This is a genomic window from Corynebacterium sp. MSK150, from assembly GCF_030229215.1.
Taxonomy (GTDB): domain Bacteria; phylum Actinomycetota; class Actinomycetes; order Mycobacteriales; family Mycobacteriaceae; genus Corynebacterium.
Genome location: NZ_JASPHM010000004.1, coordinates 1 through 112,763, shown reverse-complemented (window position 1 = coordinate 112,763; position 112,763 = coordinate 1). Strand labels below are relative to the sequence as shown.

Here is a 112,763-nt window from a genome sequence, read left to right as displayed (position 1 = left end):
TGTACGTGGCCAGCGCACCAAGACCAATGCGCGCACTCGTAAGGGTCCGAAGAAGACGATCGCAGGAAAGAAGAAGTAATTCATGCCTCCAAAGACTCGTTCCGGCGCGCGCCGTTCCGGCCGTCGCGTCGTAAAGAAGAATGTGGCCCTCGGCCACGCATACATCAAGTCCACCTTCAATAACACCATCGTCTCGATCACCGATCAGACCGGTGCTGTTATCTCTTGGGCATCCTCCGGCCACGTTGGCTTCAAGGGTTCCCGTAAGTCCACTCCGTTCGCCGCTCAGATGGCAGCCGAGAATGCTGCACGCAAGGCAATGGATCATGGCATGAAGAAGGTTGACGTATTCGTCAAGGGTCCGGGCTCCGGCCGCGAGACCGCCATCCGCTCCCTGCAGGCTGCAGGCCTCGAGGTTTCCTCGATCACGGATGCAACTCCACAGCCGCACAACGGCTGCCGTCCGACCAAGCGCCGCAAGGTTTAAGGGAAAGGAAGAGGTAAGAAAATGGCTCGTTACACTGGCCCCGCTACCCGCGTATCCCGCCGTCTTCGCGTCGACTTGGTCGGCGGAGATATGGCATTCGAGCGCCGCCCGTACCCACCGGGACAGGCTGGCCGCAACCGCATCAAGGAATCTGAGTACCTGCTGCAGCTCCAGGAGAAGCAGAAGGCAAAGTACACCTACGGTGTGCTGGAGCGTCAGTTCCGTCGCTACTACGCAGAGGCCAACCGCCTCCCGGGCAAGACCGGCGATAACCTGGTTATCCTGCTCGAGTCCCGCTTGGACAACGTAGTTTACCGTGCAGGTCTGGCACGCACCCGCCGCCAGGCTCGCCAGCTTGTCTCCCACGGTCACTTCACCGTGAACGGCAAGAACATCAACGTTCCTTCCTACAAGGTCACCCAGTACGACATCATCGATGTCCGTGACCGCTCCAAGAAGATGGAATGGTTCGAAGATGCTCAGGACGCCCTCATCGATGCCAACGTACCGGCATGGCTGCAGGTTGTTCCTGATACCCTGCGCATCCTCGTGCACCAGCTGCCCGAGCGCGCTCAGATCGACATTCCGCTGCAGGAGCAGCTCATCGTCGAGCTTTACTCGAAGTAAACTGTTATACCGCACGGCCTGTAATGGCCTGGCGGATAACCAGGAATCTTCAATCCCGAAGATTTTTACCCCTCTACCGGCGTCAAATAGCGGTCGCCGAAAAGGAGAATTTCAATGCTCATTTCCCAGCGTCCTCAGCTCACCGAGGAATTCATCGACTCGTCTCGTTCCAAGTTCGTTATCGAACCGCTCGAGCCGGGCTTTGGCTACACCCTCGGTAACTCGCTGCGTCGTACCTTGCTGTCCTCCATTCCGGGTGCAGCGGTAACCTCCATCAAGATCGATGGTGTTCTCCACGAGTTCACCACCATCAACGGTGTGAAGGAAGACGTTTCCGAGATCATCTTGAACATCAAGAGCATGGTGCTTTCTTCCGACTCCGATGAGCCGGTTGTTATGTACCTGAGCAAGGAAGGCCCGGGCGATGTCACCGCGGGCGATATCCAGCCGCCGGCTGGCGTGGAGATCCACAACCCGGATCTGCACATCGCTTCCCTGAATGACACCGCCAAGCTGGACATTGAGCTCGTCGTCGAGCGCGGCCGTGGCTATGTCCCAGCCGCTCCTACCTCCGGTGAGATCGGCCGCATCCCGGTCGACCAGATTTACTCCCCGGTCCTCAAGGTCTCCTACAAGGTCGAGGCAACTCGTGTTGAGCAGCGCACCGACTTTGACAAGCTGACCATCGACGTCGAAACCAAGAACTCGATTTCTGCACGCGATGCCCTGGCTTCCGCCGGCGGCACCCTGGTCGAGCTCTTCGGCCTGGCCCGCGAGCTGAACAACGCTGCTGAAGGCATCGAGATCGGACCCTCCCCGCAGGAGACCGAGTACATCGCTGCTTATGGCATGCCGATCGAGGACCTGAACTTCTCCGTCCGCTCTTATAACTGCCTGAAGCGTCAGGAGATCCACACCGTGGGCGAGCTCGCTGAATGCACCGAGTCCGACCTGCTGGATATCCGCAACTTCGGCCAGAAGTCGATCAATGAGGTAAAGATCAAGCTGGCTAACTTGGGCCTGGCTCTCAAGGACACCCCTGAGGACTTCGACCCGACCCAGCTCGAGGGCTACGACGCAGAAACCGGTGATTTCAAGGATCCGGCTGCTGAGGATTCCGAGTAAAGAACCCCGCTGACTTGCGGCAATGACCTGATTGCCGCGCGCTCAACTTTTACCGCATACGAGGAGTACACAATGCCAACCCCTAAGAAGGGTGCCCGTCTCGGCGGCTCCGCCAAGCAGCAGGCTCACATGCTGAGCAACTTGGCAGCCAGCCTGATCGAGCACGGCGCTATCAAGACCACCGATGCCAAGGCGAAGGTCCTTCGCCCGTACATCGAAAAGATCATCACCAAGGCTAAGTCCGGCACCGTTGCTGACCGCCGCGCAGTTCTGAAGCTCATCCCGCGCAAGGATGTTGTTTCTTACCTGTTTGACGAGGTTGCCCCGAAGTTTGAGAACCGTGAGGGTGGCTACACCCGCACCATCAAGCTGGACAACCGCACCGGTGACAACGCCCCGATGTCCCAGATCTCCCTCGTTCTCGAGGAGACTGTGACCTCTGAGGCAAACCGCGCTACCCGCGCTGCTGCTTCCAAGCAGGCCGAGGAAGCTAAGGCAGACGAGGCTGCTGAGACCGAGGCACCTGCCGAGGAGACCGCAGCTGAGGAGTCCGAGGAGAAGTAATTCCTCTTCGGCCTTAGCGCTTCGCCGCCGCCTATCCCCACCTGTGGGAGGGCGGCGGTTTTTCATGTCCGCACCCAACTAGGGCTTAACGCACGAACGACCCAGACCCAGCGCCGGCGGGCAGTCAACACTCCGGTAGCATGAAGCCCACTATGACAGATGCGGCATCGACTTCCCCCGAAGGGCCGGCGGACGGATTCGTTCGCCTGCGCCTGGACTTGGCTTATGACGGCACGGACTTTCATGGCTGGGCCAAGCAGAAGGGTGGCCTGCGTACGGTGCAAGGCGTGCTGGAAGAGAAACTGGCGATGATTGCGCGCACGGAGGTGCCGCTTACCGTAGCTGGGCGGACGGATGCCGGCGTACATGCTCGTGGCCAGGTGGCGCACGTGGACGTTCCCACTGAGATGCTGGCGCAGCGCTCGGTAGCGGGGGAGCCGGGGAAGCTGGTGCGTCGGCTAGCAAAGCTTCTGCCAGAAGACGTTCGGGTACACGGCTGCGAGTTCGCACCCGCGGGTTTTGATGCGCGGTTTTCGGCGCTGCGTCGGCACTATATCTATCGGATTACTACCAATCCGCGCGGCGCGCTGCCGACGCGGGCGCGGGATACGGCCGAATGGATTAAGCCGGTGGATATCGATGCCATGCAAGAAGCCGCCACTGCCCTGGTAGGCCTGCACGATTTTGCAGCCTTCTGTAAGGCCAAGCCGAATGCCACGACCATCCGTGAATTGCAGGAATTTTCTTGGCGCGACGTTTCTACGCCCGAAGAGCCGGAGCTTTTTGAGGCCCGCGTGAGCGCCGATGCGTTCTGCTGGTCGATGGTGCGCTCGTTGGTGGGCTGCTGCCTGCGCGTGGGGGAGGGGCGCCGCGATGCCGATTTCGCTGCGGCACTGCTGCAGGAGACGAAGCGCTCTTCCAGCATCCCCGTGGCCCCGGCAAAGGGGCTATCGCTGGTCGCCGTTGATTATCCGGCGGCTGACCAGCTGGCCGCTCGCGCTGAGGCCACCCGCGAAAGGCGCAGCGCTGACTAGCGCCCAAGTGGCAGCGGTCGCCTACCTGGGATAGCCTGTGTGCTGGGTGTACACAGACTTTTCGGGGGAAAATCATGGCACGTCCGCTGCCTACTACCAAGGCCCAGGTCTCGGGGCATAAATTCTTGCGTCGCCGCGTCGAGCATGGGCTTGTCTTAGGCGATATCCGCATGATTCACGATCCATTGGCTAGGCGCCGCAAAGCCCTCCTTTTTGGCGGGGTCGGCGTCGCCTTCCTTGCGGTGGGCTCTGGCATGTTGGCATGGCTGCAGCCGAGTCCGCAGCCGGGTGATGCGCCGATTGTGCGCTCGGAGCAGGGACAGCTCTTTGTGGATGTCAACGACACCTACCACCCAGTATTCAACCTGGCGTCGGCGCGCATAATCGCCGGGCAGGCGGCCGAGGCACAGACCATTGGGGATGAGCACCTGCAAGAAGCGCTACTGGGCTCACCGGTGGGTATCTCGGATGCCCCTGGGTACCTCGCGGCGGCAGGCGAGAATCCCCAGCAGCGATGGGTAGCGTGTTTGGCCGGCAAGGATGAGGCGCCGTCTACAGAAAACCCGACCAGCATCGGCGGCCACCAAGTAGCGTCGCAGGAGGTTATTGTCCTTGCTGAGCCCGAGCAGAAAAGCCTCGGTGAGGAGCGCGCCGCACTGGTGGAATCCGAGGGCACGCAGTGGCTTATCACAGAGGAAGGCCGCGTGGCGTTGCCAGATTCCTCCAGCACCGAAGGGCGCGTCGTGCGCCGGGCGATGGGCGTGGACGATGACACCCACACCTGGCCCGTGCCGCCTGAGCTGCTCAATGCCTTTGCGGAGCTGCCACCGCTGAACTTTCCGTCCGATCCGCCCGAGGTTGTCGATACTGGGCAGAGCCTGTGGGCGCGTACGGCCGAGGGCGTAGCGGAGCTCACGCCTCCGCAGGCGGAGATGCTCGCAGGCGTAGGCGCCAAGGAGACGACAGCCACGCCGCAGGAGATGGCCGCGCTTGCCGACGCCCCCTTAAACCTCAACCTTCCTTCCACGTCCTTCCGCTTCTTAAGCCCGGACGATGGCTGGATGTGCGCTGCTAACGAGGGCGGCGGGGTAGTGGTACCTGCCCAAGCAGGCACCGTCGCCTTGGCAGGTGAGTCGGTGGCCCATCGCTTTGGTGGGCTCAACGCCGGTGGCGTAGGCGTAGACAGCGGCCATGGCTATCACGTGGTGTCACCCACGGGGCAGCGGCACGAGGTCAAGGACAAAGAGACTTTGGAAGCCCTTGGCACCGGCGTGGGCGCGCAGGTGCCGTGGGAGATCCTGCGCTTGCTGCCGGAAGGCTCCGCGCTCAACCGTGAGCAGGCTCTGCAGGTTAGTTCTTAGGCCGCAGCCCGCGCCACACCGCCCACGCAGCAAGCGCCAGCGCTAACCCACCCAGCACCCAGGCACTGCGTGTGGGGGCGCGCGAGTCGACTTCGTCGGCGGGGCGGATGGTCATAGCTCGGGTATCGACGTCCGGGCCCGCTTCCACGTGGGTGAGCACGGTGAGCGGGTCGATGAAGCCGTGCCCTGGCTCCGCGGCGTCCTCCAAGCGCTTGCGGAGGACGGCCGGGCTATCATCGGGAAAGCGTTGTGCCAAGAGGGCAGCGGTGCCGCTGACCACCGGCGCGGCAAAGGAGGTGCCATGGAACTGCGCCGTTCCGTCCGTGCCTTCCTTACCATCGGCCCATCCACCCTCAGGGTTGAGCGCAAGCGGAATGAAACCTTGCGCAGCAAGCTGGGGTCCGTCGGCCGAATTCAACGAGTAGTCAGCGAGTTCGTGCGAATCCGCTTGGGCGCTTACTGAGAGCACCGTGGGCGAATCCGCCGGAAAGACGCGGTCACCCATCTCACAGCTGCCAGAGGACGCATTGCCGGATGCTGCGATCACCACGGCCCCGGAGTCTTCCGCATGCGCCAAAGCACGATCCAAGCGAGAGGTATCGACCTGCGCGGCCACATCTGGCGGGACACAGGAGACAACGGAGATGTTGATGACGCGGGCACCGGCAGCGGCGGCGTCATCAATGGCGCGGGCCAAGGTGTCCAGCGATCCGGTGGTACTGTCTTCCGCTTCCTGGCGATAGTGCGCGCTGGTCTGGCGCACAGCGTAGATTTCTGCTCGCGGGGCGATACCGATATCGTGTCCGGCGATGACACCGGCCACGACGGTGCCGTGCAGGTCGCAATCGCGATGCGGCTCTGGGGACTCCGGCGCGACAAGGTCCGCGCCACTGCTGAGATGCCGCAGTTGGTCGTGACGGGCAACGCCAGTATCGATAACGGCTACTTTGACGCCTTCCCCGGTAGCAAAGGAATGTAAACGGGCCCGGTAGTCTAGCTGCTCCTCGCTTGGTTGGGGCGAAAGCGGTGAGGAATGCGCGGCGGCGCATTCGCGGTCCGGCTCGCGAGCGGCCGCATAGGGAGCAGCAGTCAGTCCTGCAGCGAATGCAACTACTAAAGCGGCAGGTAGCACGCGCATTATCCAAGCCCCCTGATGAGCACGAAGACACCGGCTAGGTGCGCGGCCAGCGGCAAACTAGCGGCAATGGCGAGGGATTCTATGCGCTCAAACCACGCGATGGTGGTGGGCTCGAGCCCGTCCACCTTGGGCGCCCACAGCGGGGCGCTCAGCATGGCGAGGAGAACCAGGCAGGCAACAAGTATTGGTGCCCAGGCATCGGCAATCCCGGAATTCGCCACCGCGTGGGTAGCGCATAAGCACGTAGCGAGACAGGCGGTCATCGCCAGCAGCATCAGGGCCCAGCTAGCCAACGCACGACCGTGCCGGGCGGCATGCATGACGACGGCACCCGCGGTGGTCACGCAGAGTGCTTGGACGAAGCCCGCGCCGGTGTGCTCAGCACCAAAGAGCACCGCAACGTACTCGGCGAGAGAATCGGGCGCGCCGCTCGTCGGCGCCAAGGCCGGACCACTGCCCGTCAGCGAGAGGGCGATCAGGGCCGGAATGAGACAGAGCGCCAGCCCACAGCACATTCCCTCATAGGCGCTGCCGGCGCGCCGGGCACGGATATCGACATCCGGCTGGACGGTATCCGAAACCGCGAGGTCTTGGCCGGCCGTGGGCAGCTGCGGGACTTTGAGCCCAGCGGTGGCAACGGTCAGCGCAGGAGCTGCGGCCAACAGGATAATGCCGGCGATCACCACGCAGGCGGCTGCCGCCGTACCGTGGCTGCCCTGGAGACCCGTCCCTGGTCCGGGCAGCAGGTAGCCCAAAGCCGCGACCAACAACAGCACTGAGACGGTGAGCGCCGCGGCGGTGGTGCGAACCGTGCTCAACCCGGTGACGTGACAGGCAAGCAGCACGATGAGGAGGGCGACGCAAGCGGTGAGTGCGGCAAAGGGGGCTTCGCTAAGCGAGGGCGAAATCACCACCCAGCCACACGCCATGCCGGCTACCAGGCTAAGGTGCACCAGTGATAGGGCGCGGGTCCACAAGGCGAGCAACAGGGCTCCAGCGGTCAACGCCGCCCACGCCGCTAGGGGAAGGGTGCTAACCCACACGAGGGCGAAGGTGGCAAGCAGCCCCGCCCAAGCCCAGATGGTGGGAAGGGCGGCGGTAGTATCCTCCTCAGCCGCGGCGGCGAGCGATTCCGCCGCATCCCGAATCACCGGTGCAGGCCGGCGCTCGCGCGGACTAATAACCAGGATGGAGCCTTCCGTGAGCGCAGTGGCAGCCAATGGGGCGGTGAGATCGATGGCGCGGCCGGAGGCTGTGCTCGCGCGCCAAGGCTCAGAAATGGTGGGCGCATCCACCAAGTCAGTGATTTCCGCCAAAAGCTCTCCCACGCTGGAGCTTAGCGGTAGCGCCACGTCCGCCTCCTTGTGGAAAGCGCCGGCATGAATGCGAACGGTAAGGCGCAAATGATGCGCCGTTGCAGTAGTCATGATGTCCCCCGAAAAATGTATGGATTGTGGGCGTCCCCCTTGCCCAATGCCACATATTGTGGCTTACTAGTGGCGACGTGTCCACCGCAGCGCGGGGAATCTTGGCAGGGGCCAAGGGCGCTTGGCGCGTGGCTCGGGGGAGGTTATTTAGGCATGCTTGGGATCGGGGATACCCGCGTCATTGAGCCGTTGACCATGCCATTGCGGGATGCTGCGCCGCCGCTGCCCACCGGCAGCATCGAGGCCGAGGAAGTCCCAGAGGCGGTGCGCCCACAACCGGTGCCGCTGGTGCGGCTGCTGCTGCCGGTGGTGATGATTGCGGCGATGCTCGGCATGGTCGCCCTCATGGTGTTAGGCGCTGGGGAATCCCGGCAGATTAGCCCGATGGCCTTGATGTTTCCATTGATGATGCTGGCGAGCATGGCCATGATGTTTGGGCCCAATAACAGCGGGCAGGACCCGGATGAAACCCGGCGTACCTACCTGCGCCACATTAAAGCCTTGCGGGAAAAGGCGCTGCGCAATGCCTCGGCGCAGCGTGCACATGAAAGTTATCGCCACCCGGCACCGGTGGAACTTAGCACTCTAGTCGGCTCGCGCCGCATGTGGGAGCGTGGCCCGGATGACTCGGACGCCCTCGAGGTACGCGTGGGAACTGGACCAACGACGTTGTGCACCCCCATCAACGTGCCGGATTCCGGCGCCACTGAAGACCTGGACCCGGTGTGTGCGGTAAGCATGCGCCAGACCATTAAGGCGGTGGGCACCGTTCCCGATATGCCGGTGGTTATCCAACTGCAGGCCTTTCGCTTCTTGTCCGTGTCCGGAATGGCGTCGACTCGGGGCGAAGAGCCCGCAGATCCCTCCCGCGATATGGTGCGCGCAATGGTGCTGCAGATGGCGTTGGCGCATGGCCCGGAAACCTGCGGTATCGAGGCCATCGGTGGCCAGTGGGAGTGGCTGAAGTGGCTGCCCCATGCGCGCACACCGGAAAAGGCGCGCTTTCGCATCCTCATAGTCGATGGCGTGCTGACCACGGGCACCGAAGACTTCTTCCACGATGATTCCTATACCACCATCATTGAGGTTGGTGGGGCGCCGTCTTCGGCGCTGGGGGTACGCGCCGAGCACGAAGGGCTAAGCCTCGTGGCAGGGGAGCAGCTGCAGGTGGTCACCGCGGCAGGGGTGGAAGACCTTGGGGCTCCCGATGGAATGAGTGCGGCCGGAGCGACGTTGCTTGCGCGCAGTATGGCCTCCTACCGCCGCCCCGATAGCACTTCTGGCCGGCGCGGCAGTGACCTTATGGGCCTTCTGGGCTATCGCGATGTGGAAGAGCTAGCGGCCAGTGGCATGTGGCATGGCCGGGAGGGTTCGGCCCGCCTCATGGTGCCCATCGGTATCGATACGGTGGGCCAGCCCGTCACGGTGGACCTCAAGGAATCTGCTCACGGCGGAATGGGTCCGCATGGCTTGTGCATCGGTGCGACCGGCAGCGGCAAGTCGGAGCTGCTGCGCACCCTTGTTACCGCGCTGGCGGCTACCCATAGTCCGGACGAGCTTAACCTCGTGCTCGTGGATTTCAAGGGCGGCGCGACATTCTTAGGATGCGACCGCCTGCCGCATACCTCCGCGGTGATTACCAACCTGGAAGAGGAATCTACGCTGGTAGAGCGCATGTACGATGCCATCTCCGGCGAGATGAACCGGCGCCAAGAGCTGCTGCGCACCGCCGGAAACTTTGCCAATGTCAGTGAATACAACGTTTCTGCCACCGCCGTGCGTGAGCACGGGCCCTTGCCGGCTTTGGTCATTGTGGTCGATGAGTTCTCGGAGCTTTTGGGCCAGCACCCGGATTTCGCGGAACTCTTTGTCGCCGTCGGCCGCTTGGGGCGCAGTCTCCACGTGCACCTGCTTTTGGCCTCCCAAAGACTCGAAGAAGGCCGCTTGCGGGGGCTCGATTCCCACTTGTCCTACCGAATCGGCCTGAAAACCTTCTCCTCAGCGGAATCCCGCCAGGTATTGGGCGTGACCGATGCCTACCACCTGCCCGGCCAGCCCGGCGCGGGCTACCTCAAATCCGATGCCGAGGCCTTGACCCGCTTCCAAGCTTCCTACGTGTCCGGGCCCCTGCCGCGCCGGGCGCTTGCCGACGCCTCCCCGGACCACCCCGCAGCCTCCCACGGCCGCGTGCAGCTCTTTCATGGCTGGTCCCAGGAAGAGGACAATACTAGCGCCGCGGTGGTTCTCGATGACTCCACCACTGTGCTTACCGAGGTCGTGCGCGCCGCAGCAGAAGAGGCCCACATGCGCGATCAATCGGCGCACCGCATCTGGCTGCCGCCGCTACCACCGGTCATTGAGCTATCCGCGTTACCGGGGCTTTCCGGTGCAGATGACGCGGGTGCAGTCTCGCCCACAGCGGACCAAGGGCCGCTGCGTGCGCCCATCGGCATTATCGATAGGCCGTATTACCAACGCCAGGATGAGCTGAGTATTGATTTCACCCAGCACGGCGGACACATGGCCCTGTGTGGTGGCCCGCAGTCCGGAAAATCGAGTGCGCTGCGCACGATCGTCTCTGCGCTAGCTCTACGGCATGACCCGCAGGCAGCACGCTTTTACGTCATCGATCTTGGTGGCGGTCAGCTATCGTCCCTAGAACGACTGCCCCACGTGGCCGGAGTTGCCGGGCGCGAGGAGGGCGAAAAGGTACGGCGCATCGTCGACGAAGTAGCTGGCTTTATCCGCCGCCCAGAAGGGTGCGCAACCTTCCTTGTCATTGATGGCTGGCACCACATCGGTACCTCGAATGCCGAGTTTGAAGACATAGCGGAGAAGGTCACCGAGATCGTCGCCGATGGCGCCTCCGCCCACGTGCATGTCATCATTGCCACTTCGCGGTGGACCACGATGCGCCCGGCTATCCGCGATCTCATTGCCAACCGCCTCGAGCTGCGCCTGGGTGAAGCCTTGGATTCGCTCATCGACCGCAAACTACAGCAAAAGCTCCCCAGCGCGCCGGGCCGCGGGCTCACCTTGGCGGGTGAGAATATGCTCTTAGCTCGCACCTCCAACCAGGACATCGCCCATATCTGCCGCGTGCATGCTGCGGCTGACCCAGTTCCACAGCTCAAGATGCTGCCCGCTGTGCTTACCTCGGCCGCACTCGCAGCTCAAGGGGGCGTGCCCACTGGCGAGATCGCCTGGGGCATCGGCGGGCGCGACCTCGATACGCTGACCTGGAATCCGTCTCGTGAGCCGCACCTAGTGGCAATCGGCGCGCAGGGCTGTGGCAAGTCCACCTTCTTGGCGCAGATCATGCGCGGCATTAGCGCTTTTGCGCGGGAAGACGCACGGCTCGTGGTCATCGACCAGCGCCGAGCCCACCTGGGAACCTTGGACCAGAACATGGTTGCTGCCTACGCCGCGACGCAGTCGAGTGCGCAAGAGACCATTGTCGATACAGTCCGGACCCTGGAATCTCGCCTGCCTGGCCCGGACATTACCCCAGCGCAGCTCGCCGCACGAGATTGGTGGCAGGGCCCAGACATTTACCTAGTCATCGATGATGCGGACCTGCTGAGCGATATTGCCGTCTCGCCGCTATTGGAGTTGCTTCCCCATGCCCGCGACATTGGCCTGCACCTTGTTATCGCTCGCAAATCCGGCGGCATCGGCCGCGCCCTATTCGGCCAATTCTTTTCCGCGGTTCGCGATCTGCAGCCGGCGCTGCTGCTTTTTGACGCCGACCGCGACGAAGGAACCATCTTCGGACTCAAGCCCTGCCACCAACCACCCGGCCGCGGTCAGTGGAGCATCCGCGGTGAAAACCTCGGCGTCGCCCAAGCGGTGTACCTAGAAGGAGAGAAGTAAATGACCACCAATCTCAGCGCGCATACGCCAACCGACACCCCGATCCCCACCGGTGGGGAGACCACCGCCGTCCCCATTACCGTCACCATCCTAGATGCGGCCACCATCTTTGAAGGCCCCGAAACGGTCTACCGCTATGACCTGCCGGGAACTGGCGTTGTGGAAGGCTGGGCCTTAGGCCAAGTCATGGATCAAATATCCAAGATGGCGGGACCGTCCTGGCCCGACGTGGAAGCCTGCGTGGTGGCAGACTCTTCCGGCACGGGAATTGCGCAGGAAGCTACCACCATCATTTGCCGGCAATTGGAAGTCACCGGGGTGCGCCTCATCGATCCAGAACCAACCATCTCTCCGCTAGTGGCCCCGGACCCACTCGGTCCGCCTCCTCACCCGGCTACTGAAGCCACGGATTCGGCGCCTCCCACTACGGTGATGGAGGCGCCTGCCTACGACGAGCCGGTAACGCCACGCTGGACCGACCGCCTGCGCGGTTGGCTCGGAGCTATCGATATCTTTCATGTGGCAATTGCCGTGGTCATCATCGCCGTGGCCGGAGCTTCTTGGTGGGCTATCGGTGCCCAAGCTTCAGGCGAAGGCGACGCCGCTTCGGATACCACGCGCCCGCAACCCCGCGCTGCCGCGCCAAGCCGCGAGGGCGCAACGGAGTCCGCGCCGGCCTCGCCACAACCGGGAATTCCGGGCGCGTCAGATTCCGGCAGTGACGAATTGAGCCCAGGCGAAAAGCGCTTAGATGTGGAGGGAATGTCCGTAGTCGTCCCCAGTGGGTTCCACACCAAGGTAGAAGATGGCCTGGTCACCGCCACCGGGGAAGACCCAAACCTACGCATCCTGCTGGCGGCGGATGAGATGTTTAACGTGCCGGCGGATGCCCTGTTTAAAGTAATTCACGCGCAGGTTGACGAAGATCCGGCGCTTCGCGATGCCACCGATGAGGCCGGGCGACTGACCTATACCGAAGACCCTGGGGACGGCTCCTTGGTGGAATGGACTACCTGGGAAGACCGTGGGCACCAGATGTCCGTGGGGTGCCATACCCGGCATAACTCCAACGCCGTTCAAAAGGCAGCCTGTCGCATGGCCACGGAAAGCCTGGTCAAAAAATAGTCTCAAAAACTTTGCCCCAGCCGGGAACCGTTTGGCGGAAAGTTCAGTCCAATAAAAGTGAGAAAGCACAGATGCGAAGCACAGCTGCTTTTTCGGGGGAAATACACACAATCTCATCCGCCCTAAGGAGGGGCGCACTCTTATGTCTCAGACTTTCAAGACACAAGCCGATGTCATGATCGCCACCGCCGGCAAAGTCGATAACACCAATGATGAAGTCCAGGGCGAGCTCACCCGCCTGCAGGGCGTCGTCGACTCTGTCCGCGGCAGCTGGGTTGGCCAGGCCCAGGTCTCCTTTGACGACCTGATGCAGCGCTACAACACTTCTGCGCAGCAGCTGCGTGAGGCCTTGGCCTCTATCTCTGACAATATCCGCAGCAATGCCCACAATTTCGACAACGTGGAAGCAGAAAACACCCAGGCCTTCTCCAACGTGGGCGGCGGGCTCGCCCTCTAAACCGCACCGCACACTTCACTACTCCGCAGCCCAAAAGCTATAGATTCACAGAAGGGAATCCATCACCACATGTCCGAGATCAAGTACGAATTCGGGGCCATTTCTTCCGCCGCAGCCGATATCAACGCCACCTCTGGTCGCATCAACAGCACCCTGGCAGACCTGAAGGCGCGCCTTCAGCCCATGGTGAGCACCTGGGAAGGCGAGTCCGCCGTGGCTTATAACCAAGCACAGGCCAAGTGGGACAAGGCGTCCCAGGAACTCAACACCGTGCTCGCCACCATCTCCAAGACCGTCTCGCAGGGCAATGATGCAATGAGCGACGTCAACCGTCGCGCTGCCGCAAGCTGGGGTTAAATCCACACTCTATTTGCACGGTTCCACGCTGTCCCCGTGGGGGCTGCGGTGCCACTGACCACACCCGCGTGGCAGGAGGCGGACGCAGCCGCAGCCCTGGCCAAGAAACCAGCGTGAGTACTCCTTTTCTAGTTCATTTCTCTTGCTATCTCTTCCACTCTTTGAAGTCGTACCTTTCTAATCCGTACCCACGAGCCGGCACCTCCCGTTTGAGCCGCGGAAGGTGCCGGTTTCGGTGTTTTGGTCTTTGGGCAGGTGAGCAAGTAGGGTAGGAGACCTATGTGTTCGCTCGTCGGCAAGCAGCTGGCGAAGCGCTCCCTGCAGGTCTCCACCGGCCGCTGTACGGGAGTGAATGGATGCTTAGCGCTGGCCGGCAGTTCCGAGACAGACTTTCAAGGAGTCAAATTGTCTACTTTCCACCCAAAGAGCGGTGACATCACCCGCAAGTGGTACGTCATCGACGCTACTGATGTGGTGCTGGGCAAGCTCGCTTCCACCGTTGCAGACCTGCTGCGCGGCAAGCACAAGCCACAGTTCGCACCGAACGTTGACGCTGGTGACCACGTCATCATCATCAACGCTGACAAGATCCACGTTTCTTCCACCAAGCGCGGCCGCGAGATGCGCTACCGCCACTCCGGTTACCCGGGCGGCCTGAAGTCCATGACCCTGGGTCAGTCTTTGGACGCCAACCCGGTTCGCGTTATCGAAGAATCCGTTGCCGGCATGATGCCGCACAACAAGCTCTCCCGCGCTTCCATCAAGAAGCTGCACGTCTTCGCAGGCGAAGAGCACCCGTACGCCGGCCAGAAGCCGGAAACCTTCGAGTTTAAGCAGGTGGCACAGTAATGGCTGAGCAGAACATCGACAACAACGTAGCCGACGCTGCTGACATCGCTGCAGCAAGCGCCGCTACCGAAGAGTTCACCAACACCATCGGTGATTCCATCGCACCGGCCGAGACCGAAGAGGTCGAGGCTGCCGCTCCGGTACACGAGGGCCCGATCCAGACCGTCGGTCGCCGTAAGCGCGCCGTCGCACGTGTTCGCCTCGTTGCTGGCTCCGGCCAGATTGTGGTTAACGGCCGCGAGTTCGGCGAGTACTTCCCGAACAAGCTGCACCAGCAGGATATCCTCACTCCGCTGACCCTGCTGGAGCGCGAGAACCAGTTCGACCTCAAGGTCACCGTCAACGGCGGCGGCCCAACCGGTCAGGCTGGCGCCCTGCGTCTGGCTATCGCTCGCGCACTGAACATCTACAACCCGGCTGACCGCACCGCCCTCAAGAAGGCTGGTCTGCTCACCCGAGATGCTCGTGCAGTTGAGCGTAAGAAGGCTGGTCTGCACAAGGCACGTCGCGCACCGCAGTACTCCAAGCGTTAATCTCGCTTCTACTGCGCGCGCAAGCGCTACGCAAAGCCGCTGCTTCCTTTGGGAGGCGGCGGCTTTCGTCGTTTTGAGCTTCGGCAGAGGAGAATGACACCTCTGCACGGTAGTACTATATGTGGTACTGATTAATTGTGGGTAGCAGCGTAGAAGAAATCTTGGCCAAAATGAAAAGAAGCCCAGTGAACATAGCTTTTTCGGATCTAGTAAGTGTGTGTGACTATTTTTTTGAGCGAAGAAGCAGCAAAGGCACGTCGCACAGAACGTATAAGACGCCATGGCGTGGAGATCCCCGAGTGAATATTCAGAGCGCGAAAGGAAAAGCGAAAGCTTACCAAGTTCGCCAAGTTCTTAAAGCGGTACAAAAACTACAAACCGAGCAAGAAAGAAGATGAAAATGGACGTCAGCAAATACACCTATCAAGTCTTCTGGTCTGAAGAGGATAATGAGTTTGTGGCGACGGTTGCCGAGTTTCCTTCACTATCGTGGCTGGATTCTGACCGTAGCTGTGCAGAGCAGGAACTTCTGAAGTTGGTTGCGGAAGTAGTAGAAGATATGCAGGTGTCAGGAGAAACCATCCCTCAGCCGTTGGGGGCTCGGTCATATTCGGGAAAATTCAACGTTCGAACCTCTCCGTCGCTGCATCGCAAGCTGGTCATGGAAGCAAGGACGGAAGGAATTTCACTCAACGCATTGATAAACCAGAAGCTTGCCTCCGCCTAAACCGCCCCAACATGTAATCGATGGGCACAGGAGTGCATAATTGACTGCATGACTCGACTTTTTGGAACCGATGGCGTTCGCGGCCTCGCGAACAAGAAGCTGACCCCAATTCTGGCCTTGCAACTAGGCCAGGCCGCTGCGGAGGTATTTACCGCCAAGCGTGAATCCTACGAGCGCCAGCCGCTGGCCATTATTGGCCGCGACCCGCGTGTATCTGGCGAGATGCTGGATGCGGCGATTGCGTCCGGTCTGGCTTCCCGCGGCGTGGACGTGGTGCGCGTGGGCGTGCTGCCGACGCCGGCGATTGCCTACCTGACGGATGACTATGGTGCGGATCTCGGCGTGATGATTTCCGCCTCCCACAACCCGATGCCAGACAACGGCATCAAGTTCTTCTCCGCAGGCGGTAAGAAGCTGCCGGACGAGGTAGAAGATCAGATTCAAGCCACCATGGAAAACCTCACCGAGGATGGCCCGACCGGCACCAAGCTGGGCCGTATCATCTCGGAGGCCCCGGACGGACGCGAGCGCTACCTCAACCACTTGAAGGAAGTGGTCTCCACCGACCTCAGCGGCATCAAGGTGGTCGTAGACACCGCCAATGGTGCGGCCTCCAAGGTTGCTCCGATCGCCTACGAGGCGGCTGGCGCAGAGGTAATTGCTATCCACAACAAGCCGAATGCCTTCAATATCAATGAGGACTGCGGTTCGACGCACATTGAAAAGGCACAGGCGGCCGTCGTCGAGCATGGCGCCGATCTGGGCCTGGCCCACGATGGCGACGCCGACCGTTGCCTGGCTGTGGATGCCGAGGGCAATGTTGTGGACGGTGACCAGATTATGGCGCTGCTGGCCGTAGGCATGAAGGAGGACAATGACCTGCGCTACAACACTCTGGTAGCAACCGTCATGTCTAACCTGGGCCTGAAGCTAGCCATGCAGGAACAAGGCATCGAGGTGCGCCACACCGCAGTAGGCGACCGCTACGTGCTGGAAGAGCTCAACCGCGGCGATTTCTCCTTGGGCGGCGAGCAGTCTGGCCACGTCGTGTTGCCAGATGATTGCACGACTGGCGACGGCACGTTAACTGGTCTGTCCATCATGGCGCGCATGGCCAAGTCCGGGAAGTCCCTAAAGGAATTGGCATCGGTGATGACCGTGCTGCCGCAGGTGCTCATTAACGTGCCGGTTTCTGATAAGGGTGTCATCATGGACGCCCCCGAAGTACAAGAAGCCATTGCCCAGGCTGAGGAAGAACTCGGCGAAACCGGCCGCGTCCTGTTGCGCCCCTCCGGCACTGAGGAGGTTTTCCGCGTCATGGTGGAGGCCGCCGATAAGGAGCAGGCACGCAAAGTTGCCGGGAGGCTTTCCGCCATCGTTTCCTCGGTCTAGCGCAACCGCCGGGTGCGGAAGAATTTTGGCATCCTAGGGAACCATTTGGCGCAATCCCCAGTCCAATGAAGGTGAGAACTTTTACCGCATATGGATTTGGGGGAATACACCAGTGTCTGAGGTTTTTCTTCGCCCCTCGGAGGCGATGTCCGCACTACGGCAGGTCGTAGCCGATAACGACGAACAACGCGATGCCCACCGGGCCGAGGTACCGGATTTTCCGGTGGCCGCGGCTGGACGCAACTTTGGCGGCCACGGTGAGCGCATTCGCAATGTCTTGGCGCGCATCCATGAGCGCGGCGGGCAGAGGTTGGATAATTTATCTGCCACCGCCCATGCCGCCCATGAACAGGTGCGCGCCTTTGCCGATTTTGATGAGTCCTTCGGCAGCTCCTTTGCGCGCGGCGGGGAGGCGGACAGCAAGTGAGTACGCTGACAAAATCCCTGCTGGGGGACTATTCCAACGCGATTTCCCAATTCCAATTCGCATGCTTGGGAAACTACCAGGGCCCCAGCATGCCGATGAACCTACTGGGGGAGCTAGTCGGTGCGGTGGACGGCATCGCGCCCGAAAACCTGGTGAAAAACACCGTTGCGGCCGTGGGCGGAAACCGCCCGAAGGGAGGCGGTGCTGGACTAGCGGGCTATTTGCAGCAAGATGATTCCGAGGTTGCTCAGGGCGCCATGCGCGAGCACCTGTGCGGCGTGCAGGAAGACTTTGACATTGACCGCCAGGATGCTGCCCATCTCACCAGTTCGGCGCAGCAGTGCTCGGGCGCTATTGCCGACGTCGTCGATGTCTCCGACACCGCCCTAACCGAGCTCATCTCTGCGGTCATCCCACTGTTGAATATCTTGTCCATGGTGGCTACCAAGCACCCGCTGGCCAGGTTTATCATCCCGATTCTTTCCACCATTGGCGGGCGCGTTATCGAAGAGACGAATCACAATATCGCTAGCACCTGCCGTGACCGCGATGATGCGATTGAGTCCTGCTATAACGAGTTTGAATCGCGTTGCGAATGCGTCTGCGAGCGCCCAATGCCGGAAGAATGCCCGACGCCGGCTAAACCTACAGATGATGCCTGCCCTGCACCGGTAGAGCAATGCCCGGAGACTCCTACTCCCACTAAGCCGATGCCGAAGGAAGAATGCCCGCCTCCGCCGTCGCAGCCCACCGAGCCGGCCCAGGTGGAGTGCCCACCAGAGCCCACGCCCATGCCGGAGCCTGACTCAAAGCAAGAATCGAGCCAGACGACTTCCACGCCGCCACAGCCGACGCCTCCTTCGCCACCACCCGTCCCGCCAAGGGAATGCCCCGAGCCCGAGCCTGCAGCCAAGACGGAAGTGCACACGGAGACCACTGCCGAACACGGTCTCGGCTGCCGTTGCCAAGAGTGCACCGAACAATCATTAACTGAGCGTCCATCGCAGTCCCAGCGCGAAGTAGAGATCACCAGGCCGGCACAGGCGGAGATCATTCCGCCGCAGGAGCCGCCAGAACAGCCACAGCAAGTAGAAGAACCGTGCCCGGAACCTGAACCTCAGCCTGAGCCGAAACCTAAACCAGACATGGATACAGAACCCGCTTCTGACTCGGGCGCAGGGGAGGAAACACTCTGCCCTGAAAATACCGCGGGAAATACCGAAGAATGTGTGGAAACGACCCAAACCAGCTCAGAAGGCTGTGGAATTGAATCCTCCTGCAGTGGCAGTCTCGGCCTGGTAGGGGCCGGAATCGCTTTAGTAGGCGTGGGCCTCATTGTGGAAGGCGCCGCGCAGTGCCTGGAGAACATGTCCGACGCGGATTGCCCGGTGCAAGAGCCTGAACCGGACCCCGTCCCTGAGCCTCAGCCAGAGCCAGAACCAGATCCCTGCCCGGAACCTGAGCCCGAACCCGAACCCGAACCCGAGCCGGAGCCGGAGCCATGCCCCGAACCCGAGCCAGCTAGTGATGATGGCGTTATGGCGCCGCCTCCTGAGCTGTCTCAGGTAGAGGAGCCAACGCCGCCACCAGAAAAGGTGGCACACCTCCAGGCGGCCGGTCCAGCAGAGGCACCGTCACCAGCCCCAGCTCCGGCTCCTGAACCAGCACCGGCACCGGAACCGCAGCCGGCTCCAGAAGAAGCACCGGCACCGGCACCAGCGCCGCAGCAGGAGGCGGCACCCGCGCCAGAAGAACCAACCATTAAGGCACGAAAGGCAGGTCAGTGGTAATGAATAACGACTTCGCAGAATTTGCGCAGGGCTTTCGGGAAAGGACGGCTAAACGCCTGCTGGAATTTGAAAAAACGCTGGCGAAAGCGCAAGACGAGCTAGAAAAGTCCGCGGATAAAGCCATGCAGGAGGCGCGAAGGGAGAAGGGGCAGGTGGGGCGTCGGCAAGCGGCGGCGATGCCAAGGCCCCGATATGGCGCTGCCCCGGCGCGCTCAAGGAACGCGTCGGGGCAGGTGCAATCTGTGCTGCGGCGGGGCTAATACCTTAGGCGTCGCGGGTGACGCCGGCGCGCTCGGCCAAGTCCTCGCCTACGAGGCTTGTGACCTTCTTGGCGCTCGCCTCTGGATCCGCAAAGGCGGCATAGGTGGAATCGCCATTGAGGGTGGCCAACAGGAAGCCGGTGAGCAAGCCGCGGGCGATTTCGGTGGGGCCGGATTGGAAAGCGGCGGTGCCAATGGCGAGCTTGCGCAGGCGATCTTCGGTAAAGCCGGCGTGGCTGCCCTTGTCGATGGCGCGGAAGCAGACTGGGCCATTCCAGTTATGGGCCAGCTTGGCGGGGTTGCCGGCATTGAAAATGTCTTCCTGGCCGGCGCCAATGACCAAGCCCGGGGTATTAAGTCGGCGGGCCGCCTGCACCGCAGACGGCGCGGTGATGGAAGGATAGATCGCGGCGACGGCGGCGACCTTCTTATTATCCAAGGCGCCAAGCACGGCCGTGCCACCACCCATGCCGTGGCCAATCATGCCGAGCTTGCCCGGGGAGACCGTAATATTGCCAGCGCCAAGCTTGACCCCAGCGGCAATCTGCAGCGCGGATTCCATATCCGCGGCCAGGTTGCGGTGGTTAGGGAAGGGGCCGGTCTCGGAATCGGGGGCTACCACGACGATGCCCCAGCTAGCCAGGTGGCGCAGGGTGGCGTGGTAATCCTTAATCTTGTGCATCCAGTCATGGCCAAAGGCCACGGCGGGCAGGCTTTGGCCCTCCGCAGGGGTATAAACCTTGCCGGTGACTCCGGCATAGTCAAGGTCGCCAACCAAAACTCGGTTGCGACCGCGCTTCGACAACGTTGCTAGATGTTTATTCAAATTCGCAGACACGCATTCCAGGATAGATGAAGATCACCCGCTAGGCGGGAAAGGGTGCGGGTTTATCTGAGAAATGTCTGCGTAGTATCCAGCCGAGCCGCGGGTGTGGTGGAAAGGCTTTCCTAAGCCCCTCCTAACTTGCGCCCCTGTGGGTAGGGGAGTGCAATGTGTGGGCAACTACATACTCTATTTTTCTGGGAAGGCGGGCTGCGGTACATGACTACCGGCGTCGTTGATGTGGAAGAACTTTCTACTCGTTATGGGATGGAGGTAAAGACCGAGGTCATTGACCGCGTGGCACATGCCTCCGATGCCTCGCACTACCTGTACACCCCCAAGGCAGTCATTGAGGCCCGCTCGGCTGAACACGTGGCCGCCATCTTCCGCGCGGGCCGGCAGCAGAATGTTCCGGTCACCCTGCGCTCCGGCGGTACCTCCCTTGCCGGCCAGGCTTCCGGCGATGGCTACCTGGTGGACGTGCGCAAGCACTTCCGCGGCATCGAGGTATTGGATGAGGGCAAGCGCGTGCGCGTCCAGCCCGGCGCGACGGTGCGCCAGGTCAATGCCCGCCTGGGCCTGCGCAATCGCAAGCTTGGCCCGGATCCGGCCAGTGAATCTGCCTGCACCATCGGTGGCGTGGTGGCCAATAACTCCTCCGGTATGGCCTGCGGTACCGAGCTCAATACGTATAACACTCTGGAATCGCTAACCTTCGTGCTGCCTACCGGCACCGTGATCAATACCGCCGATGCGGACGCGGACCAGCAGTTTCAACAACAGGAACCGGAGCTGGTGGAAACGCTCACCCGCCTGCAGCGCCGCGTGCGCGATAACCAGGAATCCGTGGATATTATCCGCCGCCACTTCCAGCTGAAAAACACGATGGGCTATGGCCTTAATTCCTTCCTGGATTTTGATAGCCCGGTCAAGCTCTTTGAGCACCTGCTCATCGGCTCGGAGGGAACCCTGGCCTTCATTGCAGAAGCGGTATTCCGCACGGTGCCGATTGCCAAGCTGACCACCACTACGGTGGCTGTATTTGATGACCTCACCGCCGCCACCAAGTCCCTGCCGGCCCTGCTAGATACCGGGGCGGCCACCCTGGAGCTGATGGACTCTGCCTCGATCCGCGTAGGCCAAGGCTTTGATAAGGTTCCGCAGGCCATCACCGGTTTCGATGTGGATAAGCAGGCCGCACTGCTCATTGAGTACCACGCTGACGCGGAAGAAGAACTGCGGGAGAAGGAAGGCAAGGGCTCGCAGCTTCTGTGCGAGCTGCCGCTGCAATCGCCAGCCGCCTTCTCGGCCGATACCGCTTCGCGCAATACGGCATGGAGCTTCCGCAAGGGCCTGTATGCCCAGGTCGCTGAGGCACGCCCGTCCGGTACAACCGCGCTCTTGGAAGATATCGTCGTGCCCGTGGGGGACCTGGCTGATACCTGTTCTTCCCTGCAGGAACTCTTTGCTCAGTATGGCTATGACGATGCCGTCATTTTCGGCCACGCCAAGGACGGCAATATCCACTTCCTGCTCACGGACCGCTTTGAAGGCGATGACGCCATTGGTCGGTATAACGATTTCAACGAGGGCATGGTGGACTTGGTTCTCTCGGCCGAGGGCAACCTCAAGGCCGAGCACGGCACCGGCCGCGCCATGGCGCCGTATGTGCGCCGCCAGTACGGCGACGAACTCTACGCGGTCATGCAAGAACTCAAGCGGGCCTGCGATCCCACCAACACGATGAACCCAGGCGTCATCTTGGACGATGACCCAGACGCGCACATCAAAAACATCAAGCTCAACCCCACCGTGGAAGAGGAAGTGGACCGCTGCGTGGAGTGCGGCTACTGCGAGCCGGTTTGCCCGTCGCGCGATCTCACGCTGACCCCACGCCAACGCATCGTCGTGCGCCGCGCCCGCAAGCGCGCGGAAGAAGCCGGCGATAGCCAGCTCGTAGCCGAGCTGGATAAGGCCTATGAATACATGGGCATCGAGACCTGCGCGGTGGATTCCATGTGCCGCACCGCCTGCCCAGTGGGCATCGATACCGGTAAGTTCATCAAGCGTCTGCGCCGCGAGGAGGCCCAGCCGGCGCAGCAAAAGCTGTGGGGAGCTGCAGCCAAGAACTGGCAGGTGGTTAGCCAAGGCGCCGGGCTGGCGCTGACCGGCGCGCACCTGCTGCCTACCGAGCTGGTCAAGAAGGTCACCGACGTGGGCCGCAGCCTCATCGGCACCGATAACCTGCCGCAGTACCAGCCGGAGCTGGGCAAGGGCGGCAAGTCCCGTGGCCGCTTGGCCGGGCGCGTGGGTGATCGCTACGCGCAGACCACCGGTATTTATCTGCCTGCCTGCGTGAACACCATGTTTGGCCCGCAGGGCGGCGGCAAGGGCACGACCGATTCCTTCGTGGCTCTCTTGGAGCGCGCCGGGGTAGCGCTGGAGGTTCCGGAGGGCATCGACAAGCTCTGCTGTGGCACCCCATGGGCTTCTAAGGGCATGCAGGCCGGTCACGATGCAATGGAACAGCGTGTGCGCGATGTCGTCATGGAGGCTACCGATGGTGCGCGTCTGCCGGTCATCGTGGACGCCAGCAGCTGCACCGCCGGTTTTAAGGACATGCTGGAGTCGGTGGGCATTACCGTTCTTGACGCCATTAGCTTTACGGCCGATACCCTCCTGCCGCAGCTTGCGGTTAAGAATCCGGCGGCCTCCGTGACCGTGCACCCCACCTGCTCTGCCTTCCAGCTGGGCATGATGGAAGACGTGGAGAAGGTAGCCCGCGCTGCCGCGGCCGAGGTACACATTCCTACTGACTGGAATTGCTGTGGCTATGCCGGCGACCGCGGCATGTTGCACCCGGAGCTAACCGACGCCGCAACGCGAGCCGAAGCAGCGCAAGTCAAGGAGATCGGGGCGCAGTATCATGCCTCGACCAACCGCACCTGCGAGCTTGGCCTGACCCGCGCTACCGGCGAGGATTATCACCACATTCTGGAGCTTTTGGAGCAGGCGACGCGCTAGTTTTCCCAGCGCACTAGCGGGTGGGGCACTATGCCCCGCTTGCCGACGCCCCGCCCGCCTAGAGGTTTCTTCCACGTGCTGTAAAATCAGCAACCATGTGTGGAATTGTTGGATATATTGGTCACGCTGGTGGTGACCGTGATTACTTCGCCCTCGACGTAGTTCTGGAAGGGCTGCGCCGTTTGGAATACCGCGGCTATGACTCCGCTGGCGTAGCAATGTACGCCGATGGGGACATCAGCTGGCGCAAGAAGGCCGGTAAGGTCGCTGCGCTGGATGCTGAGATTGAGGCCCGCCCGTTGCCAGACTCCGTGCTGGGCATTGGCCATACCCGCTGGGCTACCCATGGTGGCCCCACCGACCTGAATGCGCACCCGCACGTGGTCGATGGCGGCAAGCTGGCCGTGGTGCACAACGGCATCATTGAGAACTTTGCCGAGCTCAAGTCCGAGCTTTTGGACAAGGGCTACAACTTCGTTTCCGAGACCGACACTGAAGTTGCCGCTACGTTGCTGGGCGATGTCTTCCACAACGAGGCCGCTGGTGACCTCACCAAGGCAATGCAGCTGACCTGCTCCCGCTTGGAGGGCGCATTCACCCTGCTGGCCATCCACGCCGAGCAGGCCGATCGCATCGTTGCCGCTCGCCGTGACTCGCCGCTGGTTATCGGCCTAGGCGAGGGCGAGAACTTCCTCGGCTCCGATGTATCCGGCTTCATCGATTACACCAAGTCCGCCGTAGAGATGGACAACGACCAGGTCGTGACCATCGCCGCCGATGAGGTAGAAATCACTGACTATGAGGGCAACCCCGCGCAGGGCAAGCCTTTTGAAATCAAGTGGGATGCTGCCGCTGCCGAAAAGGGTGGCTTCGATTCCTTCATGGAAAAGGAAATCCACGACCAGCCCGCCGCTGTGCGCGATACCCTGCTCGGCCGCTTCGACGAACAGGGCCAGCTGACCCTCGATGATCTGCGCATCGATGAGACCGTTTTGAAGTCCATCGACAAGATCATCGTCATCGCTTGCGGTACCGCCGCCTATGCCGGCCACGTGGCACGCTATGCCATCGAGCACTGGTGCCGCATTCCTACCGAGGTCGAGCTCGCCCACGAGTTCCGCTACCGCGATCCGATCGTGAACGAGAAGACCCTCGTCGTCGCGCTGTCCCAGTCCGGCGAGACCATGGATACCCTGATGGCCGTGCGCCACGCCCGCCAGCAGGGCGCCAAGGTTATCGCCATCTGCAATACCCAGGGCTCGTCCATTCCGCGCGAATCCGATGCCGCGCTCTACACCCACGCCGGTCCGGAAATCGCCGTGGCCTCCACCAAGGCTTTCCTGGCGCAGATTACCGCTACCTACCTGCTCGGCCTCTACCTGGCCCAGCTGCGCGGCAACATGTTCGCCGATGAAATCCAGAGCGTTCTTGCTGAGCTGCGCCACATGCCGGACAAGGTTCAAAACGTCATCGACGAAGAGGACCAGGTGGCCAACCTGGCCAACTCCATGAAGGATGCGGAATCCGTGCTCTTCTTGGGCCGCCACGTCGGCTTCCCTGTAGCTCTTGAGGGCGCGCTGAAGCTCAAGGAGATCGCCTACCTGCACGCCGAGGGCTTTGCCGCCGGCGAGCTCAAGCACGGCCCGATTGCACTGATTGAGGAAGGCCAGCCGGTCTTCGTCATCGTGCCGTCTCCGCGCGGCCGCGACTCCCTGCATTCCAAGGTTGTCTCCAATATCCAGGAGATCCGCGCCCGCGGTGCCATCACCATCGTGATTGCGGAAGAAGGCGATACCGCCGTGGAGGATTACGCTAACCACGTTATCCGCATCCCGAAGGCGCCGACCCTCATGCAGCCGCTGCTGGCCACCGTGCCGCTGCAGATCTTTGCCGCCCATGTAGCAAAGTCCAAGGGCTACGACGTGGACCAGCCGCGTAACCTAGCCAAGTCCGTGACTGTGGAGTAATCCACGCCGAACGGTACCTACTAAGCCCCCTTACTTGCCGCGTTTCTTGCGTGGGAGGTAAGGGGGCTTTGGCATTTCTTTGAAGCTTGAATCTGTTATGCTACTGGGAGCAATTGTTGTCGGTGAAAGGAGTAGGCAGTGCTCATCCGTCGTGTTTTTGCGTAAAACACTAAAGGAAGAACGGATTTAAGCATGCCTATTTTATTGAACGACCTTTCCCTTGTATGGCCCGATGGTACAACCTGCTTCAGCGGCCTAAACGGTGCCTTTTCTGGCCCTTTAACTGCACTCATTGGGGATAATGGTGCAGGAAAGACAACTCTGTTAAACGTCATCCTTGGCAAAATCTTGCCTACTGCTGGAACGGTGGAAAAGCCGGAATCGATAGCGTACCTGCCACAAGACCTTGCTTGGAATGAAAATGATGTAGTAGCAGACATCTTCGGTGCCACCCAAGTGCTCGCGGCGATTTCCGCAGTCGAAGCCGGTGAGTATGAACCAGAACTTTATGAGTTAATTGGGGAGCAATGGGACGTCGGTGAGCGCATTACCGCTGCCCTTTCCGCCGCGGGATTGGATATCCCGTTGGACCGCCCTATCAAAAGCCTCTCTGGAGGCGAAGCGGTCCGCGTCGCTTTGGTGGCGGTGTTCTTGTCTGAGCCAGATTTCATTATCCTCGATGAACCGACCAATAACCTCGATGGAACTGCAAAGAAGCATCTGAAAGATATGTTGGTAAATGCCACGGCGCCGGTGTTAGTGGTAAGCCATGACAAAGACCTGTTGGATGTAGTTGCTGAGGTAGCGGAATTAAGGGATGGAAGCCTACGCTTCTTTCAAGGCAACTATTCCGACTACCTAGCCACGATTAATGCAGAGCAGGAAGTAGCTCAAAAAGCAGTATCTACCGCCAAGGCGACTTATAAGCAGCAACTCCGCGAACGACAAGCAATGCAAACACGGATTGCGCGTGATGCGCGCCGTGGAAAGAAGTTCGCGGAGTCGAAGCGCAAACCAGGCATGACGATGAAGCTTGATAAGCAGCGATCCGAAAAGACGGCATCGCGCAGAGCGCAGATCCATTCAGGCGCAGTTGAAGAGGCCCAACGCTCTTTAGCTCGAGCTGAGCGAAACATACGAGATGATGATTCGGTCTATATCGAGCTGCCACAAACTGAGCTGCCGGAAGGAAAGCGGGTTATTTCGATTCCTGGGCTGACGATTGTCGGCCCAGAACGGGTGCGCTTGTCAGGACCAAATGGAAGTGGCAAGACCACGCTCTTAAACCGAATTAACTCCGGTGAGGCGGGCTACGTGATCGGCAATTCGGGGTATTTGCGTCAACGAATTGGATTAGATCCTTCTCTAAGCGTATGGGGCGTGGTTACTAACGCGAATCCACGAGAGGATCCGCAGTTCATCCGTGATCAGCTTGCTCAGTTGTTGTTTCAATCTGACTCGGTTCATGCGTTGACAGGGACTCTCTCGGGAGGCGAAAGATTTAGGGCGGAATTCGCCAGAGTGCTCTTAGCGGATCCGGCGCCGCAATTGCTAATGCTCGATGAGCCGACTAACAACATTGATATTTCAACTGTTGATTGGTTGGTCTCGGTCTTGAAAAACTATCGGGGCGCATTGCTAGTGGTGAGCCATGATGAAGATTTCTGTTCGCGGATAGAACTTACGAGGCAAGTATCGATAGAAGACATTGGATGAGCCGACTCCAAGGTGGATGCATCGCGAGTCAGTGCGCCACACCCCGCCCGAATTCTGCACAAGGGTGAGCAGTGGCACAATGGTGGGCATGCTGAAAACCACGATTGATCTCTCCGCCATTGCGCACAACGTCCGCCTCATCAAGGAAAAGGTGGGGCCTGAGGTCAAGCTCATGTGCGTGGTCAAGGCCGATGCCTACGGGCACGGCGCGGCCAAGGTTGTGCCCGTGATGGCGCGCGCCGGTGCGGATTGCTTTGGCGTGGCCACCCTGCGAGAGGCGGTGGACCTGCGCCGCGCAGGCGTGGATGCGCCCATCGTGGCCTGGATCTGGCAAACAGATGAAATCCTCGAAGAAGCCTTGGCCAATGGAATAGAGGTAGCGGTCAACTCCCTGGAGCAGGCACATAAGCTAGTCAAGGCCGATTTTCCCGCTGAGGTATACGTCAAGGTGGAAACCGGCATGCACCGCTCCGGTGTGGATGAAGAGGATTGGGCAGAGACCTTTAAGGTGTTGCGCGATGCCCCGCACATCAAGGTGCTCGGGCTCATGTCCCACTTTGCGTGTGCCGATGAGCCGGATAATCCGCACAATGACGCCCAGGAAGAGGCGTTCCGCACGGCCCTGCGGCTCGCGCGCGAAATTGGGCTGGAGTGCCCAGTTAACCACCTGGCCAATTCGCCCGCAGTGCTGACTCGTCCTTCCTCCTATTTCGAGCAGGTGCGCGTAGGTGTCGCCTGCTATGGTTTGGAACCGATTGAAGGGCTCGAGCATGGCCTGCGCCCGGCCATGACCTGGTCCGGGCAGATTTTTAATGTAAAGCCCATTCAGCCGGGGGAGGGCACCTGCTATGGATTGACCTGGAAGGCGGAAAAGCCGGGTTTCTTAGCCACGGTGGATTGCGGCTACGCAGATGGCCTGCCGCGCGGCTATCAGGGCGACCTGCGCGTGGGCATTGGTGGGCACCTCTACCCACAGGTAGGAAGAATCTGTATGGATCAGATAGTGGTGGACTTAGGCGAGAACCCGCATGGCGTAGAGCCAGGCCAAGAAGCCGTGATCTTTGGCAACGGGGGAGTATCGGCCACGGATCTCGCCGCGGCAGCAGGCACCATTAACTACGAGGTTGTCTGCCTGCCCGATGGCCGCACCGAACGCGAATATATAGGAGAAGAAGATGCGCAGTAGCTTTCCGGAATCTGGCAGCCGCGACCTATCCACGGTGGAAGAAACCTATGCCTTTGGTGAAGAGCTAGGTGCGGCGCTTGAAGCCGGCGATGTAGTGATTCTGGATGGTCCGTTGGGGGCTGGAAAGACGACGCTGACGCAGGGCGTCGCCAAGGGCATGCACGTTAAAGGTCGCGTTACCTCGCCGACCTTTGTTATCGCCCGCGTGCATCGCTCCACGGTGGGTGGGCCAGACCTTGTGCATGTGGATGCCTACCGCCTGCTCGATGAAGGCGGTGCTAATTCCGGGGATCCGCTGGGAGAGCTCGACGCGCTGGATCTGGATACGGAGCTAGAGGACGCCGTGGTTATTGCCGAATGGGGCGGGGGGCTAGTAGAGCAGATTGCGGAGCGCTACCTATTTATCAGCATTGACCGCGAGCCGGCAGAATATGCCGGCGCAGACGAAGATGTTCGCCGCTTCACATGGTCTTGGAAAAATGGTGCATAGCAGATCTCTGTATATAAAAGTGATTTAAGTGATGAATATCCCAGACCGCTAACTTGATCCGGGTATAACCACTACGTAATTCTATTAAGGTGTTGAATTTTCTCGCCTCAAGTCCTTTGCTTTCTCTCTTCGTCATCATGGCGGTGGGTCTAGCGATTGGCAAGATCAAGATCTTCGGCATCTCTCTCGGTGCCGCGGCTGCGATGTTTGTGGCACTGGGTCTATCTACTGCCAATCCGGATATCCAAATTCCACCGCTGGTCTATCAATTTGGTCTGGCGATCTTCGTTTATGCCATTGGCCTCAGCTTCGGGCCTTCCTTCGTCCGCGAGTTTAAAACCCGCGGCTGGAAGCTCACCGTCTTCATGCTGGGTATGTTGGTTGTCTTGGTTGCGGTGGGCTATGGCCTCATCCGTGGCTTTGGCCTAAGCGTGCCAGAGGCCGTCGGTATGTTCGCCGGTTCGCTCTCCTCCACGCCGGGCATGGCCGCCGTGGTGGAAATGGTGGGCGATTCCACTCCGGTCGTTGGCTACTCCTTGGCCTACCCAGGTGCGGTAATCGGCGCGATCCTTGTCGCCGCCATCGGCGCCAAGGTTGTCAAAGCCAACCATGAGGAAGATGCCCGCGCAGAGGGAATGATTCCCGCCGAGCTCGTGGCCAAAGGCGTGCGCCTGACCAAGAACTTTAATGACACCGCTGGCCATATCTACCGCGTTACCGGCCAGACCGTAGTGGCTACTCGTATCATCTCCGATGAGGAACGCCATCGCCTCGCCGTCCCGGAAATGCCACTGTGCGAGGGGGAGGCTTACCTGCTCAACGGCTCCGAAGAGGCCGTCGATAAGGCCATTGAGGTCTTGGGTGAGGAACACCCAGTGGAGCTGACCGAGGAAGCCGGTCTCAAGTACAGTCGCGTTACCGTGTCTAACCCGGAAATTGCCGGTAAGTCTGTCCGCGAGATCAAGGCCCTCGACCACGGCTTTATCATCGCTCGTATCCGTAAGGGTGATAAGGACCTCGTGCCGCACCCGGACACTGTGCTCAACTACTCGGACCGAGTTCGCGTGGTCACCAGCCCGGACCGCCTGCCGTACGTGCGCAAGTACCTCGGTGACTCTGAGGCCGCTTTGGGTAACGCGGACCTGTTGTCCATGGCCATCGGCCTGTCCTTGGGTATGCTGCTTGGCCTCATTCCTATTCCGATGCCGGGCGGTTCCACCCTGCAGCTGGGTTTCGGCGGCGGCCCCGTGGTCGTCGGCCTGCTCTTGGGCTACCTCAACCGTACCGGGCCGTTGAACTGGCAGATGCCATTCCACACCCGTGAGACCTTGTCCAATATGGGCCTTACCTTGTTCCTGGCCGGCGTGGGCACCTCGGCCGGCGCCTCCTTCCGCGATGCCCTGACGGATCCATCCTCCCTGACCATCATGGGCGTGGGCCTTATCATCACGCTGGTCTCCGCCATCCTGATCGGCGTCATCGGCATGCTGGTGCTCAAGCTGAAGTGGGACGAGGCCATGGGCTGTGCGGCCGGTATGACCACCAACCCCGCAGTCTTTGCCTATATTCGTGACCAAACCGGCACCGAGCTGGCCGGCCGCGGATGGGCCACGGTCTATCCCACCACAATTATCGGCAAGATTATTGCCTCGCAGGTATTGCTCTTGCTGTTGCTATAGCGGCAATATCGCGCGTTAATTACTCACCCACAGGGTCGCCCGCCTACACTGGCAGGCACTACCCTGTGGGTTTTGTGTTGCGGTTAACCAGGTAGCATCAGTTGCCAGAATTACCGTCGCCCGCCTGAAACTTAAACATTTTTCAAGGAGCCATACTTACCCCATGACTAAATTCGCTCGCAACCTCACCGCCGCCATCATCGCCATCTTTATCGTTGTCATGATGGTTCTCCTGGCCTCCTCCACACTGCGCGAGGAAAACCACTTGGAGGGAAACCTCTCCTCCACGTTGTCCAAGGCACCAAATAACTTGGAGGTCATGACCGTTATGCCCACCGATGTCTATGGCGAGGAATACCCTGCCATTGGTTTCATCTGCCCGGGCATGCGCGAAGACAAGGTTAAAGAGGCACAGATCGATACCGAGAACATCACCTTTGAAGATGGTGCGGTGCCTGAAGGCAAGAGCTACGCGGTAGCCATTTCCCAGAGCGCTAAGCCCTTCATCGAAGAGCTGGATCCGGAGAAGGTCGAGGTGTGCGAGATGATTGACATGCAGGTCAAGGCCATGGAGCAGCAGGGCCAGAGCCTTGACGGCGGCGTACCCATGATCCAGGGCACCCAGCCGCTGGGCTTCCAGCGCGAGGATGGCACCTGGAAGATGGTTGCCTAATGCGCGTCCTCGCGATCGATACGGCTACCACCGCCCTCGTTACCGGGGTAGTGGATACCGCCACCGGGCAGACCACCGAGCGCGTGTTGGAGGATACCCGCGCGCATAATGAGCTGCTCATTCCTACCATCACCGAGGTCCTCGCAGAGGCGGGCATGGAGTATTCCGATCTCGATGCAGTGGTCACCGGCGTGGGCCCGGGTCCATTTACCGGGTTGCGCGTGGGTATGGCGACGGCCTCCGCGCTTGCCGACGCCCTCTCGATCCCCCTCCACGGCATCTGCACCCACGATGCCATCGCGGCCGCCGCCGAGCTTCACGTAGATCCTGCCGCCGCGGCCGACGAGGCGACCGCCTTGGTAGCTACCGATGCCCGCCGCAAAGAGATTTACTGGGCCACTTACCGCGTCACCGACTCCGGTGTGCAGCGCATTTCTGGCCCCGCGGTGACGAAACCGGCCGAACTCGAGGTGGAACTTGCCTCCACTGCGGAAGTCATCATCCCGGACCGCCTTGCTGAGCAACTCCCCGAGGGGCTCGCCGCCCTGCCGCACCGCGCGGCCCAGCCAACCGCGGCAGCCCTCGTTGCCGCGGCCGACCTAGAGGCAGAACCGGCTCCCGTCGTGCCGCTGTATCTACGCCGCCCAGATGCGGTCCCGCCAAAGCAGCAAAAGCTTTCTGCCGCCATCCCGAAGGTCGAGCTGTGAAGCTGCGCGAGCTAACCCCAGCCGATGCACCCCGGTGCGCCGCGTTGGAAGAGGTCCTATTTCCCGGAGAAACCCCGTGGTCCAGCCGGATTTTCCGGGAAGAAATGTCCCAGCCCTTCAACTTTTATCTCGGGGTGGAAGGCGCGATCGAGGAACCGGCGCCCGTAAAGCTTTTGGGCTATGCGGGCATCGGCATGATGGGACCGGCCGCGGACCCGGAGTTTGAAATCCACACCATTGGCGTCGACCCCGCCGCGCAGCGTCGCGGCATCGCGCGGATGATGATGGACAATATCTGCCATATCGCGGATCTTAAGGATGCCCCGGTCTTCCTCGAAGTTCGCGTGGGCAATGATCCCGCTATTGGCCTGTATGAGCGCTACGGTTTTGCCAAGCAGGGGATCCGCAAGAATTATTACCAACCTTCCGGGGCGGATGCGCACGTTATGGTGCGCCCGCGCCAGTCCGAGCGCCCAGAAGATTAAGGAGCAGTCATGAAGATCATGGGCATCGAGTCCTCCTGCGATGAAACCGGCGTAGGCATCGTCGAGCTGCGCGAGGACGGCCGCATGGACATCATCGCTAACGCCGTTGCTTCCTCCATGGAGCAGCATGCGCGTTTCGGTGGCGTCGTCCCGGAAATCGCCTCCCGCGCCCACCTTGAGGCCATGCCGCAGGTTATGCAGGCGGCGCTGAAAGAGGCGGGCATCGAAAAGCCGGATGCCATCGCCGCCACCGTGGGGCCCGGCCTAGCCGGTGCCTTGCTGGTGGGAGCCTCGGCCGCCAAGGCCTATGCCGCGGCTTGGGGCGTGCCTTTCTACGGCGTTAACCACCTGGGTGGCCATGTTGCCGTGGCCAACTTAGAAGGCGAAGTGCTGCCGCACTCGGTGGCCCTCTTGGTCTCGGGCGGGCATACGCAGTTGTTGGAGGTAGAGGCCGTCGGCAAGCCCATGCGCGAGTTGGGCTCTACGCTTGACGACGCCGCCGGTGAAGCCTACGACAAAGTCTCCCGCCTCCTCGGCCTGGGCTACCCGGGCGGCCCGGTGATCGATAAGCTCGCCGCCCGCGGTGAAGCCACCATCGATTTCCCGCGCGGCATGTCCCGCGCCGAGGATCTGCGCGGCCCGCACCGCCACGACTTCTCCTTCTCCGGGCTCAAGACCTCCGTGGCCCGCTACGTGGAGCGTGCCGAAAAGGCAGGGGAGACCATCAGCGTGGAAGATGTCTGCGCCAGTTTTCAAGAAGCCGTGGCCGATGTCCTGACGGCCAAGGCCGTGCGTGCCTGCGAGGACACCGGCGCCCGGGTGCTGCTATTGGGAGGCGGCGTGGCCGCTAATTCCCGCCTGCGCGAGCTGGCCGCCGAGCGCTGCGCCGCCGCCGGGGTGGAACTGCGTGTGCCGCGCTTTTCCCTGTGCACCGATAACGGCGTGATGATCGCGGCCATCGGCGCGCAACTCATCCATGAAGGTGCCCAGCCCTCTGGCCTCGGCGTAGGCACCGATACCCAGCTGGATGTGGAAGAGCCGCAGTTAACCTAAAGTTCTTCTCGCTCGCGCTGCAGGCGGGGCAGGGGGCCGGTACGCTAAAAAGCGTTCATGCCCTCTTGGCTTTCTGAAGGAGCTTTCTCTCATGACCGTCGGTTTCCTTGTCAACCCTGATCTCACCCGCCGCAAGCTAGAGTTCGAGCTGGAGCACGCTAACCAGTTCCTGGGCGGCACCACCGAGGACCGCGTCTCCGTTGTATTCCAGGAAGATGGCACCACCTACGCCGCGCTCTACAATCCCGAAGCCAAGGCCGAAGGCGCCGAGCCGAACCCGGTAGCCTCCCTGGCGCGCAACGCAGCCGCCACCGGCAACGCCGCCTTCCTACAAGACCCCATCCGCTCCATCTGCGGCCCCGTCATTTTCGTTGACGCCGAGGGCGAAGACACCACCATCGATGCCGTTATCGAGTCCGTGGAGCAGGGCATTCGTGCAGTGAAGAACTACCGCGAAGACAACCCGGACGAGTACACCCTCTGGCGCGCGGCCGTTATCAACTCCGATAAGAGCCTTTAAGTCCCAGCCCCTCACAGGTAGGGTTCAAGCGCTTTTCGCGCGCTCGTAATACAGTGTTCACATTCTTATGGTGTTCTAGGGAGCCGAACCGTTTCTTCTAAGACTCCAAAGGTGAAAACTGTATGCTCCGTTCATCGCGCTTCGTCGCCTCCTTCGCCACCGCCCTCGCCGTGGGTGGCGCCCTCGCCCTCGTGCCCGCCACCCCGGCGCTGGCAGCTGATGCGCCCATCTACCGCACCATCCTGCAGCCGGGCGAGGATGAATCCCAGGTCATGGTCACCTGGCGCACCAAGTCCAAGGCAGACGAGGTCCTCGAGGTCACCGGCCCAGAAGGCACCACGACCTTCCGCGCCGACGAGCGCGACTTTGGCGCCTTGCTGTACAAGTCCCAGTTCGCCACCGCTACCGACCTGCAGCCGGATACTGAGTACTCCTACCGCGTTGGCTCTGAGGAAGGCGGCTGGTCCGAGCCAGAGACCTTTAACACTGGCTCCAATGGCGATGACTGGTCCTTCCTTACCGTCGCAGACCCGCAGATCGGCGTGGACCTCAAGGTGGATGAGCAAGCCGAACAGTGGCGCAAGACCATCGGCCGCGCGGCGTCCCATGTGCCGAATGCCAGCATGATCTGGTCCTTGGGTGACCAGGTTGAGGGATGGGGCGCGCAGGTACCGCAGTACGATGCATACTTCTCCGCCCCGGAGATCCGTCACATCCCCACCAACACGGTCCCAGGAAACCACGAGACCTATAACCTCACCATGAAGCACCATGATGAGCACTTCTCCAACCCACATCAGGCGGACGATATCCGCGACCACTACTTCGAGCGCAATAACGTGCTCTTCATCGGCTTGGACTCCAATGCTTCTTCCGACGCCGATATCGCCCGCCACGAGCAGTTCCTGCGCGAGGCCATCGAATCCCGCGGCGCGGATAATGACTGGATCGTCGTTGGCATGCACCACGGCCCATACTCCCAGGGCTCGCATCACTTTGATAAGGACGTCACCAACCTGCGCGAGAAGCTCACCCCGGTGCTCTCTGAGCTCAACGTCGATGCCGTGCTCTCCGGCCACGACCACATCTACACCCGCAGCCACCTGATGAAGAATAATAAGCCGGTCCTGCCTGAAAAGAAGCCGCAGCGCGGCGATGTTCTCGAGCCCAAGGATGGCGAGGCGCTGTACCTGACCACCACCACCGCGGGCGGCGGCAAGTACTACGACTTCACCGACGTCAACAATAAGAAGCACAAGGGCGCGCGCATGGAGACCATCGATCCGAAGCTCGCCCACGAATCCACCGCCATGTGGCGCCAGGACTACACCGAGGACTACATGCGAGTGGACGTCTCCGATGACAAGCTCACCTTCACCACCTTCAACGAAGGCGATAACACGCTGGTGGACAAGGTTTCCCTCAAGAAGAAGGACCGCGACGCTGCGCCTGCCGACGACGCCACCAACCCCGCCGACTCCACCGAGTCCACCGACCCAGACACCCCAGAGGTGCCTAAGGATCCGGAGGGCGGCAGCTCCCTGAGCTCCAGCGATGTTTTCGGCGGGCTCAGCTCGAAGAAGTAGCTAGCGTCGCCCCACTGGCTAGCGCTCTGTATGGCGCAGCCACGCCAATACGGCCTTGACCCGCCGGTTGGAATCCTCGGGCCGAAATCCGAGCTTCATGAACACATTGGAGACATGTTTGCTTACCGCTCCGGCGGTAAGAACGAGCGTGTCTTTAATTTCTTTATTGCTCAATCCTTGGGCCATAAGCCCCAGTACCTCCCGCTCGCGGGCGGTGAGCTGGGCTAAACCAGTACGCCGCGCCGACAGCAGCGCAGTTACGACCTCTGGGTCCACCACGGTGCCGCCGCGCGCGACCTCGTCTAGCGTGCGCACGAATTCTTCCACATCAGAAACGCGCTCCTTGAGCAGGTAGCCAAAGCCGCCGTGTTCCAAGAGGCGGTCGAGGTAGCTTGCCGCTACGTATTGGCTCAACACCACCACCGGCTGGGTGGGATTTGCGGCACGCAGGTCATACACGGCGCGCAAGCCATCGTCGGTCAAGGTCGGTGGCATGCGCACATCGCTGATGATCAGGTCAAAATCTTCCTGCCCGGCTATAGCGCGCAGTTCTTCGGCATCCGTGGCCGCCGTAACGCTATGCCCCAGAGCGCTGAGTAGCTGCTCGAGCCCCGCGCGCAGCAGCGCGGAGTCTTCCGCCAGTAGTAGTTTCATTCGGCCTCCTTCAGTGGCAATTCGACCTGCAGCCGGCCACCGCGTTCGCGCGCAGCCGCGTCAGGAGCTGCGGCAAAGCTCACCGTGCCGCCTAGTGCGGCGGCGCGCTCGCGCAGCCCGGCGAGACCGGTGCCCGTCTCAGCTGGCTCCTTGGCCGTGTGGCCGAGGTCAGCTCCGGGGCCGGGGCAGGGTCCGGTGCCATTATCAACGATGTCTAGGCGCAGCATCTGCCCGAAAGCAACCGTTACCGTCGCCTGGGTGGCCGCGCCGTGCTTGGACGCATTAGTAAGCGCCTCGGCCACCGCGTGGTAAGCCAGCAGGGCAGTGGTTTCATCCACTGAGCGCTCGGCGCCTTCGACGTGTAGTTCGGTCTCCAGCCCGGAGTGGGCGAGGAGTTCGTCGAGGGCGGGGATAAGTCCGGCGTCGAAAAGCACCTGCGGGGCAATGCCACGCACCGTCGCCCGCAGGGAGGCGAGGGCCAAAGAGGCATTATGTTCCGCATCGGCCAAGGCCGGTTGCGCCTCCGGAGGGGCCTGCAATTTCGCCGCGGCCAAATTGAGCTTGAGCGCAGTGAGGTACTGCTGCGGGCCATCGTGCAGCTCGCGCTCGATGCGGCGGCGCTCGCCGGAAAAGGCATCGATAAGCGTGGCGCGTGAGGCCGCCAACTCCTCGGCCGAGGGGCTCAATGCCAGCCGAGTCAGCGAGGTCGATGCCAAGACCAACAGGCGGTTAAGTCCCACCAATAAAGCCACCAGCAGCGCCGCGGTGAGCCAGCAGGTAAAGAAAATGAGCGGCCGGTTGGAGGTAGACCACCCACCAAAGGAGAATTCGGTATTTGGCACGAACGGCGCAATTGCCAGCACGCCAGCCGTAAAACCCACGGCAGTCCACGCGGCAAAGCAGGCAGCCGAAATCAATAGCTGCACAATAAGGTGATAAAACTGCTGCCAATCAAACCACCGTCCCGCGCGCCGGGGTGGGATCTGTACACCCATCCACTGCGCACCCAACCGGCCGACTAATTCCGCGGCGCGTCCCACCAGCGGAATCCACGGCAGCATCAGCACCGAAACCACCAACGCCGGGATAAATAGCGCGCCGAGGACGAGGCTCCACGCGCAGGCTTTGAGGGTTCGCATAACCCATGAGCCTAGCCGCCTTACCCAGGGTGGGGCAGTAGAGCTAGCTCTACCATTTTCTGGGCGGCCCACTCCATGTCTTTCTTCTGCGCGGCCGAGTGGAATCAAAGGCATGTTAAAAGCAGATAACCTCAGCAAGCGCTACGGCCGCCGCACTGTGCTCAATCGCGTCACTGTGTCCATCGCCCCGAGCGAATTCGTCGCCATCATGGGACCTTCCGGCAGCGGAAAAACCACGCTGTTGAACCTGCTATCCGGGCTCGATAAGCCCACCTCCGGCCGAGTCAATGCGCCGGGGCGCAAGCAGCGAGCCTTTGTTTTCCAGGACTATAACCTGCTGGAATCCCTCAACGCCCAGCGCAATGCCACCTTGACCGCGCGCTTTTCCGGCCGGCGCCCTACACGCGGCAAGGTGGCGGAGGTCTTTGACTCGCTCGGCCTTAGCGGGTTGGAGCGCCGCCTGCCCGCGCAGCTTTCCGGCGGGCAGCAGCAACGTGTGGCCGTCGCCCGGGCACTGCTGGCCCAGGCGCCCTATATCTTCGCCGACGAGCCTACGGGCGCGCTTGACGACGCCACCGCATCCACCGTCCTTTCCCACCTGCGCGCCGCCGCCCGCGATGGCGCCAGCGTGGTCATGGTGACCCACTCGCACCTCGCCGCTGAGGCGGCCGACAGGATCATCTCCTTAGAGGAGGTGGCCCATGCTGGTGTGGCTTAAGGACTTACAGTCCAATTGGCTATCGTGGCTGGCCGTGGCGCTGACCCTGGTGGTGTCTTCCACCTCGTGCACCCTGGCGCTGGCCATGCTGGTTGCCTCCTCCGGGGCCGAAGAAAATCCCGCCGGCCCGCTGGGTGGCACGGTGCTGGGCATGGCCCTGTGCGTGGTGGTGTTGGTGACACTATCGCAGATGCGCCTTATCATCGCCGAGCGCGAGCCGGTCTACCGTTCTTGGCGCATGGTGGGCATGCCCGGGTGGATGATTGTTGCCTTCATTCTGGGCCAAGTCGCAGCGGTCAGCGCGGCTGCCGGATTTCTCGGCGTGCTGCCGGCCCGACCTCTGCTTGACCCGTGCGTGCGCGCCCTGCGCAGCGACGGCATCCCCATGCCGGATATCGCCGTTACCGGCCAGGTCACCGCCATTGCGGTATCCGTCTGCACGTCCGCGGCCCTGGTTGGTGCGCTGCCTCCGCTGCGCCGCGTGTTCCGGCCGCGTACTCCCGCACACCCGATGTGGCTTCTGGTGAAATTCCTGCTTGCGGCCGCGGCTATCGGCGGCACGGTCTACGGGTGCCTGCACATCGATGACCCGGGTGACCTCTTGTCGGCCGAGATGGGGCTCGTCATCCTCGTCGCCCTCTTCTTACCTTGGCTCATGCCCGGTATCGACCAATGGACCCGCGCGGCCGGCATCGCTGGGGCCAACGTGCGGGTGCGCCGGCACTTTTCCACCCCACACATCGTGCCGTGGGTGCTCCTCGGCGGCTTTATCGTCGCCGTCGGCTCGGGCCTGCGCTTTGGAAACGATGCAGGCGTCGGCGGCACCTTGTCCTCGTGGCAGGTCTTTGTCGCCCTTTTAGGGCCGGTCTTTGCCCCCAGCATCGTGGGCGCCGTGCTTACCTCACTGCTCATGCGCGGGCGCATCGCCTCCGATATCCGCGGCCTCACGCTGGCTGGCGCCACTCCCTCGGCCTGGGCGCGCGTGCAAGTAGGGGAGGCGGCGTGCCTCACCCTGACTGCGGCCGGCGTGGTCTGGGCGCTGTGCTTGGCGACGCTCCTCCCCCTCCACCACCTGCTCACCCCACAGGCTTCCTTCGGCCGAACGCTGGTAGACGAGCTGTGGTGGTCGGCCTTTGCCGTGATTTTTGGTGCCATGTTTATTGCTGTGGGCGTCGTCAAGCTGGCGCTGGCCGGCTTCGTGCGCGCCGGGCAACGGGAGCACTGAAGGGATCGCTGAGGGCGTAGAAATGTGGGCCGGGTCATTGTTGAGGGTTAGCAGTCACGAGGGTAGAGTGCTAATCAGGTTGTTTGACCCACAGTTGTTCACCCGCGACGACGGCTGTGCTGGACATCCACAACCGGCACGCGCGCGCCATACCGGCGCGCATACGAACACTACGGAGGAAACATCATGGCAAACATCAAGCCTCTCGAGGACCGCGTCCTCGTACAGATCGTAGAAGCTGAAACCACCACCGCTTCCGGCCTGGTTATCCCGGATTCCGCCAAGGAAAAGCCACAGGAAGCTACCGTCGTTGCAGTAGGCCCAGGCCGCACCAACGACAAGGGTGAGGTCACCCCGGTAGGCGTCAACGAAGGCGATACCGTTGTCTTTTCCAAGTACGGCGGCACCGAGCTGAAGTACAACGGCGAGGAGTACCTGCTGCTGTCCTCCCGTGACCTGCTCGCCGTCATCGAGAAGTAGGCCCACTTATGGCAAAGCTTATTGCATTCGACCAAGAAGCCCGCGAGGGAATCCAGCGCGGCGTCGATACGCTGGCTGATGCCGTCAAGGTCACCCTCGGCCCGCGCGGCCGCAACGTCGTGCTGTCCAAGGCTTTCGGTGGCCCCACCGTCACCAATGACGGCGTGACCATCGCCCGCGATATTGACATCGAGGAGCCCTTCGAGAACCTCGGCGCGCAGCTGGTCAAGTCCGTTGCGGTCAAGACCAATGACATCGCTGGTGACGGCACCACCACCGCTACCTTGCTGGCCCAGGCGCTCATCTTCGAGGGCCTGCGCAACGTAGCGGCCGGCGCCAACCCCATCGAGCTCAACCGCGGCATCGCGGCGGCGGCCGAAAAGGCCGTCGAGGAGCTCAAGGCCCGCGCCACCGCGGTCAACTCCTCCTCTGAAATCGCCCAGGTAGCTACCGTCTCCTCCCGCGATCCGGAGGTTGGCGAGATGGTTGCCGGCGCCATGGACAAGGTGGGCAAGGACGGTGTGGTCACCGTCGAGGAATCCCAGACCATCGACTCCACCGTCGACGTCACCGAGGGCATTTCCTTTGACAAGGGCTACCTTTCCCCGTACTTCGCTACGGAGGAAGAGACCTACCACGCCGTGCTGGACGACGCCGCAGTATTGCTCGTCCGCAACAAGATCTCCTCCCTGCCGGACTTCCTGCCGCTGCTGGAGAAGATCGCCGAGACCAATCGCCCGACCCTCATCATCGCGGAGGATGTCGAGGGCGAGCCGCTGCAGGCTCTCGTCGTCAACTCCATTCGCAAGGTGCTCAAGGTCGCGGCCGTGAAGGCCCCGTACTTTGGCGAGCGCCGCAAGGGATTCATGGATGACTTGGCCGTCGTTACCGGCGCCACCGTCATCGACCCAGAGGTGGGCGTCAACCTCAACGAGGCTGGCCTCGACGTGCTGGGTTCTGCCCGCCGCGTGACCATCACCAAGGATGACACCGTCATCGTCGATGGCGGCGGCACCGCTGAAGCAGTAGAGGAACGCCGCGAGCAGATCCGTCGCGAGATCGAGCGCACCGATTCCACCTGGGATAAGGAAAAGCTCGAGGAGCGCCTGGCTAAGCTCTCCGGCGGCGTGGCCGTCATCCGCGTTGGTGCGGCTACCGAGACCGAGGTCAACGAGCGCAAGCTGCGCGTCGAAGATGCCATCAACGCGGCCCGCGCGGCCGTTGAAGAGGGCGTCATCGCCGGCGGCGGCTCCGTGCTGGTCCAGATTTCCAAGGAACTCGAGTCCTACGCCGAGGACTTCGAGGGCGAGGCTAAGGTCGGCGTTCTCGCCGTCGCCCGCGCCCTGACCCGCCCGGCTTATTGGATCGCCGAAAACGCTGGCCTCGACGGTGCCGTCGTCGTCTCCCGCGTCGCCGAGATGTCTAACGGTGAGGGCTTCAACGCCAATACCCTGGAGTACGGCAACCTCATCGATAACGGCATTATCGACCCAGTCAAGGTCACCCACTCGGCCGTGGTCAACGCCACCTCCGTGGCCCGCATGGTTCTAACCACCGAGGCCTCCGTGGTGGAAAAGCCACAGGAAGAGCAACCTGCTGACGCCGGTCACGGCCACCAGCACTAAACCTTCCCAACAACGCCCGCCCGCTTCCCGCGCGGCGGGTTTTGTTGTGCCTAGATTAGGGCCGTGGAATACATCAAGGTCACCGGCGCGCGCGAAAACAACCTGCGCGATATCGCCCTGTCCATCCCCTAGCGCCAGCTCACCGTCCTCACCGGTGTATCCGGCTCCGGCAAGTCCTCCCTGGTCTTCGACACCATCGCGGCCGAGTCCCAGCGGCTTATCAACGAGACCTACCCCGGCTTCGTGCAGGGGTTTATGCCGTCGTTGGCCCGGCCGGACGTCGATAAGCTAGAGCATCTTACGGCCGCCATCGTGGTGGGCCAGGAGCCCATGGCCGCCTCCTCTCGCTCCACCTTTGGCACCGCCACCGGTATCACTGCCATGCTGCGCGTGCTGTACTCGCGCATGGCCACCCCGCGCGCCGGCGGCCCGGCGGCCTACTCCTTTAATGTGCCCTCCGCCTCCGGCCAGGGCGCCATCGAGGTTAACGGCACCAAGGAGGTGCGCCGTTTCGAGCGCACCGGCGGCATGTGCCCCGAATGCGAGGGCACCGGCCGCGGCGAAAATCTGCGATACCTTGTGCACCGTCGGCCTGGGGTATGTCGCCCTAGACCAGCCGCTATCTACTTTGTCCTGCGGCGAGCGTCAGCGCCTCAAACTTGCGGCGCACCTGAGCGATAAGAAATCTACCACTGATGTGCTGGTCCTCGATGAGCCCACCACTGGCCTGCACCCAGCGGATACCGCGCGGATTCTGGCGCTGCTGGATGAGCTGGTGGACTCCGGACATACCGTCGTCTGCATCGACCACAATCTGGCCGTTCTCGCGCATGCGGATCACGCCATCGACTTGGGCCCCGGCGCCGGTTCGGCCGGCGGCCAGCTTGTCTTTAGCGGCACCCCGGCCGATTTAGCCGAGCAGAAAGACTCGGTGACGGGGCGCTTTCTTGCCGACGCCCTCGTCTCCCCCTAACCTTCTGCCTTAAGCGTTGACCGGCGCGGCGGCGCGGCGGCGTTGGCGCAGCGCAACGACGCGCTCGGATTCGCTCATTCCGCCCCAGACGCCGTAAGGCTCGGCGGATTGCAGGGCATGCTCGCGGCACAGATCAATGACCGGGCAAGAATTGCAGATGGCCTTGGCACGGTTCTCGCGCTGGGCGCGGGCGCGGCCGCGCTCGCCATCTGGGTGATAAAACACGTCCGAGTTTTCTCCGCGGCAGGCGCCTTGTAGCTGCCAATCCCACAGGTCAGCGGTGGGACCGGGAAGCAAATGAGGCTGAGACACGTTACTTAGCTCCTTTGTAAGGGCGAGAATTCTAGTGTGGCTTCCGCAGTGTTACGGGAAGCAACCTCACGTAGTGTTTCGTGCGTGGGTAAACGGTGGGTTACCGATTTTTGACTTTTAGGTATTCTTCCCATGCTCACCCCGCCTGCACCACGGTCTACCAGCGGAAACGGCAAAGGTTAACGGTTTATGAATTTTCTGCCGCTCGGGTTGTGCAGGCGCTGGGGCCGCGCGTCGCCTTTGCATAAACTTCCCGTGTGCCAATATGGTTAGTTACCGGTTTAAAACATGTCAGAGGGTGCATACGTGAGTGATAAGGAACAGGAGCTAGCGGATCTCGTCCCGCATGCCGTCGACGGCAGCCGTCGAGCGCTGCAAAAAGTCCTGCGGATCATTCACCCGCAGGTGCTGCGCTACTGCCGCGCCCGCATCGGCGGCGGCCGCCAACCCACCGCGGAGGATGTAGCCCAAGAGATCTGTCTTGCAGTGGCCACTTCTATTGGCTCCTACGAGGACAAAGGCCGCCCGTTTATGGCCTATGTCTACGGCATCGCGTTCAATAAGGTCACCGATGCCCACCGCGCCATGGGGCGCGATAAGTCCACCCCTACCGAAGAAATTCCGGAAGACTCCGCGCGTGACGCAACCCCTGAAGAGTGGGCATTGGAGGCCGACGGTAGTAACAGAATGCGCGCCTTGCTCGATACGTTAAGTGACAAGGCGAAAAACATCGTTATTCTGCGCGTGTTCAACGGTTTGTCGGCAGAAGAGACCGCGGAAATTGTGGGTTCCACCCCAGGTGCGGTTCGTGTCGCACAACACCGAGCACTCGCTCAATTGCGAAAGGCTCTCCAAGCCGCCCAGGAAACTGCGCGCTAAGGGCCTAGAGGCCGACTCTTACAGCAGATATCTCTTAATAGAAAGGAAGGGGGAGAGACACCATCATGGCACCGAAGCACCACGGCGATAATGCCGGCCTAGCAGACCAGCTCCAGCCCTTGGTAGATGATGATGCATTCCTCACCGAGCTTTCGAAGGGAACTAACCCTTCCGACGGCCAGGATGACCTGGCGGAGCTGCTGCTGGAGTTAAAGGGGGACGTCGACAAGCAGATGCCTCCAGCCCCGCTGGTAGAAGGCGCCGATGCTGAGCCTGAGGTCATCGACCTAGGCCAGGCCCGCAAGCGCCGCCGTGGCGGCCCGTTCGTACATGGGCTCATCGGTGCGGCGGCCGCAACTCTAGTCATCGCTGGAGCCGGTGGAGCCATGCTGCACGCCGGAACCTTTGATAAGGGCGATAAGACCCGCAATGTAGAGCTGGCCGGCACGCTGGAAGAGATGGAATCTCGCGCGGCCGAAGGCGATATTGAAGGCGCCCGCGAACTAATGAAGGACGCCCGCGCCAAGCTGGATGAAGCCGAAGGTAAGGAAGAAAAGGCCATCGCCGCTAACCGTGAGGCCGAACAAAAGCGCTCTGCGCACCCGAAGCCCACCCCGCACACCGTTACGGAGACCGCCACCGAAACCGTGGCGGAAGAAGCCTCTCAGCCGGAGCAGCGGCCGGAACCGGCCACCGTGACCGAAACGCAGTACGCCACCGAAACCGTGGTAGTCACTGAGCAGGCCCAGCAAAACCCGCAGCCTAATCCCAACGTTGAGGACGAGCCTACGACCACCATCGAACTGGGCCAGCAACAGCAGTAGTAGCTAGCGGCCCTCCAGGCCGTCCAAGTAGCCCAAGGCATAGTCCCAGGGCACGTAGTGGGAGGGATCTGGCTCGGCGCCCGGCTCATGCACGGGCGCTAGCTCCCCTTCGAGCGTAGCGCGCATATTAGCGGCCATAATATCCCACTCATAGAAGTGGTTCTCCTGGCAATCCTCGCACAGGAAGAAGATGCCATCGATGCCGCGTGGGCCGAGGATGGAGGCGAATTTCTGCACCAGCGCGAGGTCGTGGATGATGGCGATCCGGTCGTCGTCGGTAAGCGGCATGACCTGCTCGTCCTCCTCCAAGAAGGAGGCTGGGTCATTCGGGTCGTCGGCGAAAGGATCGCGGGGCATATTGGCGAAGAAGTTCACGCCTGCGAGCCTATTGAACTTGCTCGCCCGAGGCAATTTACCCCTGCCCAAATGGTGTCTTCGGCCGGCAACGCACTACAGTTGGGTTAGCCGCTAAACCTGTTAAGGAGAGACCTCGATGAGCGAGAACCGTATTCATACTGGTGGAGATGACCCGAACAAGGTAGCCCTGCGCGGCCTGACCTTTGACGATGTGCTCCTTTTGCCCGCCGAATCCAATATCGTGCCCTCCGAGGTCGATACCGGCGCGCAATTTACCCGCAATATCCGCCTCGGCGTTCCGCTTGCCTCGGCCGCCATGGATACCGTGACCGAGGCCCGCATGGCCATTGCCATGGCCCGCCAAGGCGGTATCGGCGTGCTGCACCGCAACCTGTCTACCGAGGACCAGGCCGAGCAGGTCGAGATTGTGAAGCGCTCCGAGTCCGGCATGGTCACCGACCCCATCACTGCGCGCCCGGATATGACCATCGGGGAAGTAGACGCGCTGTGCGCCCGCTTCCGCATCTCCGGCCTGCCGGTGGTAGACGAGGACGGCACCCTGATGGGCATTTGCACCAACCGCGATATGCGCTTCGAGCCTGACTTTGACCGCAAGGTCAGCGAGGTCATGACGGCCATGCCGCTTGTTGTTGCGCGCGAGGGTGTATCTAAGAAGGAAGCCCTCGAACTGCTTTCGGCCAATAAGGTGGAAAAGCTGCCCATCGTCGATGCGGATAATAAGCTCACCGGCCTGATCACCGTCAAGGACTTTGTCAAGACCGAGCAGTACCCCAACGCGTCCAAGGACTCGGCCGGCCGCCTGTTGGTTGCGGCCGGCATCGGTACCGGGGAAGAGTCCTACCAGCGCGCCGCCGCGCTTGTCGACGCCGGCGTGGACGCCCTCGTCGTCGACTCCGCCCACGCCCACAACAACCGCGTGCTGGAAATGGTCTCCCGCGTGCAAAAGGATTTCGGTTCCAAGGTCGATGTCATCGGCGGTAACCTCGCCACCCGCGAGGCTGCCCAGGCAATGATTGATGCCGGCGCCGACGCCATCAAGGTCGGCATCGGCCCAGGCTCCATTTGCACCACCCGCGTCGTCGCCGGCGTGGGCGCGCCGCAGATTACGGCCCTGATGGAGGCCGCCGCAGTAGCTGGCCCGGCCGGTGTACCGGTTATCGGCGATGGTGGCATGCAGTACTCGGGCGACGTCGCCAAGGCCCTGGCGGCCGGCGCCGATACCGTCATGCTGGGCTCCATGTTTGCCGGCACCACCGAAGCCCCCGGTGACATCGTGGTCTACCAGGGCAAGCAGTACAAGCGCTACCGCGGCATGGGCTCCATGGGCGCCATGCAGGGCCGCGGACTTTCCGGCGAGAAGCGCTCCTACTCCAAGGACCGCTACTTCCAGGCCGATGTGCGCAGCGAGGACAAGCTGGTTCCAGAAGGCGTCGAGGGCCGTGTGCCCTTCCGCGGCGATATCGATGCCATCGTGCACCAGATCGTCGGCGGCTTGCGCGCTTCCATGGGCTATACCGGCTCCGCCACCCTGGCCGAGCTGAAGACCAAGCGCTTCGTCCAAATCACCGCCGCGGGCCTAAAGGAATCCCACCCGCACCACTTGCAGCAAATCGCAGAAGCACCAAACTACCGCTAGGAATATCATGCGTGAATACGCCGAAATCGGCATCGGCCGCGAGGCCCGCCGCACCTTCGATCTAGAGCAACTATCCATCGTGCCGCAGCGCCGCACCCGTTCCTCCAAGGACGTGGACACCACCTGGCACATCGACGCCTATACCTTCGACATCCCCTTCGTGTCCCACCCCACTGATGCGCTCGCCACCCCCGAGTTCATCATCGAGATGGGCAAGCAAGGCGGCTTGGGTGTCATCAATGCCGAGGGCCTGTGGGGTCGCCACAAGGACCTCGAGGGCGCCCTGGCCCGCATTTACTCGCAGCCGGGCGATAACTCCATCATCCAGGAGCTGCACGCCGCCCCGCTTGACGACGCCCTCCTTACCGAGCGCATCTCCCAAGTCCGCGACTCCGGGGTTACCGTTGCTGTGCGCGTTTCTCCGCAAAATGCTCGCGAGATGGCCCCGAAGGTCATCGCGGCCGGTGCCGAGTTGCTGTTTATCCAGGGCACCCTGGTCTCGGCCGAGCACGTGGCTACCGGCGGTGAGCCGCTGAACCTCAAGGAGTTCATTGGCTCGCTGGACGTTCCCGTCATTGCCGGCGGAGTTACCGACTACACCACCGCGCTACACCTGATGCGTACCGGCGCGGCCGGCGTCATCGTAGGCGCGGGTGTGACCACCAACGCCGAGACCGTTGGCATCGACTCGGCCATGGGCACCGCGATTGCCGACGCCGCCGCAGCCCGCCGCGACTACCTCGACGAGACCGGCGGCCGTTATGTACACATCATCGCCGATACCGAGTTTGAAAACTCCGGCAATATTGCCAAGGCCTTCGCCTGCGGCGCTGACGGTGTTGCTCTCGGCCCACTGCTTGCCCAGGCCCGCGAGGCCGGCGGCAAGGGCTGGTACTGGCCCGCCACGGCCGGCCACCCGCGTTTCCCACGCGGCTTCGTCCAGTTCTCCGGGGCCGATACCGACTTGGACGTTGATTTCCTCACCACCGGTACCTCGGCCGAAGCCGCCGAAGAGTCGGCCGCTCCGTCGCTGGAAACCGTGCTGCATGGCCCCTCCAGTGAGCCTTTTGGCCGCACCAACTTGGTCGGCGCGCTGCGCCGGTCCATGGCCAAGTGCGGCTACACCGACCTGAAGTCCTTCCAGAAGGTCGAACTCGCCGTGCGCTACTAATCCGCGCGAGAGTCCCCGACGCGGCTGTGCCTTTTTGGCGCAGCCGCGTTTCTTTTTAAGCTTCCTTCTTCGCTGAATAGATACAACTTGGCGGGGAGGGGGAGTAGTTACGAGAGCAACTGCCAGCCGCCTTCGCGCCTCCACGTGGTCTTGCCCGTCATCGGCCGCCATTGCCCTGAGTTGTGGACTGGGCACACGCGTACTCCCGTGGGATTGAGCTCTACAACCTTTTCTTCGCCGCTCGCGCGTAGAACCACCGAATTTTGCGCTACTTCTGGATGCCCCACGCGCTCTGCCTGCTGCGTGCCGCACAATGGAACCCACTCATCCCACTCGCTTCCAAAGACTTCCGCGGCCGGAAGCGTCACCTGTTGCGGGCCTTGTTCATCCAGCGCAGACGCCACCTCGGCCGTAGTTGGGGTGGCGTCACAACCGCACAACAACAGCCCCGCGGCGAGCACAATAGTCAAGCGCTTCATAAGCTATCAGTTTAGTGGGTTAGACTATGGGGCGTGACTAAGCCAAATACTACCCCGCGCCCCGTCCTCGTTGTGGACTTTGGCGCTCAGTACGCGCAGCTTATTGCCCGTCGCGTGCGCGAGGCCAAGATTTACTCCGAGGTTGTCCCCAACTCCGCTTCTGTAGAGGAAATTAAAGCAAAGGATCCAGCCGCTCTCATTTTGTCGGGTGGACCATCTTCCGTATATGCCGATGGCGCCCCGGCCCTCAAGCCGGAGCTACTTGAGCTCGGCATTCCGGTTTTCGGCATTTGCTACGGCTTCCAGGCCATGAACCATGCGCTTGGTGGCACTGTCTCTTCCACCGGCGAGCGTGAATACGGCCGTACCGATATGAATGTTAAGGGCGGTGTACTTCACGAAGGCCTGGAGGCTACCCACAAGGTGTGGATGTCCCACGGCGATGCCGTATCTGCCGCTCCCGAAGGCTTTGAGGTTACTGCTACTTCGGCCGGTGCTCCCGTTGCCGCTATGGAGTGCCCAGCCAAGCAGATGGCCGGCGTGCAGTACCACCCTGAGGTGCTCCACTCGCCGCACGGCCAAGAAGTGCTTACCCGTTTCCTTACCGAGATCGCTGGCCTAGAGCAGAATTGGACGGCCGATAATATCGCCGAGCAGCTCATCGCGGATGTCCGCGCACAGGTGGGCGAGGAAGGCCGCGCTATTTGTGGCCTGTCCGGCGGTGTGGATTCCGCGGTGGCGGCCGCACTGGTGCAGCGCGCCATTGGAGATCGCCTCACCTGTGTCTTCGTTGACCACGGCCTGCTGCGTGCCGGCGAGCGCGAGCAGGTAGAAAAGGACTTCGTTGCCTCCACCGGCGCGAAGCTGGTGACTGCGGATGAGCGCGCCGCCTTCCTGGATAAGTTGGCAGGCGTTAGCGACCCAGAAGCCAAGCGCAAGGCCATCGGTGCGGAGTTTATCCGTTCCTTTGAGCGCGCGGTTGCAGGCGTGCTTGACGACGCCCCTGCAGGCTCCACCATCGACTACCTCGTTCAGGGCACCCTGTACCCGGATGTCGTCGAGTCTGGCGGCGGCGATGGCACGGCGAATATTAAGTCTCACCACAATGTCGGCGGTCTGCCAGATGACGTGGAGTTCGAACTGGTTGAGCCGTTGCGCCTGCTGTTTAAGGACGAGGTGCGTGCCGTCGGCCGTGAGCTGGGTCTGCCGGAAGAGATCGTCAACCGTCAGCCATTCCCCGGTCCGGGATTGGGCATCCGCATTATCGGTGAGGTGACCGAAGAGCGCTTGGAGACGCTGCGCGAGGCGGACCTTATTGCTCGTACCGAGCTGACCAATGCCGGCTTGGATGACCAGATTTGGCAGTGCCCGGTAGTACTGCTGGCCGATGTCCGCTCCGTTGGCGTGCAGGGCGACGGCCGTACCTATGGCCACCCGATTGTGCTGCGCCCAGTGTCCTCGGAAGACGCCATGACTGCGGACTGGACCCGCCTGCCGTACGAAGTGCTGGAGAAGATTTCTACCCGCATCACCAACGAGGTGAAGGACGTCAACCGCGTGGTCTTGGACTGCACCTCCAAGCCACCGGGAACCATCGAGTGGGAGTAAAACGGCATGCGTAGAAGGCGCTCAGTCTAGTGCTGAGCGCCTTTTCGCTCGTTTTGGCGCCGGCGTTTACTCGCGCGGGGTAAACGGTGGCCGCCACACAATGCGCCCTCCCACCCGCTCGAGGCGGCCGCGCCGAGGTGGGGCGTTGGGGTCATCGTCGTTGACACCATTATGGTAAGCGCAGCACATGACCAGGTTTTTCATATTCGTCTCCCCGCCGTTGCTCCACGCCTTGAGGTGGTGGACTTGGGAGAGGTCGGCCGGCTGGTTACAGCCCGGCCAGGCGCAGCGTGGGTTTTCTGCAGCGGCCATAATGCGCTGCTTGTCATTGGCCACGCGCGCCGTGCGGTAGAGATTGACTGGTCCTTCTTCGGGGTGCACGAGCGTGACGTAGCCGGTTTCTTTGTCGCCAGCAAAGCCGACGTCGTTGAGCACACGCCGCAGATATTCGGTGCCGGTGATGGTGGCACCGTTGGTCAGATCGAGCTCGATATCATCGCCGCGGCCATCGCGGATGCGGATGAATCTGTCTAACGGCACGATGGCATTGGTCACCACTTCTGCCCGCGCGGCCGCAGCTTGGTCAAAGAAGATCTTTTCTACCGCCTCGAGCGCTTGCTTTCCGGTCGCGGCCAGCGCGGCGTTGAGATCCGCGATGAAACTAGAGGTTCCGGTGATGGCCAGCGTCCAGTAATCATTGGGGCGTCGGTAAGTGCGTACGCCTGGGGTTACGGTGTTGTCCTTCATTTCGCGCAAGCGCCGGCGGGCGTGCTTAAGGATGTGGCTCATCGAGCCGGTCATCGCGCAGCATTCCGCGCGCAGCTGCCAGGCCTGCTTCTTGCTTGGCGCGCGGTTAACAATGCGTTCTAGGGCGGCAAGGGTGGCGATGGAGTGGGTGTTGCGGCGGGCGTCGGCAATAGCGCGGTGCTGCAGGCGCGTAAATTTGGTGCGGCCGAAGTAGCTTTCGCACAAAAGAAGCAGATCGGCGGCGATGGCATCGGGTGCGCCGCGGTCCATGAGCTCGGACCCGGACATGCCTTGGCATCCGGCGATGATGTCCATGCCAGGGCCCAAGGCGGTGAGGTAGGTCTCGAGTGCGTTCATGCTTGCAACGCTACGGCGCGCACCTACACCGGCGCAGGGCCGGCGCAATCGCTACGGCCGATTCTGTGGATAACCCGGCCCGCATACTCGCCGTGGGCCGGAAAAGCTGTGGATAACCCCGAAAAGTGTCGTATAGATTAGGCAAACGCGAGCCGGCGCGTGCCATCCACGTGGGGGAAGACGAAAAAGCTCAGCCCAAAGACCACTAGCCACACCAGCCCGGCGCCCCATGCGGGCAGGGCCACGATGGGCGCGAGCATCACCATAAGCCACAGAATCATCAGTGGCACGAGCTGTGCGATGGTGGGAACCAGAGTGACGTTGCGCTTGTCGGCATAAGCGCGCATCGCGCGGCGGTAGGGGTGGGCAAAGACGAGAACGAAGGCCGCCACGAGGCATACGAGTGCCCCGACCAGTGCGGCAAAGATATGCGCGCGGCTAGCCAAGAGTGCCACGGCCGCACCGATGAGGATGGACGAGCCCAAACGCACCCAAGGCGGGGTAGGGATGGGTGTGGTGTGCTCGCGCATGGCGCCGTAGGCAGCGTTGAAGTTCATGCCGCTAAGGCTACCATTCGAACATACACTTGCATGTGTCCGGGTGAGGGTTCATACTATTCGGGTGAGTCAAACGAGCGTTCGCCTAGAAAAAGCGGTGGCCGGGCTAAGTAGGTCGGACCGTGTGGCGATGCTGCGTAGCCGCATGCGCGCTATGGAGCGTGGCCCGGAAGAAGAGCTGGTAGATACGCTTCCCGGCCTGGCCCGCTTGCTTCCCGCAGGTGGGCTGGCGCGCCGGCAGGTGGTGCACTGTGCAAACTGTCCAGCGCTGGTGGTGGAGCTTATCTGTCACCTCACCGCCCGTGGCGGGCATGTGGCAGTGGTGGGGTGGCCGGATTTGCTACTCGCACAGGTGGCCGATAAGGGCGATATCGAACGTGTGGTGACCGTGCCGGATCCGGGCCTGGAATCCTGGATGGTGACGGGAGTATTGGCGGAAGGGCTAGACCTTGTTGTCCACCATGGGCCGCCCGGCGAGGTGAGCCCTACCAAGGCTCGGCCGGTGCTGGCAAAGGTGCGCGGCGGGCGCGCGGCGGTGCTCACGGTGGGCACGCGCCTGCCCAGCACGGCGGTGGGGATAGGGGCGCGGGTGAGTGCCTATCGGGGCGTCGGCAAGGGCAGTGGGCGCATTCGCGGCGTGGACATGGAGGTGGAGGTGACCTCGAAGCAGGCTACCTCGCGCGGGGTGCTCACGGTGGGGCAGCGCCGCCGGTTGGAGGCCGTATGAGGGTAGCGGCCGTGTGGTTTCCGGATTGGCCCATCCAGGCCGCCGGCGGGCAGGGTCCTATGATTATTGCGCGCAATCACGCGGTGGCGGTGTGCGATAGGAGGGCGCGCCGGGCGGGTGTTCGGCGCGGGATGCGTCTGCGCCAGGCCCAAGCGCTGTGCCCCGAGGCCGCAGTGGTGGAGGCCAATCCGGATCGGGATGGCGCGGCGTTTGCGGAGGTCGCGGCCGGCTTAGATGCGGTGGCGTCCTCGGTGGAGGTGTTGCGCCCGGGCCTGGCGATTGTGGATGCGGGCGCGGCGCTGCGCTACCACGGGGAGAAAGCACTAGAGATGCTTGTCGACGCCTCTTCGTACGCCGGCTTCGACTCCACCCTCGGCGTCGCCGATGAGATTGCCACGGCCGTCATTGCAGCCCGGCACCGTGGTGTGGGCGCAGTGGTGCCGGAGGGCGGCTCGCGGGAGTTTTTGGCCACCCAGCCCATAGGCGTGCTGGCGGCCGATGAGGCCTTGGGCTTTGAGGCTGGGTTTATCGCGCAGCTGGATAAGCTAGGCGTGCGGCGGCTGGGTGACTTGGCTGCGCTGCCGTTTAAGCAGGTAGCTACCCGGTTTGGTGAGTCGGGCCGGCGTGCGCACGAACTGGCCCAAGCCCGTGCGGATAGGCGCGTGGCCCCAGAGCTGGCGCGTCCAGACCTGGCCGTGGAAATGGAAGAGCGCATCGAGCGCGTGGATGCGGCGGCGTTCGCGGCCCGCCAACTCGCGGCTCGGCTGCATGCCCGCTTGGAGGAGGCCGGCAAGGTGTGCCTGCGGCTGCGCGTGGTGGCGGAGTTTGACACCGGTGAGGAGCTGGCGCGGGTATGGCGCACACAGGAAGCGCTGACGGAGCAGGCCACCGCGGACCGGGTGCGCTGGCAGCTCGATGGTTGGCTCACGCGCGCTACTGGTGAGGGCGCGGCCATCCGCCGCCTAGCGCTGGAGCCGGTGGAGGTTGCCGCCCCGTCCGCCACCGGCCTCTGGGGTGGGGAAGGCTCGCAGGAGCAGGTCAAACGCGTGATCGCCCGTGTGCAATCGCAGCTGGGGGTGGACCGCGTGCTGCAGCCGCGGGCAGTGGGCGGCCGTGGGGTGGCCGAACGCATCGAGTACGTGCCCTATGGTGAGCAGCGCGACGCACCGCCGCGGGGCGAGTGGCCCGGCCGCATTCCCGCGCCCCTGCCTGCACGGCTGGGCGGTGGGCCGAACCACCCGGCCGCGCGCATTCGGCTTATCGACGCCGCCGAGCGACCCGTCTTCGTTACCGCCGAAGCCCTCCTCTCCAGCGTGCCGGTGGCCTTGGGTTGGGGTGCGCATCGTTTTCGTGTGCTGGGCTGGGCCGGACCCTGGCCGGTGGATACGCAGTGGTGGACCGATACTCCACAGCACGTAGCGCGCCTGCAGGTGGTGGGCCAAGCCGAGCACGAAGAGCATCAACGGGCCTGGCTCTTGGTATGGTCCGGCGGCCGCTGGCGGGTTGAGGCGACCTATTAATCGCGAATATCGACCACGAGGCGAGTGGGGTTATCGAGCACCTGCACGGAATAAGGCTTGCGAGAGGTCATGCCGATGACAAATTGGCAGCGGCCCTCGTAGGTGCCGCCATTGACCACTTGGGTGACAATTCCTTCCGTAGGGGCATCCACCACGCCGATGCGGGGATCGTCCTTGCCTGCCTCGAAGGGATAGACCACGCCGTCGATATTGACATTGAGTGCGGTCTCGCCGGAGTGGTCAATGGTCTTGCCGGAACCCTGTTGTGTGGGTGTGTCGGTGTAATCCACGAACCACCCAGGAGCGCCGCCGCCGTCGAGCTCGAAGACAACGCGCTCAAAACCCTCGTGCCGGCCGATGCGCACGTCGGTCACCGTGAGCTCGGAGGGCGCCTGCGGTCGGAGGGTTTTCATCTCCATATTGGCCTGGCCTAGCGGATTGAGCTGGGAGTTATCCGCGGACGCGGCCATGGTGGTGCGGTCCGTCTCGTGGGCGGCGCAGCCGCTGAGAAAAGCAGCGACGAGAAGCGTTGCGGCGAGACGGACTTTCAACATGTCCCCTAGGTTATATTTTCGGCCGTGAACTGTATAGCTGAGGGGGTACTTCGTGGCCGAATTGTTGCCAAGGGTGTGAGCTGAAAAGCAGAAAGGTTAGGCTTAGGTATATGACCGAGTTCTGTTCAGATATCCAGGTAGAGCCGCTGCCAGGCACGGCGAAGAAGGAATCCGTCTATGTGCTTTTCGAGTGGCCGGGCGGATGGTCGCGAGACGTGCTCGACGGCGATACCTTTGGGCCGGAGCTCACAGCGCAGCTCCAGACCAAGCTGAAGGGTATGGCAGGGCTGCAGCTTATTCGCCGGCCGGGCCGCGATGGCCGCCAAGTAGGCAAGATGCACCGTTGTTACCTGGTGTGGGCCGAGCAGGGCGTGATGGAACTCGTGCTGCTGACGGGCCCGGAGAAGATCCTCGATCTGGACCTGACCGGGCCTGGCCGCAATGGGGGTGGCGCTTTGGATACGCCGCTGGTGCTGGTGTGCACGCATGCGAAGCGTGATACGTGTTGTGCGGTCAAGGGTCGGCCGCTGGCCGCGGAGCTGGTGGCGGATTATCCGGATATGGTGTGGGAGACCTCGCACACGAAGGGGCACCGATTCGCGCCTTCGGTCATGCTCATGCCATGGGCCTATTCCTTTGGCCGCATGAATAAAGAAGCCGCCGCGCAAATGATTGCGGCGGCGGCGAAGGGGAAGTATTTCTACCCAGTAAATCGCGGGCGCGGTATTTTCGGCCCGCGCGGCCAGGTGGCGGAGTTGGCGGTGGCCCGCTCGCTTATCGACGCCGGCGAGGACCTCTCCTACGGCCAGCTCACTGTCACCGACGGCGGCGAGGTCAGCCACGCTGACGGCCGGCGCTGGCGCGTGGCGCTCGAGGAGCGCGAGGTAGAAGGCGTGGTCTCTTCGTGCGGCGATGCGCCGAAGAAAGGCCAAGCCATCGTAGCGACCGGCGTGGAGCCGGTCGCGGGGTAGGCCGCGCGGGGCGGGGCGGCGTCGGCAAGCGGGGGCTAGCGGCGCATGACCTTGGAAGAAAGCCAGTTGCCGAGGAACTGGGCGGCCTGCACCAGCACGATGATGATGAGCGTAGCCACGACGGTGACTTCCCACTCAAAGGCGCGGTAGCCGTAGACGATGGCAAAGTCGCCCAAGCCGCCGCCGCCGACGTAGCCGGCCATGGCGGACATATCCACGATGGCGATGAACAGGAAGGTGTAGCCCAGAATCAGCGGGCCGAGGGCCTCCGGAACGATCACGGAGGTAATGATCTTCCACGGCGAGGCACCCATGGAGCGGGCGGCTTCGATAACACCGGGATCGATGGCCACGAGGTTTTGCTCCACCACACGGGCCACGGAGAAGGTTGCGGCGATCACCATGACGAAGGTCGCTGGGCCGCGGCCGATGGAACCTCCCATTACGGCGACGGTCAACGGCTGGGCAAAGGCCAGCAAAATGATGAACGGGATGGGGCGGACGAAGTTCACCAGCAGGTTAACAATGACGTAGACAAACCGGTTTTGCAGGATGCCGCCCGTGCGGGTGGTGTAGAGCAGCATGCCTAGGCCAAGGCCGAGGATGCCGGAGACGATGAGGGTGGTCGAGACCATGATGAGGGTGTCGACGATGGCGTCGGCGAGCGAGGGGCCAAGACGATCCCAGTTGGCTTGGGCGAGGTTGGTGACGGTCATCGTGCAATCTCCTCAATCTGGGTGGTGGTAGAAAGCGTGCGGTAGAACTCTTCGATGGCGTTATTATCGCCGCTGAGTCGCACGGTCAGTTTGCCAAAGGAATGCTGCTGCAACGTGGTGATACCGCCGTGCACGACGGCGATGGACACGCCGGCTTCCTTGAGCCGAGCGGCGGCGGTGAAGAAGCCAGATTCCTCGGTGAGGTTGATGGTAAACAGGCGGCCTTCGTGCGCGAGCAGGTCGTCGGTTTCGACGACGTCGGGTTCGTTGCGCAGCGAGGTGGCCACGAACTTGGCGGCCACGGAGGTCTGCGGGTTGGAGAAGACTTCGTAGACGCTGCCTTGTTCTACTACGCGGCCGTTTTCCATCACGGCGACCTTATCGGCGATGGAGCGTACGACTTCCATCTCGTGGGTAATAACGACGATGGTGATGCCGAATTCCTTGTTCACCCGGCGCAGCAGGTCGAGGACTTCCTGCGTGGTGGTGGGGTCGAGGGCGGAAGTGGCTTCGTCGGCAAGCAGCAGCGAAGGGTTGGTGGCCAGCGCACGGGCAATGCCAACGCGCTGCTTCTGGCCGCCGGAGAGCTGCTCCGGGTAGCTCTTGCCCTTGTCTCCCAGGCCGACGAAGTCCAGCAACTCTTGCACGCGCTGGGCGCGCTCCTGCTTGCCGACGCCCTGCAGCTGCAGCGGGTATTCAATATTGCCGGCCGCGGTGCGCGAGTTCATCAGGTTGAACTGCTGGAAGATCATGCCGATATTGCGACGAATGCCGCGCAGCTTCTTCTCGGACATGCCAACGATATTGGTCTCGTCGAGCAACAGCTCGCCGGCGGACGGGGTGTCCAGGCCGTTGATCATGCGCACGAGGGTGGACTTGCCGGCGCCGGAATAGCCAATGATGCCGACGATTTCGCCGGGCTCGATGGTCATGGAGACATTGTCGAGGGCCTTGACTCGTGCCTTTTTCTGTTTAAAGACCTTGGTGATCTCGCGGAACTCGATGCGGGTGCCGCGTTGAGTGGAATCTGCCACGTGTTTGCGTCCTTAGCTAGGAAAGTGCCAAACCCCGCCGGGGGCTCCGGCGGGGTAAAAGCAAGGGTGATTAGTCCAGATCTGCTTCGAGTTTATCCAGGATCTTCTGCAGATCCTCCTGGCTGCGCTCCACCTCAACAGAGGTACCGGCGGAGTCTTCGTCAACGCCCTCCTGGACGGCGTCGCTGTGCCATAGCTCGGCGAGCTTCTTGATGTCCTCGTTATCGGCATCTTCCTCGCGAACGGCGAAGACATTGATGTACGGCTCTGCCTCTTCAGAGTTCGGGTCGTCCTGGAAGATGGCGGTGGCTGGGTCGATGCCGGCGCGCTCCAGGAAAGAGTTATTGATAATCGCCGGGGTGCCCTCGCCGTGTGCGGACGTGGTCTGTGCCGCGTCTACCGGGGTGACCTTGACCTTGGACTTCGCCTCGTCAATATCCAGCGGGGTGGGCTCCAAGTTGTCCTTGTCCTTCAGGGTGAGAAGGCCGGCCTGAACCAGCACGTTGATGGCGCGAGCCTGATTGGTGGAGTCATTCGGGATGGCGACCTCTTCGCCCTCGATGCCGTCGAGGGAGTCGTGGTCCTTCCAGAACAGTGCCAGCGGCACGATCTCGGTAGCCACGATAGGCACCAGGTTGGTGCCGTTGCCGTGGTTATACTCCGCCAAGAACTTCAGGTGCTGGAAGTTATTGGTGTCCAGCTCGCCCTGGTCCAGAGCCTGGTTCGGGGTGTTGTAATCCGCGAAAGGCTGGATATCGATGTCATAGCCTGCGTTCTTTGCTTCCTGCTCGAACGCTACCCAAGCCTTCTTTGCGTCATCGGTGGTGCCGACTTTGATGGTCTTGGAGTCATCGGAGTCGGAAGAGCATGCCACCAGGCTGGTGGCGGCGATGGATACGGCGGCGGTAGCAGCCACTACGCGACGGATCTGCATGGGGAATCCCCTTCTTGTAGGAGTTGAAATAATTTGCTTGTTTAGCAACTTAGCAATCAGCGAACCGCTTTGTCTATTGCGGGCATCACGCCCCACCAGCTTGTCTAGAACAATGATTCGATATTACGCTGTCTGGAGTGAAATTTAATGGCGGAAGGGCATTGTCGTGGTCGCGGGTGGAGTGCATTCTCTCCGGCCGTGAATCTGCTGCGCCCGTGCCGGTGGATCACCTTCACGGACCAACGGTTCCTGCCCAGCGCGGTCACTCCGCCGTGCCCTTTGCGGAGCTGCACGCGGTAAGTTCCTATAGCTTTCTTGACGGCGCTGCCGAGCCGGAGGAGCTGGTGGCCCGGGCTGTGGAGCTAGGCCTTGAGGGGCTGGCCATCGTGGACCGCGATGGTTTTTATGGCCTGATGAAATTTGCTGAAGCCGCAGCTAAAGCGGACCTTCCGGCTGTATATGGTGCGGAGCTATCGCTCGCGGAGGCCCCGGTGACCGTGCTGGCGCGCACCCCGGAGGGCTATCGCCGTCTGTCGCGCCTTATTGCGCGCGCCCGGATGGAAGCCGGGGAGAAGGATCGCGTGGCTTATCCGTCCTTGGATGAGGTGGCGCGCGAACTGGAGGGGGAGTGCTTCTTTCTGGTGGGGCCGGAGGCGCTAGCAGAAATCGATAACCTGCTCGAAAGAATAAAAATAGACAGCATAGTTCTCGAATATTCGTGCAGCATGTCCCCCGGGGATGCGGATCGGCACCGTTTCCTCGATAAATACAATAACCTGCGGGCCATCGCAACCGCACGGCCCGCGGCCGCGACCCGCGACCAAACTCGGCTCGCCGCCGCCAAGCGTGCCCTGGCCCGGCGCGAATCTCTCGCGGCCGCCGCGCCGCACGCCCACCCCATGGGTGCGGGCTGGCTGCGATCCGGCGAGCAGATGGCGCAACTCTTGCCGGATCGGCCGGAGCTCATCGCCGAAACCGTGGCGCTCGCCCGCGAGTGTTCCTTTACCTGGGACGCCCTCGCGCCCAACCTGCCGCATTTTCCGGTGCCGGAGGGGTACACCGAAATGAGCTGGCTGGAGCACGAGGTCTGGCGCCGCGCCAAGGACCGCTATGCCTCGCGCCCGGCCGAGATCAGGCAGGCGGCAAGGAAGCAGATTCGGCATGAGCTGGGCGTCATCAAGCAGCTGGGCTTCCCCGGCTACTTCCTGATCGTGTGCGACCTGGTGGATTTTTGCCGCCGCGAGAATATTCTGTGCCAAGGCCGCGGCTCGGCCGCCAACTCCGCGGTGTGCTTTGCGCTGGGCATTACCAACGCTGAGCCCATTTCCGCGCAGTTGCTCTTCGAGCGCTTTCTCTCCCCGGACCGCGATGGCCCGCCCGATATTGATATCGACATCGAGTCCGGCCGCCGCGAGGAAGTCATCCAGTATGTCTACCGCACCCACGGCCGCGATCGCGCCGCGCAGGTGGCCAATGTCATTACCTATCGCCGCAAGGGAGCTACGCGCGATGCCGCCCGCGCGTTGGGCTACCCGCAGGGCTCGGCCGATGCGTGGTCGAAAGGTACCTCTGAGCCGCCTGCCGACGTCTCCTCATTAGCCGAGCAATTCCTCGGCCAGCCCCGCCACCTGGGCATCCACTCCGGCGGCATGGTGCTGTGCGATCGGCCCATTGCGGACGTCGTTCCTATGGAATGGGCGCGCATGGACAACCGCTCCGTACTCCAGTGGGATAAGGATGATTGTGCGGCCGCTGGCCTGGTGAAATTCGACCTCTTGGGCCTCGGCATGCTGGAGGCGCTGCACCACATGATTGATGCCGTGCGCGCCACCACCGGCCGCGAGGTGCACCTGTGGGAGCTCGACCTTGCCGAGCCGGAAGTTTATGACATGCTCTGCCGCGCCGATGCGGTGGGCGTCTTCCAGGTGGAATCCCGTGCGCAGCTAGCCACGCTGCCGCGCCTGAAGCCGCGCCGCTTCTTTGACCTGGTGGTCGAGGTCGCGCTCATTCGCCCCGGCCCTATCCAAGGCGGGTCCGTGCACCCCTACCTGCGCCGCCGCGATGGCCTTGAGGAGGTGACCTATGACCATCCGGTGCTGGAAAAATCCCTGGGCAAGACGTTAGGCATCCCGCTCTTCCAGGAGCAGTTGATGCAGATCGCGGTCGACGCCGCCGGTTTTTCCGGCGCCGAGGCCGATGACCTGCGCCGCGCCATGGGCTCGAAGCGCTCCCCGGAAAAGATGGCCGCGCTGCGCAGCCGCTTCTTTGCCGGCCTGCGCGAGACCAACGGTATTGAGGGTGAGGTAGCGGATAAGCTTTGGGCAAAAATCGTGGCCTTCGCCGCCTATGGCTTCCCGGAATCCCACTCGCAGTCCTTTGCCTCGCTGGTGTATTTTTCCGCGTGGTTTAAGTACCACTACCCGGCGGAATTCTGCGTGGGGTTGCTGCGCGCGCAGCCGATGGGGTTCTATTCCCCGCAGTCGCTCATCCAGGATGCTCGGCGCCACGGCGTGCGGGTGCTGCCGGTAAGCATTAATGACTCCGGCGCCCAGGCCCGCGCGACGGGCTTGGCCGAGATTCGCTTGGGTCTTAACCTCATCAAGGGGCTGGGGGAGTCCGCTGCCGAGCGCGTGGAGGCGGCTGCGCCTTTTGCTAGCGTGTCCGATCTTTCGCGCCGGGCGGATCTCAGTGTGGAACAGGTGGAGGCGCTGGCTACGGCCGGGGCATTGGAGTGCCTTGGGCTGGATCGTCGCCAAGCGCTGTGGCAGGCCGGCGTCGCAGCCACCGAGCGTGAGGGCATGCTGCCCGGTACGTCCGCCCTGGCCTCGCCGCACCTGCCCGGTATGTCCGCGTTTGAGCTCATGGCTACCGACGTCGCCGCCACCGGCGTGACCCATAATCAGCAGCCGATGGAGCTGGTGCGTGCTTCGCTTGCCGACGTCCTCCCTGCCTCCCAGCTCCCCCATGTCCCCGATGGCACCCGCGTGCGCATCGCCGGCATTATTACTCACCGCCAGCGCCCACGTACTGCTTCTGGCCTGACCTTTTTGGGCGTCGAGGATGAAACCGGTTTGATGAACGTGATGGTCTCACCCGGATTGTGGTCGCGGCATAGAGTTCTGGCCCGCACCGCCCGGGCAATGATCATCCGCGGCATCGTACAAAATGCCACCGGCGCGGTCAGCGTGGTCGCAGATAAGCTCGAGCCGCTGGACTTTGGGGAATTCCTCTCCCGCGGCTCCCGCGATTTCCGCTAGTTGCCTCCGCTGCGCAGCTCGTCCGCGTTGAGCTTATTGGCCAATTCCTTGGCTACCGCAAAAGGGATCCACAGCAGTTGGGTGTAGATGAGCTTGGCAAAGAAGATGGCGATACTAGCCCCCGAGGTCGCCTCCTCCACTGCAACCTGCTCCGCGCCGGAGAAGCGCAGCCCAAATGCCGTGGCGCCGGCGACGAGGAAGAGCACTATGGCCGTGGCCAATGCGGTTTTCAGGCCTTTGTCGCGGGCGTCGGTATGCAGGCGCAGCTCGTACTCATCCATCTCCGTAGTGGGAACGTCGAGGTGCCGAATGGACTGGCGCAGCCACGTGGTGCACGTGGTCGCCGCAATGCCGGCTATCGGCCACAGCAGATTAGACAAGCCAAGCGCGAAGAAGTGCAGGGCCGCCGCCACGATGGCCAGGCCGAGGAAAATATCGCCGGCTAGGATCAAGTGCTTGCGGCGGGAAACAGAGGCGGGAATTGTGGTAGCCATTAGGAATTCTTCCTATAGATTTCAGTGGACATAGGGGCAAATTCCTGGCGGGAAAAAATAGCCTCCACGGGGAGGTCAAAGACCTCACAGACGCGGAAGGCTAAGTCCAGGCTGGGCGAGTGGTCGCCGCGCTCAAGCGCGCCGACGGTCTGAGGGTTGACGTCGATGGCCTCAGCCAGCTGCGCGCGCGACATGTCCCGCTCGGCGCGCAGCACGCGTACCCGGTTATAAATGGGTGCGGAGGGCTTCTTCTTTGGGGACATGAGTCAAAGTATTGCATAAACCCAACACCCTGGCAAGGGTTGTTATTCGACGCCGAAAATGTCGCCCGGCTGGCAGTCCAGTGCCGCACACAGTGCTGCGAGGGTGCTAAAGCGTACGGCTTTGGCACGATTATTCTTCAGTACGGAGAGGTTAACTGGGGTGATGCCTACTTCTTTAGCGAGTGCCGCTCCGGTTATGCCGCGCTCTTCCATTATTTGGTCGAGGTGGCAGACTACCTGGGGTCCTTGTGGCTCAGACAAGTCCTTCGACCTCCTCTTCTAGCTTGCAGCCGCGCTTGATGGCGGCTGAGAAGAGTTGTAGGGCGCAGACAAAGAGGTAGAGCAGTGTGAGCTCGCCAAATGACGTTCCGCTCTGGCTGGACCACCAGTCGATCCCTAGCTGTGAAGAGGCCCAGTTGTTGCCCATACCTTCGAGCGGGAAGCGTCCGATAAACCAGATAAGGATTCCGATGGTCATTCCATTGAGGAAGCGAATATTTTTCGTAGTAAAGACCTGCCCACGAAGCATGGGCTTGACCAGACGGTAGGTAAAGAACGCGATGATCAAAATAGCCGCAATCTTAACGACGAGCGCTGCGGTGAGCATCCAGAATGGTCCGCCGTCGAGGTTGTGTTTGCTTAGGCCTTCTGGGATGGCTGCGCTCAGTGCGGTGGAAAAGCGTCCGGTGGCAAGGTCGCGCAGATAGGTGGGGCCCAGGATGACGATGGTAAAGAGGCTGATGGTGGCCGCTGTGTTAATTTCGCGGCGCTCGGCCTTGGAGGTGGGTTGTGGGGTAGTCATGACAATCCTTTCCGCCGATTGTTTATCGACTCTCGATGTTGTCGTAATTCGATAATATCGATTAACGATAAGTGACGCAAGGGTATGGCCCGATTGATACTGTCAATAACTATGAGCGAAGAAATGAATCCCGTCTCGCCACGCCTGGTGACCTCGCGCTATATCCACCACCTGAGCTGGATGATTGTCCTCGCCGCGGCCGCCGGTGCGGCAGGTTTCTGGTGGACCCCGTGGTTCTACTGGGCGGCCGGGCTTTTCGTCGCCCTTTTCTTTTGGCTGCTCTGGCTCATCCCCGCCCAGGTGCGCAACATGGGCTGGCTCGAGACCGACGATGAGCTGCTTATCACTCGCGGCAAGCTCTGGCATTCCTTCACCGTGGTGCCCTACGGCCGTATCCAATTCGTCGACGTGACCTCCGGGCCTATCGACCGCGCCCTCGGGCTGAAAAAGCTGCAGCTCCACACGGCCTCGGCCAGCACGGACGCCACCATTAAGGGCCTGGAAGCCCCGCTTGCCGACGCCCTCCGCACCCGCCTTGCCCACCAAGCCCGCGAACGGATGAGCGGCCTATGAGCACCCAGCCAAGCTTCCGCCGCGTCCACCGACTTACCCCGCTGCTGCGCCTGTGGTCAGTGATCCTGGCCCTCATCGCGGCCTTCGCCCTCAACGTCAACCTGGAAGCCCTGCGCGATATCTTTGCCTTCATCACTGGCGAGCACCGCGGTGAGGCCCTGCGCGATACCGCCATTGCGATCGCCGGGTTCGTTGCGGTCTGCGCGGTCGTGTGGCTCGCCTCCGGCCTGTGGTGGCGCCGCATGGGCTACCAGCTCGGCGCGGACGAGCTATCCCTGCGCCGCGGACTCTTTTCCACCCAACTGCGCACCGCGCGCTATGACCGCACCCAGGCCGTCGACGTCGTCGAGCCTGTCATCGCTCGCCTTTTCCGGCTAGCGGCCGTCCGTGTAGAAACAGCCGGCGGCCAATCATCAGTCATCGAAATCGCCTACCTCAAAAAGGCCGACGCCGAAGCCCTGCGCGAGGACATCCTCGCCCGCGTCCACGGCGCACCCGCACCGGCCGCGGACACTGACATCGACGCAACCGCCGCCGACTTGACCAGCGCCCCAACACCCGCCCCGCCGGCCGAAGAACCGACCCTCGTGCCCGAAATCCCGATCGCGCGCTCCCTTATGGCAGCCGCGCTGCGCGCCTCCACGCTTTTCCTCGTCGGCTTCCTCATCGTCGTCGTGGTCACCCGGCTACCGCTGTCGACCGCGCTGCCCATCCTCGTCGGCGCGATACCCAACGCATGGAACGTGCTCGATTCTTCCTGGCGCTACACCGCCCGCACCGACGGCGAGGTCCTCAACATCACCTACGGTCTGGCCGATCGCCGCCGCCAAAGCATCCGCCTCGACCGCATCCACGCCGTGCAAATTACCCAGCCCTTCCTCTGGCGGCCGCTGGGCTGGTACGAGGTGAGGGTTTCGGTGGCGGGGTATGGGGCGTCGGCAAGCGGCAAGGCTTCTGGCTCCACCCGCATCCTGCCAGTGGGCACCCTCGCCCAAGCTCGGCAATTCCTCCCGGCCGACGCCGCCCCCACCTACGCCTCGCCGGCCCGCGCCAAGTGGGTCTCCCCGCTGGACTACCGCCAGCAAACCGTCGCGCTCACCGGCGACTACGTCATCGTGCGCAACGGCCGGCTCAACCGCCGCATCAAGACCATCCATACCTCCCATATCCAGGAGCTAACCTACCGCCGCGGGCCGATTTCCCAGGCGCTCGGCCTAGCCACCGTCGACCTCGACCTAGTCCAGGGGCCCGTGCGCATGGCCGCGCGCAACCTCACGCTTGCCGACGCCACCGCACTCCTTGCCCGCCTGCGCTCCCGCCAGCTGCCAGGGCTTAAACCGCCCCGTTAAAACCCAGCTGGCGCCACGCCTCGAATACGGCCGTCGACGCCGAATTCGACAGGTTCATCGAGCGCCTAGCCGGCACCATTGGAATGCGCACGCGGTCCGTCACGCGCGGATGGTTAATATGCTCCTCCGGCAGGCCAGTCGGCTCCGTGCCGAAGAGCAAGACATCGCCCTCTTGGTATTCGATATCCGTAAACCACTTATCCGTATGCGTGGTAAACGCGAATACGCGCGCCCCCGGCAGCGCGTCCATGCAGGCCTGAAAATCCTTGTGAATCTGCACATCGGCCAGATCGTGATAATCCAGTCCGGCGCGCTTTAAGTGCTTATCGTCGAAATTAAAGCCCAGCGGCTCAATCAGGTGCAGGCTCGCGCCCGTCACCGCGGCCGTGCGGATGGCGTTGCCCGTATTAGTAGGAATGACCGGGTTATCAAAGACAATGTGCAGCTGGCTCATGCCTTCAGTCTAGGATGGTGGCTATGAGCGCTACCAAACTAGATGGCACACTGTACCGCGACGAGATTTTCGCCGACCTCGCCCAGCGCGTGGCCGCGCTGAAGGACAAGGGCATTACGCCCGGCCTCGCCACCGTCCTGGTCGGCGAAGACCCCGGCTCCCAGTCCTATGTGAAGATGAAGCACCGCGACTGCGAAAAACTCGGCATCAACTCCATCCGCAAGGACCTGCCGGCCGATATTACGCAGGAAGAACTCGAGGCCGTCATTGATGAACTCAACGCTGATGATGCCTGCACCGGCTACATCGTCCAGCTCCCGCTGCCGAAGCACCTGGATGAAAACGCCATACTCGAGCGCATCGACCCCGAAAAGGACGCCGATGGCCTGCACCCCGTCAACCTAGGCAAGCTCGTGCTCAACGAGGATGCGCCCCTGCCCTGCACCCCGAACGGCTGCCTGCACCTGCTGCGCCGCTTCGGCGTTGAACTTGACGGCGCCAAAACCGCGGTCATCGGCCGCGGCGTGACCGTGGGTCGCCCTATTGGCCTGATGCTTACCCGCCGCAGCGAGAACTCCACCGTCACCCTCTGCCACACCGGCACCAAGGACCTGGCCGCCGAGACCCGCGAGGCCGATATCGTCATCGCCGCCGCCGGCCAGCCCCACATGCTCACTGCGGACATGATTAAGGAAGGCGCCGCGCTTCTCGACGTCGGAGTCTCCCGCGTCGACGGCAAGCTCACCGGCGACATCCACCCAGACTGCTGGGACAAGGCCGGATTCGTCTCGCCGAACCCGGGCGGCGTCGGCCCGCTGACCCGTGCCTTCTTGGTGCGCAATATCGTCGAGCGCGCGGAAAAGTTGGCGTGAATCTAGACAATCCGCACGACGCCGGCCTCGCGCCCTCCCCGCTGCCGCCCGCCGCGCAGTGGGCGGCCATTGGCATCTTCGTGGCGGGCGTGGTTGTCTCTGGCGGCTACGCGGCATTCGAGTACTGGCGCCGGGCCACGTTCCTCCTTGGCCTCGCCCTGCTGTGGCTCACAGTGGTTCGCCTTACCTGCGATTCCAGCCGCGTCGGCGTGCTGGCGGTGCGCTCGCGCCGCTTTGATGCCTGCTTTACCGGCCTGCTCGGCGCCGTGATGGCCTTCCTGGCCTTTTCGGTGGACTCGCTCGGCAGCTAGTTGTCCACAGGCTTTTTGTAGAACCATCACCCATCTCGGTCCCACAAGGTGTCGTTCCGGCGGTTATCCACAGGCCAGCGCCTGCCACTGCGCGCTGGGTTGCGCGGCCCGCTTAGGCTCAGGGCCATGATTTCGACCTACTTGACAGCCGTGAACTCCCCGATGGTGCTCATCGAGGAGTGTGCTGGGCTGTCGGTAGAAGAGCTCGTCGATAAGGGCTTTAGCGATCGCGAAGCCGCCGAGTTCGCCCGCCTTGCCGATACCTACTTCGGCCGCACCTCCTTTCGCGCCAAGCAGCGCACCGCCCGCCGCACCACGCTGCCGCTCGACGCGCTAAAAATCATCGAGCACTACGCCCAGAAGATGAAAACCCAGCGTGCAGCCTGGGCGCTGCGCGAGGAACTCTGCGCCCTGCGCGTTGCTACCAGCGAGATTGAAAAGCGCGCCCGTCGCCTTGTGCGCGAGGAGCGTACCACTAAGCGCTCTGAGGGCGTGCGCCTAACCCGCCGCCGCGACGACCTGTGGACGCTGACCATTACCGCCGAGTCCGAACTGGTGGCAGAGATTAACAACCATGTCTCCACCGTCGCCGATGCCCGCCGCGTCTTTGCTCAGGGTGCCGCCGCCTCCACAATCACCACCAACGTGGTCCTCACCCTCAATGAGATGGTCAAAGTTACCCACGGCGAGGACGTCACCCTGCAGCTGACCAATGGCGCGCAAATCTCCGGTGCGGACCTTGCCCGCCGCGCGCTTGCCGACGTCGGCCTTATCACCCTCATCCACCCCGTCACCGGCCCCGTAAACCTCTATCAATCGCGGCGCCGGGCTACATGGAAGCAACGCCAGATGGCGATGGCGGAAAATCCTGTGTGCCCGTGGCCCGATTGCCATACGCCGGCGGATGAATGCCAAGTCCACCACCTCACCCCGTGGCTGCTCGGCGGGGACACGAATCCCGAGAACCTCACCATGGCCTGCAAGTATCACAACGGGGTCAATGATGATGACCCCAATGCGCCGCCGCGCCGCGGCCGGCTCGAGCGCCGCCCCGGCGAAGGTATCGTCTGGCGCCCGCCCTGGGCTAAACCGCCCGAAGACCGCTGAGTCCCACCCCGTCGAGCCGTAGTCCCAGCGCAGCGTGCCGCACACCTTATCGATGGTGCGCGCTGCGCGGCTTCGGCGATCGCAGATGCAGCGAGCCTTTAGATCGAATACTCCGTGGGATCGCCTGCCGCAGAATCGATGCTCGGGTCCGGTTGGGAAAGGGTGAGGAAGTTTCGCAAGATGCGATCCATCTGGCGTGACTCGGTGAGAAAAGCGTCGTGGCCTACAGGGGAGACAACCTTCGCCATCGCCAGCAGGTTGCCGAGGTTGCGCGAGATGTGTTCCTGCTGGTGATACGGGTACAAGATATCCGTGTCCACGCCGACGACCATGGTTGGCACCTCCGATGAGCCCAGTGCGCGGTTGAGGCCGCCGCGGCCGCGGCCGATATCGTGGCGGTTGAGCGCCTCGGTGAGGGTGACGTAGGAGCCGGCGTCAAAGCGGTCGGCCAGCTTGATGCCCTGATAGTCCAGGTAGGAGTTGACGGCAAAGCGCTCATTGCGGCGGCGGTAGGGCCCGAGTGGGTTCTCGCCGGTCTGAGCCTGGACGCCGAAGCGCTCGTCGATTTCCTGCTCGCCGCGATACGTCAGGTGTGCAATGCGACGTGCGGCCGCCAGCCCCTCGCGCGGGCGCTGCGCGGAGGCGTAGTAGTCGCCGCCGTGCCAGAAGGAATCCTGCTCGATGGCCGCGATTTGCGCTGACTGGATGCCAATCTGCCAGGCGGAAGCGCGGGCCGATACGGCAATGACGCAAGCCGCATCAACGGCCTCGGGGTGCATCAGCGTCCACTCCAGCGTGCGCGCGCCGCCCATCGAGCCGCCAATGATGGCGTGGACGTGGGTGATGCCGAGCTCGCGGAGCGCGGCGCGCTCGGCCGCGACGAGGTCGCGCACCGAAAGCGCAGGGAAGCGCGAGCCCCAGGCGCGGCCGTCGTCTGGGTGCGGGGAGGCGGGGCCGGTGGAGCCGCCGCAGCCGCCCAGTGCGTTGGTGGCGATAACGCACCACTTCGTCGTATCTAGCGCCTTGCCAGGGCCGACCAGATCGGCCCACCATTCGGCCACATTCGAGTCACCGGTCAGGGCGTGTTCAACCACAATGACGTTATTGCGGCCGTGGGGATCGCCGAGGAGGTGGCCGAAGCGGTGGTAGGCAATGTGGGCGTCGGCAAGCGTGGCGCCGGCTTCGGTGTGAAAGTCGCCGATGCTAACTAGCTTCATGCCAGCGCGTTAAAGCCTAGCTCGAGGTCCGCGATGATGTCATCGATGTGCTCGATGCCCACGGATAGGCGGATGGTGGACTGGGTGATGCCGGCCGCGGCAAGCGCAGGCTCGTCGGACTGGGAGTGCGTGGTGGTTGCCGGGTGCACGGCCAGGGAACGGGTATCGCCGATATTGGCGAGGTTGGAGTGGAGCTTGAGGGCGTCGATAAACGCCCAGGCTTCCTCGCGGCCGCCGTCGATGTCGAAAGAGAGCACGGAGCCGGTATAGGCGTAGCCGAGCTTTTCCTTGGTGGCCTTATACGGCGAGGAATCCAGGCCGGCGTAGTTGACCTTGGTGACCTTGGCGTGGCCTTCTAGGTACTCGGCAACGGCCTGGGCATTGGCATTGTGCTTTTCGACGCGCAGCCCCACCGTCTCGATTCCATTCAGCGTCAGCCAGGCGTTGAAGGGGGAGATGGCGGCGCCGGTATCGCGCAGCAGGCCGGCGCGGGCCTTGAGTGCGAAGGCTGGGCCGCCAAGGTCGGCGTACTTCAGGCCGTGGTAGGCCTCGTCTGGGGTGACGAAGTAGGGGAAGACGGGCTCGCCGTTGCGGGTGACGGTCCAGTCGAAAGAGCCGCCGTCGATAATCGCGCCGCCGATGGCCGAGCCATTGCCGGTGTAGAACTTGGTGGTGGAAACCACGACGATGTCCGCGCCGAGGTCCAGCGGCCGGGCGAGGGCGGCGGTGGCAATGGTGTTATCCACGATGAGCGGGACCTGGTTGTTGTGGGCGACCTCGGCGATGGCCGGGATATCGAGGACATCGGCCACGGGGTTGCCAAAGGTCTCGCCGTAGAAGGCCTTGGTATTTGGCTGGACGGCGTCCTGCCAGGACTGCGGGTCGTCCGGGTCCTCGACGAGGGTGACGTCGATGCCTAGGCGCTTGAGCGTGACGGTAAAGAGGGTGGAGGTGCCGCCGTAGAGGCGCGGGGAGGTCACGATGTGGTCGCCGGCCGAGGCGAGGTTCAAAATGGCCGCGGTTTCGGCAGCTTGTCCCGAAGCGAAGGCGACGGCCGCGACGCCGCCCTCGAGGGAGGAGAGGCGCTCTTCCAGCGCGTCCTGGGTGGGGTTGGTCAGGCGGGTGTAGATGGGGCCGGCGTCAGAAAGATTGAAGCGGTTGGCCGCATGCTCGGCGTCGTTAAAGACGTAGGAAGTGGTCTGGTAAATCGGCACGTTGCGGGCGTTGTGGTGCCCGTCGAGGTTTTGGCCCGCGTGTACGGAGCGGGTAGCGAAGGACCAGTTGGAATTGGAGTTATCGTATTTCGTCGTCATGCTTGGCAAGACTAGACCAAGCGGTATGTCTTGCGAACGGCTTTAATGAAACCCGCTGGCAGGAACGAGAATAAAAATAGACCAAGCGGTTGGTGTGTGCTTGGTCTGGTGGGGTGCCTTGCTTAGCGGCGACGGTCTTGTTCCTCGAGCTGATCGGCAACGCGGCGGGTGTTTGCACGAGTTTCGTTGCTATTGTGCACGAGCTTGACCACGATGGCGATGATTCCGGCGAGGATGAGGAACGGAATGAGTATGAGTAGAAATTCAAGCGGACCGAGGGACATTTATCACCTTTCTTTTATGGTCTTTGGGGTTATGGTATCACTCGCGTAATGCGGCCGCGACCGCGGTGAGGCTCGTGCGCAGCTCAGTGTCGCTGAGGTGCCCGAAGCCGAGGACCACGCCATCTTCGGCGTCGGCGCCGCCCCAATAATCGCGCAGCGGGGTGAGCTTGATGCCGCGGGCGGCGGCGCGGGGGACCACGGCCGGGTCACACAGCAATACCGCGTGAAGGCCGCCGTGAATGGGGAGGAGTTGCGCGCCTTCGATGGTGCCGAGCGTTTCGGCCACTAGGTTGCGGCGGCGTTTATAGGTGCGGCGCATGCGGCCGGTGTGGCGTCGTAAAGCGCCGCTGGCAAGGTAGTGGGCGAGTGCGGCCTGAGGGATGGCGCCGACGGGTTGGCCGAAGACTTCGCGCACGCGGTCCACGGCCGGGCGCAGGCGCGGTGGGACGACGAGGTAACCGCAGGCAATCGAGGGAGAAATGACCGAGGAAAAGGTGCCCAGCAACGCGGTGTGCTCTGGAGCGAGTGCTGCCAGGGCGGGCAGCGGCTGGCCGACGTAGCGCAGTTCGGAGTCGAAGTCGTCCTCGATGAGGAGGGCGCCGTGGGCGCGGGCCCATTCGACGAGCTCCGCTCGCCGCGCCGCTGGCAAGGACCCTCCATAGGGATGCTGGTGGGAAGGAGTAACGATGAGAACGTCGAGGTCCACGGTGGGGACGGTGACGCCTTCGGCGTCGGTGGGGACGTCGACAAGCGTATGGCCTAACGCCTGGGGCACGCGGCGCAGGCTGGGATAGCCCGGCGACTCTACGCCTACCCGAAGCTGCCCGCCCAGTGCGTGTAGTAGCACCGACAAACCATCGCGGGCGCCGGCGGTCACCACCACGTAGGCCGGATCGACGGTGAGTCCACGCATGTGGCGCAGGTGCCCGGCTACTTCGCGAGGGAGATCGCCGGAGGGGTCCACCGCCGCCCGACGCCACGCTGCCCTCCATTCGGGGGTGAGGATCCCGGCGGTGTCTGGAAGGCCTGGGGTGAGCTCGATCTGTTTCGGAGTAGAGGTAGGGTGCGGCGCGGGTTGAGGCTGTGGAGCGCGGGCGTGGGGGAGCAGTGGGTTGATGACGGTGCCGGAGCCAACCTCGGCGGTGAGGTAGCCTTCGGCCGTGAGTTGGTCGTAGGCGGTGACCACGCTGCCTCGGGAAATGCCGAGCTGCGAAGCCAAGTGGCGGGTCGAGGGAGCGCGCTCGCCGGGCAGGAGGACGCCGGCGGCAACCTGGGCGCGCAAGGCGGCGGCGATTTGCACGGGCAGCGGCCGCGTATCAGAGGGATCGAGGCGAAGGGGCACGGGCCCATCATAAGTGGTCTAATCCAACACGCTGAAAATGGCTCTTGTCTTGTACCACTTGTGTGGGCCACTATGGCACCTATGACTGAACAGGTAAATGAACAAGGACGCGCTACCACACGCGTGAAGCGAGGACTGGCCGATATGTTGAAGGGCGGCGTCATCATGGACGTCGTGACCCCGGAGCAGGCGCGCATTGCGGAAGATGCGGGAGCGTCGGCCGTGATGGCGCTGGAGCGCGTGCCGGCCGATATCCGCGCGCAAGGCGGCGTGGCCCGCATGTCTGATCCGGAGCTTATCGAGGGCATCGTCGAGGCCGTGAATATCCCGGTCATGGCCAAGGCCCGCATCGGCCACTTTGTAGAGGCGCAGATCCTGGGCGAGCTGGGTGTGGACTTTATCGACGAGTCCGAGGTACTCAGCCCGGCCGATTACGTCAACCACATCAATAAGTGGGATTTCGACGTGCCGTTCGTGTGCGGCGCCACCAACCTGGGTGAGGCGCTGCGCCGCATCACCGAGGGCGCGGCCATGATTCGCTCCAAGGGCGAGGCCGGCACCGGCGACGTCTCCGAGGCCGTGAAGCACCTGCGCACCATTAAGGCCGAGATTGCCCGCCTGCGCCACCTGGATCGAGACGAGCTCTATGTCGCGGCCAAGGAGCTGCAGGCGCCGTACGACCTGGTTGCAGAGGTTGCGGAGACCGGCAAACTCCCGGTTGTACTCTTCGTAGCCGGTGGAGTGGCCACGCCTGCCGACGCCGCCCTTGTCCGCCAGATGGGCGCCGAAGGCGTCTTCGTGGGCTCCGGCATCTTCAAGTCCGGCAATCCAGCAGCGCGCGCGGAGGCCATCGTGAAGGCCGCCACGCTTTACGACGATCCCGCTGAGCTCGCCAAGCTTTCCCGCGGCCTGGGCGAGGCCATGGTGGGCATTAACGTCAACGACGTGCCTGCACCGCACCGTCTGGCCGAGCGTGGATGGTAGCCACCGTCGGGGTGCTAGCGCTGCAGGGCGGCGTCGAGGAGCACCTGCGCATTCTGGACGTACTCGGTGTTGCTACGCGCCGGGTGCGTGTGCCGCGCGACTTGGATGGGCTCGACGGGTTGGTGATTCCGGGCGGCGAGTCGAGCGTCATCGACAAGCTGGCGCGCAGCTTCGGGCTGGCCGAGCCGCTGCGCGACGCGGCGGCCGCAGGATTGCCGGTGCTCGCGACCTGCGCGGGGCTCATTTATTGCGCCCGCGAGCTCGATAACCCCGCGCCGGGGCAGCACACCCTGGGGCTGTTGGACGTGACCGTGCGGCGCAATGCCTTTGGCAACCAGCGCTTTTCCGAAGAACGCACGGTGCCTGTGACGGCGGGGGAGGAAACGCTCGACATTGAGGCGAGTTTCATTCGCGCGCCGCTGGTCACCCGCGTGGGCGAGGGCGTCGAGGTCATCGCGACGGTGCCGGGTGAAAGCGGCGACGCGGTGGTCGGCGTACGCCAGGGCCACGTGACGGCGCTGAGCTTCCACCCAGAAGAAAATGGCGACGCCCGCGTACACGCCGCCTGGCTCGACAGCTTCTAAGTACGCAGATACACCAAAGCCGCCCCGCGGCGAAGCAATGAACGCTGCGGGGCGGCATTCGCCTGTGAAGACTTACTTCTTCAGGCCGTCGATGATCTCGTTGAACTGAGCAACTGGGCGCATGACGGCAGAGGTCTTCTCGTCATTCGGCCAGTAGTAGCCGCCGAGGTCGGCGGGGTTGCCTTGGGCGTCGACAAGCGCCTGGGCAATCTCGTCTGCCTGGGAGGACAGCTGGGAAGCCACGTCCTTGAACGCAGCGGCAAGATCGGCATCATCAGTCTGGTTAGCCAGCTCCTCGGCCCAGAAGGTGGCCAGGAAGAAGTGGGAACCGCGGTTGTCGATTTCGCCAGCCTTGCGGGACGGGGACTTGCCCTCATTGAGCAGGCGCTCGGTGGCCTTGTCCAAGGTGGCGGCCAGGACGCCGGCCTTCTCGTTGCCGTTGGTCTGCTTCTCGTGGCGGAAGGACTCAGCCAGGGCCAGGAACTCGCCGAGGGAATCCCAGCGCAGGTGGTTTTCTTCCTCGACCTGCTGGACGTGCTTCGGGGCGGAGCCGCCGGCACCGGTCTCGAAGAGGCCGCCGCCTGCCATGAGTGGAACCACAGACAGCATCTTGGCGGAGGTACCCAGCTCGAGGATGGGGAAGAGGTCCGTGTTGTAGTCACGCAGCACGTTGCCGGTCACGGAGATGGTGTCCTCGCCGCGGCGGATGCGCTCGATGGAGGTCTTGGTAGCGGTCACTGGATCCTCGATGGAGATATCCAGGCCCTCGGTGTCGTGGTCCTTGAGGTACTTTTCCACCAGGGACTTGATATTGCGGTCGTGGCCGCGCTCCGGGTCGAGCCAGAAGATGGTCTTCATGCCGGACAGGCGAGCGCGATTGACGGCGAGCTTGACCCAGTCCTGGATCGGGGCGTCCTTGGTCTGGCAAGCGCGCCAGATATCGCCTTCCTCTACGTCGTGGGAGATGAGGACCTCGCCCTGGGAGTTGCGAACCTCAACGGTGCCCGCAGCCGGGATCTTGAAGGTCTTGTTGTGGGAGCCGTACTCCTCGGCCTTCTGCGCCATGAGGCCAACGTTCGGCACGGTACCCATGGTGGTTGGGTCGAAGGCGCCGTTTTCCTTGCAGTCCTCGATAACAGCCTGGTAGACGCCAGCGTAGGAGGAATCCGGAATGACGGCGAGGGTGTCCTGCTCCTCGTCGTTCTTATTCCACATGTGGCCGGAGGTGCGGATCATGGCAGGCATGGAGGCGTCAATAATGACGTCGGAAGGCACGTGCAGGTTGGTGATGCCCTTGTGGGAGTTGACCATGGCGAGGTCGGGGCCGTCGGAAAGCGCGGCGTCGAAAGCAGCCTTGATTTCTTCGCCGTTGTCCAGGTTCTTCAGGCCCTCGTAGATAGCGCCCAGGCCGTTCTCGCCGTTGAGACCGGCAGCCAGCAGCTCCTCGCCGTACTTGTCATAAACATCGGCGAAGAAGGCGCGGACGACGTGGCCGAAGAGGATGGGGTCAGAGACCTTCATCATGGTGGCCTTCAGGTGGGTGGAGAAGAGAACGCTCTCTTCCTGAGCGCGCTTGACCTGCTCGATGAGGAACTCATCCAGGGCCTTTGCGGACATGAAGGTGCCGTCGATGACCTCACCCTTAAGAACCGGCAGCTCCGGCAGCAGGGTCTGCTCGCCATCGGCGGTCTTGAGGACGATGGACAGGGTGTCCTCGTTTTCCAGAATGACGGACTTCTCATTGTGGCGGAAGTCGTTGTCCGCCATGGTGGCAACGTTGGTCTTGGAGTCCTTGGACCACTCGCCCATGCGGTGCGGGTGCTTCTTTACAAAGTTCTTCACGGCCTCCGGCGCGCGGCGGTCGGAGTTGCCCTCGCGCAGCACCGGGTTAACAGCGGAGCCCTTGACGGAGTCATAGCGGGCGGCGATGTCCTTTTCTTCCTCAGTGGAAGGATTATCCGGGTAATCAGGCAGATCGTAACCTGCGGCCTGCAGCTCGGCGATGGCCTTCTTCAGCTGCACCAGGGAAGCAGAAATATTCGGCAGTTTGATGATATTTGCTTCCGGGGTCTTGGCCATCTTGCCCAGCTCCGCCAAGGCGTCCTCGACCTTCTGCTCCTCGGTCAGGCGCTCTGGGAACTGCGCGGCGATGCGGGCGGCCAGCGAGATATCGCGGGTTTCCACGTCGATGCCAGCGGTGGAAGCGAAGGCCTCCACGATGGGCTTGAGGGAGTAGGTCGCCAGCAGCGGCGCCTCATCGGTACGGGTCCACGTAATCTTTGCCATGATTCTCCTATATAACGTTGGAAAATTGTTCAAGTGCCCAGATTACCGATTTTGTGGGCGGCATGTGGGCCAGTTTGCTGAAAGTGATCCCCCATGTGCCGCCCCTTGAAAAGGGTTGCGTGGTAATCATCACCCGTGCATGGGTGGGGTGGAGATATTCACGACCACCCGCTGTAGTCATGCTGCCAGCACACCCGGGGTGTACGCTCACTCTCCATGAAAATCATCGATGAGCTAAGCCCGCGCAGCGCACACGAACACCGCATTCGCCGCCGTCCGCTGCCGTTGCAAACGGAGATCACCGCCCGCCGCCGCGCCATCGTCATGGTGGCCATGGCCCTGGGCGCGTTTGCCATCGGCACCACGGAGTTTGTGTCCATGGGCCTGCTGCCGCTTATTGCAGATGATTTTGGCGTTTCGGAAGAAAACGCCTCCACGCTCATCACCATTTATGCGATGGGCGTGGTGGTCGGTGCCCCTTTGATTGCGGCTTTTACCGGCAAGCTGCCGCGCCGCCGCCTGATCTTGCTGCTCATCGGCTTTCTCGTGGTGGGTAACCTCCTCTCGGTCTTGGCACCGAATTACGCCATCCTCATGATTGCGCGCTTCATCGCGGGCATGCCGCACGGTGCTTATTTCTCCGTGGCTAACCTTTCTGCCGCATCCATGGCGCCCCCAGGCGGCCGCGGCAAGGCCATGGCTTATGTGGGCATGGGCCTAGCCATCGCCACGGTTATTGGTGTGCCGGCCGCCCAAGCCCTCGGCTCCGCGCTGGGCTGGCAGGCGGCCTACCTGGTGGTCGTGGCCTTGGGTATTGTCACCGCCATTGCGTTGTTCTTCCTGATGCCGCACATGACAGAGATGAAGCAGACCGATATTCGCACCGAATTCGGTGCGTTCAAAAACAGCCAGGTGTGGTTCACCGTCATCATGGGCGTGGTCGGCTTTGGCGGCATGTTCTCCGTCTATACCTATATTTCGTGGACCATGACCGAGGTCGCCGGCATGGACCAGAGCCTCATCTGGGTGGTGCTCATGGCCTATGGCATCGGCATGACCATCGGCAATGCCTTCGGCGGTTGGCTGGCTGACCGCAACCTGGAGTTTGGCATCATCTTTGCCTTGGCCTGTCTCATCGTTATCCTGACGGCCTTCTACTTCCTCTCCGGCCATGCCATCCCCGCTACCTTGTGCTTTGGCTGCGTGGCGTTTATGGGCTCTACCCTGGTGCCTTCGCTGCAGCTGCGCTTGGTGCATGTGGCTGGCGACGCCCAGACTTTGGCCGCAGCCCTTAACCAGTCCGCGCTGAACATCGCAAACGCGGCCGGTGCGACCATTGGCGGCGCCGTGGTGGGTGCCGGCTTGGGCTACTCCGCCCCGGCGCTGGCGGGTGCCGGCCTGGCGGCGGCGGGGTGCCTGGTATGGGCTGCGACGATGTGGGATAAAAAGCGCCTTGCTCGCCGCGCCTAGGCATACCGATATGCTGTTGGCATGACCCTTACCATCGCGAGCGTAAACGTCAATGGAATCCGTGCTGCGTGCAAGCAGCGCAATGAAAATAACCCCGGTATGAACGCCTGGCTAGAGGAGACTCCGGCCGATATCGTGCTCATGCAAGAAGTGCGCGCAACCCCGGAGCAAGCCGAAAAGGCCCTGGCCCCAGCCCTCGAGGCGGGCTGGCACTTAGCTCTTGCCGACGCCGCCGCAAAGGGCCGCGCCGGCGTCGGCATCTTGTCCCGCACCCCGCTTGCCGACGTCGAAGTGGGCTTCGGCTCCTTTACCGACGCCGGCCGATGGATCGCCGCTACCACCCGCGACATTCGCGTCGCCTCCCTATACCTGCCTTCCGGCGATGCCGGTTCGCCGAAGTTGGATGAAAAGTACCGCTTCTTGGATGAGTTCCAGGAGGTGCTGGCGGAGAACGCGGCGCGCAAGAATTCTGATGGCAGCCCGGCCGATATGGTCATCGGCGGCGACTGGAATATCTGCCACCGCGCCCAGGACCTGAAAAATAATAAGGCCAACGAAAAGAAGGCTGGCCACCTGCCGGAAGAGCGCGCCTTCATGGACCACGTCTTTGGTTCGTTCCCGGATGATGAGCCGCAGGAAAAGAAGAACCTGGGACAGTGGCAGGGTGTTGTCGAGTACGCGGGCGGCGAGCCGTGGTCCCCGGCCGCGGATCCGCAGTGGTTCGATGTCGCCCGCCGCCTGCACCCAGAAGAAGATGGTCCTTATACCTGGTGGACCTACCGTGGCCAGGCATTTAATAACAACGCTGGGTGGCGCATCGATTACCAGGCGGCCACCCGCCCGATGCTGGAGCGCGCGCAGCGCACCTGGGTGGATAAGGCCCCTACCGTGGAGCAGCGCTGGTCAGACCATTCCCCACTGCTGGTGGAGTACCGCTGATGACGCCACTATTTAGCGTCCTGTATGTAGTTGGTATTACGGCTGAGTCCATGACCGCCGCATTGTCCGCCGGCCGCCAAAAGCTCGACCTTTTTGGCGTCACCATGATCGCCTCCATGACGGCGCTGGGCGGCGGCACGGTGCGCGATATGATCCTCGATGATCCTCCCTTTACCTGGGTTGAGCACCCCATCTATTTGGTGATCGTCATCGTGGCGGCCGTAGTGACGGTGGGCATGTCCTTCCTCATGCACTATTTCCGCCACCTCTTCCTCATCTTGGATGCCCTGGGGCTTGCGGTCTTTTCGGTGCTCGGCACCCAAATTGCGGTCCATTTAGGTCACGGGTTCATTATTGCCTCGGTTTCCGCGGTGATTTCTGGCGTCTTTGGCGGCGTGCTGCGTGACCTGCTTTCGGATCGCATCCCGCTGGTCTTTTCCGGCGAGTTTTACGCCGCGATTTCGGTGCTCGCCGCGGCGCTATTTATGGCGCTGTACCACAGTGGCCTGGCCGAGGAACCGGCCGCGATTATCACCGCCTCCGTGTGCTTTTTTGCCCGCTTGGCCGCGATCTACTTCAAGAAAGGCCTGCCCGTCTTTGAATATCGCGATGCCGAGCAGCAGATGGACCCGCGCCTGCGTTTGTCCGCGCGCATTGTGCGCGATGGCGCTCGCAAGGCCAAGCGCAAGGCGGGCGCGGCCACGCGCTATGCCAGCCCCATTACGCGCCCGCTGACTCGGCCGCTAAGCCGCCCCTTGAGCCGGACGTTTAGGAAAAAGTCTCGAGCGTTTGCTACGGCAGCTGAAGGAACGGACTACAGCGATATATCGAGCAACCGCATCGCGCGCCGGCCGAAGCAGCAGTCGATTACGCGGCCGAGCGGCCGGCACTCGCCAGGGGCACGGGGAGTAAACGTGGAGCAGCAGTGGAGCTTTAATAAGGGGGACGTCGGCAAGCGCAAGGCACCCAAACACAAGCAGTAGTGCTAGTATAGGTAAGTCAAAAAATTCAGTAATCTGCAACGGAGAAAGTTCATGGCTCGCGCAATTATTTCTTTCGTCCTCGGCGCTGTAATCCTCGGCCTGAGCATCTGGTGGTGGACCGTTGTTGGTCCGTCCTTCGCTTTCCTCGGCCCCATCGTGCTGATGGGCGTGGGCGGCGCGCTGATGGTTGCGGGCTTTGCCATCTTTATGGATGTTGTTAGCCCCACCTCCCGCAAGATTTAAGTTCTTGCGCCGCTTCCCCTGCCCTACGGGTAGGGGATTTTTTCGATCCCTCGCTCAGGCGGCGCCGGGGAAGGATGTGAACCGCGCGGCGAGGCTAGGGGGTAGGATAAGGCACCATGACTGCAGACAATTCCACCGTTTCCCGCGTCCTGTCCGGTATCCAACCCACCGCTGATTCCTATCACCTGGGTAATTACCTAGGAGCGCTCAAGCAGTGGATTGACCTGCAGGACGGCTATGACGCCTTCTACTTCATCCCTGACCTGCACGCGATCACCGTGGAGCAAAATCCGGAGGAGCTGCGCAACCGCACCATCGCGGGTGCCGCACAGCTCATTGCCTTGGGCATTGATCCGGAAAAGTCCACGCTCTTCGTGCAGTCGCACGTGCCCGCCCACGCGGAGCTGACCTGGGTACTGCAGTGCCTCACCGGTTTTGGCGAGGCCTCCCGCATGACCCAGTTCAAGGATAAGTCCGCCAAGCAGGGCTCGGATCGAACCTCGGTGGGCCTATTTACCTACCCGATCCTCATGGCCTCCGATATCTTGCTTTACTCGCCGGATTATGTGCCGGTGGGCGAGGATCAGCGCCAGCACCTGGAGCTGACCCGCAATCTGGCCGAGCGCTTCAACAATAAGTACGGCGAGACCTTCAAGGTACCGGAGCCATTCATCCCGGAGGGTGCGGCAAAGATTTATGACCTGCAGGAGCCGACCTCCAAGATGTCTAAGTCCGGCGCCAACCCGAAGGGCCTGGTCAACCTGCTTGATGCGCCGAAGACCTCGGCTAAGCGCATCAAGTCTGCCGTGACGGATGACTTGGGCTCGGTGGCCTTCGACCGCGACAAGCAGCCGGGTGTCTCCAATTTGCTGGTCATCCAGTCTGCGCTCACCGGTGAATCCATCGATTCCTTGGTGGAAAAGTACGCCGGCCAGGGCTACGGCCACCTCAAGGTCGATACCGCCGACGCGCTGCAGGAATTTACCACTCCGCTCAAGGCGCGCTATGACGAGTTGATGGCGGACCGCGGCGAGCTCGAGCGCATCCTGGCTCAGGGTGCGGAGACGGCGCAAGAGATTGCGCAGCCGCTTGTCGACGCCGTTTATGAAAAGGTCGGCTTCCTTCCCCGCCTGCGCAAGTAGCAAGCGGCCGCTTCCCCCGTGCCCCACCCCACAAAGGGACAAGTGGGGGTTTGCCAGTTACTCTAGGTGAGATAAAAACTGTGCGAGCAAGAAGGGAAGCACGTGCCTACCACCACGCAATCCTCCTCGAAGAAGACGGACCACTACGGCATCGAACGCGCCAATGCCGATGATCCCGGTGCGGTAGATAAGATTCGCTCCAAGTCCAGGTTCGTTGATCACCTCATGCGCATGAATGAGCGCTACGGTGCCGAAGGCGGCAACCAGTTTGCCGCCGGCATCACCTATTATTCGGTGCTCTCCATCTTCCCGCTTGCCATGCTGATCGTGGCCACCGTCGCCGCCGTCTTGGCTAACCGCGAGGACCTGCTCAATGATCTGCAATCCCATATCACCAGTTCTATCGATGGCGATATGGGCGATACGGTTAACAAAATCCTCGATACCGCCATTGACCAACGCGGCGCCATGTTCGGTATCGGTGGTTTGACCACCCTGTGGTCCGGCCTGGGATGGATGAATAACCTGCGCATTGGTATCTCGGCCATGTGGGGCATCGATGCCAACGAGGGCGGTTCCTTCTTGAAGAAGAAGTTGTCTGACCTAGTGGGCCTCATTGGCCTTATCGTGGCATTCCTCATCGCCTTTGGCGTGACCGCTGCCGGGTCCTCCGGCCTTACCCAGAAGATCTTTGAGCGCGTAGGAATCGAGTCCTTCTCGGGCATGGACCTGGTGATTTTCTTTGTCGGCTTGGCTGTGGGCCTTCTGGCCAACTTCATTGTCATGTGGTGGCTGATTATGATCCTGCCGCGCACCAAGGTTCCGAAGAAGTCCGGCCTTATCGGCGCAGCCATCGGTGCCGTCGCTTTCGAGCTGCTTAAGCAGCTGTCTACGGTCATCATGTCCTCTGCTACCGGCAGCCCGGCCGGCGCGGTCTTCGGACCGGTCATCGTGCTCATGGTGGTCATGTACCTCATCTGGCGCGTGGTGCTGTACGTCTCCGCGTGGACCGCCACCACCGCCGAGTCCCTGAAGTACGCTCACCCGCCGGTCCCAGAGCCGGCCGTTATTCGCGTCCGCAACGAGGTCAAGGAAGACGCGCCTGCAGGTGCGACCTTCGGCGTTGGCGCCGCTGTAGGCGCCGCGGCCGTGGGCGCGTGGAGCCTGTTGCGCCGTAAGTAAAATCTCCTCCTTAGGGGTGAGGTCGCCGCTGCCGGTGGGCTTTAAGATAGAGCATTATGAATGCCAATGACATCGCACCGAATCTTTATGAGGAATGGGGACTAGATCGCCGCGATGGCGAGCACGAGCTTTTAGTCTTGTTGGAGTCCAAGGATGTGCTGCTGCAGCAGCAAGGCCAAGACATTGAAGATCCGCGGCGCGCGCAGCTGCGCATCGCTGCCAGCGTCTTGGGCTCTGCTGCAAAGCGGTCCGAATACGATAAGGCGTGCGCGGCGGGAGTGCGCCCCACCTGGGGAGACCTAGGGCAGCTGGGCGCGGTAGGGCAGTGGAACCCGCAGCCGCAGCAGGCCCAGCAGCAAGCTCAGTCATTCCAGCCCGGTCAGGCGGCCGGGCCGGGGCGTCACGCTCAGCAGGAACCGCGATTTGCGCAGACCGCGAGCCCCTATGGGTCGCCATATTCGCGCAATCCCTTTGCCCCGCAGCACAATCCATTCCCGCCGGCAACGGCGAACGCTGCCGTCCCCGCACCGCTGGTACAGCACCCAGCGCCTGAAATTAGCCAGCGTGCCGGTCAAGATGCGCGCATCGGCATGGCCATTTTGGACCTCATCTTCTTTTCGCTCATTAGCGGCAGCTTCGGCGGCGCGCTGCTCTCCGGCGGCGTGGATGAGCTTTCGACGTTCATTGGCGGCGCTATCATCTTGCTGCTCTACACCTTGGGCACTGAGTGTTGGCTCGGCGCCAGCCCGGCTAAGCTGCTGATGGGCTACACGGTGCGCGATGTCGACACCAAAGAGCGGCTCACCCTCACCCAGTCCGCTAAGCGTCAGTGGTGGCGCCTAGTCAATATCGTGCCGGGCCCCGGTACGTTCGCCAGCTGGGTGGGCGCCGGCGTGCATACCTTCACCATTTCGGAGAAGAATAACCGCCGCGGCACCCACGATGAGTGGGCTAACGCCGAAGTAGTGAAAAAGCACCCACGCACATAGCCAGCAACACTACGGCGCCGGCGATAACCCAGCCGAGCCAGCCCTGCACCCCGTCCAAGGAAGAGTTCGCGGATTGCGCCTGGGCATCGGGCGCCGGCGTTGCCGCAGGGGACGCAGGGGAGTTGGCGTCGGAATGGGCGTCGGCAAGCAAATGCCCTACACCATCCCCGGGATGCACCTTATAGGCCTCGTGCAGCAGTTTCTGAGCCTGCTCCCACGCGCGCGGGCCGTGCTCCACGGTGGTATCGAGCAGCACCGCCTGCAGCCGCCGGCCATGGCGGTCAAGCGCGCCGACGAAGGTATGGTGTGCATCATCGGTAAAGCCCGTCTTGCCACCAATACCATCCGGATCATTGAGGAAGAGCCCGTTATCGTTGCCTAATTGGTAACCATCAAGGTCGCCCCAGCCGGGGAACTCCACGGACTCTGTATCCACAATCCGCGCGAAGGTCGGGTTATGGAAGGCCGCGCGGTAAATGCGGGAAATGTCCTCTGCCGAGGTAGACATGCCCGGGGCATCGAGCCCGGAGTAGCTGGCCGCATAAGTGGAATTCGTGCCGATCTCGGCCGCCTTGTCATTGACCTTGCGCAGCGTGGCCTCGTCCCCGCCCAGTTCCTGGGCCAGGGCGTGCGCGGCATCGTTGCCAGAGGCCATGAGCAAGCCCTGCAAAAGCTGTTCCACCGTGTACGTGCCGCCCGGGCCGATGCCTACCGCTGAGCCATCAATCTGTGCCGATTCTTCGCCCACCTCGACCTTTTGGTGCAGGTCCAGTTCGTCGATGACCACCAGCGCCAGCAGCGCCTTGATGATGGAGGCCGGCCGGTAGCGGCCGTTAGGGTCCTTCATCGCGATGATTTCGCCGGTGTCGATATCGGAGACCATCCACGCCGCGGCCACCACATCTTTATCCACCTTGAACCCTTCGGGCAGGGTGGTGCCACAGGGCTCATCGCTGTCCACCGGTGGCAGCGGGGTGGGTGAGGCTTGCCCAGGAGCGAGGCGCTCCGAGGTGGTGGTGGCCTTTTCCGGGCGCTCGGCGTGCGGGCACTTATCGGTATCCGGGGCGGTGGTGCGCGTGGTGGTAGTAGTTTCCGGCTCTTCCGCCAGCGCGAGCGGTGCGCCGCTGAGCAGGACGGCAACGAGAGAACTAGCGATAATTCTTTTCATGACATGACACATCTTAGGCCCGTGCCTACGATGGGACGCATGCATGACGCGCCTTTGATTAGCCCTGAAAACAAGGACTCCGCCGCCGACGTGGTGGCCAAGCTTCCTAAGGTCTCCCTCTTTGAGACTATTTCCTCCACGGCCACCGCGCCGGAGGAACTTACCGCGACCATCCGCGAGCGCTACGAAGCCTTGGCCGCCGATGGTGTGGTCTACGCGGAACTGCACCTGGATCCAGCAGAGATCGGCCTAGACGCTGCCGCGGTTGTCGAAGCCGCCGGTGCAGCCCGCATTCCTTCCCTCGACTCCCGCCTCGTCCTCGCCGGCACGGCCCCTGAGGCAGTAGTGCCTGACGACGCCCCCGTGGTGGGCTACAACCTGCCTCAGGACCAAGCGGGCGCGGCCGCAGACTTCCGCGCCGCATACCTGCCCACCCAGATCCTGGTGGGAGAGGACTTCGCAGAGGTGGAGCGCGCCGCCCAGGCCGGCGTGAACCGCCTTATCCACCCGGTGAATATGATCGATGACTTCACTGCGAATATTGAAGGCATCGTGCCGGGTAAGGCCTCTGGCTACATCCGCGACCGTCATATTCCCCTGGTCTTTACCCCACTGGAGGAGGCCGAGGAGCTGACCGACCACCCACTGCCACTGCTGCAACAGCTGGGTTTTACCTGCACCATTTCCTCGGGCGAGTCTACCTTGACCAAGCAGTTCCTCGCGCTGAGTGAGACCTTTGGCTACGGGCTGGAGGAATTTTTCGATCTTACCGTCAAAGCGGTGGAGAATTCCTTCGCTGACCAGGAATTACGGCAGCATCTGCTAGAAACGGTTATCTTGCCAGCATACGAGGAACTATCTGATCCGGAGCTTGCTGGCCCGGACACGGAAGAGTCCCTCGCAGATGCGGCAGACGCCGCTGAAGAATAGAAACGATTAAAGGAGAATTACATGCCTTCCGTACTTTTTGTTGTTACCGCTGCTGAGGAATGGACACTGGCCGATGGCACCAAGCGCCCGACCGGCTATTGGGCCGAGGAGCTTATTGCCCCGCACCGCGTCTTCCAGGGCGCAGGCTGGGATATCCACTTCGCCACCCCGGGGGCGAAGGCTCCCGTCGTAGATGAGTACAGCCTGGAGGTACTGCCCGATAACGTGCGCATGGCGCAGGAAAATTACTTGGCAGAGTTGGGCGTGGCGCTAGAGAACCCGCTGAACCTGGCGGATGTCAATGAGGAAGACTATGACCTCATTTTCTACCCAGGAGGCCACGGGCCGATGGAGGATCTTGCCTACGATCAGGATTCTGCCCAGCTTATTCAGGCGCGTATGGATTCCGGCCGCGCGCTCGGCCTCGTTTGCCACGCCCCGGCCGCGCTATTGGCAGTGGATAATGAGAATTGGCTGTTCAAGGGCTACAAGATGACCGCCTTTAGCAATGCCGAGGAAGGCGAGGAGATGGTCGCTGCCGCTAAGTGGGCATTGGAGACTCGCCTGCGCGAGCTGGGCGCGGACTATCAAGAAACCGATGCCATGTCCCCGAATGTCATCGTGGATCGCAACCTCTACACCGGCCAGAATCCCGCCTCTTCTGAGCCGCTGGCACAGCGCATTCTGCGCGATTTCTAAATGCGCGTTTCGCGAGTCCTCAAGGCCGGGGCTGCCCTGACCGGTGTGGCCGGGGCCGCGGGCATGGCGGCGTATGCACTCAGCCGCCGGCCGTACCTGCGCGAGGTGGCACCGGGGCTGCGCAGCCCGGTTCTGTACTTGCCTATGCACCTGCTTGCCGACGCCACCTTTGCCCGCGCCAGCCGCTTCTTTGCCAGCATCGATTTCTCCCGTCCGGTGCGGCACGCGGTGGATATTACGGAGTTCTCCGCTTCCTTCGATGGCCACGCCTTTAGCGCCCGCGTGCTTACCCCACGCGGCGATTCCCAGGGCACAGCCACCGCTGGGCCGCGCCCCGTGGTGGTGTGGACGCACGGCGGCGGCCATCTCATTGGTGGACCCGCAATGTATGACCCGCAGAATGCCCGCATGGCGTCCGAGCTCAGTGCCATCGTGGTGGCCCCGCGCTACCACAAATCCACCCAGGAGCCGTTCCCAGCGGACCATGATGAGTGCTACGCCGCGCTGCGTTGGGTGCAAGAACACGGCGATAAGCTGGGCGGGGATACCTCGCGCATCGCGGTCGCTGGCGATAGCGCTGGCGGCGGCCTCGCCGCGGGTCTGGTGCAGCGTGCCTTTGATGAGGGCCATCCGGTCCGCGCGCTCGGCTTGGTCTATCCCATGCTGGATCACCGCACCACGGATAAGTCCGGTGCGGTGGGCCAATTCATCTGGACGGCGGGCCCGAACCGCGGCGCGTGGTCCATGTACCTGGGAGATGACCACTTGGATGTTGACCTGCCGCCTTATGCTTCGCCAGCCACGCGCAGTGATCTTTCCGGCTTGCCGCCGACGTGGATCGGGGTGGGTGGCATCGACCTCTTCTGCGATGAATCCGTGGCCTTTGCCCAAGCCCTCGATGCGGCCGGCGTGGATACGACCCTCGACGTGTGGGCCGGCGCCTACCACGGGTTTGACCAGATTAAACCCAAGGCGCCGCAATCGCGCGAGCTTATCGACGCCCTCATTGACCACCTTCGCCGCCACCTCTAAAGTCACGTACTAAGGGAGGACGAGCGATGAAATACTACACGCACGTGTCGTGGGTCGTATTTTTCACCAGCCTTATTGTTCTTGGTCTGATTCTGGGCGGAGTCTTTGGAATAGGGACTCTAGGCCGATCCATTGTCGGACTCAGTCTTTGGATAGGGTGGCTAATTTTCGATAAATACATGCGCGACCGGAGCCGACGCCAAGAGGAAGAAGCGCCGGGCCGCTAGACGCAAAAAGCCGCCCCTCTCCGTCCAGCTGCTGTGCAGTGGGACAAAGGCGGGGGCGGCTGATGTGCTACGCGCGGCCGGGGTCGTGCGAACCGTGTGGGTTTAGAACTTAGAGAAGCGCTTGATGAGCATATCCTCCAAGCCCTTCCAAGACTCGGCGTGCTCGTTATATGGCTTGGACGGTACGTAGCCGGCGTGCTCGGTGGAGCCGAGCATGTAGCCCAAGTAGTCCTGCAGGCGCGGGTTGGCCAGCATATAGGAGTTAATGGAATCGTCGCCGGCCCAGTCGGCGGCATCGGCGCATACCTCATAGCAGCGCGCCATCTGATCGGAATCGACGGCCTCCGGGCCCTTTTCGATATCGCGCACGATGCCATTGAAGGAGTACTGGTTATCCGGGTGGACCTGTACTTCCAATTCACCGGCGTTGGCGGCGGCGACAACCTCTTCCCAGGTGGATACGCGGGCTAGGTCGTGGTCATCGTTGTCCATGATCCAGCGCACCAGGGTCTTCGGGGAATCGAAGGTGAAGATCTCGCCCCACTTGCCCAAGAAGATGGGCTTGCCGTCTAGGTAGGTGCGCAGGGTGTAGACGGACTTGGACTGCGCGGTGATCTTGATGGGATCGATGCCGGCCGCGGCCCACGGGGAATTATCGTACGGGTCAGCGGCCTCGGCGGCGGCCTTGCGCTTTTCCTCGGCTTCCTTGGCCGCTGCAGCGGAGGCGGCAGCAGCAGAAGAGATGCGCTCCTTGGCATCGGAAACCTTGGCCGCATCAAAGTCATCGCTGGAGACCACGCGGACGTGCTCATCCAGGTCCTCGATGACCTTCTTCCAGTTGCCGGCGATGACGTGGCCCACGCCGGACCACTCGCTCATGCCCTGTTCGCCGGAGTAGTGGTCGGCGCCGCGGGAGACATTGCGCAAGATGGAGTGGGAGGCGAAGAAGATGGTGGTGTGCTCTGCACCGGCGACGTCGGCAAGCGCGGAGGCTATCTCCAGGTTGCGGGCCACCGTGGATACGTTTTGGTGGCTCGGGCGACCAGCCAGCGCCTCCGGCATGCCGATGAGATCATATTCATTCCGCTCAGCCGGGGTAACGCGGTCCGCATCGCGGCCGGCAAACTGGTCCCACTGCGGGTGGTCCAGCAAATCGTGCTTGGTGCCAGACTCCACGAAGCACAGCAGCTCGGCGGGCGAGTTAAAGGCGAGGACGGCCTCGTCATCGCCCAAAAAGGCCTGCCACTCGGAGCCATTTTGGCGCCACTTGGGTGCCCAGAGGGTATAAAAATCGCCCTCGGTCAGCGAGAGCTTTACAGGTACAATTGCGCGGGTGCTCATGGCGTTTTAGTCTACCCAACGCCCTAAGCAGCGCGCGAGAGCGCACCGGCCTTAGGCCGTGGGGCGCCAAAATCCTTTGAATTGCATGCCCATATTCGTGGTGCGCAGCGGGTTGGTTTGCACCGGATCACCAGCCTCCACGATTTCGCCATTGCCGGAATACATTGCCACGTGCCCGTCCCATACCACCAGGTCACCGGGCTGCAATTGATCCGCACTGACCTGCTGACCCACCGCCTGCTGGTCCGCCGTGCGCGGCAAGTCCACTCCGGCCTGCGAATAAGCCCATTGGGTAAGGCCCGAGCAATCAAAGCCACCGTTTCCGGTGCCACCCCACACGTAGGGCTGTCCCACTTGGCTCTTCGCCGCGGCGACCGCGGCCTGCCCGGCGGCCGAACCACCCTCGGCAGAAGACTCTGGTGCGGGCGGGGGAGAAGGCGCGTCGTGTGGGGCAGCATCGGCGCCGGCCCCATCGTCCGCCGCGGATTGTTCTGGAAGAGCGGTGGCTTGCTGGGCGCCGGTGGGGCTTACGGGGGCATCGGCAAGCGCGGAGTGCACCGGCCGCTGCGCTACGAGCTGCAAGGACTGAGCGGCCGCGCTGAGATCACCCATCAGGCGCTGCACGCGGGCAGTGGCCATGCCCAAGTGCTGGGAGATAAGCGCGCGAAGCTGAGCCAGAGCGGCGGCACGCGCCGACGGATCCAGCGACAGGAAACCCAGCGCGGTGGGCAGGGCCTGGCGCACCAGCTGCGTGGCGATGCCCACCAGATCCCGGATGGTACCCGCTACCAAGGTGCGGGCCTGGCTGAGCGCGGCAGAGATGATTGCATTATCGAGATCGATATTTTTCGCCGATTCGAGTAGGGGAGCGGGATTGCCGTGGGCGATGGCGGCCAAAGGTTCGGCGGCGGAGAGATCCGGCACGCGAGGAAGCTCAACCTCCGGAAGTTGTGCCGGTTGCATGGTGGCAATCTGCTTGAGCGCGGTATCGAGCATCTACATCGCCGCCCCAAGGTGCAGGCCTAGCGAGGCATCGGTGTCTTCTGCCTCGCGCGACATCTGGAAACCGGAGTGGGCAACCTGCCCCATATCGTTGCGCAGCACGCTCATGCGCGCGCCCACATTATCGAGCGCGGCATGCACGGCCTCATTGAAAGCTGTGAATGCGGAATCTTCAGGCAAAATTGGATGGGGCGGATTCTCCCCTTGGGACTGGGCGTGCAGGTCGCGGGCGAGGTGGCGGGCATAGTCAGTATCGATCGTGAAAGGTCTCATGCCCTATTGGACTGCCCAATGGCCCATTTGGTTCCCAAAAAGTTTAAAGTGGTGGTCATGGACATCCACGTAGTAGATCACCCGCTTGCCGCCTCCCGCCTAACGCTAATGCGCGATGCGCGCAGCGATAACTCCGCGTTCCGCGCCGCCCTGAAAGACTTGGGCGCCATGCTTGTCTATGAAGCATCCCGCGACCTTGCCGTGGAAAACTTCGACTGCGCCACCCCGGTGTCTACCACCCAGGGCACCCGCCTGCAGGACCCGCCCATCATCGTGCCGATCATCCGCGCCGGGCTGGGCATGGTGGACCCGGCCCTGTCTATGATTCCGGATGCACAGGTCGGCTTCATTGGCATGGCCCGCAACGAAGAGACGCACGAGCCGGTGCCGTACCTGGAGGCATTGCCGGAGGACCTGACCGGCCGCACGGTGTTCGTGGTGGATCCAATGCTGGCCACCGGTGGTTCCCTGCTGCACGCATTGCGGCTGCTCGCTGGCCGCGGCGCCACCGATATCACCGCCATCTGCATGGTCTCGGCGCAGCCGGGTGTGGATGCGCTGGCTGAATCCGGTCTGCCGGTGCGCCTAGTCACCGCCGCTATCGATCCTTCGCTCAACGAGGATGCTTATATCGTTCCGGGCTTGGGCGATGCCGGCGACCGCCTCTACGGTCCGCGCAATATCGACCTTTAAGGTAATCTTCTCCCTGGAAAGGCGACCGCACTTTCCAGGGGGGAGAATATGAGTTTCATTCATCTAATGTGGTCGAGCTACGGCCACGGATTTTCGCAACAATTGCGGCGGGTGCGACAGCGTCGGGGGATTTCACAGCAGGCGCTGGCGGAGATTTCTGGGGTCTCTCGCAGCCAAATTTCTAATCTGGAGCGCAACGAAAATGGCGTGCACGCCATGGCCGATCCGCAGCTGTCTACGGTATATAAGCTGGCCTTGGCCCTAGAAATCCCGCCGGCGGTACTGCTGCCGGCCGGCGGGGACGTGGTGGAAGGGCATTTGACCGATTCCGCGGTGGCCGTTGCCGAGGACGTCGCGCCCTTCCCGCAAGGCTATGTGGACCGGCGTCGGTTTGCCGCCACGTGGAATGGCGCCCTGAGCTAGAGCACCCCGCATCACCACCTGAGTTACTGAACCGCATGGTCTAGTTGTAGACTTTGCACCCAGACGTATTTCAATGACAGGGAAGGCACGCGGATGATCTCGGAATTCATCAACGAGTGGTTCAATGCCCACCGTGCGGAGGTCATCGCGTGGCGGCGCCATATCCACCGCCACCCAGAAACCGCGAACCAAGAGGTGGAAACCACCAACTTCCTAGCCTCTATCCTGCAGGACTATGGCTTGCAGCCACAGCGCTTCCCACAGACCGGCCTCATGGTAGACATAGGCCCCGATACGGAGCTAGGCCGGCTGGCCTTCCGCGCCGATATCGACGCCTTGCCGGTCACGGAGGTCACTGGCTTGGAATATACCTCCGAAGTTCCCGGAAAGATGCATGCCTGCGGCCACGACGTGCACACCACCGTGGCGCTCGGTCTGGCTTGCGCATTGGCGGATTTCCAACGCGTCCACGATCTTCCGCTGGGCATTCGTGTCATCTTTCAACCGGCCGAAGAGGTATGGGTCGGCGGTGCGACCGATGTTATTGAATGGGGCGCGCTGGAGGGCGTGCATTCCATTTTCGCCATCCACGCCGAGCCCAAGCTGCGCGTGGGGCGCATCGGTATCCGCGCCGGGGCGATTACTTCTGCTACCGACGTGGTGGAGCTCAATATCAAGGGCCCAGGCGGACATACTTCCCGCCCGCACCTTTCCGCCGACGTCATCTACGCCTTGGGCAAGGTGATCACCGAGCTACCCGCGCTGCTCTCACGCCGGGTTGACCCGCGCACCGGCACCGTTTTGGTTTTTGGCCAGGTCAATTCCGGCTACGCCCCGAACGCCATTCCGGAGACCGGCAGCCTGACCGGCACCATGCGCACGGCCGATATTGGCATCTGGCGCGATATGCAAAGCCTCTTTACCGAGCTGGTGGAGCAGGTCCTCGCGCCGGTAGGCGTAGAACACGAGCTGACCTATAACCGCGGTGTTCCGCCAGTGCTTAACGACGACGTCGCAACCGCCCTGCTTGCCTCCGCCGCCCAATCCATCGACCCGCAGGCCGTCGTGCAAGCCCCGCAGTCCTCCGGCGGCGAGGACTTTTCCTGGTACCTAGAAAAGGTCCCCGGTTCCATGGCGCGGCTTGGCTGCTGGTCCGGCGAGGGCGAGCAGCATGACCTGCATATGGGCGATCTCATCGTGGATGAGCGGGCCATAGGTGTGGGCATCAAGCTCTTCGGCGCCGTGGTTGAGCAGTTCATTGGGGAGAATGCGGAGACAGACTAACGCGCTAAAAGGTCCTACACGTTAGACTCGTAAGCGACCTTTAAAGTGGAGCTGATAAAGGAGCAAGTGCGTGTTGAACCAGACCAAGCGAATTGTCATCATCGGCGGTGGCCCGGCAGGCTATGAAGCCGCATTGGCAGGCGCCAAGTATGGTGCAGAAATCACCATTATTGAAGACCAAGGCATGGGCGGTAACAGCGTTATCTTGGACTGCGTTCCTTCCAAGTCCTTCATCGCTGGTGCCAATATTAAAACCGACCTGCGCCGTGCCGAGGATATGGAACTTAACCAGGGCATTGGCCAGGCCCATCTTTCCTTGACCGCACTGAATAAGCGCGTGCAGGATCTGGCAAGCAAGCAGTCCTCCGATATCCGCGCCACCGTGGAATCCCTGGGCGCACGCGTTATCGATGGCCGCGGCTATTTCCCAGAGGACCAGGAAGCCGATGCCTTCGGCGGCCACAAGGTCACCGCCGTATTCAACGAGGACGGCCACGAGGAAACCATTAACGCAGATCTCGTCTTGGTAGCCACCGGCGCCACCCCTCGCATTCTCCCTGGCGCTCAGCCGGATGGTGAGCGCATCCTTACCTGGCAACAGGTCTACAACCTCACCGAGCTGCCGGAGCACCTCATCGTCGTCGGTTCCGGCGTCACCGGTGCCGAGTTCGTCTCCGCCTTTGCAGAGCTGGGCGTGAAGGTCACCATGGTTGCCTCCCGCGACCGTATTTTGCCGCATGACGACGCCGACGCAGCCGACGTCCTCGAGACCGTACTGAGCGAGCGCGGCGTGGAACTGGAAAAGAACTGCCGCGTGGAAACCGTCAACCGCACCGAGGATGGCAACGTCCTGGTCACCACGCAGGACGGCCGCGAAATCACCGGCTCCCACGTCATCATGTCCATCGGCTCCATCCCGAATACCCAGGACCTCAAACTGGAGAACGTCGGCGTGGAAACCGCCAAGTCCGGCCACATTCAAGTCGACCGCGTCTCCCGCACCAATATCGCCGGCATCTACGCCGCTGGTGACTGCTCGGACCTTTTCCCATTGGCGTCCGTCGCCGCAATGCAGGGCCGCGTAGCCATGTACCACGCCCTAGGTGAGGGCGTGTCCCCGCTGCGCCTGAAGACCGTGGCCAACGCCGTCTTCACCCGCCCGGAAATCGCCGCCGTCGGTTTCACCCAGGCAGAGATTGAGGCCGGCGAAGTCGCCGCCCGCACCATCACCATGCCGCTCAATACCAACCCGCGAGCCAAGATGCGTTCCCTGCAGCACGGCTTTGTCAAGCTCTTCTGCCGCGCCACCTCTGGCCGCGTTATCGGCGGCGTCATCGTTGCGCCGACCGCCTCCGAGCTCATCCTGCCTATTGCCATGGCCGTGACGAACCAGCTCACCGTGAACCAGCTGGCCGATTCCTTCGCCGTATACCCGTCCCTGTCGGGCACCATCACCGAGGCTGCGCGACGCCTCGTTGCCCACGACGATCTGGAGTAAACGAAACCAATTCCTCTCTTCGCGCCCGCACTCGATAATCAGTCGAGATCGGGCGCTTTTTCATGCGCCGCTAAAAGGTGGAGTAAGAATGCTCGGCGGTGCGATTGAGTGAAACCTGGATGGCGCGATCCGCTTGAGGAAGAGCACGCTGGGGGCAATGCTCGCGCGGGCAAGCGGTACAACCAGGGCCGATAGGGGTGGCGGCGGATACGTCTAAATTAAGCGCATCGGCGTAGACAATGCGGTCGGCCTCAGAGATATCGCAGCCTAAGCCCACGGCGAACTCTTTGCGAGGGGTTCCCCAAGATTGCGCGGTTCCTTGCACAAAGCGCCCTATCCACAGGTAGGCGTGGCCGTCTGGCATGGCGGCTACCTGGCGGGTGATGCGATTGGGCGTCTCAAAGGCGCGGTGGACTACCCATAATGGGCATGACCCGCCCGAGCGGGCGAAGTGGAAGGCGGTGGAGGATTGGCGCTTGGAGATATTCCCAGCGCGGTCGGTGCGGATGAAGGAAAAGGGCACGCCGGTAAGGCCTGGGCGCTGGAGGGTGGCCAGGCGTTGTGCGGTGGTTTCGAAACCGGTGCCAAAGTAGTTGCACAACAGGTCGATATCGTAGCGGGTCTTCTCAGCCATCGACAGGAACGGTTGATAGGGCATGGTGACCGCGGCCGCGAAGTACTGTGCGAGCCCTAAGGTAGCTAGTTCTTGCGCCTCGCCGGCAGGAAGCTCGGAGACGAGGTTATCGCAGACATCGCGGTAGGCGAGCAGGCAGTATTGGAGCGCCATTTCAAAGACCAATTGGGCTTCGGAAAGGCCGTCACGAAGCGCAAGCTCCCGGGTGTCTGGATCGAAGTCGCGGCGTGGTCCTGGCCGGGAAAAGCGGACCGTAACGCCAAGATCCTCGTGCATGCGGGACGCTAAACGGCCGCGGCGTAGCACCCGGTCACCGAGTTGGCCGGCGAGCTCTTCAGCTAGGACATCGAGCTCGTGGATGTAGTTATGGGCGTCGTAGAAAAAATCACGGACGAGCTCAAAAGGGGAGCGCTCCCGCGCTGGGGCGCGGGTGGCGACGTCGACGAAGCGGGGCATGAGCTCCGGAAAGCGCGAGGCTAGGTCGGCCAAGGAGTCTTCGGCGGCGTCGGGAAAGATGCGGCGCAGGTCGGTGATGGTGCGCGTATCGCGGTCGTCGGCGAAGTATCCGGGATCCACGTCGAAGCGCTGTGACAGTTGCATGAGCACGGTGACGGTAAGCGGGCGTTGATCGTTTTCGAGCTGGTTGAGGTAGCTGGTTGATAGTCCCAACTGTTTGGCCATCGCTACCTGTGTTAGCCCCCGCTGCTTGCGCAGTGCATGGATTCGTGCCCCCGCATAATGCTTGGTCATTGCTAGTTCGGCCACCTTTCGCCGCCGTGAACAGCAGAAACCACAAGGTTTGCAGATTCCACTGAATCGTTCCGCTAGATTACACACACCCTACTTATAGCGCAGAGCACATTCAAGCATTTAGTGTGATGTGCAACGCACCGCAGAGTGAAGGAGGACCCATCTAGTGAAGAAGCACGAGGTACGCACCCATAAATCCGCCGAGGAATTTCCCTATGAGGAACACTTGGCATACAAGGTGGCAGAAGTAGCCGCGGACCCCGTAGAGGTCCCAGCCGAGACCACCGACATGATTATTAACCGCATTATCGACAACGCAGCTGTGGCTATGGCCTCCGTGGCGCGGGGGCCTGTAACCTCCGCCCGCACCATGGCCCAGGCACACCCGGTAAGCGAGGGAGGTTCCACTGTATTTGGTGTGGATGGAGCCTACTCGGCCGAATGGGCCGCCCTAGCCAACGGCACAGCGGTCCGTGAGCTGGACTATCACGACACCTTCCTCGCCGCTGAATACTCGCACCCAGGGGACAATATTCCGCCGCTTCTTGCTACCGCGCAGCACAAGGGCCTTAGCGGCCGTGATCTTATCCGCGGCATCGCTACCGGCTATGAAATCCAGGTCAACCTCGTTAAAGGAATCTGCTTGCACGAGCACAAGATTGACCATGTAGCGCACCTCGGGCCCTCCGTGGCCGCCGGCATCGGTACCATGCTCGGTTTGGATAGGGACACGATCTACCAGGCGGTGGGCCAAGCGCTGCACACCACTACCGCCACCCGGCAATCCCGTAAGGGCCTGATTTCCTCTTGGAAAGCCTACGCACCAGCCTTCGCGGGCAAGATGGCCATTGAAGCCGTCGACCGCACGATGCGCGGTGAAGGTGCGCCGGCGCCCATCTGGGAAGGCGAGGATGGATTCATCGCGTGGATGCTGCACTCGCCGGAGCGCACTTACTCCGTCCCGCTGCCGGAGGACGGCGAGCCAAAACGAGCCATCTTGGATACCTACACCAAGGAACACTCGGCCGAATACCAGGCCCAAGCTCCCATCGATATGGCCTTTGCATTGAAGAAAACTCTGGCAGAAAGGGGACTGAGGACAGCGGATATCGAGTCCATCGTTCTGCATACCTCGCACCACACGCACTATGTCATTGGTACCGGTGCCAATGATCCGCAAAAGATGGATCCCTCTGCTTCCCGGGAGACGCTGGATCATTCCATCATGTACATCTTTGCCGTCGCCCTTGAGGACGGCGAGTGGGACCACGAGGCTTCTTATGCTCCCGAGCGTGCCAACCGCCCGGAGACCATCGAACTTTGGCACAAGATTTCCACCGTCGAGGACCCCGAGTGGACCCGCCGTTATCACTCCAACGACCTTTCTGAAAAGGCCTTTGGCGGCAAGGCTGTGATCACTTTCAAAGACGGCACGGTGGTAGAAGATGAGCGCGCCGTTGCTGACGCCCACCCGCTTGGTGCCCGACCCTTTGCACGCGAGCAATACATAGAGAAGTTCAGAAAACTCGCAAACGGCATCGTGGACGAGGCCGAACAAGAGCGCTTCCTCAACGCCGTCCAAAACTTGGAAAATCTCACTGACCTTACCGAGTTAAACGTGCGGGTGACCGATGCTCACCTCGCCGCCGCACCCCAGAAACCGGAAGGACTCTTCTAATGGCTGGACTATTTGGCTCTTTGAAAACTCCCGCGGAAAAGCGCCAGCAATTCCGCGCCGACCTTGAATCCGGCACCATTACCCGATTGCCGGGCGCGTTCAGTCCTCTGACCGCGCGGCTAATTCAGGATATCGGTGGTTTCGGCGGAGTTTATGTCTCCGGCGCGGTGCTGGCCAATGATTTGGGCCTTCCCGATATTGGCCTGACCACCTTGACTGAGGTGGCGCAACGTTCGGGCCAGATTGCCCGCGCGACGGACCTGCCCGTGCTTGTCGATGCCGACACTGGCTTCGGCGAACCCATGTCCGCCGCCCGCACCATAGCCGCACTCGAAGACGCAGGCCTAGCCGGATGCCACCTTGAAGACCAGGTCAACCCGAAGCGCTGCGGCCACCTCGACGGCAAAGAAGTGGTGGACACAGATATTATGCTCCGCCGTATTAGCGCCGCGGTCAACGAGCGGCGCGACCCTAACTTCATTGTTTGTGCCCGCACCGATGCCGCAGGAGTCAATGGCATTGATGACGCCATCGACCGTGCAAAGGCTTACGCCGATGCTGGTGCGGACCTTATCTTCACTGAGGCGTTGTATCAGCCAGCAGACTTTGAAAAGTTCCGCGCCGCTGTTGACACCCCGTTGCTGGCAAATATGACCGAATTCGGCAAGACCGAGTTGCTTTCGGCGCAACAGCTAGAAGACCTCGGCTATAACGCAGTCATCTGGCCTGTCTCCACCTTCCGCGTGGCTATGGGCGCCACCGAGGATTTCCTGCGGGATATGCATGAAACCGGCTTACAAACTGACTGGCTCGAGCGCATGCAACACCGTTCCCGCCTTTATGAGCTGGTGCGCTACGAGGAATACAACGACTTCGACCAATCCGTTTTCACCTATTCCAAAGACACCTACCGACCAACCTTCGAAAGCTAAGGAGAATTCCCACCATGTCCGATAAGAACCAGACCCCCGAAATCCGTAAGGGCCTGTATGGCGTCGTCGTCGATGAGACTGCCGTGTCCAAGGTCGTTCCTGAGACCAACTCGCTGACCTACCGCGGCTATCCCGTCCAAGAGCTTGCCCGCTATTGCTCCTTCGAGGAAGTGGCCTATCTGCTGTGGAACGGCAAGCTACCGGGGCAGGAATCCCTCATCCGTTTCTCTGCCCGCGAGAAAGCCCTGCGCCATTTGGAGCGCCATGTCATTGACCTCATCATGTCCATGCCGCTGTCGTGCCACCCAATGGACGTTCTGCGTACCGCCATTTCCTATATCGGTTCCCAAGACCCAGAGGAATATACCAAGGACTCTGAACATATCCGTCGTACCGCGCTTGAGCTAATGGCCAAGATTCCCACGATCATTGCTCTCGATATCCGACGCCGCCGCGGCGAGGGCTACATCCAACCTTCTCGCAAGAAGGGCTTTGCGGAGAACTTCCTGTGGATGGTCTTCGGTGATGAGGAAGGCTCCCCAGCTACCAACCGCGCCGATATCGAGGCCTTTGATAAGTCCCTCATTCTCTACGCCGAGCACTCATTTAACGCCTCCACCTTCGCTGCCCGCGTGGTGACCTCCACCATGTCCGATACTTATTCCGCCATCGTCGCGGCCATCGGCGCGCTCAAGGGGCCTCTGCATGGCGGTGCCAACGAGGCCGTGATGAAAAACTTCCTGGAGATTGCCGATCCTGCCAAGGCAGAAGAGTGGACCAAAAAGAAGCTGGCGAACAAGGAATTGGTCATGGGATTTGGTCACCGCGTCTACAAAAACGGCGACTCCCGAGTTCCCACCATGGAGGCCGCCTTTAAGGAGCTGGCCGAACAACATGACCAGACCCAATGGATTGAGATGTACGACATCATGGCCAAGACGATGGAGGAAAATACCTCGATCAAGATCAAGCCTAACCTCGATTTTCCCGCTGGCCCTGCCTATCACATCTTGGGTTTCGACATTGAATTCTTCACGCCAATCTTTGTGATGGCCCGCATTACCGGTTGGACTGCGCACATCGTAGAGCAGAACGAGAATAACTCGCTTATCCGCCCGCTATCCGCTTATAACGGCGAGGAGCAGCGTTCGGTTCCGCCGAAGTCCTTCTAAAACTCACAAGCTCCCCCTCCTCCAGAGACAATTTTCATTCTCGGGGTGGGGGAGTAGCCGTTTTCCACGGATAGTCTAAGGCTGGACTCGCCGCGCTAACTGATGCATCACCAGTGAGAAAACGATGACAGTCAAAGCCGAGAAGAAGAATAAACCTGGCCAAGGGGCGCCGATGTGGACAGTCCCTAGGCTATCAATAAGAATTGCCAGCAGGAGTGCTGCTGCATAGAAGCCGACAAGGATGCCAACAATAAGCAAGAACCGGGTGAACAGAGAACGTTGTTTGGCGCTACTGACCACTAAGCCGATGAAAGTGCCGATGTATCCGGTAAGTAGGTGGCCACAAATAAAGCTTCCCAAGGTCGCGACTCGAGCGAAGAGAGGCCTGAGACCGGAACTGCCAGGAGAGATAACCCACGACGAGTACATGTCTACGCCAGCGCGTAGCGCGACATAAAATGTCAGCCAAGCAATGGCGCCGAATACGAACGCGGCTAGCCATAGGGTCGCGTGCATGCTCATCAGCCACTGCTGTGGGCGCATTCCCAGTCCACGAAGGGCCCGGTATTCAGTTGCGGTGAAGGCGCAGTAGAGGCCCCAAATGAATACGGCGAGAATTCCCCAGCCAGCAGGGTTAGCGCTAATCGTTGTTGGGTCGGTGGGCAGGAAATAAGGCACGCTCCACAGCAATGCGACGATAATGCAAACGGCGATAAAGGTCTTTGTGGCGTTGAGATTAAAGGTCTTAAGCAGTTTCATGGCTAGGACTCCTCTTGTGAGGTGCGGGTGGATTCATGGGCGCGGGAAACAAGGGAATCAATGAGCTGGCCGTCGTCAAGGTAGGAGACGGTGATTTGGGTGGCGTCCACGGTATCGTCCGGAAACGGCACCGGGGACCAAGCATTAACTTTGGTGGTCGAGCCAAGCGAGGATTGGTGGAGTGGGAGGGCGTCGGCAAGCGCGAGTGCTTGCTCGACGTCTTTGGTGCTGCCCGTGAGCACTGGGTAGTGCGGCCGTTGGGATTCAAGATCGGTGGGCTTATTGACTGTGCCGTCGTGCACGGTAATGACCTGGTCAATTAAACCCACGAGATCTTCCGCCCGGTGCGAAGAGAGCACGAGTAGCCAATCCGGGGTGGCCGCGGCATGGGCGATGATGAGCTCACGCAGGCGCGTGCGCGTCGGCGCATCCAAGCCATTGAAGGGCTCATCGAGGAGGGTGACCGGTGTGCGCGCCGCCAGGGCAGTGGCACAGGCAACCAGTTGGCGCTGGCCGGTGCTTAAAGAGCGGTTCTTGCTGCGCTTATCGACGCCCATCTTATCCAACAGTTCCTCCGCATACCCCACGTCGAATCCCTCACGTACGTGCTCTGCGGCGCGCAGGTGCTGGCGCACGGTGGAACCGGAAAGCAAGATATCGGCGCCGGTGCGCGCTATCGCCACCTGCGAGGTATCGATGCTGCCCTTGGCGGGCAGGAAGCCGGCCACTGTGCGGAGGAGCGTGGTCTTGCCGGCGCCATTGGGGCCGATCAGCCCGTACATACCGGCGGTGAGATCGAGGTGCGGCACATGCAGGCGGTGCTTGCAGGTAACGTTCTGCAACTTAAGGTGCGTCATGATGGTCTCCTTCGGCTTCGATGAGGTCGGCGATGTCGCTGGCGCTTAAGCCCAGCGCGGCTCCTTCTTTGAGAAGAGGAAGGATGAAGTCTTCTCTCAGGGCTTCTTGGCGTTGGTGGCGGACCTTGTCGCGCGCGCCTTCGCGCACAAACATGCCCAAGCCGCGACGTTTTTCTAGCAGCCCTTCCTCAAAGAGGACGGTCAGTGCCTTTGCAGAGGTAGTGGGGTTGACGGAGTGGAAAGCCGAAAGCTCATTGGTGCTGGGGGCGCGTTCTCCCTCTGGGAGTTCGCCGGAAATAATCATGTCCCTGATTCCTCCTGCCAGTTGCTGGTAAATAGGCCGGGTGTCACTCATGCTGCGGCCTCTCTAGTTCGTGGCATATGACTCCCTTTCTGGTGTATGGGTTAACCACCTATGTGGGTAACCATATAACGGAAGGCACCAGCGGTCAACGGTGAGGGTAATGCGGGACGCGGTCGCGATGTAATAGTGGGCGTCCCCGTTGCGTAAGTTGTTGAATTAAAAGTTTGCAATATTTACAGAATCGCTGATCTCGTTATTACTGGTCGCCCTGCAGAAATCGCCACGTGGTGGCTCCGCTGCTGGTAAGTGTGGCGAATTAGGCGCAGAAAAGGGCAGACATTTGAGGGGTAGCCCTCTAAACTGAGATGCGGATCACCCAACAGGAGGCGTTGCACTGCGGCGTCTTCCGAGCTGAAAGGAACACAGAAGTGGCTAATCCCGCGCTTCCATCGTTCAAAAAGATTCTGGTAGCCAACCGTGGCGAAATCGCCGTCCGTGCATTCCGTGCTGCCTTTGAAACTGGGGCAAAGACCGTTGCGGTCTATCCCCGCGAAGATCGCAATTCTTTTCACCGCGCTTTTGCGGATGAAGCTGTGCGCATCGGCACTGAAGGTCAACCGGTTAAGGCTTACCTGAGTATCGATGAGGTCATTCGCGCAGCAAAGAAGGCCGGTGCAGATGCTATTTATCCTGGTTATGGCTTTTTGTCTGAGCGCGCGGATCTCGCTAGGGCTTGTGAAGACAATGGCATCAAGTTCATTGGCCCTACCCCTAGCACCCTTGACCTGACCGGCGATAAGGCTGCCGCGGTGAACGCCGCTAAGGAAGCTGGGCTGCCGACGTTGAAGGACTCGGAGCCATCGACGGACGTCGATAAGCTGGTGGAATACTCCAAGGACTTCAACTTCCCGGTCTTTGTTAAGGCCGTCGCCGGTGGTGGCGGGCGCGGCATGCGCTTCGTGGAATCCGAGGATCAGCTGCGCGAAAAGGCGGCCGAGGCTTCGCGCGAGGCGGAGGCGGCGTTCGGTGACGGCAGCGTGTACCTAGAGACCGCGGTCATCAAACCACAGCACATCGAGGTACAAATTCTGGCCGATAGCCAGGGCAATGTGGTGCACCTCTTTGAGCGTGACTGCTCGGTGCAGCGCCGCCACCAGAAGGTGGTAGAGATTGCGCCGGCGCCGTCACTGGATTCCGAGCTGCGTGACCGCATCTGCCAGGATGCGGTGAAGTTCTGTGAGCACATCAATTACGAAGGCGCGGGCACCGTGGAATTCCTTGTCGATGAGCGCGGCAATCACGTCTTCATCGAGATGAACCCGCGTGTGCAGGTGGAGCACACCGTGACCGAGGAAATCACCGGCGTAGACATCGTCAAGGCCCAGATGAATATCGCGGCCGGCGCTTCGCTGGAAGATATTCACCTCGCCCAAGACAAGATTTCCATCACCGGTTCGGCCCTGCAGTGCCGCATTACCACCGAGGACCCGAATAACGGCTTCCGCCCGGATACCGGCACGCTGACCGCGTATCGTTCGCCGGGCGGCGCCGGCGTGCGCCTGGACGGTGCAACGTCCGTGGGCGCAGAGGTTTCGCCCAACTTCGACTCCCTGTTGGTGAAGATGACCTGCCGCGGCGTCAACTTTGAGCAGGCCGTCCAGCGCGCCCAGCGTGCGCTGAATGAGTTCCATGTCTCTGGCGTAGCCACCAATATTGGATTCCTGCGTGCTTTGCTGCGCGAGCCGGACTTCACCAAGACGCGCGTGAACACGGGCTTCATTAGTGATCATCCGGACCTGCTCAAGGCTCCACCGGCAGTCGACGAATCTGGTCGCATCCTCGAGTACATCGCGGAGACCACCGTCAATAAGCCCAACGGTACGCGCCCAACGGCGCTGCGCCCCTTTGATAAGCTCCCCGAGCTAGACCTTTCCGAGCCGCTGCCGCGCGGTTCCCGAGATGACCTGCTCGAGTTTGGTCCGCAAAAGTGGGCGGAGAAGATCCGCCAGCAGAATGCGCTGATGGTTACGGATACCACCTTCCGCGACGCCCACCAGTCCCTGCTGGCTACCCGCGTGCGTAGTACCGCCCTGGTTTCTGCAGCCGAAGCCGTAGCCCGCATGACCCCGAACCTGTTCTCGGTCGAGGCATGGGGTGGTGCAACTTATGACGTCGCCATGCGCTTCCTTCACGAGGACCCATGGGTCCGCTTGGACATGCTGCGCGAGGCTATGCCAAACCAGAACATCCAGATGCTCCTGCGCGGACGCAACACTGTGGGCTATACCCCGTACCCAGACTCGGTCTGCCGCGGCTTTGTCCAGGAAGCAGCCAAGTCCGGCGTGGACGTCTTCCGCATCTTTGATGCTCTTAACGACGTCTCCCAGATGCGCCCCGCCATCGATGCCGTCCTCGAGACCAATACCACCGTTGCTGAGGTGGCCATGGCGTACTCCGGTGACCTTTCGTCGCCGAAGGAGAACCTGTACACGCTGGATTACTACCTCAAGCTGGCCGAGCAGATTGTAGAGTCCGGAGCCCATATCCTTGCCATCAAGGATATGGCCGGTCTGCTCCGCCCTGAGGCCGCTTCCAAGCTGGTTATGGCGCTGCGCAAGGAATTCGACCTGCCGGTGCACGTGCACACGCACGATACCGCGGGCGGCCAGATGGCAACCTACTATGCGGCCGCCTTGTCCGGCGCCGACATCGTCGACGGCGCCTCCGCGCCGCTGGCTGGTACCACCTCGCAGCCGTCGCTGTCCGCCCTTATTGCAGCATTCTCTCAGTCCAAGCGCGATACCGGCATCGACCTGCAGGCCGTATCGGATCTCGAGCCCTACTGGGAGGCCGTCCGCCAGCTCTACGCCCCGTTTGAGAACGGTATCCCTGGCCCGACCGGTCGCGTGTACAAGCACGAGATTCCGGGCGGCCAGCTGTCCAACCTGCGTGCCCAGGCCGTTGCCCTCGGTTTGGCAGACCGCTTCGAGGTCATCGAGGACACCTATGCAGCCGTCAATGAGATGCTGGGCCGTCCGACCAAGGTCACCCCATCCTCCAAGGTTGTGGGCGACCTCGCCCTACACCTTGTCGGTGCCGGCGTAGACCCTGCGGACTTCGCTGCCAACCCCACCAAGTTCGATATTCCGGACTCGGTCAACCAGTTCCTCCGCGGCCAGCTCGGTACCCCTCCGGGCGGTTGGCCGGAGCTGCGCGATAAGGTGCTCGATGGCCGCGAGGAAACCGGCGCCAAGGTGAGCGAGGTTCCTGCGGAAGAGCAACCGCATCTGGAATCCGATAACTCGGATGAGCGCCGTGCCAGCCTGAATCGCCTGCTATTCCCGAAGCAGTTCGAGGAATTCAACGAGTTCCGCCGCAAGTACGGCAACACCGAGGCACTGACGGATACCACCTTCTTCTATGGTCTTACCGAAGGCGAAGAAAAGGTCGTCCACTACTTCCCAGAGGACTCCACCGATCGCGCTGACCTCAAGCAGGTCGTGGTGCGTCTCGACGCCGTGGGTGAGCCGGACGAAAAGGGCATGCGTAACGTGGTTCTCAACGTCAACGGCCAGATCCGCCCGATGAAGGTGCGCGACGAGAACGCCGAATCCACGGTCGCTACCGTAGAAAAGGCCGACCCCTCCAACGAGGGCCACGTCGCCGCACCATTTGCTGGTGTGGTCAACCCGACCGCCAAGCCTGGCGACGAGGTTAAGGCCGGCGACCAGATCGCGGTCATCGAGGCGATGAAGATGGAAGCATCCATCTCCGCCACCAAGGATGGTGTGGTCGAGCGCGTGGCCATCGGACAGGCCACCAAGGTGGAAGGCGGCGACCTCATTGCCGTCATCAACTAACTGACGCACGCCAGCGCCCCGCTTCCTTCGCTCAATCCTCTAGGAAGCGGGGCGCTGTGCTATCTGCGGGTGGCTTTTCGCGATTTTCGTCCATATAAACCACCAAAACCGTCGACGAAATCCATGGTTTATATGGACGAAAGTCGTGATTCAGCGTGGAGGGGCTAAAATTTTCAGTCTAGTAGGAAAGGCAGCGCTATTGAGCCGACTAGAACCAGAAGTGTGATGGCGAAAAATGCCTTGGCCTGCCAGCGGGCGAAGTTAAACGACACGCCTGTGCCGAAGCGCTTATCCACTAGTACCGCCGGATCCTCGGGGTTGTAGTACATCACTCCCCATTTATAGAGATGGTCATTGTCTGGTGACTCTTTGTCTTCATCGGGAAAGCGGATTCCACGCAGTTGTTCAGATAATTGAGATTGTTTGTAGAGAAGAAACGCAACCAGTCCGATGCTGCCACCGATGGTAAGAACCAACATCGTGATAATGGCGGCGCCGTTGAACCGCTGAAATTGCGGTACAGGGCCGGTTACTTGCAGGAAGGCCATGCCGGCACACACGAGCAGGGTGAGAACCCCCATTCCGGTATTCGTGAAGGCGAGGTTGGCCTCGTTGCGCAGTCGAGCTTTAATGCTGCGTTCTGAACGTGGGGATACCTCACTATGCGCGATAAAAGAGCAGATGATGGCGAAAAGTAAGAGCGTTCCTAAGGCGATGAAGGAGAGAGAAAATACGCTGCCGATATTCTTTTCGCTCCAATTATCTGCCTCCATGGAAGAATTCCAGTGCACTGGAACGGGGTCAGGAATATCGGACCAGTGGGAAGCGACGATGATGGCACCGGCCGCGATACACAACAGCGAGGCGAGCATTGTTATCCACGGAAAAGTCGGCGTGGGGGTGCCTTCGAATTCGGGTGTGCCATTGGCGTTGGTGGACACACGAGCAGCGATGGTGGTTTCAACCTCGTCGAACCAACCGCCGGCCTTTTTCGCGGCGATGATGCGGCGGCGTTGAGAGATGTAGGCCCACAAGCCGCCGAGCGTTACCAAGAGGGACGGTACGGCGGCGAGGAGTGGCAATTTCCAGGCAAAGAGGGACAGAATTGTTGCCGCGATGCCGCAGCCCCAAGTACGGACCTTGTATCCAGCAAGGGCGGAGGTAACTGCACTATCGGAAAGGTAGTCCTTTGGCACGCGCACACCGAGCGGTGTGCCGGGCGAGGTAAGGGAGGGCGTTTGGGCCATAATCCAGGTAATAGCGAGAGTTGTGACGGCCATTAAAAGTGCGAAAATCATGACGATACTTCCAAGTGTTTAAGAGTGGAGCTGAGGTGGGTGTGGAGCTCATCTGGGCTAAAGCCTTGGGCACGAGCGAGCGCGACTACTCGGCCTAATTGCTCAGCTAGTTGTCTTTCTTGCGCCTCGGTGTGAGCGCCGGGTCTGACGATGGAGCCGGAGCGGCCGGCGGTTTCTACGAGGCCGTCAGAAACCAAGAGATCGTACGCCTTCTTCACGGTGGCTGGGTTGATGCCTATGTCTTTGGCGACGCGGCGGACGGGGTCTAGCTTGTCACCATCAGAGAGCTGGCCGCGAGCTATGGCCAGTACTAATTCATCGTGGATTTGTTGGAAGACGGGGACATCTGAATCGGGGTTGAGGTTAATGAACATCTGTCACCTCCAATCTTTATTCTGTATTACTTATAGTAACACAAACTGTGTTATGTGAAGTAATACAGAATAAAGCTCAAAAGAAATCCCCAGGTATGTTCCACTTATTGAAGTGGCGTACCTGGGGAAAGTGCAGGGTGGCTAAAAGAAGAGAACCACGGCTATGGCCGCAATGCCGTAGCCACCGCGCAGGAAGTAACCGAAGACTTCGGGGGAGAATGAAGCGCCGAAGCCACCGGTGTCGATGATATTCATGGTGGTCACTCGCGCAGGGCGGGAGCGCTTGAAGGAGGCATAGGTAAGTCCTAAACAGCACGCGGCGAGTACGAGTATCGGCAGCTTCCACATGGCGGCGATGAAGGCGGTACCGAGAACGGCGGCACCGGCTGTCGCGGTCAGGGGAAGTCCCCAGTCGGGCCAGGCTCCGTCGATGATGCGGCCGAAGGATGCGGCGCGGCCGGTGGCGGCGCCGACGATGGTCCATGCGGCAGCGAATGCTATGAGCGCCAGGCTGCCGAGTTGTGGGGCAAGACCCAGAGTGAGGCCGATGACAGCTACCGCGCCGAGCGGGATGTACCAGCGGCGGTATAGGCGCCGGAAAAAGAGGCGGCTGGGCGACGCCGTGGCGCGCGAGCTGGGGCCCAGGCGCGCCGACTGGGAGGCGATGGCATCGGCAGAAACCTCAGAATCCAAAAGCCCAAAGGAGGACGAGCCGACGGCACGGGTGCGGCCCGCACGAAGAAGCGAGGCGAGATTAAAGGAACGCCAGCCGATCGCAATGCGCAGCAAGGGCAGGGCCATCGCCGCATAGAACGGAAGGTGCAGCGACGTGCACAGGGCTAGGCCGAGGAGACTTACGCCGGCGAGCTGGGCAATGGACAGCTTATCGACGCCCCGCATACGCCCCCGCGGCCTATCCACATAGACCCACCGGCCCAGGGAAAGGCTGCGCAGCGGATAGAGCGCCTCGAGGAGAACGATGAGGGCGAGGGAGCCGAACGCAGCGCCGATGGTCGCAGTGGCGGGCAGGGACGCGGCGGTGCGCTGCGCGAGCGAGGGCAAAACCTCGGCGGCATTCTGCCAAGCGTAGACACTGACGCTCGCGATGAGCGCCGCGATGAAAGCGTAATAGATAGCTGAAGAGGCGTGGGATAAAAGCTTCATGAAATCTCCACCACTTCATCACAGGCATCGAAGATGGCCGGGGAGTGGGAGGCCAGCACTACACAACGGCCCTCGTCGGCGAGGTGGCGCAGCTCCTCGGCCAAGAAGGCGGTCCAGGTGTGGTCAAGGTGACGCTCGGGTTCGTCGATAAGCAGGGCCTTGGCCGGCTGATAGAGCTGGGCGGCGAGGTAGACGCGCTGACGCTGGCCCGAAGAAAGGTCGCTGACCGCGGAGTTTAGGATGGCGTCGTCGATGGCCCAGAGCTCATGGACCTCGGCAAAGTCCACGCCGGAGCGGCGCGAAAGCAGGGTGAAGTGCTCGCCGACGGTGAGGTCGGGCAAGAAGACCGGGTCCGCGACTGCGATCACGGAGCCGGCCGCTTCTGCGCTGCCGGGTGCGGCACCGTCGAGGGAGACGGTACCTTTTAGTGGGGTAATTTCGCCGCTTAAGGTCTGCAGCAGCGTAGATTTACCCGCACCATTGGGGCCCTTCAAGCCGTATACGCGCCCAGCGTCGAAGGTGCGACTCAGCTGCCCTAAAGCGGTGGAATGTCCATAAGTTGCATCTATTTTCAGCATTGTATCCAGGTTAGCAGAGGGTGGCCGGACCTAGGGGCGAGCTAGAAGCGGCGGAAGAACTTGCCGGGTGCGAGTTCCTCGAATCCGGGCAGGGCCGTGGCAGAAGAGATGCCGGGGGCAGTCTGCTCGGCCGCGAGGTCGATAGCGTTGGTAATAAGCAACTCGCGGGCGGCGGGGTCATCGCTGGAGACGATGAGCTCGGGAATGTCCTCGGGGTCGAAGGGGGTGAGCCAGGTGGCGTCGTCAAGCGGGTGCGCCGAGGGATCGCCCAAGAAAGCTGGGCCCTTATCGGCGGCGGGGTAGTAGCGCAGGAGCGCGGCGCCGCGGGGAGCAACGGTGGGGTCCTCGTTGGCGGACATGGGCAGGGCGATGACCCCGCCGTCCACAATGGGGGACCAGTCCGCAATAGAAGAAGGGAAGAGGCCCGCAAGATAATCGCGGTCCTCTTCCTTGGCCAAGCGCACGCCGAGGGAAGAATCAGTCATTCTTCCAAGGCTAGCGGGGCAGGCTACTTGATTTCCAGCAGTACGCTGCCCTTGGTGGTAGAAGCGCCTGCTTCTACGGCCAAGCCGGTAACGGTGCCGGCCTTATGTGCCTTGACGGGGTTTTCCATTTTCATGGCCTCGAGCACGAGGAGGACTTCGCCCTCGGCAACCTCTTGGCCTTCTTCGACGTTGACCTTGATGACCGTGCCCTGCATTGGGGAGGTAACGGCGTCGCCGGATACGGCGGCCTTGGCGCCAGAGCCCTTACGCTTCTTCTTTTTGCGTGGGGTGCCGTTGGCGCCGAAGGAGGCAGGGAGGGCAACCTCGATGCGGCGGCCGTTGATTTCCACGGTGTGCACCTGGGAAGGCTCCGCCTCGGCGGCCTCTGCATCGGTGGACTCATCGTGGGCGGGCAGCTGGTTATCCCATTCCTCTTCGATCCACTTGGTGTAGACGCCGAAGTTGCCGTCTTCTGCAGCGAAGGCGGGGTCAGCAACGACAGCCTGGTCAAACGGGATAACGGTGGGCAGGCCCTCCACCGTGTACTCGGACAGGGCGCGGGCGGAGCGACGCAGCGCGGTCTCGCGGTCTGGGCCCCAGACGATGAGCTTGGCCAGCATGGAATCGAATTGGCCGCCAATGACGGAGCCCTGGACGACGCCGGAATCAACGCGCACGCCCGGACCCGCTGGCTCGGAGTACTTCACGATGGTGCCAGGGGCCGGCATGAAGTTTGCCGCGGCATCCTCGCCGTTGATGCGGAACTCGAAGGCATGGCCACGCGGGGTGGGGTCTTCCTTCAACGAGAGCTCGTGGCCCTCAGCAATACGGAACTGCTCGCGTACGAGATCGAGGCCGGTAGTTTCCTCGGAAACTGGGTGCTCCACCTGCAAGCGGGTATTGACCTCCAGGAAGGAAATGAGGCCATCGGCGCCCACCAGGTATTCCACGGTGCCTGCGCCGTAGTAGCCGGCCTCGCGGCAGATGCGCTTGGCGGACTCGTGGATGGAGGCGCGCTGCTCATCAGTGAGGAAAGGAGCTGGGGCTTCTTCGACCAGCTTTTGGAAGCGGCGCTGCAGGGAGCAATCGCGCGTGCCGACGACGACTACGTTGCCGTGCTTATCCGCCAGTACCTGGGCTTCGACGTGGCGCGCCCGATCCAGGTAGCGCTCTACGAAGCACTCGCCGCGGCCGAAGGCGGAGGTTGCTTCACGGGTAGCAGATTCAAAGAGCTCCGGGATTTCCTCTGCGGAGTAGGCGACCTTCATGCCGCGGCCGCCGCCGCCAAAGGCAGCCTTAATGGCTACGGGCAGGCCGTATTCCATGGCGAAGGACTGCACTTCATCTGCGCCGGCTACCGGATCCTTGGTACCTGGGGCCATGGGGGCCTCGGCGCGCTCGGCGATGTGCCGCGCGGTGACCTTATCTCCCAAATCACGGATGGACTCGGGTGAGGGACCAATCCAGGTCAGGCCGGCGTCGATGACGGCCTGGGCAAAGTCGGCGTTTTCAGACAAGAAGCCATAGCCGGGGTGGATGGCATCGGCGCCGGACTTTTCTGCGGCGTCCAGAATCTTGTCAAAGACGAGGTAGGACTCGGCAGAAGTGGTGCCGCCGAGGGCAAAGGCTTCGTCGGCAAGCGAGGCAAAAGGTGCCTGGGCGTCTGGCTCGGCGTAGACGGCGACGGAGGCAATGCCAGCGTCGCGGGCCGCGCGGATCACGCGAACGGCGATCTCACCGCGGTTCGCCACGAGAACCTTAGAGATCTTTTTGGTTTCTACTGCCACGGCAGCAACCTCCTGAACACATTAGGTTGAATACGCAATCTATTCTTGCACACAAAAGCATGAGTTAATTTTCACGCACGCGAGTGGGGATATTTTTGAACAAAAATAAACCCACATCCATGCCGGATATGGGTTTATGTGGCGAAACCGAAAAGTTAACGCTCAATCGGCATTTTCACCATATTGCCCCACTCAGACCACGAACCATCGTAGACCTGCGTCTTTGTGAATCCCAAAAGATGCGTCAACACAAACCAGGTGTGCGCGGCCTGCGCGCCCACGTGGGAGTAGAGGATCGTTGCAGATTCAGGCTCCAGCATGCCGTAGTTGACCTTGAGCTCCTCGGCCGAACGGAAGCAGGAGTTGGGATAGTTGGAACGGTCCCACTCGAGGTTAATGGCGCCCGGGATGTGGCCGTGGCGCATGGTGGTGCCGTAGGCGGAATCGCCATTGGGATCGTGCTCGGTAGCCTCGCCCGCAAACTCCTCTGGGGAGCGGGTATCCACGAGCGCTCCTTCGGACTCGCGCACCTGGTCTACGAAGGCACGCAGGACGGAATCATCGCGGCTTACCTCGGGGTATTCGGATACGGGGAAGTCCGGCACCATGAAGGAAGTATCGCGTTCTTCGGCCATCCAGGCATTGCGGCCACCATCGAGCAGGCGAACATCTTTGTGGCCAAAGAGGGTAAATACCCACAGGGCGTAGGCAGCCCACCAGTTGGACTTATCGCCATAAAGGACAATCGTATCGTCGGCATTAATGCCCTTGTCCCGCATCAAGGCAGTGAACTCTTTGCCATCGATGAAATCGCGAGTAAGTGGGCTCAATAGTTCCGTGCGGAAGTTGATGCGGGTGGCGGTGGGGATATGGCCAATGTCATAGAGGAGCGAGTCTTCATCGACCTCGATGACACGCAAGCCCTTGATACCTAGGCGTGCGGACAGCCACGGTGCAGACACGAGGCGCTCGGGGTGTGCGTATTCCTGAAATGGGGGATAGGGATCAACGTCAGCCACTGTCCGCCTGCCTTTCCTATAAGGGTTAGTATTTCGCTCCCACCACTTTAACCCGAATTTTCCCGTGGTGATCACTCGGGGATCATGCCTGTGGTGTGCGATACAGGGCTCGGCCGGGGAAATAGGGTCGCTGGCCGGCGGGGTTAGACAGAGGGGGCAGTTGGCCGCGCGGTGGAGAAAAAGCTGGGATAAACTCCGGATATGGTGCGACAACGTGCTATGAACACCACCTAAGAAGGGAACTGCTAGTGCACAAGGCAATCGTTGTATTTGAGGTAGAGGGCGGCTCCGATAAAGGCGCAGACGGTCACCGTAAGGACACCATGCCGATCGTCAACGCGATCAAGGAACAGGGCTGGGATGCGGAGGTTATCTACTTCCACCCAGACAACGCGGAAGAGATCTACGCCCAGGTTTCTGAAAACTTTGATGCTTATATCTCTCGCGTGAACCCAGGCAGTATCCCCGGTGGCGAGAAGGGCTATTTCGAATTGCTCACCAGGTTGGCAGATGCCGGCCTGGTAGGTATGTCCACCCCGGCGGACATGATGGCCTACGGCGCCAAAGATGCACTGGTCAAGCTCAATGACACCCCGCTGGTACCGGAAGATACCGCCGCGTACTACGAGGTAGAAGAGCTGCATAACACTTTCCCCACCTCGCTGTCTTATGGTGAGCGGGTGCTCAAGCAAAACCGCGGTTCCACCGGTGAGGGCATCTGGCGCGTGCGTCTCGCGGATCAGGAGCTTGCCCAGTCCGTAGAACCGGGCACCGCGCTCCCGCTCGACACCGCCCTGAAGTGCACCGAAGCAGTAGACAATCAGACCCACGACTACAAGCTGGGCGCCTTCATGGACTTCTGTGACCAGTACATTGAGGGCGATAACGGCATGCTGGTGGACATGCGCTTTATGCCGCGCATTGTAGAGGGCGAAATCCGCATCCTGCTCGTGGGCAATGAGCCGGTATTTATCGTGCACAAGAAGCCAGCGGAAGGCGGCGATAACTTCTCCGCAACGCTCTTCTCCGGTGCCAAGTACACCTACGATAAGCCGGAATCGTGGCCGGAACTGCTGGAGATGTTTGAGAAGGCGCGCCCCGTTATCGCAGAGAAGCTCGGCGATACCAAGGATGTTCCGCTGATTTGGACTGCGGACTTCATGCTTGACGACGCCCCCGATGGCACCGACACCTACGTCCTCGGCGAGATCAACTGCTCCTGCGTTGGCTTCACTTCCGAGCTGGACATGGGCATCCAAGAAAAGGTTGCCGCCGAGGCGATTCGTCGCGTTCAGGACGCGAACGCCTAGCGCACGCTGTATCCTGCCAAGTGGCCCCACGGGTGACCGTGGGGCATTTTCCTACCATCCCCTAAAGCATTTTCTAAGGACCAGATTATGGCTGATAATGATTTCAACTCCGACGGGTTTCCGAAGGATTTTTCTCCGCGCGATTTTTCCGAGACCCCGCGTCACCACGCCGAGGACGCTGCGAAAAGCACCGAAGGCACCGGTGCCTCCGAGGTGAATGAGACCAAGGAATTCGGACCTACCGATGCCAAAGAGACGAAGTCTTTCGGCCACACCGATAAGCCTGGTGAGCCTGGAAAATCGAGTGACCTTTCTTCCCCGCAGCCGAGCGCGCAGGACAGCTCCTCTGACTTCTGGGCCTCCTCGAAGTCCTCCACCCCAAGCGAAGGCGCTGCCTCCCGTGCGCATAATCCATTTACTGATTCGTCGTCGGACGCTGCTGCGAACGGCAACCAATTCGGGTCTGCCCAGTCCGCTAGCGATCAGCCGGTTTTCGGCGGTTACACCCAACAGCAGGGTACGAGCCAGGGATTCGGACAGTTCCCCCAGGCTAGCGATGCTCCTGCCGATTCCGGCCAGACGCTTGGCGATAAGAAGAGCCAGATGAGTGACGCCCTCAAGGGCTTGGGCAAGAAAGACGGCCTATTGGGCGGTCTCTTTGAGTTCGAGTTCAAGCACTTCCTGACACTCACCCACGTGAAGGAAATCTACAAGGTTGCCATGATTCTTGGTGGCATCATGTGGATCCTTCACCTCCTCGGTGCCTTCTTGTTCGCCACCGGCATGGGCATTTATGGCATTCAGGAAGATTCCGCGTCCGCGATCTTCGGAAGCATCTTTGCTTTCATCTTCCTGGCGGTACTGAGCACTGTCATCTACTACGCAATCATGGTTGCCATCAGGCTATTCCTGGAAGCGATGGTGGCTAACGTGCGCATTGCACAAAACACCGGCGATATCCTGGACAAGATGGACTAGCACTGTCATGAGCTGCTTGCTCAATTACGGGAGCAAAGGCGAGCGCCCCAGCGGGATTGAACTGCTCCCCATTAGTTGGACTGAGAAATCAGTTTCCGATTAGTGGGGAGTAGTTTTCATTGAGAGCTCGAAGT

The 112,763-nt window shown here is 61.8% G+C and carries 109 protein-coding genes and 1 pseudogene (1 of these 110 running past the window's edge); 71 read left to right on the top strand and 39 right to left on the bottom strand.

All coding sequences use genetic code 11. The annotated features are described in order from the left end of the window. The 7 genes from rpsM to eccB form a co-directional block, all read left to right on the top strand. Positions 1-79: the 3' portion of a 30S ribosomal protein S13 gene (rpsM, locus tag QP941_RS03945; protein ID WP_005322765.1), read on the top strand. The gene continues 290 nt to the left of window position 1, outside the view; only the last 79 of its 369 coding nucleotides appear in the window; the start codon falls outside the window, past its left edge; it ends in the stop codon at positions 77-79. Between the two features lie 3 nt (positions 80-82). Continuing rightward, the gene (rpsK, locus tag QP941_RS03940) at positions 83-487 is read left to right on the top strand and encodes a 30S ribosomal protein S11 (protein ID WP_005322764.1); all 405 of its coding nucleotides are present in this window, start codon (positions 83-85) and stop codon (positions 485-487) included. A 21-nt stretch (positions 488-508) separates the two neighbouring features. Further along, positions 509-1,114: a 30S ribosomal protein S4 gene (rpsD, locus tag QP941_RS03935; protein ID WP_005322762.1), complete on the top strand. Its 606-nt coding sequence runs from the start codon at positions 509-511 to the stop codon at positions 1,112-1,114. Positions 1,115-1,228: 114 nt separating this feature from the next. Beyond that, positions 1,229-2,239: a DNA-directed RNA polymerase subunit alpha gene (locus tag QP941_RS03930; protein WP_005322760.1), complete on the top strand. Its 1,011-nt coding sequence runs from the start codon at positions 1,229-1,231 to the stop codon at positions 2,237-2,239. A gap of 72 nt (positions 2,240-2,311) precedes the next feature. Further along, positions 2,312-2,803: a 50S ribosomal protein L17 gene (gene rplQ / locus QP941_RS03925; RefSeq protein WP_239278100.1), complete on the top strand. Its 492-nt coding sequence runs from the start codon at positions 2,312-2,314 to the stop codon at positions 2,801-2,803. A gap of 140 nt (positions 2,804-2,943) precedes the next feature. After that, positions 2,944-3,837, top strand: a complete 894-nt coding sequence (truA, locus tag QP941_RS03920) for a tRNA pseudouridine(38-40) synthase TruA (RefSeq protein ID WP_284868073.1) — start codon at positions 2,944-2,946, stop codon at positions 3,835-3,837. Between the two features lie 74 nt (positions 3,838-3,911). Next, complete coding sequence (gene eccB / locus QP941_RS03915) at positions 3,912-5,198, top strand: type VII secretion protein EccB (RefSeq protein WP_284844384.1); 1,287 nt, start codon at positions 3,912-3,914, stop codon at positions 5,196-5,198. Here eccB and QP941_RS03910 read toward each other — a convergent pair. Then, entirely contained in the window at positions 5,188-6,336 is a 1,149-nt protein-coding gene (locus QP941_RS03910) for a S8 family serine peptidase (protein WP_269954282.1), read from the bottom strand. The genes eccB and QP941_RS03910 overlap by 11 nt on opposite strands. Then, on the bottom strand, positions 6,336-7,763 hold the full coding sequence (gene eccD / locus QP941_RS03905; protein WP_284868072.1) for a type VII secretion integral membrane protein EccD: 1,428 nt from the start codon (positions 7,761-7,763) through the stop codon (positions 6,336-6,338). The genes QP941_RS03910 and eccD overlap by 1 nt, the downstream gene beginning before the upstream one ends. A gap of 153 nt (positions 7,764-7,916) precedes the next feature. Between eccD and eccCa the strand changes: the two genes are divergently transcribed. The 11 genes from eccCa to QP941_RS03845 all read left to right on the top strand — a co-directional run bounded on the left by eccCa (position 7,917) and on the right by QP941_RS03845 (position 19,553). Continuing rightward, entirely contained in the window at positions 7,917-11,636 is a 3,720-nt protein-coding gene (gene eccCa / locus QP941_RS03900; protein ID WP_284868071.1) for a type VII secretion protein EccCa, read from the top strand. After that, entirely contained in the window at positions 11,637-12,761 is a 1,125-nt protein-coding gene (locus QP941_RS03895) for a type VII secretion-associated protein (RefSeq protein WP_284868070.1), read from the top strand. It begins immediately after the preceding gene. 142 nt (positions 12,762-12,903) lie between these two features. After that, entirely contained in the window at positions 12,904-13,218 is a 315-nt protein-coding gene (locus tag QP941_RS03890; RefSeq protein ID WP_005322747.1) for a WXG100 family type VII secretion target, read from the top strand. 69 nt (positions 13,219-13,287) lie between these two features. Beyond that, positions 13,288-13,575, top strand: coding sequence for a WXG100 family type VII secretion target (locus tag QP941_RS03885; protein ID WP_005322746.1), 288 nt, complete (start codon positions 13,288-13,290; stop codon positions 13,573-13,575). Positions 13,576-13,980: 405 nt separating this feature from the next. Beyond that, positions 13,981-14,424: a 50S ribosomal protein L13 gene (gene rplM, locus QP941_RS03880; RefSeq protein ID WP_034668278.1), complete on the top strand. Its 444-nt coding sequence runs from the start codon at positions 13,981-13,983 to the stop codon at positions 14,422-14,424. Beyond that, the gene (gene rpsI / locus QP941_RS03875; RefSeq protein WP_284868069.1) at positions 14,424-14,957 is read left to right on the top strand and encodes a 30S ribosomal protein S9; all 534 of its coding nucleotides are present in this window, start codon (positions 14,424-14,426) and stop codon (positions 14,955-14,957) included. Before rplM ends, rpsI begins: the two co-directional genes overlap by 1 nt. Positions 14,958-15,357: 400 nt before the next feature. Next, positions 15,358-15,684, top strand: coding sequence for a type II toxin-antitoxin system HicB family antitoxin (locus tag QP941_RS03865; RefSeq protein WP_005328036.1), 327 nt, complete (start codon positions 15,358-15,360; stop codon positions 15,682-15,684). Between the two features lie 48 nt (positions 15,685-15,732). After that, positions 15,733-17,076, top strand: coding sequence for a phosphoglucosamine mutase (gene glmM, locus QP941_RS03860; RefSeq protein ID WP_225745952.1), 1,344 nt, complete (start codon positions 15,733-15,735; stop codon positions 17,074-17,076). A 112-nt stretch (positions 17,077-17,188) separates the two neighbouring features. Then, complete coding sequence (locus tag QP941_RS03855; RefSeq protein ID WP_225745951.1) at positions 17,189-17,503, top strand: hypothetical protein; 315 nt, start codon at positions 17,189-17,191, stop codon at positions 17,501-17,503. After that, entirely contained in the window at positions 17,500-19,293 is a 1,794-nt protein-coding gene (locus QP941_RS03850; protein WP_284765994.1) for a hypothetical protein, read from the top strand. The genes QP941_RS03855 and QP941_RS03850 overlap by 4 nt, the downstream gene beginning before the upstream one ends. Next, positions 19,293-19,553, top strand: coding sequence for a hypothetical protein (locus QP941_RS03845; protein ID WP_204610194.1), 261 nt, complete (start codon positions 19,293-19,295; stop codon positions 19,551-19,553). Before QP941_RS03850 ends, QP941_RS03845 begins: the two co-directional genes overlap by 1 nt. A 4-nt stretch (positions 19,554-19,557) precedes the next feature. Here the strand turns inward: QP941_RS03845 and QP941_RS03840 are convergent, their stop codons facing one another. Further along, a complete protein-coding gene (locus QP941_RS03840) occupies positions 19,558-20,391 on the bottom strand; it encodes a dienelactone hydrolase family protein (protein WP_284868068.1) in 834 nt (277 codons plus the stop codon). Between the two features lie 204 nt (positions 20,392-20,595). On the opposite strand from QP941_RS03840, the gene QP941_RS03835 reads away from it, so the two are divergent. The 12 genes from QP941_RS03835 (at position 20,596) to QP941_RS03780 (ending at position 35,462) form a co-directional block, all read left to right on the top strand. Further along, positions 20,596-23,400, top strand: coding sequence for an FAD-binding and (Fe-S)-binding domain-containing protein (locus QP941_RS03835; protein WP_284868067.1), 2,805 nt, complete (start codon positions 20,596-20,598; stop codon positions 23,398-23,400). A gap of 95 nt (positions 23,401-23,495) precedes the next feature. Beyond that, complete coding sequence (gene glmS, locus QP941_RS03830; protein ID WP_284868065.1) at positions 23,496-25,367, top strand: glutamine--fructose-6-phosphate transaminase (isomerizing); 1,872 nt, start codon at positions 23,496-23,498, stop codon at positions 25,365-25,367. Between the two features lie 192 nt (positions 25,368-25,559). Further along, positions 25,560-27,083 carry an ABC-F family ATP-binding cassette domain-containing protein gene (locus tag QP941_RS03825; RefSeq protein WP_284868064.1) on the top strand — a complete coding sequence of 508 codons (1,524 nt, stop codon included), beginning with the start codon at positions 25,560-25,562 and terminating at the stop codon, positions 27,081-27,083. A gap of 82 nt (positions 27,084-27,165) precedes the next feature. Further along, a complete protein-coding gene (gene alr, locus QP941_RS03820; RefSeq protein ID WP_284868109.1) occupies positions 27,166-28,269 on the top strand; it encodes an alanine racemase in 1,104 nt (367 codons plus the stop codon). Further along, positions 28,259-28,759, top strand: coding sequence for a tRNA (adenosine(37)-N6)-threonylcarbamoyltransferase complex ATPase subunit type 1 TsaE (tsaE, locus tag QP941_RS03815; protein WP_284868063.1), 501 nt, complete (start codon positions 28,259-28,261; stop codon positions 28,757-28,759). Before alr ends, tsaE begins: the two co-directional genes overlap by 11 nt. An 89-nt stretch (positions 28,760-28,848) precedes the next feature. Further along, entirely contained in the window at positions 28,849-30,438 is a 1,590-nt protein-coding gene (locus QP941_RS03810) for an aspartate:alanine exchanger family transporter (RefSeq protein WP_284868062.1), read from the top strand. Positions 30,439-30,601: 163 nt separating this feature from the next. After that, positions 30,602-31,111: a hypothetical protein gene (locus tag QP941_RS03805; RefSeq protein ID WP_284844857.1), complete on the top strand. Its 510-nt coding sequence runs from the start codon at positions 30,602-30,604 to the stop codon at positions 31,109-31,111. Beyond that, the gene (tsaB, locus tag QP941_RS03800) at positions 31,111-31,818 is read left to right on the top strand and encodes a tRNA (adenosine(37)-N6)-threonylcarbamoyltransferase complex dimerization subunit type 1 TsaB (RefSeq protein ID WP_284868061.1); all 708 of its coding nucleotides are present in this window, start codon (positions 31,111-31,113) and stop codon (positions 31,816-31,818) included. Before QP941_RS03805 ends, tsaB begins: the two co-directional genes overlap by 1 nt. Continuing rightward, entirely contained in the window at positions 31,815-32,303 is a 489-nt protein-coding gene (gene rimI / locus QP941_RS03795; RefSeq protein ID WP_284868059.1) for a ribosomal protein S18-alanine N-acetyltransferase, read from the top strand. Before tsaB ends, rimI begins: the two co-directional genes overlap by 4 nt. Before the next feature lie 9 nt (positions 32,304-32,312). After that, positions 32,313-33,356, top strand: a complete 1,044-nt coding sequence (gene tsaD / locus QP941_RS03790) for a tRNA (adenosine(37)-N6)-threonylcarbamoyltransferase complex transferase subunit TsaD (RefSeq protein WP_284868058.1) — start codon at positions 32,313-32,315, stop codon at positions 33,354-33,356. A gap of 91 nt (positions 33,357-33,447) precedes the next feature. Next, positions 33,448-33,876, top strand: a complete 429-nt coding sequence (locus QP941_RS03785; protein ID WP_204610180.1) for a hypothetical protein — start codon at positions 33,448-33,450, stop codon at positions 33,874-33,876. A 122-nt stretch (positions 33,877-33,998) separates the two neighbouring features. Beyond that, positions 33,999-35,462 carry a purple acid phosphatase family protein gene (locus QP941_RS03780; RefSeq protein WP_284868057.1) on the top strand — a complete coding sequence of 488 codons (1,464 nt, stop codon included), beginning with the start codon at positions 33,999-34,001 and terminating at the stop codon, positions 35,460-35,462. An 18-nt stretch (positions 35,463-35,480) separates the two neighbouring features. On the opposite strand, the gene QP941_RS03775 is transcribed toward QP941_RS03780, so the two are convergent. Both QP941_RS03775 and QP941_RS03770 read right to left on the bottom strand, forming a co-directional pair. Next, on the bottom strand, positions 35,481-36,116 hold the full coding sequence (locus QP941_RS03775; RefSeq protein WP_284868056.1) for a response regulator: 636 nt from the start codon (positions 36,114-36,116) through the stop codon (positions 35,481-35,483). Beyond that, positions 36,113-37,255 carry a sensor histidine kinase gene (locus tag QP941_RS03770; RefSeq protein WP_284868055.1) on the bottom strand — a complete coding sequence of 381 codons (1,143 nt, stop codon included), beginning with the start codon at positions 37,253-37,255 and terminating at the stop codon, positions 36,113-36,115. Before QP941_RS03770 ends, QP941_RS03775 begins: the two co-directional genes overlap by 4 nt. Positions 37,256-37,367: 112 nt before the next feature. Between QP941_RS03770 and QP941_RS03765 the strand changes: the two genes are divergently transcribed. From QP941_RS03765 to QP941_RS03745, 5 genes and pseudogenes are all read left to right on the top strand, one after another. Next, on the top strand, positions 37,368-37,973 hold the full coding sequence (locus QP941_RS03765) for an ABC transporter ATP-binding protein (RefSeq protein WP_005326841.1): 606 nt from the start codon (positions 37,368-37,370) through the stop codon (positions 37,971-37,973). Next, positions 37,957-39,198 carry an FtsX-like permease family protein gene (locus tag QP941_RS03760; protein WP_284868054.1) on the top strand — a complete coding sequence of 414 codons (1,242 nt, stop codon included), beginning with the start codon at positions 37,957-37,959 and terminating at the stop codon, positions 39,196-39,198. Before QP941_RS03765 ends, QP941_RS03760 begins: the two co-directional genes overlap by 17 nt. Before the next feature lie 186 nt (positions 39,199-39,384). Further along, entirely contained in the window at positions 39,385-39,678 is a 294-nt protein-coding gene (gene groES, locus QP941_RS03755; protein ID WP_005322702.1) for a co-chaperone GroES, read from the top strand. A gap of 8 nt (positions 39,679-39,686) precedes the next feature. Next, a complete protein-coding gene (gene groL, locus QP941_RS03750; RefSeq protein WP_284868053.1) occupies positions 39,687-41,303 on the top strand; it encodes a chaperonin GroEL in 1,617 nt (538 codons plus the stop codon). 54 nt (positions 41,304-41,357) lie between these two features. Then, positions 41,358-42,252 (top strand): annotated as a pseudogene (locus QP941_RS03745) (ATP-binding cassette domain-containing protein); the annotation flags it as partial. A gap of 33 nt (positions 42,253-42,285) precedes the next feature. On the opposite strand, the gene QP941_RS03740 reads toward QP941_RS03745, so the two are convergent. Beyond that, on the bottom strand, positions 42,286-42,588 hold the full coding sequence (locus tag QP941_RS03740; RefSeq protein WP_005326832.1) for a WhiB family transcriptional regulator: 303 nt from the start codon (positions 42,586-42,588) through the stop codon (positions 42,286-42,288). Between the two features lie 306 nt (positions 42,589-42,894). Between QP941_RS03740 and QP941_RS03735 the strand changes: the two genes are divergently transcribed. Together QP941_RS03735 and QP941_RS03730 are read left to right on the top strand one after the other, a co-directional pair. Continuing rightward, positions 42,895-43,467 (top strand): sigma-70 family RNA polymerase sigma factor, encoded by a 573-nt coding sequence (locus tag QP941_RS03735; protein ID WP_239278076.1) that lies wholly within the window; start codon positions 42,895-42,897, stop codon positions 43,465-43,467. A 65-nt stretch (positions 43,468-43,532) separates the two neighbouring features. After that, the gene (locus tag QP941_RS03730) at positions 43,533-44,291 is read left to right on the top strand and encodes a hypothetical protein (RefSeq protein ID WP_284767786.1); all 759 of its coding nucleotides are present in this window, start codon (positions 43,533-43,535) and stop codon (positions 44,289-44,291) included. Positions 44,292-44,294: 3 nt separating this feature from the next. Here the strand turns inward: QP941_RS03730 and QP941_RS03725 are convergent, their stop codons facing one another. Next, positions 44,295-44,666, bottom strand: coding sequence for a DUF5319 domain-containing protein (locus QP941_RS03725; protein ID WP_284868051.1), 372 nt, complete (start codon positions 44,664-44,666; stop codon positions 44,295-44,297). A gap of 118 nt (positions 44,667-44,784) precedes the next feature. On the opposite strand from QP941_RS03725, the gene guaB reads away from it, so the two are divergent. Further along, complete coding sequence (gene guaB / locus QP941_RS03720) at positions 44,785-46,305, top strand: IMP dehydrogenase (protein WP_284868049.1); 1,521 nt, start codon at positions 44,785-44,787, stop codon at positions 46,303-46,305. Positions 46,306-46,312: 7 nt separating this feature from the next. Then, a complete protein-coding gene (locus QP941_RS03715; protein WP_239278073.1) occupies positions 46,313-47,476 on the top strand; it encodes a GuaB3 family IMP dehydrogenase-related protein in 1,164 nt (387 codons plus the stop codon). Between the two features lie 107 nt (positions 47,477-47,583). Here the strand turns inward: QP941_RS03715 and QP941_RS03710 are convergent, their stop codons facing one another. Then, positions 47,584-47,955 carry a hypothetical protein gene (locus QP941_RS03710; RefSeq protein WP_284868048.1) on the bottom strand — a complete coding sequence of 124 codons (372 nt, stop codon included), beginning with the start codon at positions 47,953-47,955 and terminating at the stop codon, positions 47,584-47,586. Between the two features lie 33 nt (positions 47,956-47,988). Here QP941_RS03710 and guaA point away from each other — a divergent pair, with 33 nt between their 5' ends. Next, positions 47,989-49,563 (top strand): glutamine-hydrolyzing GMP synthase, encoded by a 1,575-nt coding sequence (gene guaA, locus QP941_RS03705; protein ID WP_284868047.1) that lies wholly within the window; start codon positions 47,989-47,991, stop codon positions 49,561-49,563. 66 nt (positions 49,564-49,629) lie between these two features. Here guaA and QP941_RS03700 read toward each other — a convergent pair whose 3' ends face one another. Both QP941_RS03700 and QP941_RS03695 read right to left on the bottom strand, forming a co-directional pair. Next, the gene (locus QP941_RS03700) at positions 49,630-50,667 is read right to left on the bottom strand and encodes an HNH endonuclease signature motif containing protein (protein ID WP_284868046.1); all 1,038 of its coding nucleotides are present in this window, start codon (positions 50,665-50,667) and stop codon (positions 49,630-49,632) included. A 137-nt stretch (positions 50,668-50,804) separates the two neighbouring features. After that, positions 50,805-51,224 (bottom strand): hypothetical protein, encoded by a 420-nt coding sequence (locus QP941_RS03695; RefSeq protein ID WP_239280239.1) that lies wholly within the window; start codon positions 51,222-51,224, stop codon positions 50,805-50,807. A gap of 130 nt (positions 51,225-51,354) precedes the next feature. On the opposite strand from QP941_RS03695, the gene imuA' reads away from it, so the two are divergent. Together imuA' and QP941_RS03685 are read left to right on the top strand one after the other, a co-directional pair. After that, positions 51,355-51,951 carry a DnaE2-dependent mutagenesis accessory factor ImuA' gene (gene imuA', locus QP941_RS03690; RefSeq protein WP_284868107.1) on the top strand — a complete coding sequence of 199 codons (597 nt, stop codon included), beginning with the start codon at positions 51,355-51,357 and terminating at the stop codon, positions 51,949-51,951. Further along, entirely contained in the window at positions 51,948-53,471 is a 1,524-nt protein-coding gene (locus tag QP941_RS03685; RefSeq protein ID WP_284868044.1) for a DNA polymerase Y family protein, read from the top strand. The genes imuA' and QP941_RS03685 overlap by 4 nt, the downstream gene beginning before the upstream one ends. Here the strand turns inward: QP941_RS03685 and QP941_RS03680 are convergent. Further along, positions 53,468-54,025, bottom strand: coding sequence for an AMIN-like domain-containing (lipo)protein (locus tag QP941_RS03680; RefSeq protein ID WP_284844846.1), 558 nt, complete (start codon positions 54,023-54,025; stop codon positions 53,468-53,470). The two genes, QP941_RS03685 and QP941_RS03680, sit on opposite strands and share 4 nt — an antisense overlap. 110 nt (positions 54,026-54,135) lie before the next feature. On the opposite strand from QP941_RS03680, the gene QP941_RS03675 reads away from it, so the two are divergent. Next, a complete protein-coding gene (locus QP941_RS03675; RefSeq protein ID WP_284868042.1) occupies positions 54,136-54,996 on the top strand; it encodes a sucrase ferredoxin in 861 nt (286 codons plus the stop codon). Positions 54,997-55,031: 35 nt separating this feature from the next. On the opposite strand, the gene QP941_RS03670 is transcribed toward QP941_RS03675, so the two are convergent. The 3 genes from QP941_RS03670 to QP941_RS03660 all read right to left on the bottom strand — a co-directional run bounded on the left by QP941_RS03670 (position 55,032) and on the right by QP941_RS03660 (position 57,680). Continuing rightward, positions 55,032-55,712: a methionine ABC transporter permease gene (locus tag QP941_RS03670; protein ID WP_005322670.1), complete on the bottom strand. Its 681-nt coding sequence runs from the start codon at positions 55,710-55,712 to the stop codon at positions 55,032-55,034. Then, a complete protein-coding gene (locus QP941_RS03665; protein ID WP_225745930.1) occupies positions 55,709-56,746 on the bottom strand; it encodes a methionine ABC transporter ATP-binding protein in 1,038 nt (345 codons plus the stop codon). The genes QP941_RS03670 and QP941_RS03665 overlap by 4 nt, the downstream gene beginning before the upstream one ends. A gap of 70 nt (positions 56,747-56,816) precedes the next feature. Then, complete coding sequence (locus QP941_RS03660) at positions 56,817-57,680, bottom strand: MetQ/NlpA family ABC transporter substrate-binding protein (protein ID WP_284868040.1); 864 nt, start codon at positions 57,678-57,680, stop codon at positions 56,817-56,819. A gap of 137 nt (positions 57,681-57,817) precedes the next feature. Here QP941_RS03660 and QP941_RS03655 point away from each other — a divergent pair, with 137 nt between their 5' ends. Further along, on the top strand, positions 57,818-60,937 hold the full coding sequence (locus tag QP941_RS03655; RefSeq protein ID WP_284868039.1) for an error-prone DNA polymerase: 3,120 nt from the start codon (positions 57,818-57,820) through the stop codon (positions 60,935-60,937). On the opposite strand, the gene QP941_RS03650 is transcribed toward QP941_RS03655, so the two are convergent. The 4 genes from QP941_RS03650 to QP941_RS03635 are packed head-to-tail and all read right to left on the bottom strand — an operon-like array spanning position 60,934 to position 62,496. Continuing rightward, positions 60,934-61,431 carry a hypothetical protein gene (locus QP941_RS03650; RefSeq protein ID WP_284868038.1) on the bottom strand — a complete coding sequence of 166 codons (498 nt, stop codon included), beginning with the start codon at positions 61,429-61,431 and terminating at the stop codon, positions 60,934-60,936. The genes QP941_RS03655 and QP941_RS03650 overlap by 4 nt on opposite strands. Continuing rightward, positions 61,431-61,694 carry a helix-turn-helix transcriptional regulator gene (locus QP941_RS03645; protein WP_005322660.1) on the bottom strand — a complete coding sequence of 88 codons (264 nt, stop codon included), beginning with the start codon at positions 61,692-61,694 and terminating at the stop codon, positions 61,431-61,433. Before QP941_RS03645 ends, QP941_RS03650 begins: the two co-directional genes overlap by 1 nt. Positions 61,695-61,736: 42 nt before the next feature. Next, entirely contained in the window at positions 61,737-61,955 is a 219-nt protein-coding gene (locus QP941_RS03640; RefSeq protein ID WP_255632123.1) for a helix-turn-helix domain-containing protein, read from the bottom strand. Further along, positions 61,948-62,496, bottom strand: coding sequence for a hypothetical protein (locus QP941_RS03635; RefSeq protein WP_225745926.1), 549 nt, complete (start codon positions 62,494-62,496; stop codon positions 61,948-61,950). The genes QP941_RS03640 and QP941_RS03635 overlap by 8 nt, the downstream gene beginning before the upstream one ends. A gap of 111 nt (positions 62,497-62,607) precedes the next feature. Here QP941_RS03635 and QP941_RS03630 point away from each other — a divergent pair, with 111 nt between their 5' ends. Together QP941_RS03630 and QP941_RS03625 are read left to right on the top strand one after the other, a co-directional pair. Then, positions 62,608-63,069, top strand: coding sequence for a PH domain-containing protein (locus QP941_RS03630; protein ID WP_179387420.1), 462 nt, complete (start codon positions 62,608-62,610; stop codon positions 63,067-63,069). Beyond that, positions 63,066-64,418 carry a PH domain-containing protein gene (locus QP941_RS03625; protein ID WP_284868037.1) on the top strand — a complete coding sequence of 451 codons (1,353 nt, stop codon included), beginning with the start codon at positions 63,066-63,068 and terminating at the stop codon, positions 64,416-64,418. Before QP941_RS03630 ends, QP941_RS03625 begins: the two co-directional genes overlap by 4 nt. Here QP941_RS03625 and QP941_RS03620 read toward each other — a convergent pair. Further along, positions 64,402-64,872: a tRNA (cytidine(34)-2'-O)-methyltransferase gene (locus tag QP941_RS03620; RefSeq protein ID WP_005322648.1), complete on the bottom strand. Its 471-nt coding sequence runs from the start codon at positions 64,870-64,872 to the stop codon at positions 64,402-64,404. The genes QP941_RS03625 and QP941_RS03620 overlap by 17 nt on opposite strands. A 23-nt stretch (positions 64,873-64,895) precedes the next feature. Between QP941_RS03620 and QP941_RS03615 the strand changes: the two genes are divergently transcribed. The 3 genes from QP941_RS03615 to QP941_RS03605 all read left to right on the top strand — a co-directional run bounded on the left by QP941_RS03615 (position 64,896) and on the right by QP941_RS03605 (position 67,162). Next, the gene (locus QP941_RS03615; protein ID WP_284868036.1) at positions 64,896-65,744 is read left to right on the top strand and encodes a bifunctional methylenetetrahydrofolate dehydrogenase/methenyltetrahydrofolate cyclohydrolase; all 849 of its coding nucleotides are present in this window, start codon (positions 64,896-64,898) and stop codon (positions 65,742-65,744) included. Next, positions 65,741-66,055, top strand: a complete 315-nt coding sequence (locus QP941_RS03610; RefSeq protein ID WP_250408787.1) for a DUF3017 domain-containing protein — start codon at positions 65,741-65,743, stop codon at positions 66,053-66,055. The genes QP941_RS03615 and QP941_RS03610 overlap by 4 nt, the downstream gene beginning before the upstream one ends. A gap of 126 nt (positions 66,056-66,181) precedes the next feature. After that, positions 66,182-67,162 carry an HNH endonuclease signature motif containing protein gene (locus QP941_RS03605; protein ID WP_284868035.1) on the top strand — a complete coding sequence of 327 codons (981 nt, stop codon included), beginning with the start codon at positions 66,182-66,184 and terminating at the stop codon, positions 67,160-67,162. 98 nt (positions 67,163-67,260) lie between these two features. Here the strand turns inward: QP941_RS03605 and metX are convergent, their stop codons facing one another. The 4 genes from metX to pdxR all read right to left on the bottom strand — a co-directional run bounded on the left by metX (position 67,261) and on the right by pdxR (position 71,318). Further along, on the bottom strand, positions 67,261-68,379 hold the full coding sequence (gene metX / locus QP941_RS03600; RefSeq protein WP_284868033.1) for a homoserine O-acetyltransferase MetX: 1,119 nt from the start codon (positions 68,377-68,379) through the stop codon (positions 67,261-67,263). Next, positions 68,376-69,692 carry an O-acetylhomoserine/O-acetylserine sulfhydrylase gene (locus QP941_RS03595; protein WP_284868032.1) on the bottom strand — a complete coding sequence of 439 codons (1,317 nt, stop codon included), beginning with the start codon at positions 69,690-69,692 and terminating at the stop codon, positions 68,376-68,378. Before QP941_RS03595 ends, metX begins: the two co-directional genes overlap by 4 nt. Positions 69,693-69,814: 122 nt before the next feature. After that, on the bottom strand, positions 69,815-69,976 hold the full coding sequence (locus QP941_RS03590; RefSeq protein WP_284868031.1) for a hypothetical protein: 162 nt from the start codon (positions 69,974-69,976) through the stop codon (positions 69,815-69,817). Positions 69,977-70,013: 37 nt separating this feature from the next. After that, positions 70,014-71,318 (bottom strand): MocR-like pyridoxine biosynthesis transcription factor PdxR, encoded by a 1,305-nt coding sequence (pdxR, locus tag QP941_RS03585; RefSeq protein ID WP_284868030.1) that lies wholly within the window; start codon positions 71,316-71,318, stop codon positions 70,014-70,016. A gap of 81 nt (positions 71,319-71,399) precedes the next feature. On the opposite strand from pdxR, the gene pdxS reads away from it, so the two are divergent. Then, entirely contained in the window at positions 71,400-72,302 is a 903-nt protein-coding gene (gene pdxS / locus QP941_RS03580) for a pyridoxal 5'-phosphate synthase lyase subunit PdxS (protein WP_284765956.1), read from the top strand. Next, a complete protein-coding gene (gene pdxT / locus QP941_RS03575) occupies positions 72,296-72,886 on the top strand; it encodes a pyridoxal 5'-phosphate synthase glutaminase subunit PdxT (protein WP_284868029.1) in 591 nt (196 codons plus the stop codon). Before pdxS ends, pdxT begins: the two co-directional genes overlap by 7 nt. Positions 72,887-72,958: 72 nt before the next feature. On the opposite strand, the gene QP941_RS03570 is transcribed toward pdxT, so the two are convergent. Next, the gene (locus tag QP941_RS03570) at positions 72,959-75,172 is read right to left on the bottom strand and encodes an NADP-dependent isocitrate dehydrogenase (protein ID WP_284868028.1); all 2,214 of its coding nucleotides are present in this window, start codon (positions 75,170-75,172) and stop codon (positions 72,959-72,961) included. Between the two features lie 216 nt (positions 75,173-75,388). Between QP941_RS03570 and QP941_RS03565 the strand changes: the two genes are divergently transcribed. The 7 genes from QP941_RS03565 (at position 75,389) to QP941_RS03535 (ending at position 82,120) form a co-directional block, all read left to right on the top strand. Further along, positions 75,389-76,642: an MFS transporter gene (locus QP941_RS03565; RefSeq protein WP_284765953.1), complete on the top strand. Its 1,254-nt coding sequence runs from the start codon at positions 75,389-75,391 to the stop codon at positions 76,640-76,642. A gap of 21 nt (positions 76,643-76,663) precedes the next feature. After that, the gene (locus tag QP941_RS03560; RefSeq protein WP_284765951.1) at positions 76,664-77,581 is read left to right on the top strand and encodes an exodeoxyribonuclease III; all 918 of its coding nucleotides are present in this window, start codon (positions 76,664-76,666) and stop codon (positions 77,579-77,581) included. Further along, on the top strand, positions 77,581-78,564 hold the full coding sequence (locus tag QP941_RS03555; protein WP_284868027.1) for a trimeric intracellular cation channel family protein: 984 nt from the start codon (positions 77,581-77,583) through the stop codon (positions 78,562-78,564). Before QP941_RS03560 ends, QP941_RS03555 begins: the two co-directional genes overlap by 1 nt. Before the next feature lie 51 nt (positions 78,565-78,615). Then, the gene (locus tag QP941_RS03550; protein WP_049378073.1) at positions 78,616-78,807 is read left to right on the top strand and encodes a hypothetical protein; all 192 of its coding nucleotides are present in this window, start codon (positions 78,616-78,618) and stop codon (positions 78,805-78,807) included. A 116-nt stretch (positions 78,808-78,923) separates the two neighbouring features. Continuing rightward, the gene (gene trpS / locus QP941_RS03545; RefSeq protein WP_284767822.1) at positions 78,924-79,949 is read left to right on the top strand and encodes a tryptophan--tRNA ligase; all 1,026 of its coding nucleotides are present in this window, start codon (positions 78,924-78,926) and stop codon (positions 79,947-79,949) included. A 102-nt stretch (positions 79,950-80,051) separates the two neighbouring features. Beyond that, complete coding sequence (locus QP941_RS03540) at positions 80,052-81,131, top strand: YhjD/YihY/BrkB family envelope integrity protein (protein ID WP_284868026.1); 1,080 nt, start codon at positions 80,052-80,054, stop codon at positions 81,129-81,131. A gap of 56 nt (positions 81,132-81,187) precedes the next feature. Next, positions 81,188-82,120, top strand: coding sequence for an RDD family protein (locus QP941_RS03535; RefSeq protein WP_284868025.1), 933 nt, complete (start codon positions 81,188-81,190; stop codon positions 82,118-82,120). Here QP941_RS03535 and QP941_RS03530 read toward each other — a convergent pair. Beyond that, positions 82,083-83,288 (bottom strand): D-alanyl-D-alanine carboxypeptidase family protein, encoded by a 1,206-nt coding sequence (locus QP941_RS03530; RefSeq protein ID WP_284765948.1) that lies wholly within the window; start codon positions 83,286-83,288, stop codon positions 82,083-82,085. The two genes, QP941_RS03535 and QP941_RS03530, sit on opposite strands and share 38 nt — an antisense overlap. Positions 83,289-83,327: 39 nt before the next feature. Here QP941_RS03530 and QP941_RS03525 point away from each other — a divergent pair, with 39 nt between their 5' ends. The 3 genes from QP941_RS03525 to QP941_RS03515 are packed head-to-tail and all read left to right on the top strand — an operon-like array spanning position 83,328 to position 85,949. Beyond that, on the top strand, positions 83,328-84,218 hold the full coding sequence (locus tag QP941_RS03525) for an amidohydrolase family protein (protein WP_284765947.1): 891 nt from the start codon (positions 83,328-83,330) through the stop codon (positions 84,216-84,218). A 21-nt stretch (positions 84,219-84,239) separates the two neighbouring features. Beyond that, a complete protein-coding gene (locus QP941_RS03520; protein ID WP_284765946.1) occupies positions 84,240-84,917 on the top strand; it encodes a type 1 glutamine amidotransferase domain-containing protein in 678 nt (225 codons plus the stop codon). Next, positions 84,918-85,949, top strand: coding sequence for an alpha/beta hydrolase (locus QP941_RS03515; protein ID WP_284868024.1), 1,032 nt, complete (start codon positions 84,918-84,920; stop codon positions 85,947-85,949). Positions 85,950-86,278: 329 nt separating this feature from the next. Here the strand turns inward: QP941_RS03515 and QP941_RS03510 are convergent, their stop codons facing one another. The 3 genes from QP941_RS03510 to QP941_RS03500 are packed head-to-tail and all read right to left on the bottom strand — an operon-like array spanning position 86,279 to position 88,792. After that, positions 86,279-87,517 (bottom strand): SatS C-terminal domain-containing protein, encoded by a 1,239-nt coding sequence (locus tag QP941_RS03510; RefSeq protein WP_284868023.1) that lies wholly within the window; start codon positions 87,515-87,517, stop codon positions 86,279-86,281. A 51-nt stretch (positions 87,518-87,568) separates the two neighbouring features. After that, positions 87,569-88,513 (bottom strand): C40 family peptidase, encoded by a 945-nt coding sequence (locus tag QP941_RS03505; protein ID WP_284868022.1) that lies wholly within the window; start codon positions 88,511-88,513, stop codon positions 87,569-87,571. Continuing rightward, entirely contained in the window at positions 88,514-88,792 is a 279-nt protein-coding gene (locus tag QP941_RS03500; RefSeq protein WP_284868021.1) for a chemotaxis protein, read from the bottom strand. A gap of 57 nt (positions 88,793-88,849) precedes the next feature. Between QP941_RS03500 and upp the strand changes: the two genes are divergently transcribed. The 4 genes from upp to QP941_RS03480 all read left to right on the top strand — a co-directional run bounded on the left by upp (position 88,850) and on the right by QP941_RS03480 (position 92,690). Next, positions 88,850-89,485, top strand: coding sequence for a uracil phosphoribosyltransferase (gene upp, locus QP941_RS03495; protein WP_284868020.1), 636 nt, complete (start codon positions 88,850-88,852; stop codon positions 89,483-89,485). A 48-nt stretch (positions 89,486-89,533) separates the two neighbouring features. Next, complete coding sequence (locus QP941_RS03490) at positions 89,534-89,908, top strand: helix-turn-helix domain-containing protein (protein WP_250412699.1); 375 nt, start codon at positions 89,534-89,536, stop codon at positions 89,906-89,908. Positions 89,909-90,001: 93 nt separating this feature from the next. After that, positions 90,002-91,192, top strand: a complete 1,191-nt coding sequence (locus QP941_RS03485) for a M20 family metallopeptidase (protein WP_284868019.1) — start codon at positions 90,002-90,004, stop codon at positions 91,190-91,192. A 70-nt stretch (positions 91,193-91,262) separates the two neighbouring features. Next, positions 91,263-92,690 (top strand): NAD(P)H-quinone dehydrogenase, encoded by a 1,428-nt coding sequence (locus tag QP941_RS03480; protein WP_284868018.1) that lies wholly within the window; start codon positions 91,263-91,265, stop codon positions 92,688-92,690. A 70-nt stretch (positions 92,691-92,760) separates the two neighbouring features. On the opposite strand, the gene QP941_RS03475 is transcribed toward QP941_RS03480, so the two are convergent. Then, complete coding sequence (locus tag QP941_RS03475; RefSeq protein ID WP_284868017.1) at positions 92,761-94,074, bottom strand: short-chain fatty acyl-CoA regulator family protein; 1,314 nt, start codon at positions 94,072-94,074, stop codon at positions 92,761-92,763. A gap of 166 nt (positions 94,075-94,240) precedes the next feature. Between QP941_RS03475 and prpD the strand changes: the two genes are divergently transcribed. The 3 genes from prpD to QP941_RS03460 are packed head-to-tail and all read left to right on the top strand — an operon-like array spanning position 94,241 to position 97,856. Further along, positions 94,241-95,752, top strand: a complete 1,512-nt coding sequence (gene prpD, locus QP941_RS03470) for a 2-methylcitrate dehydratase PrpD (protein WP_284868016.1) — start codon at positions 94,241-94,243, stop codon at positions 95,750-95,752. Next, positions 95,752-96,684, top strand: coding sequence for a methylisocitrate lyase (gene prpB, locus QP941_RS03465; protein ID WP_284868015.1), 933 nt, complete (start codon positions 95,752-95,754; stop codon positions 96,682-96,684). Before prpD ends, prpB begins: the two co-directional genes overlap by 1 nt. Positions 96,685-96,698: 14 nt before the next feature. Then, positions 96,699-97,856 (top strand): bifunctional 2-methylcitrate synthase/citrate synthase, encoded by a 1,158-nt coding sequence (locus QP941_RS03460; protein ID WP_239278882.1) that lies wholly within the window; start codon positions 96,699-96,701, stop codon positions 97,854-97,856. 75 nt (positions 97,857-97,931) lie between these two features. Here the strand turns inward: QP941_RS03460 and QP941_RS03455 are convergent, their stop codons facing one another. From QP941_RS03455 to QP941_RS03445, 3 genes are read right to left on the bottom strand one after another with little or no spacing between them, the layout of a single operon-like run. Next, the gene (locus QP941_RS03455; RefSeq protein ID WP_239278883.1) at positions 97,932-98,615 is read right to left on the bottom strand and encodes a transglycosylase; all 684 of its coding nucleotides are present in this window, start codon (positions 98,613-98,615) and stop codon (positions 97,932-97,934) included. 2 nt (positions 98,616-98,617) lie between these two features. After that, the gene (locus tag QP941_RS03450) at positions 98,618-99,472 is read right to left on the bottom strand and encodes an ATP-binding cassette domain-containing protein (protein ID WP_239278884.1); all 855 of its coding nucleotides are present in this window, start codon (positions 99,470-99,472) and stop codon (positions 98,618-98,620) included. Next, positions 99,459-99,827 (bottom strand): GntR family transcriptional regulator, encoded by a 369-nt coding sequence (locus QP941_RS03445; RefSeq protein WP_239278886.1) that lies wholly within the window; start codon positions 99,825-99,827, stop codon positions 99,459-99,461. Before QP941_RS03445 ends, QP941_RS03450 begins: the two co-directional genes overlap by 14 nt. A gap of 377 nt (positions 99,828-100,204) precedes the next feature. On the opposite strand from QP941_RS03445, the gene QP941_RS03440 reads away from it, so the two are divergent. Next, positions 100,205-103,636: a pyruvate carboxylase gene (locus tag QP941_RS03440; RefSeq protein ID WP_284868014.1), complete on the top strand. Its 3,432-nt coding sequence runs from the start codon at positions 100,205-100,207 to the stop codon at positions 103,634-103,636. A gap of 173 nt (positions 103,637-103,809) precedes the next feature. Here the strand turns inward: QP941_RS03440 and QP941_RS03435 are convergent, their stop codons facing one another. From QP941_RS03435 to QP941_RS03405, 7 genes are all read right to left on the bottom strand, one after another. Beyond that, on the bottom strand, positions 103,810-104,916 hold the full coding sequence (locus QP941_RS03435) for a DUF1648 domain-containing protein (protein ID WP_284868013.1): 1,107 nt from the start codon (positions 104,914-104,916) through the stop codon (positions 103,810-103,812). Positions 104,917-104,930: 14 nt separating this feature from the next. Beyond that, positions 104,931-105,308: a GntR family transcriptional regulator gene (locus QP941_RS03430; RefSeq protein WP_179387448.1), complete on the bottom strand. Its 378-nt coding sequence runs from the start codon at positions 105,306-105,308 to the stop codon at positions 104,931-104,933. 141 nt (positions 105,309-105,449) lie between these two features. Further along, entirely contained in the window at positions 105,450-106,472 is a 1,023-nt protein-coding gene (locus QP941_RS03425) for an ABC transporter permease (RefSeq protein ID WP_284868012.1), read from the bottom strand. After that, positions 106,469-107,050, bottom strand: coding sequence for an ABC transporter ATP-binding protein (locus tag QP941_RS03420; RefSeq protein ID WP_284868011.1), 582 nt, complete (start codon positions 107,048-107,050; stop codon positions 106,469-106,471). The genes QP941_RS03425 and QP941_RS03420 overlap by 4 nt, the downstream gene beginning before the upstream one ends. Before the next feature lie 41 nt (positions 107,051-107,091). Then, positions 107,092-107,535 (bottom strand): hypothetical protein, encoded by a 444-nt coding sequence (locus tag QP941_RS03415; RefSeq protein WP_284868010.1) that lies wholly within the window; start codon positions 107,533-107,535, stop codon positions 107,092-107,094. A gap of 23 nt (positions 107,536-107,558) precedes the next feature. Then, positions 107,559-109,322: an acetyl/propionyl/methylcrotonyl-CoA carboxylase subunit alpha gene (locus QP941_RS03410; protein WP_284766803.1), complete on the bottom strand. Its 1,764-nt coding sequence runs from the start codon at positions 109,320-109,322 to the stop codon at positions 107,559-107,561. A gap of 155 nt (positions 109,323-109,477) precedes the next feature. Further along, complete coding sequence (locus tag QP941_RS03405) at positions 109,478-110,341, bottom strand: sulfurtransferase (RefSeq protein WP_005322559.1); 864 nt, start codon at positions 110,339-110,341, stop codon at positions 109,478-109,480. 248 nt (positions 110,342-110,589) lie between these two features. Between QP941_RS03405 and QP941_RS03400 the strand changes: the two genes are divergently transcribed. After that, positions 110,590-111,651 (top strand): Cj0069 family protein, encoded by a 1,062-nt coding sequence (locus tag QP941_RS03400; RefSeq protein WP_284868009.1) that lies wholly within the window; start codon positions 110,590-110,592, stop codon positions 111,649-111,651. Between the two features lie 87 nt (positions 111,652-111,738). After that, positions 111,739-112,629, top strand: coding sequence for a DUF4282 domain-containing protein (locus QP941_RS03395; RefSeq protein WP_284868008.1), 891 nt, complete (start codon positions 111,739-111,741; stop codon positions 112,627-112,629). Positions 112,630-112,763: the final 134 nt, after the last annotated feature.

Bases quoted from the DNA above. Each gene is read 5' to 3' on its own strand.
- rplQ (WP_239278100.1), top strand. From the start codon at position 2,312: ATGCCAACCCCTAAGAAGGGTGCCCGTCTCGGCGGCTCCGCCAAGCAG.
- QP941_RS03845 (WP_204610194.1), top strand. From the start codon at position 19,293: ATGAATAACGACTTCGCAGAATTTGCGCAGGGCTTTCGGGAAAGGACG.
- QP941_RS03515 (WP_284868024.1), top strand. From the start codon at position 84,918: ATGCGCGTTTCGCGAGTCCTCAAGGCCGGGGCTGCCCTGACCGGTGTG.
- QP941_RS03865 (WP_005328036.1), top strand. From the start codon at position 15,358: ATGGACGTCAGCAAATACACCTATCAAGTCTTCTGGTCTGAAGAGGAT.
- eccCa (WP_284868071.1), top strand. From the start codon at position 7,917: ATGCTTGGGATCGGGGATACCCGCGTCATTGAGCCGTTGACCATGCCA.
- imuA' (WP_284868107.1), top strand. From the start codon at position 51,355: ATGCTGCGTAGCCGCATGCGCGCTATGGAGCGTGGCCCGGAAGAAGAG.
- QP941_RS03695 (WP_239280239.1), bottom strand. From the start codon at position 51,224: ATGAACTTCAACGCTGCCTACGGCGCCATGCGCGAGCACACCACACCC.
- QP941_RS03490 (WP_250412699.1), top strand. From the start codon at position 89,534: ATGAGTTTCATTCATCTAATGTGGTCGAGCTACGGCCACGGATTTTCG.
- QP941_RS03615 (WP_284868036.1), top strand. From the start codon at position 64,896: ATGAGCGCTACCAAACTAGATGGCACACTGTACCGCGACGAGATTTTC.
- QP941_RS03435 (WP_284868013.1), bottom strand. From the start codon at position 104,916: ATGGCCGTCACAACTCTCGCTATTACCTGGATTATGGCCCAAACGCCC.
- QP941_RS03895 (WP_284868070.1), top strand. From the start codon at position 11,637: ATGACCACCAATCTCAGCGCGCATACGCCAACCGACACCCCGATCCCC.
- QP941_RS03395 (WP_284868008.1), top strand. From the start codon at position 111,739: ATGGCTGATAATGATTTCAACTCCGACGGGTTTCCGAAGGATTTTTCT.
- upp (WP_284868020.1), top strand. From the start codon at position 88,850: ATGGACATCCACGTAGTAGATCACCCGCTTGCCGCCTCCCGCCTAACG.
- QP941_RS03635 (WP_225745926.1), bottom strand. From the start codon at position 62,496: ATGACTACCCCACAACCCACCTCCAAGGCCGAGCGCCGCGAAATTAAC.
- QP941_RS03530 (WP_284765948.1), bottom strand. From the start codon at position 83,288: ATGAAAAGAATTATCGCTAGTTCTCTCGTTGCCGTCCTGCTCAGCGGC.
- QP941_RS03730 (WP_284767786.1), top strand. From the start codon at position 43,533: ATGGCACCGAAGCACCACGGCGATAATGCCGGCCTAGCAGACCAGCTC.
- QP941_RS03605 (WP_284868035.1), top strand. From the start codon at position 66,182: ATGATTTCGACCTACTTGACAGCCGTGAACTCCCCGATGGTGCTCATC.
- QP941_RS03565 (WP_284765953.1), top strand. From the start codon at position 75,389: ATGAAAATCATCGATGAGCTAAGCCCGCGCAGCGCACACGAACACCGC.
- QP941_RS03660 (WP_284868040.1), bottom strand. From the start codon at position 57,680: ATGCAGATCCGTCGCGTAGTGGCTGCTACCGCCGCCGTATCCATCGCC.
- groL (WP_284868053.1), top strand. From the start codon at position 39,687: ATGGCAAAGCTTATTGCATTCGACCAAGAAGCCCGCGAGGGAATCCAG.
- eccB (WP_284844384.1), top strand. From the start codon at position 3,912: ATGGCACGTCCGCTGCCTACTACCAAGGCCCAGGTCTCGGGGCATAAA.
- QP941_RS03620 (WP_005322648.1), bottom strand. From the start codon at position 64,872: ATGAGCCAGCTGCACATTGTCTTTGATAACCCGGTCATTCCTACTAAT.
- QP941_RS03430 (WP_179387448.1), bottom strand. From the start codon at position 105,308: ATGTTCATTAACCTCAACCCCGATTCAGATGTCCCCGTCTTCCAACAA.
- eccD (WP_284868072.1), bottom strand. From the start codon at position 7,763: ATGACTACTGCAACGGCGCATCATTTGCGCCTTACCGTTCGCATTCAT.
- QP941_RS03780 (WP_284868057.1), top strand. From the start codon at position 33,999: ATGCTCCGTTCATCGCGCTTCGTCGCCTCCTTCGCCACCGCCCTCGCC.
- QP941_RS03770 (WP_284868055.1), bottom strand. From the start codon at position 37,255: ATGCGAACCCTCAAAGCCTGCGCGTGGAGCCTCGTCCTCGGCGCGCTA.
- glmS (WP_284868065.1), top strand. From the start codon at position 23,496: ATGTGTGGAATTGTTGGATATATTGGTCACGCTGGTGGTGACCGTGAT.
- QP941_RS03425 (WP_284868012.1), bottom strand. From the start codon at position 106,472: ATGAAGCTTTTATCCCACGCCTCTTCAGCTATCTATTACGCTTTCATC.
- rpsK (WP_005322764.1), top strand. From the start codon at position 83: ATGCCTCCAAAGACTCGTTCCGGCGCGCGCCGTTCCGGCCGTCGCGTC.
- QP941_RS03760 (WP_284868054.1), top strand. From the start codon at position 37,957: ATGCTGGTGTGGCTTAAGGACTTACAGTCCAATTGGCTATCGTGGCTG.
- QP941_RS03485 (WP_284868019.1), top strand. From the start codon at position 90,002: ATGATCTCGGAATTCATCAACGAGTGGTTCAATGCCCACCGTGCGGAG.
- QP941_RS03535 (WP_284868025.1), top strand. From the start codon at position 81,188: ATGAATGCCAATGACATCGCACCGAATCTTTATGAGGAATGGGGACTA.
- QP941_RS03445 (WP_239278886.1), bottom strand. From the start codon at position 99,827: ATGAGTGACACCCGGCCTATTTACCAGCAACTGGCAGGAGGAATCAGG.
- QP941_RS03825 (WP_284868064.1), top strand. From the start codon at position 25,560: ATGCCTATTTTATTGAACGACCTTTCCCTTGTATGGCCCGATGGTACA.
- metX (WP_284868033.1), bottom strand. From the start codon at position 68,379: ATGAAGCTAGTTAGCATCGGCGACTTTCACACCGAAGCCGGCGCCACG.
- trpS (WP_284767822.1), top strand. From the start codon at position 78,924: ATGACTGCAGACAATTCCACCGTTTCCCGCGTCCTGTCCGGTATCCAA.
- QP941_RS03835 (WP_284868067.1), top strand. From the start codon at position 20,596: ATGACTACCGGCGTCGTTGATGTGGAAGAACTTTCTACTCGTTATGGG.
- pdxS (WP_284765956.1), top strand. From the start codon at position 71,400: ATGACTGAACAGGTAAATGAACAAGGACGCGCTACCACACGCGTGAAG.
- QP941_RS03595 (WP_284868032.1), bottom strand. From the start codon at position 69,692: ATGACGACGAAATACGATAACTCCAATTCCAACTGGTCCTTCGCTACC.
- QP941_RS03775 (WP_284868056.1), bottom strand. From the start codon at position 36,116: ATGAAACTACTACTGGCGGAAGACTCCGCGCTGCTGCGCGCGGGGCTC.
- QP941_RS03560 (WP_284765951.1), top strand. From the start codon at position 76,664: ATGACCCTTACCATCGCGAGCGTAAACGTCAATGGAATCCGTGCTGCG.
- rpsD (WP_005322762.1), top strand. From the start codon at position 509: ATGGCTCGTTACACTGGCCCCGCTACCCGCGTATCCCGCCGTCTTCGC.
- pdxT (WP_284868029.1), top strand. From the start codon at position 72,296: ATGGTAGCCACCGTCGGGGTGCTAGCGCTGCAGGGCGGCGTCGAGGAG.
- QP941_RS03455 (WP_239278883.1), bottom strand. From the start codon at position 98,615: ATGAAACTGCTTAAGACCTTTAATCTCAACGCCACAAAGACCTTTATC.
- QP941_RS03550 (WP_049378073.1), top strand. From the start codon at position 78,616: ATGGCTCGCGCAATTATTTCTTTCGTCCTCGGCGCTGTAATCCTCGGC.
- QP941_RS03475 (WP_284868017.1), bottom strand. From the start codon at position 94,074: ATGACCAAGCATTATGCGGGGGCACGAATCCATGCACTGCGCAAGCAG.
- glmM (WP_225745952.1), top strand. From the start codon at position 15,733: ATGACTCGACTTTTTGGAACCGATGGCGTTCGCGGCCTCGCGAACAAG.
- QP941_RS03460 (WP_239278882.1), top strand. From the start codon at position 96,699: ATGTCCGATAAGAACCAGACCCCCGAAATCCGTAAGGGCCTGTATGGC.
- groES (WP_005322702.1), top strand. From the start codon at position 39,385: ATGGCAAACATCAAGCCTCTCGAGGACCGCGTCCTCGTACAGATCGTA.
- QP941_RS03420 (WP_284868011.1), bottom strand. From the start codon at position 107,050: ATGCTGAAAATAGATGCAACTTATGGACATTCCACCGCTTTAGGGCAG.
- QP941_RS03765 (WP_005326841.1), top strand. From the start codon at position 37,368: ATGTTAAAAGCAGATAACCTCAGCAAGCGCTACGGCCGCCGCACTGTG.
- prpB (WP_284868015.1), top strand. From the start codon at position 95,752: ATGGCTGGACTATTTGGCTCTTTGAAAACTCCCGCGGAAAAGCGCCAG.
- QP941_RS03710 (WP_284868048.1), bottom strand. From the start codon at position 47,955: ATGAAGCGCTTGACTATTGTGCTCGCCGCGGGGCTGTTGTTGTGCGGT.
- QP941_RS03525 (WP_284765947.1), top strand. From the start codon at position 83,328: ATGCATGACGCGCCTTTGATTAGCCCTGAAAACAAGGACTCCGCCGCC.
- guaB (WP_284868049.1), top strand. From the start codon at position 44,785: ATGAGCGAGAACCGTATTCATACTGGTGGAGATGACCCGAACAAGGTA.
- QP941_RS03645 (WP_005322660.1), bottom strand. From the start codon at position 61,694: ATGTCCCCAAAGAAGAAGCCCTCCGCACCCATTTATAACCGGGTACGC.
- QP941_RS03555 (WP_284868027.1), top strand. From the start codon at position 77,581: ATGACGCCACTATTTAGCGTCCTGTATGTAGTTGGTATTACGGCTGAG.
- tsaB (WP_284868061.1), top strand. From the start codon at position 31,111: ATGCGCGTCCTCGCGATCGATACGGCTACCACCGCCCTCGTTACCGGG.
- QP941_RS03510 (WP_284868023.1), bottom strand. From the start codon at position 87,517: ATGAGCACCCGCGCAATTGTACCTGTAAAGCTCTCGCTGACCGAGGGC.
- QP941_RS03625 (WP_284868037.1), top strand. From the start codon at position 63,066: ATGAGCACCCAGCCAAGCTTCCGCCGCGTCCACCGACTTACCCCGCTG.
- QP941_RS03500 (WP_284868021.1), bottom strand. From the start codon at position 88,792: ATGAGACCTTTCACGATCGATACTGACTATGCCCGCCACCTCGCCCGC.
- QP941_RS03715 (WP_239278073.1), top strand. From the start codon at position 46,313: ATGCGTGAATACGCCGAAATCGGCATCGGCCGCGAGGCCCGCCGCACC.
- QP941_RS03805 (WP_284844857.1), top strand. From the start codon at position 30,602: ATGACTAAATTCGCTCGCAACCTCACCGCCGCCATCATCGCCATCTTT.
- QP941_RS03505 (WP_284868022.1), bottom strand. From the start codon at position 88,513: ATGCTCGATACCGCGCTCAAGCAGATTGCCACCATGCAACCGGCACAA.
- QP941_RS03685 (WP_284868044.1), top strand. From the start codon at position 51,948: ATGAGGGTAGCGGCCGTGTGGTTTCCGGATTGGCCCATCCAGGCCGCC.
- tsaD (WP_284868058.1), top strand. From the start codon at position 32,313: ATGAAGATCATGGGCATCGAGTCCTCCTGCGATGAAACCGGCGTAGGC.
- truA (WP_284868073.1), top strand. From the start codon at position 2,944: ATGAAGCCCACTATGACAGATGCGGCATCGACTTCCCCCGAAGGGCCG.
- QP941_RS03415 (WP_284868010.1), bottom strand. From the start codon at position 107,535: ATGACTGATTCTTCCCTCGGCGTGCGCTTGGCCAAGGAAGAGGACCGC.
- QP941_RS03670 (WP_005322670.1), bottom strand. From the start codon at position 55,712: ATGACCGTCACCAACCTCGCCCAAGCCAACTGGGATCGTCTTGGCCCC.
- QP941_RS03700 (WP_284868046.1), bottom strand. From the start codon at position 50,667: ATGAACGCACTCGAGACCTACCTCACCGCCTTGGGCCCTGGCATGGAC.
- QP941_RS03890 (WP_005322747.1), top strand. From the start codon at position 12,904: ATGTCTCAGACTTTCAAGACACAAGCCGATGTCATGATCGCCACCGCC.
- QP941_RS03680 (WP_284844846.1), bottom strand. From the start codon at position 54,025: ATGTTGAAAGTCCGTCTCGCCGCAACGCTTCTCGTCGCTGCTTTTCTC.
- QP941_RS03910 (WP_269954282.1), bottom strand. From the start codon at position 6,336: ATGCGCGTGCTACCTGCCGCTTTAGTAGTTGCATTCGCTGCAGGACTG.
- QP941_RS03675 (WP_284868042.1), top strand. From the start codon at position 54,136: ATGACCGAGTTCTGTTCAGATATCCAGGTAGAGCCGCTGCCAGGCACG.
- QP941_RS03650 (WP_284868038.1), bottom strand. From the start codon at position 61,431: ATGGCTACCACAATTCCCGCCTCTGTTTCCCGCCGCAAGCACTTGATC.
- QP941_RS03785 (WP_204610180.1), top strand. From the start codon at position 33,448: ATGACCGTCGGTTTCCTTGTCAACCCTGATCTCACCCGCCGCAAGCTA.
- QP941_RS03570 (WP_284868028.1), bottom strand. From the start codon at position 75,172: ATGGCAAAGATTACGTGGACCCGTACCGATGAGGCGCCGCTGCTGGCG.
- QP941_RS03590 (WP_284868031.1), bottom strand. From the start codon at position 69,976: ATGTCCCTCGGTCCGCTTGAATTTCTACTCATACTCATTCCGTTCCTC.
- QP941_RS03630 (WP_179387420.1), top strand. From the start codon at position 62,608: ATGAGCGAAGAAATGAATCCCGTCTCGCCACGCCTGGTGACCTCGCGC.
- rpsI (WP_284868069.1), top strand. From the start codon at position 14,424: ATGGCTGAGCAGAACATCGACAACAACGTAGCCGACGCTGCTGACATC.
- QP941_RS03450 (WP_239278884.1), bottom strand. From the start codon at position 99,472: ATGACGCACCTTAAGTTGCAGAACGTTACCTGCAAGCACCGCCTGCAT.
- QP941_RS03885 (WP_005322746.1), top strand. From the start codon at position 13,288: ATGTCCGAGATCAAGTACGAATTCGGGGCCATTTCTTCCGCCGCAGCC.
- QP941_RS03520 (WP_284765946.1), top strand. From the start codon at position 84,240: ATGCCTTCCGTACTTTTTGTTGTTACCGCTGCTGAGGAATGGACACTG.
- tsaE (WP_284868063.1), top strand. From the start codon at position 28,259: ATGCGCAGTAGCTTTCCGGAATCTGGCAGCCGCGACCTATCCACGGTG.
- QP941_RS03930 (WP_005322760.1), top strand. From the start codon at position 1,229: ATGCTCATTTCCCAGCGTCCTCAGCTCACCGAGGAATTCATCGACTCG.